The sequence below is a fragment of the Microbispora hainanensis genome, assembly GCF_006874475.1.
Classification (GTDB): Bacteria; Actinomycetota; Actinomycetes; order Streptosporangiales; family Streptosporangiaceae; genus Microbispora; species Microbispora hainanensis.
The window spans coordinates 56,098-142,465 of the sequence record NZ_VIRM01000016.1; the positions used below are offsets into that span (position 1 = coordinate 56,098).

Genomic DNA, 86,368 nt, shown 5'->3' on the forward strand with positions numbered 1-86,368 from the left:
GGCCTGCCGGACGCCGGTGGAGCCGTCGTGGCCGCGGTAGTCGAACCGCAGCCGTTCGCGGTCACGGCAGGCCGCGGCGAGCACGCTCAGCACGGCGGGATCGACCGCGGGACCCGGGCGGTCGGGCGGCACCGGCTCGGTGTACGCCTGCAGGGCGCCGACGCGGCGGCGCAGGCGGGCCGGGAGCACCTGTTCGAGCTTGGCGGCGGCGCGGCCGGCCGCCTCCTCGACGCCCGTGACGCCGGCGGCGGCCCGCAGCCCGATCGCCACGGCCACCGCCTCCTCGTCATCGAGGAGCAGGGGCGGCATCGCCGCCCCGGCGACCAGCCGATAGCCGCCGTCCGTGCCGCGGGTCGACTCCACCGGATAGCCGAGCTCGCGCAGCCGGTCGACGTCGCGGCGCACCGTCCGCTCGCTCACGCCGAGCCGATCCGCCAGGATCGCGCCGGGCCAGTCGCGTCTGGCCTGGAGCAACGACAGCAGGCGCAGCAGCCGCGCCGAGGTTTCCAGCATGTTCTCAGTCTGACGGCCCTTCCGGACAGCACCTGTCCGGAAGGGTCCGTAATGTCGGCGTCATGAGCGAGAACACGCAGATCACGCCGCCCATCAGGCCCTTCCGCATCGACGTCCCGCAGGCCGATCTCGACGACCTGAAGGACCGGCTCGGCCGGACCCGCTGGCCCGACGAGATCCCGGGGACCGGCTGGGAGTACGGCATGCCGGTCGCGTACGTGAAGCGGCTGGCCGAGTATTGGCGGGACGGGTACGACTGGCGCGCCCGCGAGGCCGAGATCAACCGATATCCGCAATTCGTCACCGAGATCGACGGGCAGGACATTCACTTCCTGCACGTGCGGTCGCCGCACGAGGACGCCCTTCCGCTGATCCTCACCCACGGCTGGCCGGGCTCGATCGTGGAGTATCTCAAGGTCATCGAACCGCTGACCAACCCCGAGGACCCGGCGCAGGCGTTCCACCTGGTGATCCCGTCGCTGCCCGGCTTCGGCTTCTCGGGCCCGACGAGGGAGCGGGGCTGGAACCGGTTCCGTACGGCCCGGGCGTGGGCGGAGCTCATGCGCAGGCTCGGCTACGACCGGTATGGCGCGGTGGGCAACGACGGCGGCTCGTTCGTCTCGCCCGAGGTGGGCCGGGTGGACCCCGAGCACGTCGTCGGCGTCCACGTCACGCAGATCTACTCCTTCCCCTCGGGCGACCCGGCGGAGATGGCGAACCTCACCGACGAGGAGCGGAAGGGGCTGGAGGTGCTGCAGTGGTTCTACGAGAACAAGATGTCGTTCAACATGGTCCACTCGCAGCAGCCGCAGACCCTGTCGTACGGGATCTTCGACTCGCCGGCCGGGCTGCTGGGCTGGAACACCCAGTTGTTCGGTGAGGACGTCGACGACGACTTCATCCTGACCAACACGATGCTCTACTGGGCGACCGGCACCGCGACCTCGGCCACGCGGTTCTACTACGAGGACGCGCATGCCGAGCATCCCAAGGAGCCGACGACGGTCCCGCTCGGCCTGGCGATGTTCGAGGGCGACTTCGTGTCGATGCGCACCTTCGCCGAGCGCGACCACCGGAACATCGTCCACTGGCGGTCCTACGACGGGGGCGGCCACTACGCCGCGCACCTGCGGCCGGACGTGCTCGCCGCCGACCTGCGCGACTTCTACGCGGCCCTGCGGTGACCGGCCGCCCGCATACCCGCTCCTGACCGATCCGGGACGACCGGGGGCATGTCGCCCGCCGCACGCGCGGCGGGCATCGGGAATGATGGCCGCATGGGGAGCACGACGGGGCGAACGCGGATGAGCAGGATTCCGCGGGCGGCCCTGGCTCTCCTCGCGGTCGCGGGCCCGCTGCTTCCCGCACCGGCGACGGCAGCGCCGACCCAGGTTACGACGGCCGCGCGGGCGGACGACCGGGAGCGGGTGCTGTTCCGGATCCGGGACGGGCGAATCGGCGAGTCGAGCGGCCTGGCCGTCTCGCCCACCCACAAAGGCATCGTCTACACGCACAACGACAGCGGCCACGGGCCCCAGATCTACGCGATCGGCCCGGACGGCCGCACCCGGGCGACGTTCACGATCGGCAACGCCGAGGCCCGGGACTGGGAGGCCATCGCGGCCTCCACCGACCGCGCGACGGGGCGCGGCGTGCTGTGGATCGCCGACATCGGGGACAACCTGGACGGCGCCTGGCCGGACGTGTCCGTTTACAAGGTCGCCGAGCCCCGGACGATGAAGGACGCGACGCTGCGGGCGACGCGGTATCGCTTCCGCTACGCCGACGGCCCCCGCAACGCCGAGGGGGTGATGGTCGATCCCCGCACGGGCCGGTTGTACGTCGTCAGCAAGGAGTTCTCCGGGAGCGTCTACGCCGCTCCCGCGAAGCTGCGCACCGACAGGGTGAACGTGCTGCGCCGGGTGGGGCCCGCCCCCCTCATGGCCACCGACGCGGCGTACGCGCCCGACGGGTCGAGCTTCGTCATCCGCACGTACTTCTCGGCGTCCGTCTATCGCTCGCCCGGCAAGCTGATCGCGCACGTCACGATGCCGCCGCTGCGCCAGGCCGAGTCGATCGCGTACACGCGCGACGGCACGGCCCTGCTCACCGGGAGCGAGGGGGAGGACAGCCCGGTCTATCGGGTGCCGCTGCCCGCCGCCGCCCGGCCGGCTCCGTCACCGGCTCGGACCAGGACCTCCTCCGCCCGGCCGAGGGCGGTAAAGGCGACGAGCGGGGCGGCCGCCGGGGACGGAGCCCTCGGCGTGCCGATGCCGGTGTTATGGGTGGCGGTCGCTCTCGGGGCGATCGGGATCATCGGGTTCGTCGCCTACCGCACGGGCCGCTGAAGACCTTCGCGCGGGCCGGTGAGGGCTTTCGCACGGGCCGGTGAGGGCTTTCGCACGGGTTAGTGAGGGCCCTCAGACGACCTCGAAATCGGCCATCATCGCCATGTCCTCGTGTTCGAGGTTGTGGCAGTGCAGCATGTATCGGCCACGGTAGCCCTCGAATCGGACCAGCACGTCGACGACCTCGTAGGGACGCACGTCCACGGTGTCCTTCCAGCCGGCGTCGGTCGCCGCGGGCGGCCCGCCGTTCCGTGCGAGCACCCGGAACCGGGCCAGGTGGACGTGCACGGGGTGATGGAAATCGCTCGTGAACCTCCAGACCTCGCTGGTGTTCAGGCGCGGGGTGGCCAGCGGCCGCCCCGGCCGGAAGCGCCGTCCGTTGATCGTCCAGGAGCCGCCGCCCCCCTGACCCGTGCGGCGGAAGTCGAAGACGCGGGTGGCGACCGCCGTGGTGACCGGCTCGGCGGCCCGGGAGAGCCGCTTCGGGATCACACTGTCGTCGGCGGCCCTGCGCCGTACGCGGAACCGCATCACGTCGCGTGCGGCGCCGGTGCCCAAGGTGTTGACCATGGTCACCTCGCTGCCGGCGCGGTGGCCGGAGAAGTCCACGACGACGTCGAAGCGTTCTCCCGGGGAGATGGTGATCGCCTCGTGCGTAAGGGGCGCGGGCAGCAACCCCTGGTCACTGCCGATCTGGACGAACCGGCCGCCGGGGGTCAGCCGCAGCCGGAAACGGCGTGCGTTCGAGGCGTTGAGCAGACGCAGGCGATATCGCGCCGCGTCGACCTCCAGGAAGGGCCAGGGCGCGCCGTTGACCAGGATGACGTCTCCCTCGACGCCCTCCATGAACGCGTCGTCCACCCCGGGGCGCAGCAGCAGGGTGGGATCCAGGGACGGATAGCGGAACGAGCCGTCCTCCTCGAAGGCCCGGTCGCAGATCATCAGCGGGATGTCCCGCTCGCCCTTCGGCAACGGCAGCGCGTCGTCCTCGTCGTCCCGGACGACGAGGAAACCGGCCAGGCCACGCCACACCTGCGGCGCGGTGAAGTCCATCCGATGGTCGTGATACCAGAGCGTGGCGGCACCCTGCTCCAGCGGATACACGTAGTCTCTGGCCGCCTCGTGGAAGGTCCACTGCCGCAGGTCGTGGTGGGAGTGGTCGCCCGGGGGCGGGCGGAACCCCCGGCCCCGCGCGATCACCACGTCGGTCGGATAGCCGTCGGACTCCGGCGGGGTGACTCCTCCGTGCAGATGGGTCGAGGTGGGCACGGGCAGCTCGTTGCGGACCCGGATGACGGCAGGGCCGCCCGCTCTCAGGTCGAAGGTCGGCCCGGGGAACGTGCCGTCGTAACCCCAGATCTCGGTCGTGGTACCCGGGATGATCTCCGCCTTGGCCGCGCGCTGGACGACCTCGAAACGGCCGGGCCGTACGGGAACGGCGGTCGCGGGGATCGGGAGCGGCACGGCGAACCGGGCGGGCAACGGCAACGCGCTCGTCAGGCTCTCCCCGGCCACCTCACGGGCCACCTTGCCGGCCAGGGCGCCGCAGCCGGCGACCGTGAGGCCGGCCCCGCCGAGCAGCCCGAGGAAACCACGACGGGCGATCATCGCGTCACCCGCCAGACCAGGACCGTCAGCACGGTTGTGGCGCCGAAGACGGCCATGCCGAGCGGGAAGTGCACCGCCAGGACGCGCTCCTGCCCGGCCATGACCTGGAGGGTCTCCGCGGCCACGAGCCCGGCCGCGGCCAGGGCGGGCCACGCCGGTCCGCGCGCCGGCCGCCACAGCAGGATCGAGGCCACCAGCTGGAGATAGAGCGTGACGTGGGTGAACCCGCCGTTGGTGCGATGCCAGGCGAGCATGTCCACGTCGCCTGTGACGAACAGCCCGGCGAGCGCGGCCTGTGCGAGCACGCCGAACAGGTGCAGCAGGGCGGCCGACCGCAGCGGCCGGACGATCCAGCCGGGCGTACGGCCGAGGTCCGCCCGCGGCGGAACAGATGAGACGCTCATGCCCGGCATGCTGCTGCGTGTCGAGCGGAAGATCGTCCGGCCGGGGTCGGGGCTTCGCCGTACATCCCGGGGTGTAGGACACGGCCATGCGGAGCACGCGTACGACCAGGGATGCAGGCGCCGGGTCGACCGCAGGCGGGTGGGCGCGGCCCGCGTCGTGGCCTAGCGTGACAGGCGTGCGCCCCTGGAACACCGCGCGACCTTCGAAGACAGTGCGCCCCTGGAAGACCATGCGACCCCGGCAGACCATGCGTCCCCGGAAGGCCGTGCGTCCCTGGCAGACCGTGCGTCTCCGGAAGAGTGTGCGTCCCTGGCAGACCGATGCGCTGATCACCGCGGCCATGCTCACGCTCGGCGTCGCGGGCACGTACGGCAGACTGTCCAGCTCGGGTCTCACGGAGCGGCCGCTCGACCCGCTCGGCCTCGTGCTGATCGTGGTGGCGTCTCTGGTGCTCGTCTGGCGGCGTGGCGCTCCTGTGCCGGTCGGCGTGGTCACGGTCGCGTGCGCGATCGCGTACTACGGCGCGCGCTATCCGGGCATCTTCGCCGCCGGGCCCGCCCTGATCGCGATCTACACGGCGGCCACGGCGGGCCGGCGCCGCCTGGCGATCGGTCTTGCCGTGGCACTGGCCGGCGGCATCGCCGTCCCGGTCGCGCTGGCCGACGCCGATCCGGAGCCCGGCGGCCTCAGCCTGCTCAGCGGCTGGCTGGTGGCGATGGTGGTGCTCGGCGAGGTGACCAAGAACCGGCGCGCCTACCTCAGAGAGGTCGAACAACGGGCGATCCAGGCCGAACTCACCAGGGAGGAGGCCGCTCTGCGCAGGGCCGGGGAGGAGCGCCTGTGGATCGCCCAGGAGCTCCACGACACGCTCACGCACACCATCTCCGTCATCAACGTCCAGACCTCCGTCGCGTTGCAGACGCTGGAGCGGGATCCGGCGCTGACCCACCGGGCGCTGCTCGCGGTGAAGGAGTCGGGCAAGGAGGCGATGCACGAGCTGCGCGCCACACTGGGCGTCCTGCGGCAGGCCGACACCGACGGCCCGGAGGTGGGGCTGGCCAGGCTGCCCCGGCTGGTGGACCGGGCCGAAGCGGCAGGGCTGCCGGTCACGACATCGACCATCGGCACGCGCAGGGAGGTGCCCCCGGAGGTCGACCGGGCCGCCTACCGCATCGTGCAGGAGGCGTTCACCAACGTGCTGCGGCACGCCGGGGCCGCCTCGGTCACCGTGACGATCGAATACGCGGCTGACATGATCAAACTGAGCGTCGAGGACGACGGACAGACCACGACGGGGACGGCGGACAACGGGATGGGGTTGATCGGAATGCGCGAGCGCGCGGTCGCCCTCGGCGGCTCGCTCACCGCCGGGCCGCGACCGGGGGGAGGCTTCGCCGTACGGGCCGAGCTGCCGACGGCGGCCGCCCCGTGATCCGGGTGCTGCTGGCCGACGACCAGCCGCTGATCCGCGCCGGTTTCCGGGCGCTGCTGGAGATGGCCGAGGACATCACGGTCGTCGCGGAAGCGGGCAACGGCGGCGAGGCCGTCGAGCTGTGCCGTGCCCTGCGGCCCGACGTGGCGTTGCTCGACGTACGGATGCCGCTGCTCGACGGCATCCAGGCCACGAGGAGGATCGGGGCCGACCCGGAGCTCGACTCGGTGCGCGTGGTCATCCTCACCAACTACGCCCTCGACGAGTACGTCTTCGCCGCCCTGCGCGCCGGCGCCAGCGGATTCCTGGTCAAGGACATCGAACCGGCCGACCTGCTGCAGTCGGTGCGGGTGGCGGCCAACGGCGAGGCGCTGCTGTCCCCCTCGGTCACCAGGCGGCTGATCGAGGAGTACGTCTCCACGCCGCCCAGGCCCGTGCCGGGACCCGGCCTCGAACGGCTGACCGACCGGGAGCGCGAGGTCCTGTCGCTGGTCGCGACGGGGATGTCCAACGAGGAGATCGCCGGCCACCTCACGATCAGCCACGCCACCGTCAAGACCCACGTCAGCAGGGTGATGGCCAAGCTGGGCGCTCGTGATCGCGCGCAACTCGTGGTGCACGCCTACGAGTCCGGGCTCGTCACCCCGGGACGTCGCTAGCCGCGCCCGGCCTGCCCCGCCGCGGGACGTTGCGGGGACGTCGCTGGTGGTGCGTGGCCGGGGCAGCCGAAGGGCCGGGCCGCCGTTCCCGGCGGCACCGGCCCGGAGATCGCCGCGACGGTCAGCCCCGCGCGTAGATGCGGTGCACGAACTCCGCGAGCTTGCTGTCGGGTAGTTCCTTGGCCAGGTCGGCCTCGGTGATCATCCCGACGATGCGGTGGTTCTCGATCACCGGCATGCGCTTGATCTGGTGCTCCTCCATCTTCGCCAGGGCCTCCTCGACGCTGGCTCCGGCGTCGACCCAGACGAGGCCGCGGGCGAGCTCGCCCGCCGTGGTCTGGTCGAGGTCCTTGCCCTCGGCCACGCACTTCACCACGATGTCGCGATCGGTGATGATGCCCTTGAGCCGGTCGTCGTCCCCGCAGATGGGAAGGGCGCCGACGTTCATGTCCCGCATCATCTCCGCGGCCCTGCGCAGGCTGTCGTGCTCGCCGATGCATTCCGCGCCCTCGTGCATGACCTCACCGGCGGTCTTGCTTAATCCCTCTGTGGTCATGGCTAACCCCCGATTCCTTCTTTTAGGGTGACATGCCCCGTATGTCCGAAATTAAGAGCGCAGTCACAGGCGAGGGAGGAAGTGCTCGCCGCGCAGGGCCCGTTCCACGAGCGCGACCGACTCGGCCAGCCGTACGAGCCGGGGGCCTTCCTGGCGGTAGGCGTCCAGGACGGCCTCGATCGCGTGCGGGGGCAGGTGCTCCTTCAGCTCCACCGCCGCGCCCCGGTATCCCTCCCTGGCCGCCTGGATCGAGGCCGCGACCTGCTGGCGGGCCATCCGGGCGAGCGCGAGCGGATAACGGCGCAGCACGCCGTACGCGCGGTAGTCGGGCGGCACCGCGTCGAGCAGCCACGACACGGCCGAGACCTCCCAGTCGGGGCTGCCAGGAGGGCGCACCTCCGGTGGCCAGCCGGGTGGCACGTACACTCCGCCATCATACCGAACACAGGTTCGATCACCGTGGAGCGGCTCCGGCTGCGAGAATGTCCCGCATGCTGTCGACAACCACGCGGCCATGAGGATCGGGATCGTCGGTGCCGGGATCCTCGGTCTGGCCGTGGCCCGGCAGATGGCGCGGGCGGGCGCCGAGGTGACCGTCCTGGAGAAGGAGCCCCGGATCGCCGCCCACCAGACCGGGCACAACAGCGGGGTCGTGCACGCCGGGATCTACTACCAGCCCGGCTCGCTCAAGGCGACGCTGTGCCGGGAGGGCATGGCGATGCTGCGCGAATACTGCGCCGAGCACGGCCTGCCGTACGACGAGGTGGGCAAGCTCGTCGTGGCCTCCACCCGGGCCGAGCTGCCCGGGCTGCGCACCATCGCCGAGCGGGCCAGGGAGAACGGCGTGCCCGGCATCGCCGAGCTCGACGCCATCGGCCTGCGGGAGGTGGAGCCGCACGCGGTCGGAGTCGCCGCCGTCCACTCGCCGCACACCGCGATCACCGACTTCTCCGCGGTCGCGCGCCGCCTCGCCGCCGACCTGGCCGAGGCGGGCGGGTCCGTACGGCTCTCGCGTCCCGTGCTCGCCATCAAGCAGACCACCGACGGCGTGGCGGTGGCGGCAGGTCCGGAGAGGCTCACCTTCGACCGGCTGGTCTCCTGCGCCGGCCTCGGCACCGACCGCGTGGCGGACCTGGCGCGGGCGGGGGGCGACGTGCGGATCGTCCCGTTCCGCGGTGAGTACTACCGGCTCGCGGGCCCGGCACGCGGCCTGGTGAAAGGGCTCATCTATCCCGTGCCCGACCCCCGCTACCCCTTCCTCGGCGTCCACCTGACCCGCAGGATCGGCGGGGAGGTCCTGGTCGGGCCCAACGCCGTGCCCGCGCTGGCCCTGGAGGGCTACTCCTGGCGGTCGGCGTCGCTGCGCGACCTGCGGCGGATCGTCGCCTGGCCGGGCACCCGCCGTATGGCGGCCGAGCACTGGCGCACCGGCCTGCGCGAGGTGTACGGCTCGCTGGCCAAGCGGGCCTTCGTGGCCGCCGCCCGCCGGTACGTGCCCGAGCTGGCCCCGGCCGACCTCGTACGCACCCAGGGCGGTGTGCGGGCCCAGGCCGTGGCACGCGACGGCAGGCTGCTCGACGACTTCGTCATCGACGTCCGCGGGCGTATCGTGCTGGTGCGAAACGCGCCCTCACCTGCGGCGACGAGCAGCCTGGCGATCGCGCGGCACATCGCTTTAACGGTTCCCTTAACTTCCTAGGTCTAGAGTGCTGCCGACATGGTCGTTGAATCTCCCGAAGCCCGGCTGCTGATCGTCGAGGACGAGCCGAACATCCTCGAACTGCTCGCGGCCAGCCTCCGGTATGCCGGGTTCGAGGTCCACACCGCATCCAACGGCGGCGAGGCGGTGGCCGCGGCTCAGCGGCACCGGCCGGACCTGATCGTGCTCGACGTCATGCTGCCCGACATGGACGGGTTCGACATCGTGCGCAGGCTGCGCAGTGGCGGAACCCTCACCCCTGTCGTCTTCCTCACCGCGCGCGACGCCACCGAGGACAAGATCCGGGGCCTGACGCTCGGCGGCGACGACTACGTGACCAAGCCGTTCAGCCTGGAGGAGGTCGTCGCCCGGATCCGGGCCGTGCTGCGCCGCACCGCCGGAGACCCGATGATCACCCCGCCGCGGCTGACCTTCGCCGACATCGAGCTGGACGAGGAGTCCCACGAGGTCTGGCGCGGCGGCCGGGCCGTACCCCTGTCGCCGACGGAGTTCAAGCTGCTGCGTTACTTCATGTGCAACGCGGGCCGGGTGCTGTCCAAGGCGCAGATCCTCGACCACGTGTGGGACTACGACTTCCGCGGCGACGCCGGGATCGTCGAGTCGTACGTGTCGGTGTTGCGCCGCAAGCTCGACAACGCCCACTCGCGGCGCCACCCCCGGCTCATCCACACGCTGCGCGGCGTCGGTTACGTCATGCGGACACCACCCAGCGGCGCCTGAGCCGTGTCGGGGCGCACGCCGCTGCGGATCCGGCTGAGCGCGGCCATGCTCGCGCTGGTCGCGGTCGCGCTCGCGGTCATCGGCGTGGGCAGTGTCTCGGTGCTCCGCGACTATCTGATCACCCGGGTCGACTGGAAGGTCGCCATCCTGGCCCACGAGGCGGAAAGACGGCTCGACCAGGGACCGGCGGCGTTCACCCGCATCAGGGTGATGCCCGAGGGCCGGGTGGAGATCCGTGACAACGCCGGCAAGACGCTGCTCGCGCAGGCGGGCATCAGCGCGGAGACACTGCCGGGGCCCGGCGCCGTGACCTCCCGGAAGCCCGTGACGGTGGCGGCGGTGTCGGGTGACGGCCAGTGGCGGGCCCGGGTGGTGCCCGTGGAGGGCGTCGGCATGGTCGTCGTCGCGGTGGACATGGCCTCGGTCGGGCAGATCACCACCCGGCTCGCGCTCATCGAGGCGCTGGTCGGCGGCGCCCTGATGGTCCTGCTCGCCGTCGTCGGCGTCGTGATCGTACGGCGCAGCCTGCGGCCCCTCGCGGAGATCGAGGCGACCGCGGAGGCCATCGCCCGGGGGAACCTCGGCAGCCGGGTCCCCGACCGCGACCCGCGCACCGAGGTCGGGCGGCTCGCCCGCTCGCTGAACGGCATGCTCGCCCAGATCGAGGCGGCGTTCCAGGCCAGGGCGGCCTCCGAGGCCGCGGCCAGGGAGTCGGAGGCGCGCATGCGCCGCTTCGTGGCCGACGCCTCGCACGAACTGCGTACGCCGCTCACCTCGATCAGGGGCTTCGCCGAGTTTCACCGGCAGGTGCCGGACGCCGATACCACGCGGCTGATGTCGCGCATCGAGAGCGAGGCCGCCCGCATGGGCCTGCTGGTGGACGACCTCCTGCTGCTCGCCCGGCTCGACCAGCAGCGCCCCCTGCGTACGCAGCCCGTGGACCTGCTGGCCCTGGCGGGCGACGCGGTGCACGACGTCAGGACCCTGTGCCCCGACCGCGACGTGTCGCTGGTGGTCGAGGGGGACGCGGCGCTGATCGTCTCGGGGGACGAGGTGCGGCTGAGGCAGGTCGTGGGCAACCTGATGAACAACGCCACGACCCACACGCCTGAGGGAACGCCGATCACCGTGCGCGTCGGCAGCTCGGACGGCGCGGCGTTCATCGAGGTGGCCGACAAGGGACCCGGCCTCACGCCCGAGCAGGTGGCCCGGGTCTTCGAGCGCTTCTACCGCGCCGACCCCTCCCGCACACGGCCGGCTGGCGGCAGCGGCCTCGGGCTCGCGATCGTGGAATCCCTCGTCAAGGCGCACGGCGGCGAGGTCGGCGTGGAGTCGGCTCCGGGCGCCGGCGCCATCTTCCGCGTCACCCTCCCCCTCGCCGCCGAGGCCCACACCTGACCGGGTAATTCCGTTGACCCGCGCACCCCCGGGCGTGCAGGTTTCGGGGAGTGCAGGTCGAGGGGCGGAGGTGCTCGTGGCCATTGTCAGCAAGGGCTCGCGGCTCATCACGGTCGACGGTGTCGCGTACCGGTGGCGGATCCGCCGCAAGCCGACGTATTGGCAGGCGATCGGCCAGGAGCCGCTGACCATGCCGATCGAGCTCGCGGAGGGACCGGGCCCGGTGCTCCTGGTGTCGCTTCCCTTCTCCCGCCCCGACGCCTGGGTGGGAGAGCGGACGATGGCCGTACGGCCGGCGCTCGTGGCGGAGGTCATCCGTACGGCCCTGCGTCGCGGTTGGGACCCCTGCCGGCCGGGCCGCGCCTTGGACCTCGACGTCACCGAGGACGACCTGACGGCCATGCTGGGCACCCCGCCCGTCTACGAAGTCCCCTTCGCCCGCCGGTAACCGCTTCCGCCGTCCGCTGCCCTGAGACGCTGCCCGGGCCGAGTTGGGCGGGGGCACCGGACCGCTCGTCGCAGAAAGTGACGATATTGATGCGGCTCGTGTTTCAAGCTCATAGCATTGATGCTATGGATTGGGGTACAGTCGAGCTAGAACCAGAGGTTCGGCAGTGGCTTGAAGGTCTGTCGGCCGCATCGTTCGCGAAGGTGGCGTTCTATGTCGATCTGCTCGCGGCGGAGGGAGCTCTGCTCGGGGAGCCTTACAGCAAGCAACTCGACGGCAAGTTACGCGAGCTGCGGTTCTATCTCAACGAGATCGCGGTACGAATCACCTACTGGATCGCACCGGGGCGCAGAATCGTGCTCTTGACGGTTTTCTATAAATTCAGGCCACGCGACGAGCGTGAGATAGATCGGGCGCGTCGGGCGCTGCGTCGCTGTATCGACGCGGCGCACACGGTGGATGAGGAAGAAGAAGCGGTATGAGCGAGCAGGAGAGCTGGCGGGAGCTCCGGAATCGCCGTATGGCCGAGCCCGGAGCGGTCGAAGCCTACGAGGCCGCGCGTCTCGCTTATGAACTGGGAAAGACGATCCGGGCGATGCGAGAGACGCGAGGCTGGAGCCAGAGTGATCTGGCTCGTGCCGCCGGCATGACCCAGTCGGCGGTGGCGCGGTTCGAGGCCGGTGGAACGGTTCCTACCCTGCCTGTCATCGAGCGCCTGGCGAGCGCCCTGGACGCGGATGTCGAGGTCCGCCTGACGCCCCGGGTTCCCGCGGCGTGACACCCGCTGTCGAACTCCTCGCGCCATCCCTCCCGCACACGTCCATTCGCCGATGATGATCACGGATGCGTCGACCGCGCCCAGTGGGAGATCCCTGTCAGCCGTACGGTTCCCCGATACGTGTCAGGTCTTCTGCTCAACCCTCGCGGAGCACCTCTTCATGGCGTTCCGCCAGATCACCGATTCCCGACCTCATTGCGCCGATGAACGACAACTGTCGCCGGCCCTGGAGCACGACCGCATGCGGATCGCGAGCCTGCTCGGGCCGCAGCCCGTCCACCGGAGCGTGCAGATCCTCGTGCGCCGTGGTCATGGGCGGAGTGTACGGCGGGTCGTACGCGGTGGCGCTACGGCTCACGGTTCATGGGCGGAGCCGGTAGCAGAGCTCAGAAGGCGGCTGCTGCGCTGATCGCGGAGTCCGTACGCTACGGCCCATGTCTACCGAAGGCCCGGGTTGTCGCTGCATCCTCTGTCATGACTACGGGGACCGTGATGAGTGGGATGCCATGGATCGGCACACCGTGGAGCACGTCCGGAGTCGCGGCTGGAGCGTGAAGATGATTCCGGAGGACGAGCTGGGCCCCGGATTCGCCTACACCGTCGGCCTGTGGCACACCTACCGGTCGCCTGAGCTGGCCATGTTCGGTCTGGACGTTCATCTCATGCACGAACTGCTGAACCACCTCGGAGACGGTGTCGCCGCGGGGGAGCCGGTTGAGGCGGAGCAGGAGCGGCACGACCTCATCGCGCGGCACCCTGTGGTTCTCAAGCAGGTCGACCCGAGGTGGTATCGAGAGTTCTTCGGGCAGGCGATCGCGTTCTATCGGCGACCACCGTTTCCGGTGTTACAGGTCGTGTGGCCTGACGCCGATGGCCGTTTTCTCTGGCACGCGGACCACGCCGAGCACTGTCGGGAGCTACAGCCGTCGTTGTGGCTGTGGCCGGATGTCCAGCGGGGAGTGTGAGAGTGGAGCGGCGGATCGAGCGGGACCTGCTGGAAGAGGCCCTGCAGGCGAACGAGAACGAGAGCGGTCCTATCCCGCAGCATCTGCGGGACGAAGCTGAGCAGTTGTTCCGAAGCGTGAAGTCCGCTCCGGAGTTGCTGAAGGAGCGTGGATGACACGCGCACGAGGGACGCCGAGTGCGGGGTGGTCATCCTCGCCTCCGAGGGATGCGGAAAGGTGGTCCGCCTCGTACGCGTGTAGACGCCGCCCAGGCGATGCGGCTGCCACAAGCAGGCCGCCGCACGCCTGGACGGCAGACGCTCAGTGGCCGTCGGACGGGCTGGTCGCCGCCGGGAAGCCCTCGTCCGGGAAGGCGGTGGAGGCGCCGGGCAGGACGACCTGGTCTCCTTCGGAGAGGCCGCCGGTGATCTGCACGTAGCTGTCGCCGCGCACGCCGACCTTGACCGTCCGCCGCGTCTGGGTGCCGCCGTCGGCCACCGTGACCACGGCGGTGCCGTCGCCCTGGGCGCGTACGGCCTGCGAGGGGACGTAGAGCGCGTCGGATGCCTCGCCGGTCGTCACCCGTACGGTGACGCTCTGGCCCAGCAGCAGGCGGGCGGGGCGTTTGTTCAGGACGATCGTCACGCCGTAACGGACCAGGCGGTTGGTGGTGGTCGCGGTCGGGTCGACGTGGGAGACCGTTCCCGGGTATTCCTGCCCCGGTTGCGTGGGCAGCGTCACGGTGGCCGCCTGACCGACCTTGAGGAAACGGACGTCCGACTCGGTGAACATCGCCTGCACCTGCAGGTCGTCGAGGTCACCAAGGGTGATGAACGTGCCCGACGTGTAGCGGGAGCCCGTGGTTCCCGCGACGGACAGGATCGTGCCGTCCGCCGGAGCCTTGATCGTCACTCCGTCGAGCGCCTCCTTGGCGTCGGCCAGTTCGGTCGTCGCCTGGCTGACCTGTGCCTCTGCCTGTGCCTCGGTGAGCCGGGCGCCGCCGCCCTGGCCGCCCCGACCCCCCTGGCCTGCCTGGCCGCCGGCGAAGCCGCCGCGCCCCTGCGCACCGCCGCTGGAGCCCGCACGCCCCTGGGCACCGCCGCCCTGGCCCTGAGAGTTCTGTCTCTGCGGGTTCTGCCCCTGGCCGCCCTGCCCGGATGCGCAAGCGCCGGAGGAGCCACTGGAGGAGGGGCTCGGCGTGGCGGACGGATGCGCCGGTGGCGTGGGCGGGATCGAGACGCTCGTCCCGGGGTCCGGCGTGCTCGTGCCGCCCGTGGGGGCCGGATGGTGCGTCCAGGACGGCCTCGGACGCGGGTGGGGATGCGGATGCGGGTGTGCCGTGACCGTCGGCGCCGGGGTGGGCGGGGGTGTTGAGCCGCCGTGGTCACCACCCTGGTAGGCCACGAGCTCGATGCTCGCCGCGCTCGCGCCCGTGTTCGCCGAGGCGGCGACCGGCCGGTACGAAGGCCCGGCGGTCGCGGACGGCCGTGGCGAGGGCTGCGAGGGGCGCGTGGGCTCCTGTCCGGACGGCCGGACGGAAGGGGTGGTCGGGCACGAGACAGGGCCGCCACTGCCGGTCGCCCCGCCGCCGGAGCCCGTATAACCCGAGCCGCCCGCAAAGCCGGAGCCGCCCGCGCTCGGGGCTGCGGCTCCGCCCGCCGTGGCGGTGCCGTTCTGGACGTCGTCGAGGGTCTCCTTGGCGGCGGCGAGCGCGGCCTTCGCGGCCTCGTAGTTCTCCTTGGCTATGGTGTCGTCGATCCGGGCGAGGACCTTGCCGCGGCGGACCTTCTGACCCACCATGACGTAGACCTTCTCGACCGTGCCCTCCGCTCCGAACGCGAGATCGCGCACGCCGTTGTCGACGGTGTTGCCGGCGGCCGAGACGTACGACGCGACCGTGCCCCGCTTGACCGAGGCGAGCGCTATCCGGTCGGCCACGGAGGTGTCGCCGCCGGTGGCGGAGATCACGGCGACGCTCGCGATGACGATCCCCGCCAGCGCGAGCCCTCCGACCCTGAGGGGAGTGCTCGATCTCATGGCGGACATCCTGCTGACGTCACGTGACCGGTGGCTTGGCCGTACCTGAGAGTTGTCTGTAAATGCGCATCCTGACGTGGACTGTCAGCAAACCCTCAGCATCGGCCTAGGTTGCCCGAAGCGGGGTTTGCCATGGTTCGACGTCGTGAAGCTGTCGACGAAGCGCAGGACATTGATCGTCAACGGTGTCCTGGTGGTACTGCTGCTCGGCGGGATCGCGGCGGCCTGGGCGTCCGTGGGAGGCGGCTCCTCCGGAGACGGCGCCGTGCCGCTGACGACCCGGGTGACCCGCGGGACCGTGCTCGCCTCGGTATCGGCCTCCGGTTCCGTCGAGAGCGCCAGGACGCGCGCCCTCGATTTCGGTACGAACGGCACCGTCGAGTCCGTCCTGGTCGAGAGCGGCGACAAGGTCAAGAAGGGACAGGTGCTCGCGCGCATCGACGACACGGCCGCCCAGGAGAGTCTGGAGGCGGCCAAGGCGAGCCTGGACGCCGCCGAGGAGGCCGACACCTCGACCGCCTCGGGCTACTCGCAGTACATCAACGCGAGGAACGCCTACCGGTCGGCCAAGCGGGCTGTGGCGGGCACGGTGATCAAGGCGCCCTTCGCCGGGGTCGTCACGGCCGTCAACGGGGCCGTGGGCGGCTCCTCGGGCGCGTCCGGCGGCGGATCCGGCGGGTCCTCCCAGGGCGGCCTGGGGCAGTCGCAGGGCGGCTCGGCCGCGTCGGGCGGGTCCGGCGGCTTCATCGACATCGCCGACCCCGCCCGCCTGCAGATCGTGGGCGACTTCACCGAGGCCGACGTCAGCAGGATCAAGGTCGGCCAGGCGGCCACCGTGTCCTTCGACGCTCTCCCCGGGGTCACCGCCGCCGGCAAGGTGACGGTGGTCGATCCGCAGCCGCAGACGAACAACAACGTCGTCCAGTACGCCGTGACGATCTCGCTGACCGACGTGCCGTCCACCGTACGGCTCGGCCAGACGGCCACGGCCCTGGTGACCGTGGGCAAGGCCGACGACGTGCTCACGGTGGCCTCCTCGGCGGTCACGACGGCGGGCGGCCAGACCACGGTGACCGTGCTGGAGAACGGCAGGCAGGTCGTGAAGCGGGTGGAGGTCGGCCTGAAGGGCGACACGACCACCGAGATCAAGTCGGGACTCCAGGAGGGCGACCAGGTGGTGCGGCCACAGGCGTCGACGACCGGCGGAGGCGGCGGCGGCATCCAGCTTCCCGGCGGAGGCGGGCTCGGCCGCGGCTTCGGTGGCGGTGGCGGTGGCTTCGGCGGCGGTCGCGGCGGAGGCAACCGATGAGGGCCGGCCCTCCGGTGCTCGTCCGCCCTGTACTCGACCCACCCGTGCTCGACCTGCGCCACGTCACCAAGGTGTACGGCGAGGGCGAGACCGCGGTGCACGCGCTGCGCGGCGTGTCGCTCCGGGTGGAGCGCGGCGACTATGTCGCGATCATGGGCGCTTCCGGCTCCGGCAAGTCCACGCTGATGAACATCATCGGCTGCCTCGACATCCCGTCCGGCGGGACCTACCGCCTCGACGGCACCGACGTCGGCGGGCTCGACGAACGGCGGCTCGCGATCGTCCGCAACCGCAAGCTCGGCTTGGTCTTCCAGTCGTTCAACCTCATCCCCCGGATGAGCGCGCTCGCCAACGTCGAGCTTCCCCTGGCGTACGGCGGGGTCAAGGCCGCGGAGCGGCGCCGCAGGGCGCTGGCCGCGCTCGACCGGGTCGGGCTCGCCGAGCGCGTCCACCACCAGCCCAACGAGCTGTCCGGAGGCCAGCAGCAGCGGGTGGCGGTGGCCCGCGCGCTCGTCACCGCGCCGACCCTGCTGCTGGCCGACGAGCCCACGGGCGCTCTCGACAGCAAGTCCAGCGAGGACGTCATGAACATCTTCGACCGCCTCAGCGCGAACGGCCGGACCCTGGTCGTCATCACGCACGAGGAGGAGGTCGCCGCGCACGCCAAACGGGTCGTCCGCCTCATGGACGGCCAGATCGTGGAGGACGCGCGCACCACGCCGGTCGGCGGGCTGCCCCCGCGGCTCGCGGAGGTGGCCTCGTGAACGGCGCGGAGGTCCTGCGGTTCGCCCTGCGCGGCCTGGCCGCCAACAAGATGCGCAGCGCGCTCACCATGCTCGGCATCCTGATCGGCGTCGCCGCGGTGATCCTGCTGGTCGCGATCGGTGAGGGGTCCTCCCGGCAGATCCAGCAGAACATCCAGCGGCTCGGGGCCAACTCGCTGACCATCACGCCCTCCACCTCGGGAGGCGGGGGAGGTGGGGGGTTCGCCCGAGCCGTCGGCGGAGGCGGAGGCGGCGGCGGGGCAGGGCGGCAGAACGGCGGCCCCCGCACCCAGGCCAAGAACCTGACCGTCGAGGACGCGCGGGCGCTGGCCGACCCGGCGAACGCCCCCTCGGTCAAGAGCGTCTCGCCCGTCGTGACGGCCCAGTCCCAGACCGCGACGTACGAGGGAGCGAGCCACGCGATCGGCCAGCTCGTGGGCACCTACCCGAGCTATTTCGAGGCGTCCAACAAGCCGGTGGCGAAGGGGTCGTACTTCTACAACGACGACGTGCTCGCCGCGCGCAAGGTCGTGGTGATCGGGCAGACGGTGGCCGACGACCTGTTCGGCACGGTCGATCCCCTCGGCAAGCAGATCACCGTGTCGGGCGTGCCGTTCACGGTCGTGGGAGTGCTCAAGGAGGCCGGCTCGTCCGGTTTCCAGGACGCCGACGACGTGGCCGTCGCCCCGCTGCCCGCCGTGCAGCAGAGCCTGACCGGCTTCGGGCCGTTGGGACAGATCCTCGTCCAGGCCAAGAGCGCCGAGACGGTGGACGCCGCGCAGGCCGAGGTCACCGAGGTGCTCAACCAGCGGCACGGCATCACCGCCACGGCGAGCGCCGACTATCGCATCCTCAACCAGGAGACCCTGCAGGAAACGGTCGGCGCGGCGATCGGGACGTTCACGGTCCTGCTCGGCGCGGTGGCCGCGATCAGCCTGCTCGTCGGCGGCATCGGCATCACCAACATCATGCTCGTCACGGTCACCGAGCGGACCAGGGAGATCGGCATCCGCAAGGCGATCGGCGCGCCCAAGGGCGCGATCCTCGGCCAGTTCCTCGCCGAGGCGACGATGCTCAGCCTCGTCGGCGGCCTGCTGGGCGTGCTGATCGCCGTGGTCGGCGCCCAGTTCACCATCGCGGGCGTGCAGCCGGTGATCGTCCCCACGTCGATCGCGCTGGCGCTCGGCGTCTCGGTCGCGATCGGCCTGTTCTTCGGCAGTTATCCCGCCAACCGCGCCGCCGGGTTGCGGCCGATCGAAGCCCTCCGCTTCGAGTGATGGCCGGACCCATGGAAGGGAGATGGATGTGAGCAGGCACGACACCGAGGAGCTTCTGGAGACCTCGCCGTTCGACGACGACCTCCAGGAGGTCCTGGCGGCGCGTCCCGCTCGGGCGGGCGGGTCGAAGCTGACGCTCGCCCTGGCCGGAGGCGTCCTGCTCGTGGCCGGGCTGCTCCTCGGCATCCAGGTGCAGAAGCTCCTGGGCGGCTCCACGCCGGGCCGGTTCCCGTCCCGTGCGGCCGGCGCCGGTGCGTTCGCGGGCGGCCAGGCCGGCGAAGGTGGCGGGGCGAACGGCGGGTTCGCCCGGGGCGCGGGCGGGGGCGGCGGCTTCGCCGGCGGCGGCGCCGGACGTGCGGACGGCGGCGCCGGGGCAGGATCAGGGACAGGGGCAGGAGCGCGGGCAGGAGCGGGGCCGGGCGGCGCGACCTTCGGCACGGTCAAGCTGGTCGACGGCGACAAGATCTACGTCCAGACCGTGAACGGCGGCGTGGTCACGGTGACGACCTCGGGCGACACCAAGGTGCGGGTCACCCGGTCGGGGAAGGTCTCCGACCTCAAGCCGGGCAGCTTCGTCACCGTCGCGGGGACCGCCGACGCGCAGGGCCAGGTGGCGGCGACGTCCGTCACCGAGGGTGCCGCCCTGGGCCGGAGGACGGGATCGTGATCAGGGAAGGCCGTCTGCTGGTCGTCGACGACGAGCCCGACATCAGGGAGCTGCTGTCGGCGAGCCTGCGCTACGCCGGGTTCGAGGTGATCACCGCGTCATCCGGCCGCGACGCGGTCCTGATCGCCGGCAAGATGCGCCCCGACCTGATCGTGCTCGACGTCATGCTGCCCGACCTGGACGGCTTCGCCGTCTCCGACCGGCTGCACGCCTCCGGGCGGCGGATCCCCGTGCTGTTCCTCACCGCGAGGGACGCGAACGAGGACAAGATCGTCGGGCTCGGCTCCGGCGACGACTACGTCACCAAGCCGTTCAGCCTGGAGGAGCTGCTCGCGCGCATCCGGGCCGTGCTGCGGCGCACCCGCGGCGACACCACGCCCGCCCGGCTGCGCGTCGGCGATCTGGAGCTCGACGAGGAGTCCCGCCAGGTCTGGCGGGACGGCGCCCCCGTACGGCTGTCGCCCACCGAGTTCAAGCTGCTGCACTACTTCATGGTCAACCAGGGCCGCGTGGTGTCGAAGGCGCAGATCCTCGACCACGTCTGGCACTACGACTTCGGCGGCGACCGCAACGTGGTCGAGTCGTACGTCTCCTATCTCCGCCGCAAGATCGACACCGTCGAGCCCAAACTGATCCACACGCTCCGCGGCGTGGGCTATGTCCTCCGTGCGCCGCGTCAGTGACCTGCTCCACGCCGGCGGAACGGCCCGCGGCGCTGGTGAAAGGGCCGGCGCGAAGACCGCTACGGGCACCGACGCGGAGGCGGGTGCGGAGGCGGACGCGTCCGGCCGCACCCATCGGTGGTCCCGGCTGCCGCGCCCGCTCGGCGCGCTGCGCCTGCTGAGCGTCCGCGAGCTGCGGCGGCGGGTCGCGAGGACCCCGCTGTGGCTGCGGCTCGTGGCGGGGACGCTGCTGCTCGTGACGCTCGCGATCGCGCTCACCGGCGGCTTCGCCGTACAGCTCCTGCGGGGCTACCTGGTGGACCGGGTCGACGTGCAGCTCACGGCCTTCGGGCGGCGCCCGGTGGAACCGCCGGTTCCGCCCCAGGTGACGGGCAACGCGTTCCGGCCGCCACGGCAGTTCGGCTCGTTCTACATCGTCCAGCTCGACCGGAACGGCACGGTCGTCCGCACCGTCCAGGAGCCGCCGAACGCCGATCCGCTGCCCGCGCTGCCCACCCCCCGGCAGGACCGCAGGCAGTGGTTGTTCACGGTCGAGGGCCCATCGGGAGGGCTGTGGCGGGCGATCGCCGTACGCGAGGACGACGGCGCCCGCTTCCGCGTCGCGGCCATCAGCCTGGACGACATCGACGGCACGGTCTCCCGGCTGGCGGTGATCGTCCTGGGCGTCGGCCTTGCCGTGCTCGTCGCGCTCGGGGTCGCCTGCTACTGGCTCGTACGGCGCAGCCTGCGCCCGCTGGGGGAGATCGAACGGACGGCGGAGGCCATCGCGGCGGGCGACCTGTCGCGGCGCGTCCCGCTCCGGCACCGGCGCACGGAGATGGGCCGTCTCGGCCGGTCCATCAACGGCATGCTCACCCAGATCGAGACGGCCTTCCGGGAGCGAGAGGCGTCGCAGGAGCGGATGCGCCGGTTCATGGCCGACGCCTCCCACGAGCTGCGCACCCCGCTCACCTCGATCCGCGGCTTCGCCGAGCTCTATCGGCAGCAGAACTCGCAGGATCCCGTCGTGCTGCTGCGCCGCATCGAGGACCAGGCCGTACGGATGGGCCTGCTGGTGGACGACCTGCTGCTGCTCGCCCGCCTCGACCAGCAGCGCCCCCTCGAACGCCGCCCGGTCGACGTGCTCAGCCTCGCGGCGGGGGCGGTGCTCGACGCGCAGACCCTCGCGCCGGACCGGGAGATCGACCTGATGCGGCTGGACGACTCGGACGAACCCGTGCGGGTGCTCGGCGACGAGGCGCGGCTGCGCCAGGTCGTCGGCAACCTCGTCAGCAACGCCCTGCGGCACACCCCCAAGGGCACCGCGTTCCGGGTGGGCGTGGGGATCGTGTCCGGCTCGCAGGCCCTGATCGAGGTGGCCGACGACGGGCCCGGCCTGGCCCCCGGCGACGCCGAGCGGGTCTTCGAGAGGTTCTACCGCGCCGATCCCTCGCGCAGCCGGTCGGACGCCGGCGGCACGGGGCTCGGGCTGTCCATCGCCGCCGCCCTCGTCCAGGCCCACGGCGGCACCATCACGGCCGACAGCAAGCCCGGCCGCGGCGCGGTGTTCCGCGTCCGCCTCCCCGCGTGCCCTCCACAAGGAGAGGCTCCCGACGAAAGGCTAGGGTGATCTCCCTTGCGCTACCTGTCCATCGCCGTCGCCGCCGCGGCCCTGGCCGTCACGGTGACCGGCTGCGGCGGCGGTGACGACACCGCCGCCGCCACGCCGACCACGGCCACCACGCAGGCCGCCGGGGGTGGTTCCGGCGCCGGCTCCGGGGCCGCGTTCACCGACTGCCTGCGCGAGAACGGCGTCACGCTGCCCACCGGCCGTCCGTCCGGGATGCCGAACGGACGGCCCAGCGGCAGACCCAGCGCCTGGCCGAGCGGACGGCCGAGCCGGCGGCCCGGCGGCGGCTTCGGCGGGTTCCGGTCGGCGGACCCCGCCATGAGCAAGGCGTTCGAGGCGTGCCGTTCGCTCATGCCCAGCGGCCGGGGCGGGTTCGGCGGCCGGCGCGGCGCCGATCCGCAGGCCCTCCAGGCGTTCCGCACCTGCATGAAGGACAACGGCGCCGAGCTGCCCGCCGACGGGCGCGTACGCGGTCTCGCCACGGCGGACCCCAAGGTGGCCAAGGCGTACGACAAGTGCAAGGTGCTGCTTCCCACTCCCACTGCAACGCCCACCGGCTGACACCGGGAGCGGTTGATTCGGCGGCCTTCCACAGGGAAGGTCGGGGGTGTGGCGGGAAACGACAGGCTGCGCGCTGCTCTGGAGAGCCTGCGGCGTCACCTCGATCAGGACCTGTTCCCCCTGGAAATCGGGGACGCCGCGGCCGACCGGCGCGTCCTGGCGGAGTTGCGCGGGCAGCTCGACGACTACCTGCTGCCCCGCCTGTCGGCCATCGACGCGCCGCTGCTCGCCGTGGTCGGCGGCTCGACGGGGGCGGGCGTGCCTGCCGTGGTCGATGCGGTCGCGAAGTCGCATCGGCACCGCTCGATCGCCGCGACGGGCTGGCCGGTGACGCGCTGGCTGCGAAAGCTGCGGCCCGACCCGCTGCGCCGTCTCCACCTGGCCAAGGGCGCCCGTTCCTCGCTGCCCGCGGCCACCGCCGTGGAGGTCTCCGCCGTGGACACCGCCCTTCGCGACGTCGGGGCCGCCGCCGCGGCAACGGTGCCCGAGCCGTGGGCGACAGCCGTACGGCACGCGGCGCGGTCGCGGTCGGAGGAGCTGACGGACGCCCTCGACCGCATCGTCGCGGCGGCGACCTCGGGCCGTGTCTCCAGAGCCCCTCGATGGTGGCGCGTGGCGGGGGCGGCGCAGTGGCTGACCGTCGCGGCGATGGCCGTGGGCGCGATCTGGCTGCTCGTGCGCTTCGCGCTGGACTACCTCATGCTGCCCGGGCTGCCCACCCCCACCCTCGGCCGCGCGCCTTGGCCGACCGTGCTCCTGCTGGGCGGCGCGCTGGCGGGGCTGCTGATCGCGGGGCTGTGCCGGGTGTTCGCCTGGGCCGGAGGGCGGCGCAGGGCCCGCAGAGCCGCCAAGGCGTTGCGCGCCGGCATCGAACAGGTCGCCGAGGAGCTCATCGTCGCCCCGGCACGCGACGAGTTGTCGCGTTACGCCCGTTTCGCCGACCGCATCACCCTCGCCGCCTCCTGAGCGCACGTGAACGCGCGCGCCGCCGCGGAAGCGGCCCGGCGCCTGTCCGTCGACGTTCACGACAGAGGTCGTGGGCGCCGCACCAGCGAGAGGCCGCCCCCTTCAGCGAGCGGAGGAGTCGCCCTTGTCCGGCGTGGCTTCGCTCATCGCGTGCAGGGCAAGGGTGGAGTGCGCGTAGGCGCCGCCGGCGCGCAACTCCGCGGCCACCCAGATCGCCTCCATGATTTCCTCAGGACTGGCCCCCTTGTGACGGGCCAGACGGGTGTGCCCGTCTATGCAGTACGGGCACTGGGTGACGTGCGCGACCGCCACCGCGATCAGCTGCTTCGTCTTCTCCGGAAGCGCTCCGTCGGCGAACACGGCACGGCCGAAGTTGTCGAACGCCTCGTGGATGTCCGGGGCGAGTCGCCTGCGCCACCCCGCGATCTCAGGTGTGGCCCTGGGGTAGATGGGCTCGGTCACAGGATCGCCATCCTTTCCGTGGGCATGCGGTGGTGCCGGCGGAGCCCGGGTGTCGTCAAGCCTCGGCTACGTCCGCGGGCGTCACCGCGACGTGTGTTCCAAGACCTTCGCCTTGCGGCCCTGCCACAGGTTGTCGGCGGCGAGGGCGCCTCCTCCGCTGAAGGCGATGGCGAGGCTGGCCGCCGCGAGGGCCAACACGAACTCGACGCCGTCGTCGGCGATGAAGAAGCCCTTGGCGCCGTGGACGAAGACGATCGCTCCCAGCATGTCGAGCGTGAGCAGCGTGCCGAAAACGGGCAGCAGCAGCCCGAGCACCAGTGCCACGCCTCCCACCAGTTCCAAGGTCGCGATCACCACGGCCGACACCCAGGGGAGAGGCACGCCCACCGATTCGAAGAATGCGGCCGTGCCGCCGATGCCCGTCATCGCGAACTTCTCCCAGCCGTTCGCGATGAAGACGGTGCCCAGGCCGACGCGGGCGAGCAGCAGTGCGATCGGGCGCGCCTTCTCGACGAGAGTCGGCTGTTCGCGCAGCGCGGGGCTACTCCCGTGTACGTCCACGGCGGCCCAGCCAGCGACAAGACGACATATTCACAACGCTATGGTCCGGTCGGACAGGCGGACAATCCCGGTCCGGTCAACGGTCCGTTCGGTTATCCACAGGCTGTCCTGCCCGGATGCCTCATCCGGGCCGCCGCTCGGCGCGGCGCTCGACGAACACGTCGGCGACCCCGGCGGCCAGCGCGGCCAGCACGAACACGATGTTGACCAGCAGTGCCTGCTGGAACGACGCCGCGTAGATGCCATGGGCCGAGCCCACCGCCGCGATACCGATGGAGGCGCCGATGCGCTGTCCCATCTGCAACATGCCGGCGGCGACCCCGGCCTCGGCGACCGGCACAGCCGACAGGGTCAGCGTCTGGTTGGGCGAGACGATCAGGCCGTTGCCCACCCCGGCGACGAACAACGGCGCCGCGATCGCCCAGGCCACGTTCTGGCCCGCGACCAGCCGCATGGCGGGTTCGGTGGCGCCCAACCCGAGCGTGACCAGCACCAGCCCGAACACGACCAGCGGGCGGCCGAACCGGACGACGACCCGGCCGCCGAACGCGGCGCTGAGCGCCGACCCCAGCGCGAATGCCGCGCTCACCCAGCCCGCTCGCAGCGCGGAGTAGTGCAGGCCCTCCTGCAGATACTGGGTGATGATGAAAAAGATCGCGGTGAATCCGCCGAAGTAGAGCAGCGCGAGCAGGGTGCCGAGGGCATACGAGCCCCTGCGGAACAAGGAGAGATCCACGATCGGGTCGTGGCGCTTCCCATACCAGCGCTCCCAGCCCACGAAGCCGGTGAGCACGACGGCCCCGGCCAGTATCAGCAGCCACTTGCTCTGTCCCGGCCATGCGCGCCCCTCCACGAGCGGGAGGATCAGCAGCAGGACGCCGACGGCCAGGAGCAGCACTCCCACAGGGTCCATGCTTTCCCGCCGCCGCTTCCCGGCCGGCCGCCCGGGGATGTACCGGTACGCCAAGATCATGGCGATGAGGCTGATGGGTATGCTGACGTGTAGGACGTGCCGCCACCCTTCACGCTCACCGCTGAACCGGATGAGCAGGCCGCCGAGCAGCGGGCCGACCGCGGTCGAGATGCTCATCGTGGCACCCAGCAGGCCGAACGCCCGGCCGCGCTCCGCGTCCTGGAAAAGCTGCTGGATCAGACCGGTGAGCTGCGGAGCGACCACTCCCGCTGCCGCCCCCTGTACGACCCGCGCCACGATCAGCCAACCCGGTGCGGGGGCGGCTCCGGCGGCGGCGCTGGCAAGGGTGAACAGGGCCGCGCCGAAGAGGAACACGTTGCGCCGGCCGTGCGTGTCACCGAACCGCCCGGCAGGCACCAACAGCAGTCCGAAGGCGAACGCGTATCCCGACACCACCCACTGCAGGGCGCTCGGCGGGGCGTCCAGCGCGACGCGGATGGAGGGCAGCGCCACGTTGACGATGCTGATGTCCAGCCACGTGATGAAACCGGCGATCAGGCACACGCTCAGCGCCTTCCAGCGGCGAGGGTCCGCGACCTCCTGCCCGTGCCTGCCGGGCGCCCCATCCGCGGGGACCCCGCTGCTCAACCGGTCAGGCACCGGTGCGCGCACCCCGTCTCGGCGGAGCGGCGGGGAACCGCTCACCGTCCCCGGAGATGTCCACGCACCCGGTCAAGGCCTTCCCCTCACGTGTCCGGCAGCAGTAGTCCCCCTGATCGGGTACCCGTCAACTCACTCCTCACGTACAGCGACGACAGTCGTCACGGGAATTTGGAGCGCTCGCTGCCTCACGCCGCGAGACGGCGCGCTTGACAGCGGAAAGGCAGTATCCGGATACTGTGTGTGTCGCATCCCCTGGGATGCGGAAGTGACGCCGGGAACCCCCCGATGGAATCGGGAGCCCGGCGTTCGCGTTTTCACCGGTGGTTTTCTCCTGCTTCCAGGAAAGTGACACGCTTCTCGAACAGAGGCCACCACAGGTTCTCCCCGCCCAGCCACCCTGTCACGATGCCGGCGAGGACGTCAGCGACCCACAACGCGGCATCCGAGCTGGCTCGCTCCCACCTGACCGTCATCCCCGCGGCGACCTGGCCGTGTCGGCGAAGCACTGTCAAGATCGCGCGGTCATGCGCGTCTTGCGTCCTGCGCGACTCGAAGACCACCGTCCCGACATTGCGTGCCGACAGTTCGGGCAGCAATCGAAGCAGGCAGTGCCGCCGGGCGCGTTCCGGACGGCTGCCCATGTCGTGCAGGCTGACCGCCACCATCGAGGCGAAATCAATGGACGCCACTGCCTCCGCGATCACTGACTTGCGAGGCGTCCGCTCCGTCCTCCAATGCACCGTCGGGGCTTTCCCGTACCGCAGAGCGTCCATCAACGATCTGACGTGCTCAAGCCCGCTGGAAGGAAGGACAACCGCAGCCAAGGCATAGACGCAGTCGTCGTCCGCACGCACCCGGCAGCTCTCATCAACGAAGGCCCACAACACGAGCCGACCTTACGCGACGATGGGTATTCACCACACTACTCTTTGCTGCCCTGGTGGTCGGTCCAGGCGAATCAAGATCGGACCGGGATGGCAGAGGCGTGGCAGGCGCGTGACAGGGATTTGGCAGAGCGGCCTGTCACGGTCGGGGCATGCATGAGAACACGGACGTACTGATCGTCGGAGCCGGGCCCACCGGGCTCACCCTCGCCGTGGACATGGCCCGCCGTGGTGTCGCCTCCCGCATCGTGGACGAGTCGCCCGAGCCCGTGGCCGGCTCCAAGGGGAAGGGCCTGCAACCTCGTACGCAGGAGGTCTTCGACGACCTCGGGGTGATCGGCCCGATCCTGGCTGCGGCGACGCCCTACCCGCCGTTGCACGTGAGGATGGGCGCCGTGCCGATCTGGCGGGCTCGCATGCACAAGTCCGCCGCGGCCACGGACGCCGTGCCGTACCCGACGGTGCTCATGCACCCGCAGTGGCGCACCGAGGCGGTGCTGCGCGAGCGCCTGGCCGAGCTGGGCGGGCAGGTGGAGCAGGGCAGTGCGCTGACCGGCTTCGAGCAGGACGCGGACGGGGTGAGCGCCAGGCTCGGCACGGGAGAGCGCGTGCGGGCGCGTTACCTCGTCGCGGCGGACGGCGGCAGGAGCCAGGTGCGCAAGGCCCTCGGCATCGGCTTCGCCGGCGAGACCCGCGAGGAGCAGCGGATGGCCCTCGGCGACGTACGGGCCGAGGGGCTCGACCGGGATCACATCCACGTCTGGGTGCGGCCGGGCCGGGGGATGGTGGCGCTCTATCCGATGGCCGGCACCGACACCTTCCAGATGATCGCCACGCTGAAGCCGGGGAGCACGCCGGAGCAGACGCTGCCCGCGTATCAGCGGATCCTCGCCGAGAGGTCCATGCTGCGCCGGGTGCGCCTGACCGAGTTGTTGTGGTCCTCCCTCTATCGGGTCAACATCCGCCTCGCCGACCGCTATCGGTCCGGGCGGGTCTTCCTGGCCGGGGACGCCGTCCACGTGCACCCGCCGGCGGGCGGGCAGGGGCTCAACACGGGCGTTCAGGACGCCTACAACCTGGGCTGGAAGCTCGCCAGGGTGCTCGAGGGAGCGCCGGAGACACTGCTGGACACCTACGAGGAGGAGCGCAGGCCCGTCGCCGCCCGGGTGCTCGGCCTCAGCGTGGATCTCGCCGACAAGAGGTCCTACAAACGCGGAGAGGACACCTACCAGCTCTCGCTGAGCTATCGGGGCGGCTCGCTCGCCCGGCGGGGCGGCGACCGGGTGCCGGACGGCCCGCTGACGCTGGCGGACGGCACGCGGGCCCGCATGTTCGACCTGCTGCGGGGCCCGCACTTCACCCTGCTGTCCCCCGACCCCGCTCCGCGCGTCCCCGGTGGTCCCGAGGTGCGCGCGTACGCGCCGGCCGAGCCGTACGGCGGCGAGCGGCACACCCTCGTACGGCCGGACGGATACGTGGGAATCTCCACGTCTTCCGCGGAAGAACTCGCCGCCTACCTGGCCATGGTGTGATCCCGCCGACGCGGCTCCCCGCCCCCGAGGGGCTGGGGAGCCGCAACAGGGCGGGGTGTGGCCGTCCGGGAGTCAGGCCTGCTCGTCCGGGCGTACGGCGTGGGCCGGGTCGGGGGAGGGGATGCCGTCCGTGCCGAGGCCGGGGCGACCGGCTTCGATCTGGCGCGGCCCCAGCTCGCTGTCCTCGGCCGCGGCCTTGGCCTCGGCGGCGGCGCGCTCGGCCTCGGCGACCGCCTCGCTGCCCGCCGTCCTCCGCTCGTGCTCCCTGCCGTCGGTCACGGTGGCCCGGCTCGCGGGCAGCGACTCGGTGAAGGCCTTGGACAACGTGTTGAGCGCCGAGGTGACCTCGCTCGGGATCACCCACATCGTGTTGCCCTGGCCCTGGGCGAGCTGGGGCAGCACCTGGAGGTACTGGTAGGCGAGCAGCTTGGGGTCGGGGTCGTTGCGGTGCACGGCCTGGAACACCTCGTCGATCGCCTGCGACTGACCCTGGGCCTTGAGGATCTGGGAGGTGCGCTCGCCCTCGGCGCGCAGGATCGCGCTCTGCTTCTCGCCTTCGGCGGTGAGGATCTGCGACTGCCGCTGGCCCTCGGCGGTGAGGATCGCCGCGCGCTTGTCCCGCTCGGCGCGCATCTGCTTCTCCATGGCGTCCTTGATGGTCTTCGGCGGGTCGATCGCCTTGATCTCGACCCGGTTGACCCGGATGCCCCACTTGCCGGTGGCCTCGTCCAGCACGCCGCGGAGCTGGCTGTTGATCATGTCGCGAGAGGTGAGCGTCTTCTCCAGGTCCATGCCGCCGACCACGTTGCGCAGCGTCGTCACGGTGAGCTGCTCGACGCCCTGGATGAAGTTGGCGATCTCGTACTCCGCCGCCCGGGGATCGGTGACCTGGAAATACAGCACCGTGTCGATGTCCACGACGAGGTTGTCCTCGGTGATCACCGGCTGCGGCTTGAACGACACCACCTGCTCGCGCAGGTCCAGCAGCGGGCGGACCCGGTCGATGTAGGGGATGACGAAGTTCAGGCCGGGGCCCAGCGTGCGGTAGTACCTGCCCAGGCGCTCGACGTTGCCGGCTCTGGCCTGAGGCACGATCCGGACCGCCCGCAGCACCGTCAGGATCGCGACGAACGCGATGACGATTCCGGCGATCAGTGCAGCGTCCATGCTCACTCCCGGGGATATACGAGGGCCGTGGCGCCCTCGATTTCTATGACGTCTACCGTGGCCCCCGGCGGGATCACGAGCGTCTCGTCGTAGGCACGGGCCGACCACTCCTCGCTGCCGATCTGTACCCGGCCGTCCCTGCCGGTGACCTCTCTGGTCACGTACGCGGACTTGCCGACGAGCGCGGACACGCCGAAGCGTTTCGGCGGCGGCTGCTTGATGTGCCGGAGCGCGATCGGGCGCACTCCGGCGAGGCCGGCGGCGGAGGCGATGACGAACACGACCAGTTGGAGCGCGGGCGGCAGCCCGACGGCCGCGACGGCGGTCGTGAGCAGAGCCGCGATGGACAGCAGCCCCAATGACGCGGTCAGCGTGAAGATCTCCGCCACGCCCAGTGCCGCCGCCAGGATGAGCCAAATGATCCAGGGGTCCATTGCCGCCTCCATAGCGATGAACGAACACCGCTCGGGTGGGGTTCCTCCTCAAACCTAACGCGTTAGGTCGCGTTGTCCCAGAGGCCGGGCCTCACGCAGCGGACCCCTGGCCTCACTCAGGGAAAGCGGTGACGCGGAACTCGTTGCCCTCCGGGTCGGCCATCCTGATGTGATCGTCGAACGCCTCCAGAATCGTGCCGCCGGCGCGCACCAGCCGGGCGGCCTCCGTCCTGATCCGCTCCCACCGGTCGGCGGGCGTGCCGTCCCCCGGCACGCGGACGTCGATGTGGAGCCGGTTCTGCGCCGTCTTCCGCTCGGGGACCCGGAGGATGGAAAGCCGGGGGCCGTTTCCCTCGGGGTCGCGGAGGTAGGCCCCGTCGTCCTCGGCGCCCCCGGCCGGCAGGTCGAACCGCGGGAGGGACTCCTCACTGGTCGCGTGCCCGGCCGCCGGAATCTCGTCGACGTAGCCGAGCGCCGTCTTCCAGAACTCGGCGACGAGCCGCGCGTTCTCGCAGTAAAGGGTCAAGTCGATTGCTACTGCCATGCCTCGACCGTAATGCAGGACGCTGACTCGCATGCGACGACCTCTGTCAAGAGGTGGCTGCAGGGGTCTCGGCGTCCTCGAGCCGGAGGGCGCTGCCGGCCAGCCATCGGGGCCAGGAAAGCTGCCAGTAGCCCCAGCCGTTGTTCCACTCCAGCTCGCGCGTGGTGCCGGTGACGACGACGGGATCGCCGCGCAGCGCGTGCTCGTAGAACCAGCGCGCCTGGTCGGGGCGGACGTTCACGCAGCCGTGGCTGACGTTCACCCGGCCCTGCGCCCACACGTTGTCCAGCGCGTGGACGTACTCGCCGCTGTTGGAGATCCGCACGGCGTAGTCGATGAGCTTGTCGTAGTAGCCGGGTTCGCCCTTGCGGCGGCCCGGCGAGACCATGCGGACGGGGTTGCCCTTGTCCATCGTCAGGTGGATCCCGCTCGTGGTCGTGTATTCCCTGGTGGTCGCCCTGCCGGCGCTGATCTGCATGCGCTGGACCGGCTTCCCGTCCTCCCGCACCACCATCTGGTGAGTGCGGGTGTCGACCGTGCTGATCATGGCTCGCCCCACCGTGAAGGCCACGCTCCGGTCGGCGGAGCCGTACGTGCCGGGGGCGGCGCGGACGCCGGCGAGATGGGCGGTGACGCGCACGTCGGCGCCGGTCGGCCACCATGTGCGCGGCCGATAGACGACCTGGGTGGAGCCTGTCCAGTGCCAGGCGCCCTCGGCCGGGCTCCGGACCTCCAGCGCCCGCTCGACCGCCGCGCGGTCCTCGACCGGCCGGGTGAACGTCACGATGACCGGCATGCCGATCCCGACGGTCTCCCCGTCGGACGGGACGACCGAGGCGACGGCGACCTCGTGGCGCGGGGTGAGCGTGCGGAACCGGCCGGCGACCTGGGCGGTGACACTCTCGGGCCCGGTCGCGACGGCGTTGACGACATACTGCGTGCCGGGGCGCAGCGTCCACGACGACCGCCACACGGTGTGGCCCGGATCGAACGCGCCGGGCACCGGATCCCGCCCCGCGAACGCCAGCACGCTGGTCAGCCTGCCGCCCTCGGCCCTGACGACCAGCGCCGCGTCCGGCGGGACCGCCACCGTGCCGTCGGCCGGGCTGATCGTGATGCGCGGCGCGGGCGGCACGCGTACGGCACAGCCCGCGGCGAGCGCGGGACAGGCCACGAGCAGCACCGCGAGCAGGGCGCGGGCGGCGGGAGGCAGGGTGCGTGGCTTCACGGGCACCCAAGATAGCGATGGGTGACGACAGAAATACGCTAAGTCGCCGGAAGGACCTTCCCCGAGACCTCGCCGAGGCTGACCCCGCTTGCGGTCCAGGCGGTGATCGTGACGGTGTCGCCGTCATCCAGAAAGGTCCGGGTCCCGCCGGGCAGTTTGACCGGGTCCGCGCCGTTCCAGGTCAGCTCGATGAGCGAACCCGGCTGCCCGACCGACGAGACCGTGCCGCTCGCGAACAGGTCGCCGGTGCGCAGGCTCGCGCCGTTCACCGTCAGGTGGGCGAGCATCTGGTCGGGCGTCCAGTACATGTCGCGGAACGACGGCGTCGAGACCGTCTCGCCGTTGAGTTCCACGCGCAGGGTGAGGTCGAGCCCCCAGGGCGCCTGCCTGCGGAGGTAGGCGGGCGGCTCGGGTTCCTGTGACCGGCCCTCGACCCTGGCCTCCTCCAGGGCGTCGAGCGGCGTGATCCACGCGGACATCGTGGTGGCGAACGACTTGCCCAGGAACGGCCCGAGCGGCACGTACTCCCACGCCTGAATGTCGCGCGCGCTCCAGTCGTTGACGAGCGCCACCCCGAAGACGTGGTCCTCGAACGCGCCGGCGCGCTCGCCGAGCCGCGTCGGCACGCCCACGACGAAGCCGACCTCCGCCTCGATGTCGAGCTTCTGCGACGGGCCGAACGACGGCCGCTGGCCGCATGGCCGCCTGATCGGCGTCCCGGAGACCACGACCGTGCCCGCCCGCCCGTGGTAGCCGACGGGCAGGTGCCGCCAGTTGGGCTTCAGCGGCTCGTCGTCCGGGCGGAAGATCCGCCCGAGGTTCGAGGCGTGCTCAAGCGAGGCGTAGAAGTCGACGTAGTCGGCCACCTCGACCGGCAGGTGCAGGGTCACCTCCGACAGCGGGATCAGGTGGTCGCCCGTGGCCGCCGCGTCGCGTGCCCGCGCCCGCGTCTCCCGCCAGGCCGGACGGCCCAGGGCCAGCAGCGGGTTGAGGCTGGGCGCCGCGTAGACGTCCCCGCCGAGGGCCGCCGCCAGGTCGAGGACGTGGTCCCCGACCCGGACGCCGACCCTGCGGGGCTCGCCGGGCCGGGAGAACACCCCGTACGGCAGGTTGTCGAGCCCGAAGCTCACCGCGCCCACGTCCACGCGTAGTCGGTGTCCTCGCACGCGAGGGCGGCCTGGCCGAGGTCGAGCGGGCGGAAGGTGTCGATCATGACGGCCATCTCGGTCGTCTCGGTGTGGCCCTGCCGTACGGCCTCGACGGCGGCCTCCACCGCGCCCGGCTGCGGGCCGTGCGTGAAGCCGGCCGGGTGCAGCGAGATCGAGCCGACGTCGATGCCGGACCCCTTCCTGGCCGTGTAGTCGCCGCCCACGTAGAACATGAACTCGTCGGAGTCCACGTTGTGGTGGTTGTACGGGATCGGCACGGCCTCCGGGTGGAAGTCCAGCGGCCGTGGACAGAACGAGCAGACGACGAAGCCCGGCCCCTCGAACGTCTGGTGCACCGGCGGCGGCGCGTGGGTGCGCTTCACGATCGGCTCGAAGTCCCGGATGTTGAACGCGTACGGATAGAGGCAGCCGTCCCAGCCCACCACGTCGAAGGGGTGATGGGCGTAGGTCAGCCTGGTCAGCCCGCCCCGCGTCCTGACCAGCACCGGGACCTCCTCGCCGTCCACGAGCAGCGGCTCGTCCGGCGCGCGCAGGTCGCGCTCGCAGTAGGGCGCGTGCTCCAGGAACTGGCCGAACTGGGACAGGTAGCGCTTCGGCGGCCTGATGTGCCCGGACGCCTCCACCACCAGCGCAGTCACCCGGCCCTCGGGCACCCACCGGTGGATCGTCCCGGTCGGAATCACCACGTAGTCGCCCTCGGCCACGTCGAGCGCGCCGTACGCCGACTCGAACCGGGCCCGGCCGCTCGCGATGTAGACGCACTCGTCGCCCATCGAGTCGCGGTACAGCTCGCTGGGCGCGTCCGTCGCGGCGTACGAGATGCGGACGTCGGCGTTGCCCGCGAGCAGCATGCGCCCGGAGACCAGGTCGCCGTCGGGCGTCAGGTCCCGGGTGCGGAAATGGCGCGGGGACAGCGGCAGATTGGGCGTGAGCCCCGGGGCTCCCGCGTCCACGGCCTCGGCCTTGACGATGGCGGTCGGCGCATAGCGGTGGTAGAGCAGCGAGGAGTCGGAGGAGAAGCCCTCCTCTCCCATGAGCTCCTCCTTGTACAGCCCGCCGCCGGGTGCGCGGAACTGCACGTGGCGCTTGGGCGGCACCTCCCCGACCACGCGGTAGTACGGCATGACACCTCCCGTGCTTGTCCGTTTATCGGACGCGAGTGTCCTATATATGTACGACGATTCGCCACGCGGTCGGGAATGTCAAGCTGTGGGCCATGAGCACAACCGCGGAGATCCACGTGTCCGTCTCGACCTGGCGGCAGCCGACGCCGGTGCCCGTCTCCCCCGCGCGTACGGCGTTGGTCCGGCGGGTGGCGGAACGCGTGCTGGCCCTGGGCGAGGGGCGCCTGCGCGTCGGCGTGGACGGGCTCACGGCGGCCGGGAAGACGAGCTTCGGCCACGAGCTCGCCGAGCACCTCGCCGGAGCGGGCCGCCAGGTGCTGCGGGCGAGCCTCGACGACTTCAAGCGGCCGTGGCGCGACCGGCACCTGTACGACCGGGAGTCGGGCGAGGGGTACTACCGCAACGCCTACGACTACGACGCCGCGATCGCCCTGCTGCTCGAACCGGCGGGTCCGGACGGCTCGGGGGACGTCGCGCTGTGCTCCATCGACCCGCTCACCCAGGTGGACCACTCCTCGGTGCGGACGGCCGCCGCGCCCGGCGCGATCACGATCGTCGACGGGGTGTTCGCGTTCCGCCCGGAGATCGACGCGTACTGGGACCTGCGCGTCTGGATCGAGGTGTCTCCGGAGACCTCGGTGCGCCGCGGAGCGGAACGCGACCAGGACTGGGCCGGGTCCGAGGCCGAGGCGCTGCACCTGCACCGCTATCTGCCCGCCGAGCGCCTCTACATCGCGGAGGCCGATCCGCTGGCGCGAGTCGACGTGGTGGTCGACAACACGCTGTTCGGCGAACCGCGGCTGCTGAAGTGGTGACCGTCAGCGCGGGGGTTCGGACAGGGCGGACGTGACGGTCAGCGCGGGGGTTCGGACAGGGCGGACGTGAGGCGGCAGGCGGCCTCCAGGACCAGCGGGCCCACCTTGTCGGCGTCGAGGTCGGCGAAGCTGACCAGGCCCACGGAAGCCTCCAGCCACGGCAGGCCCGGGATCGGCGCGGCGATGCCCTGCGCGCCCTCCTGGAGGTGTCCGCTGCTCGTGTGCAGCGGCGGCTCCGTGCGGCCCTCGCGCAGCGCGAGCAGCGCCAGCCCGGCCGCGCCGCGCGTCAGCGGATGGCGGGAACCCTCTCGGTAGGCGACGTGGAAGTCGGTCCACGACGGCTCGACCACCGCGACCGCCAGGCCCTCGTCGCCCTCGGCCACGGTCAGGTGCGCGGTAGCCCCGGCCTGCTCCGCGAGCGCGCGCAGCGCCGGCAGCGCCGTCGCCCGCAGCAGGGGGTGCACGGCCTGGGCCAGCACGAGCACCCCGAAACCCAGATGCACGCGGCCGTGCGCGTCCCGCCGGGCGAAACCCTCGGCCTGCAGGGTCGTCAGGAGCCGGTAGACGATCGGCCGGCTCAGGCCGAGCTCCTGGGCGAGCTCGGTCGGCGTGCGGCCCCGGTTCGCGTCGGCGAGCAGCCGCAACAGCCGTAAACCCCGTTCGAGCGTCTGCGCCGATTCGGCCGCCATCATGTCTCCGATTATCGCCGCGCCGAAGCGTCTGTAGGCGAGGCCCGCATTCGACGTAGCCTACGTCGGCAGGTGTCGGTCCGCGATCAAGGAGCGGTGGATGAAGTCGGCGATCGTCGTGGGGGCGGGGATCTGGGGGGCGTCGTTAGCGCTGCGGCTGGCCGACGAGGGCTGGCGCGTGACGCTCGTCGAGCAGTACGCGCCGGGTCACGTTCGTCAGGCCAGCGCCGGGGAGACCCGGCTGCTGCGCTGCGCGCACGGCTCCGACGACTGGTATCCCCGCATGGCCTGGCAGGCCCGCGACGCCTGGCGCGGGCTGGAGCAGCGGACCGGCGAGGAGCTGTTCGTCGAGTCGGGGCTGATGTGGTTCGCCCGTGACCCGGACGGCTGGGAGGCGCGCAGCGCCCACGTGCTGGAGCGGCTGGACATCCCCCATGAGCTGCTCGACCCGGCCGAGGCGGCGCGGCGGTTCCCCGGTCTGCGGGGCGACGACCTCGCCTTCGTGCTGTGGGAGCCGAACGCCGGCGTGCTGCGGGCCCGGCGGGCGACGCAGGTGACCGCGCGCCTGGCCGCCGCGTCCGGCGTACGGCAGGTCCGCGCCCGTGCCGTGCCGTACGGACGAGGGGCCGGGGTGGTGGCGGACGGCGAGGTGCTGACGGCGGACCGCGTGGTGTGGGCGTGCGGCGCGTGGCTGCCGCGGCTGTTCCCGCACGAGGTGGGGCACGTCGAGGTGACGCGGCAGGACACCTACCACTTCGGGGTGCCCAGGGACTGGACCACGCCGCCGCTGCCCGCGTTCTGCGACTACGACCTGTCGGCCTACGGGCACGGCGACCTGGACGGCATGGGAATGAAGATCACCGGCGACGCCGAGGGCGAGCCGTACGACCCGGAGAGCGGCGGCAGGCGGGTGCTGCGGCACACCGAGGAGCAGGCCCGCGCCTATCTGGCCAGGCGGTTCCCCTCGCTGGTGGGCGCGCCGGTGGTGTTCAGCCAGGTCTGTCAGTATTCGCTGACCAGGGACGCCGAATGGATCATCGCCGAGATCGACGACGGCGTCTGGCTGCTCGGCGGCGAGTCCGGGCACGGCTTCAAGCACGCCCCGGTCCTGGCCGGATATGTCACGGAGATCCTCGACGGCACGCGGGAGCCGGAGGCGCGGTTCGGCCTGCACGAGCGGCAGGCGACCCGGGGCCTGCGCACCAGCGGCGGCAGCCTGTCCTGAACACCGGGTCCTGAACGCCGGGTCCTGAACACCGGGTCCTGAACACCGGGTCCTAAACGCCGGGCGGGTCACGGCGGGCCTGGCGGGCGCGCAGGACGATCTCCAGCTCGAACCGGACGTCGGGGTCGGCGAGGGCGTCGCCGTACAGCTGCTCGATCTGGCGCAGGCGATAGCGCACGGTCTGCGGGTGGACGTGGAGCGCGGCGGCGACCTCGGCGACGCCCCGGCCGTGGCGCAGCCAGGCGAGCAGGGTCTCGGCCAGGCGGTCCTGCTGCGTCTGGCGCAGGTGGGCGAGGGGCGCGAGGCGCACCTCCGCCAGGGCGGCCACGAGCTCCTCGTCCTTGAAGACGACCAGCGTGGCCATGTGGTCGGCGCAGCGCAGCAGTCCCCGCCGGGGCAGGACGCCGCGGGTGCCGAGGTCGAGGGCCTCCCTGGCCCAGCCGAGCGAGTTCGCGGCGGCGGCGAGCGGCACGGCGGGGCCGATCGCGGCCCGCCAGCCGCGCAGGGCCTTCTCCAGCGCCTGCACCTGCCCGGGGCCGCCGGGGTCCGGCACCACGAGACACGGGACGTTGCGGTCGAGCCCGGTCAGCACGTCGGGCGGCAGCACCGGCAGGGGAGAACCGCCGTCGCCCTCCTCCAGGGCCACTCCGGCGACCGTGCGGGGGAGCCGCCAGCCGACCGCCCTGGCCAGGTCGGCGACGGCCTCCGGCGAGGCCGCGGGACGGGTGAGCAGCAGGTCGAGCAGCCGCCGGCGGCGGCGCTCCATCTCGCCCGCCGCGTGCGCCCGTGCCTCGGCGAAGCCTTCCGCGGCCGCGTCGGCGAGCTGGTCGAGGTAGACGAAGATGGCCTCGCCCAGGTCGTACAGCGTCCGCGGATCGAGGCCGAGTTGCTCGGACTGCTCGGTGAGCCGCCGCCACGCGACCCGCGCCCCCAGCCGCATCGCGGTCTGGAAGGGTTCGAGGTCGCGTCCTTCGGCGGCCTCGCCCCTGCCGATCGTCCGGAAGATCTCGGGGTCCCACGGCGCCCGCGGGTTCTCGATGCGTTCGAGGAACCCCTGCAGCGCCTGGTTGACCGACAGCCGCAGGACCTTGATGTAGAGCTCGTCCTCCGGGCGGGCATATTCGGGCACCCGCCGCTGGATCTCCGCGATCACCCGGTCCGCGACGTCGCCGACGCGGGGACGCAGCAGCCTCGCGACACCCGCCGGCACCGCGCCCCAGAACTCGTCGTGGCCTTTCAGCGCCCGCTCAAACGCCACTCACCGCTCTTCACCGCTCTTCACCGCCGCTCAGCGCTGCTGGCCGCTCAGCCAGGCGCCGAACTCTTCCAGATTGATCAGGCCGTCGCGGTCCGCGTCGACCCGGTCGATCGCGCCCTGCGCCCCCTGCGGCGTCAGCGGCCGACCGAGCACCTCCATCAGGCGTACGAGCTCCTCGGCGGAGATCCGCCCGTCCCCGTCGGCGTCGATAAGTTGAAAAGTCGCCGCATATTCGCTCATGCCGTCCTCCTCCGGGATCGCGATCAGCACCCTAGCTGAAAGCACGCCGCTGCCCCCAGGGATCGCGACCAAGCCGCGGGACGCGATTTTGTCGGTGGCGGGTGCCAGCATGTCGTCTCATGACGAGCAGTCTGGAGGGGAAGGTCGCACTGGTGGCCGGGGCGACCCGGGGCGCCGGACGCGGCATCGCGGTCGAGCTGGGCGCGGCGGGGGCGACGGTCTACGTGACCGGCCGCAGCACCCGCGAGCGGCGCTCGGAGATGAACCGGCCGGAGACGATCGAGGAGACGGCGGAGCTGGTGACCGCCGCCGGCGGGCGGGGGATCGCCGTGCCGGTCGACCACCTCGACCGCGAGCAGGTGCGGGCTCTCGTGGAGCGGATCGACGCCGAGCAGGGCGGGCTCGACGTGCTGGTCAACGACATCTGGGGCGGCGAGCTGCTGTTCAGCTGGAGCGACCGGCTCTGGGAGCACTCGCTCGACGACGGCCTGCGCATCCTGCGGCTGGCGATCGACACCCACATCATCACCAGCCACTACGCGCTGCCGCTGCTGATCCGCAGGCCGGGCGGTCTGGTGGTCGAGGTCACCGACGGCACGGCGGAATACAACGCCGCCAACTACCGCGTCTCGTTCTTCTACGACCTCGCGAAGACGTCCGTCAACCGCATGGCGTTCGCCCAGGCCAAGGAGCTGGCGCCGCACGGCGCGACCGCGGTGTCGCTCACGCCGGGCTGGCTGCGCTCGGAGCTCATGCTGGAGCACTTCGGCGTGACCGAGGCCAACTGGCGCGACGCGCTGGCCAAGCAGCCGCACTTCGCCATCTCCGAGACACCCGCCTTCGTGGGACGCGCGGTCGTGGCGCTGGCCGCCGACCCGGAGGTGAGCCGCTGGAACGGGCAGTCCCTGTCCAGCGGCCGGCTGGCCCAGGTGTACGGCTTCACCGATGTGGACGGCAGCCGCCCCGACTGCTGGCGCTACATGGTGGAGGTCCAGGACCCCGGCCGCCCCGCCGACGTCACCGGCTACCGATGACGGAGCCGGTCCGGGCCGCCGCTTGGGGGCGGCCCGGACCGATGGGGGTCAGGCGGTCGCGCAGGCGGGCGTGGGGGCCGAGTTGGCGGAGTTCCAGGAGGCGATGAAGCCGAAGGCGGTGCTCGCGCCGGCGCCGAGCGAGCCGTTCCAGCTCTCGTTCTTCACGGTCACGCTCGCCCCGCTCTGGGTGGCCTTGCCGCCCCACGCCTGGGTGACCTGCTGCCCGTTGGCGAAGGTCCAGGTCACGGTCCAGGCGCTGACGGGAGAGGTGCCGGTGTTCTTGACCGTGACCTCACCCTGGAAGCCGCCGCCCCACTGGTTGATGATCGTGTAAGTCGCGCTGCAGCCCGAGGAACCGGACGACGGCGAGGGGGACGGAGACGGGGACGGGGACGGAGACCGGGTCGGGGCGGGAGACGGGGTCGGCGAGGGGCTGGGGCTGGGGCTGCGCGTCGGGCTCGGGCTGGGGGACGGCTGGACGCCGCTGAGCAGCGCCGACAGCGCCGGATACCACGTGTCCGCCATCTTCTGGTTGCCGTTGTCGTTGGGGTGCACGCCGTCGTAGGTGTCCGTGCTCGTGCTGAAGCCCGTCCACTGGTCGACGACCACGATCGGGGAGGCCGTCGTGGTCTTCGAAGCGGCCCAGCCCGGGATCGCGTTGTTCAGGGCGACGGTTCGCTGGGCGCACTCGGGGCAGGTGCTCGGGTTCATCGGGATGATCTCGGCGACCAGGATCTTCATGTTCGGGTTGCTCGCCCGCATCTGGTCCACGAGCTTGCTGTAGGCCGCGAGGATCGTGCCGGTGGACCTGTTGCTCCACACGTCGTTGGTGCCGAAGTGCATCATCACGATGTCGGGACGGGTCGCCGAGAGCCAGCCCGGGAGCTGGTTCTGGTCGGCGACGTTCGTGACCAGGGCACCGCCGTGGCCCTCGTTGTCACCGTCGTGCGCCACCCCGCATCCCTGGGCGGGCAGCGTCCCGACCATGTCGATGTTGGTGAAGCCGCCGTTCTGCAGCTTGTTCCACAACAGGGCCCGCCAGCAGCCGGGCGACCCGGTGATCGAGTCGCCCAGAGGCATGATCCGCACCGCCGCCGCCTCGGCGGGCCGGGCGACGAGCAGCCCGAGGACCACGAGCAGGGCCGCCACCACCGCACTTCTCTTCGACATCGCGTCTCTCCCTCGTTCTGTCCGGCGCGATGGTAGAGAGCGCACTGTCGCCCGCCCTAGGGACGAGGCGCGGCAAAAGCCCTGACCAGCGGGGATGTATGTACGGTTCATCCGATGACGTGCCCGTCGGCGGTCGCGTCCCGGCGGCCGGTCGGATCCCGTCGAGCACACGAGGCGCAGCCGCCCCGGCTTCACCGCCTGCGGCGATGCCGGGTTCCACCTCGCCGCACGACCGAATATGCTGCACGTCGGTCTACTTTTCGCACGTCACCGAGAGGATTCGGTCCCCATGTACAAGGAGTTCCTCGGCGAGGTCGTGGTGTGGCTGATTCCCATCGTCATCCTCGTGGGCATCGCGCTGCTGGTGACCAGCCACGCCTGACGACACGTCCTGAGGAGGGCCGGGCCGCGAGGCCCGGCCCTTCCCTTTTTTCCGGCAGGCCAAACCCGTCTCGACCGACAAATCTGGCTATTGGCGGCATCTAGGGCGACACACCCATAAAGGCATCACTGACCTGCAATGTTGATCAATCGGAGTGGATCATGTGATACTTCGCGAATTGGCGTGATCGTCAGGTGGGGAGCAGACCGGTGGCCGTAGACGTTGGTCGCAATTCAGCGCGAAATGCGGACGTTCTTCCCTTCTATCGGTTCCTCGCGAAGCACTCTCGCGATCCGGTCTCCGCCTTCGAGGAGGCCGGCAGGCAGGCCGGTGGCAGGCTCGTCCGGCTCAACGTGGGGCCGTTCCGGCCCTATCTGGTGACACATCCGGACCATGTTCAGCACGTGCTGCGGACCAACCAGCCCAACTATGTCCGAGAGGGGATGTTCTGGGATCCGCTGGTCCCGTTGCTCGGTGGGGGGATCCTGTCCGACGGCGAGACCTGGCAGGAGAGCCGCAGGGTCCTGCAGCCCCTGTTCACCGCGAAGTACGTCGACTCGCTGACCGAGCGCATGGCCGAGATCCTTGCCGAGCAGATCGACGCTGTCGTGCGTCCCGGGGAACCTTTCGACGTCGTCGACGGGATCTCGGCCATCGTCCATCCGACGATCGTGCGGCTCTTCTTCGGCGACCGGATCACCAGGGACGACATCGCCCGGCTCATTCCCGCGTACGAGGTGGCGGTGACGGCCACGTGGCCGCGCCTGCTGATGCCGTTCGTCCCGAGGACGATGCCGCTGCCGGGTGACCGGCCTTTCCGCCGGTCCATCGAGACGATCAACACCGTGGTCTATCCCCGGGTGCACGAGGCCCGCCGCACGGCGGAGGAGGGCAAGGACGTGGTCTCGGCGATCTGCCGCGCCCGCGCGGACGAACCCGGCGAGGTGGGGGACCGGCGGATCAGGGACGACATGGTCAGCATGCACGGCGCGTCCACCGAGACCTCGGCGACGGCGCTCACGTGGGTGTGGGTCGCGCTCGACGCGCATCCCGAGCTGGCGGCGAAGATCTACACGGAACTCGACGAGGTGGTCGGGACGGACCCGGTGCAGCCGTCTCATCTGCCCGAGCTGCGCTACCTGAAGATGTTCCTGTCCGAACTGGTGCGCCTGTATCCGCCGGGCTGGATCCTGCCGCGGCAGGCGGTGAAGGACGACGAGATCGACGGGGTCATGATCAAGGCCGGGTCCACGGTGATGCTCAGCCCTTACCTCACGCACCGGCTTGAGGAGTTCTGGGAGCGGCCGACCGAGTTCGACCCCGAGCGCTTCGCACCGGGCATGGAGCGGCGGCACCGCTGGTCGTACTTCCCGTTCGGCGGCGGCCCCCACCAGTGCCTGGGGCAGCACCTGTTCATGATGGAGGCGCAGTTGCTCATGGCGGGCCTGTTGAGCCGCTACCGGCCTGTGCTCACCGCGTCGAGGCCGGTCAGGCCGCGGCTCGCCTCCTCTCTGCGGCCGAACCAGAAGGTGAAACTCACGCTGGTCGAGCGTGCCCGCACATGATCATCGAGCACATCGCCAGGCAGGAGACGGCTCTCGCCGCGGATCTGGGCAGGACATGCGCGCTCGCCGCGCGGTGCCAGCGGGACCTGCAGGCCGGCGCCGCGGCGTACGGCGAGTTGTTCCCGGCCAGGCCGTTCGATCCGGCGTTCTTCGCCGCTTTGTCGATGGTCACCGCGTTCGGCTCGCCCTGGGCGTCTCCCGACGAGCTGCGCGCGGTCGGCCGCGCGTCGCTGTGGATCTTCGCGGTCGACCGCCTGGTGGACGAGGTAGCGGGATCGCGCGCGGAGGTGGAGGCGCTGGTCGCCGAGTGCCTCGCGGCGGCCGAGACGGGCCCGGCCGGGGACGCCCCCGCCGTGGTGCGCTTTCTCACCGATCTGCGGGACGGCCTGTCGGCGGCGCCCGCGTTCGCCGGCCTGAGGCCGGTCTGGCTCGACCGGCTCCGGCGGACGCTGCGTGGGATGGTCCGCGAGTGGCGCTGGAAGGAGGAGGGAGCGCCGGTCTCGCTGGACGAGTACCTCGACGGCGCGGACGGTTGCGGATCCTCCTTCGTGAACCTGTCCCACTGGATCAGGACGGGAGACTCCTGGACGACCGCACACATCGACGAGCTCCTGTCGGTCAGTGACGAGGTGCAGCGCTACCTGCGCCTGCTCAACGACCTGGCCACCCGGGAACGGGAGCGCGGCCAGGGCGACGTCAACGCGCTGGCCTTCGGCGCCGGCGTCGCGGAGGTGACCGCGCGCATGAACGAGATCCGCGACCGCTGCCTGACCCTTCTCGAACCCGTGCGGCAGCGCAGCCCGCGCGCCGCGGCCTACCTCGAACGACAGATCGGTTTCAACACGGGCTTCTACGGGCTCGTGGACTATTGGGGCGAGTTTGAACGTGCGTGATGCCTTCCTGGACGAGCAGCCGGACGTGGCGGTGGCCGCGGGCGAGTTGATGCGGGATCTGATGTCCCGGCCCTGGGGGCAGGTGTCCCCGTCCGTGTACGAGACCGGGCGGCTCGTCACCCTGGCCCCCTGGCTGCTGGGCCACGACGAGCGGGTGGCGTACCTGCTCGCCACGCAGCGGCCCGACGGTTCATGGGGCGTGCCCGACGGCTATGGCCTGGTTCCCACCCTGAGTGCCACCGAGGGGTTGCTGTCGGTCCTCGCCAGGGGCGACCACAACGAGGACCGGGATGCCCTGATCGACGCGGTCCGGGGCGGGCTCGGCGTGTTGTCCGGCTGGCTGGCGGAGACGGCGGTCGCCGCTCTGCCCGACACCCCCGCGATCGAGATCATCGTGCCGGCGCTCGTGTCGCTCATCAACGCGCACCTGGACGGTCTGGACGCGTGCGGGATCGACCGTCTGCCGATCCCCGAGGGAATGAGCGAGGGGCCGCTCACCCTGATCAGGAAGCGCCTGGAGTCCGGCGCCGCCCTGCCGGACAAGCTCCTGCACGCGCTGGAGGTGGCCGGAGGATCCGCGGCCAGTGCCCCGGCCGTCTGCCCGACCTCGATCGGCACGGTCGGAGCCTCGCCGGCGGCGACCGCGGCATGGCTGAGCGGCACCGAGCTGCCCGATCCCGGGCACCATGCCCGGCGTTACCTGGAGGCGGTGGCGCTGCGACACGGCGGCCCGGTGCCGGTGGGCCTGCCGATCACGGTGTTCGAACGCGGCTGGGTGTTGAGCTGGCTCGCCCGCTCGGGCATCCGCTTCGACGTGCCGCCGGAGATGCTGGCCGATCTCCGCGCGGCCATCGGTCCCGAAGGCACGCCCGCCGGTGCGGGACTGCCGCCCGACGCCGACACCACCTCGGTCGCGCTGTACGCGCTGGCGCTGCTCGGCATGCCGTACGAGCCGGACAGCCTGTGGGCCTTCGAGACGCCGACGCACTTCTGCACCTGGCAGGGCGAGGAGGGCTCCTCGGTCAGTGTGAACGCTCACGTACTGGACGCCTTCGGCCAGTACGCGGCGGCTCGGCCCGAGCAGGCGCCCCGCTACGCCGTGGTGCTGGCCAGGATCGCCGCCTGGCTGCGCGAGCGGCAGCGGGCCGATGGAAGCTGGGACGACCGCTGGCACGCTTCGCCCTACTACGCGACGGTCTCCTGCGCGCTCGCGCTGCACGAGTTCGGCGGGCCGGAATCCGCGGCCGCGGTGCGGTCGGCCGTACGGTGGGCGCTGGACACCCAGCGCGAGGACGGCTCATGGGGCCGGTGGGGCGGCACGGCCGAGGAGACGGCGTACGCCATGCAGCTCCTGCTGATGACCGGCCCGTCGGCCGGAGACGGAGCCCGCGCCGAGGCGGTGCGGCGGGGGTACCGCTATCTGCTGCGCTCCGCCGACCCGGCGGACGGACCGGCGCTCTGGCACGACAAGGACCTCTACCTGCCCCTGGCGGTCGTCCGGGCGGCCGTGCTCGCCGCCCTGCACCTCGCACAGGCCAGTGGACTTGTTGTCCAACAAGCCGGTCAACTATGATCACCTGGGCTAATCTAAATTTCGCTTTATTCGGACATGCCCTGACGGGATTCTGCGGGTTGAGCGGTTTTCCAGCCCTTTGCTAGGGTGGCGCGAGGCGCGGCGCGGTCTTTTCGCTGGGCAGTCCGGGCTGCCCTAAACGGCGGGCGATTGTTAATGGCCGGTAAACGCGCTGTTAGGGCGTTCTGACTTCGCTGGGTGGTATGTCTATGCGCTTCCGGAATTCGCGTGTGCGAACCAAGGTCGCAGCCCTGCTGGTGTCACTGACCGCTCTGTGGGCGTTCGCGGCCTGGGTCACCGTCCGGGAGGGCGTCAACCTCATCTGGGCCACCACCATCGACAGCGGGGTCGCGCAGCCGAGCGAGCCGTTGCTGCTGGAACTGCAGCGCGAGCGCCGGCTGTCGGTGACCCGCGTCGGCGATCCCACCCGGGTGCTGCGCAAGGAACTGCAGGACCAGCGCGCCCGCACCGACGCCGCGATAAGCGTCTTCAGGGAGTCGGCCAGGAGCGACAGGGTCAGCCTCGCGGCCGGTGACGCGCTGATGATGCGCCTGAACGACACGCTGCGGCGGCTGGACGGTCTGCGTCAGACCCGGTCGGCCATCGACGCCGGGCGCCTCGACCGGGTGCGGACGGAGGACGCCTACAGCGACGTCATCGACTCCTTCGACGCGATGTACGGCGCGGTCGCCACGCTTGACGACGCCACGCTCGCCAAGGACGGCCGCACGCTGTCAGCCATGAGCCGGGCACGTGAACTGCTGGCTCGTGAGGACGCGATGATCGCCGGGGTCTTCGCCGAGGGCCGGTTCACCGAGCAGGACCACCGGCAGTTCACCCAGCTGGTGGGGATCGCCCGGTTCGAGCTCGACCGGACCGCCGCCGACCTGCCGCCGGCCGACCGCGCTGCCGTGGACAAGTGGAGGAAGTCGCCGTCGGCGACGACTCTCCGTAACCTCGAAGACCAGCTCTCGCTGAGCAGGCAGGCCGGCCGTCCGCCGATGGTGACGGAGACGCAGTGGCGGGGCGCCGCGGAAGCGGCGTTGATCTCGCTGCAGAAGGTGATCATCGACGCGGGTGACGCGCTGGTCGAACGGGCCATCCCGGTCGCCGTCGCCGTCTTCGCCCGCCTCCTGCTGGCCGGTGTGCTCGGCCTCGTGGCGGTCATCGCGTCGATCATCCTGTCGATCACCACGGCCCGTGCCCTGGTGCGCCAGCTGGAGAAGCTGCGCGAGGCCGCGCTCGAACTCGCCAACGAACGGCTGCCCGGAGTGGTCGCCCGCCTCGCCCAGGGCGAGAAGGTCGACGTCAAGGCCGAGGCGCCGCCGCTCGACTTCGGGCCCGACGTCATCGGCCAGGTGGGTGCGGCGTTCAACACGGTGCAGGAGACCGCCATCCGCACCGCCGTCGAGGAGGCCCAGCTCCGGCAGAGCATCCGTGACATCCTGCTCAGCCTCGCCCGGCGCACGCAGTCGCTGGTGCACCGCCAGCTCACCCTGCTCGACGTGATGGAGCGGCGCGAGTCGGACCCGGCCGAGCTGAAGGACCTGTTCCGCATCGACCACCTCGCCACCCGCATGCGGCGCAACGCGGAGAACCTCATCGTGTTGTCCGGGGCGTCCCCCGCCCGCGCCTGGCGGCGCTCGGTGCCGATGGTCGACGTCGTACGCGGCGCGCTGGCCGAGGTCGAGGACTACACCCGCGTCACCGTGATGCCGATGGGGGAGATCGCGCTCCTCGGACGCGCGGTGGGCGACGTCATCCACCTGCTCGCCGAGCTGATCGAGAACGCCGTGTCGTTCTCCCCGCCGTACACGATGGTGCAGGTGGGCGGCCAGGTGGTGGCCAGCGGCTACGCGATCGAGATCGAGGACCGCGGCCTCGGGATGACCGCCGAGGACCTCGACGCGACCAACCAGCGGATCGCCGACCCGCCCGAGTTCAACCTGTCGAGCACTGCCCGGCTCGGTCTGTACGTCGTCAGCCGCCTGGCCGAGCGGCACGGGATCAAGGTCTCGCTCAAGGCGTCGCCTTACGGCGGCACGACCGCGGTCGTGCTGCTGCCGCGGGACCTCGTCATCGAGGGCGGGGAGGACCTGCCCGAGGAGGAGACCGAGTCCGGCCTCCCGCGGCGCGGGGCCGGCTCCCGGAAGATCGCGCTCGTCGGCGCGCCCGAGGCGGTCCCCGAACCAGTTCAGGAGGTGGTTCCCGTGCCGAGGGCTCCCGAGCCGCCCAGGCCCCTGCAGAGCGTCCCACCACCGTCCGGCGGCGCCGATCCAGGTCCCGACGGGTCCGCGCCCTCGTCCGGGTTCACCCCGTCGGGCCTGCCCTTCCGGGTGCCGCAGGCCAACCTCGCCCCCGCGCTCGCCGAGGAGTCGAGGAACGCCGACGAGGCGGACGACCAGGAGGACCGCTCGCCGGAGGACATCCGTAAGATCATGGGCTCGTTCCAGTCGGGAACGAGGCGCGGCAGATCCGAGGCCGCGAAGTTGCTGGGCGACGAGGAGGACAACCTGTGACGCAGAAGACCGGGGCCTCCGCGGACCTCGCATGGCTGCTCGACGATCTCGTCGCGCGGGTCCGCGAGGTCGAGCACGGCATCGTGCTGTCCACCGACGGCCTCCTGCTGGCCGGCTCGCAGGGGCTTCACACGGAGGACGCCGAGCACCTGTCGGCCGTCGCCTCCGGGCTGCAGAGCCTGGCGCGCGGCGTCGGCGAGCGCTTCCAGGGCGGATCCGTACGGCAGACCATCGTGGAGATGAAGTCGGCCTACCTGCTCGTGACCGTGGCGGGCCAGGGCGCCTGCCTCGCCGTGCTCTGCTCGGGAGACGCCGACGTCGGCCTGGTGGCGTACGAGATGGCGATGCTCGTCGTGCGCGTCGGGCAGTACCTCACCTCGCCGGCGCGGACGACGATCGACCGGACGACGGGGAGCGAGGTCCGCCTGTGAACTCCGAGTGGAGCCCGGACGAGGACCGCTTACTCGACGCGCCGACCATCCGGCCGTACGTGATCGCGCGCGGCCGCACGGAGGCGCAGGACCGCTTCGACCTCATCTCGCTCGCGGTGACGATCCGGCCCACCACGGGAACCGAGATCGGGCTGGACCCCGAGCACCAGGCGATCGTGCGGCTGTGCCGCAGGCCGCTGTCGGTCGCGGAGATCGCGGCCCATCTTGACCTGCCGGCCGGGATCGTCCGGGTCCTCCTCGGCGACCTGTTCGACCGGGGCTTCGTGGCCGTGCAGCAGCCCCAACCGGAGATGGACGTGCTCGACGAGCGGATGTACAAGGCGGTGCTCGATGGCCTTCGGGCGCTCTGATTCGGGGAAGACCCCGCCGAGGATGCCCACGGCGATCAAGTTGCTGATCGCCGGTGGCTTCGGGGTGGGCAAGACCACGATGGTCGGCGCGGTGTCGGAGATCCGGCCGCTGCGCACGGAGGAGACGCTGACCGACCGCAGCGTCGGCGTGGACGACCTGTCCGGGGTCGAGGCGAAGGCGACCACGACGGTCGCCATGGACTTCGGCCGCATCAGCATCGGGGAGGACTTCGTCCTCTATCTCTTCGGCACCCCCGGTCAGGAGCGGTTCTGGTTCGTCTGGGACGAGCTCGCCCGGGGGGCGCTCGGCGCGGTCGTGCTGGCCGACACCCGCAGGCTCGCCGACTGTTTCCCCTCCGTCGACTACTTCGAGCGCCGCGGCACGCCGTTCGTCGTCGCGGTCAACTGCTTCGAGGGCGCTCCGGTCTTCGAGCTGGACGAGGTCAAGCTCGCGCTCAACCTCAGCCAGGACGTGCCGATCATGCTGTGCGACGCGCGCAAGCGGGAATCGGGCAAGGAAGTCCTGATCGAGCTCGTCAAGCACGCGTACGGCAAGCGGCCGACCGCCGCCGCCCGCTGACGCTTTCGTCGGCTCCTCACCCGGGGATGTCCGGGTTCCTTGGCATGCGCGGCCTTTGGCCCCTTGCGTGCGATTTACGTTTCGTGGCAGGGTGACGTTTCCCTACCTCGGTCCTCACGCGTCCCGCGTTCGAGCCGGGCGGCCCTACGGTTTCGGTCGCCCGTTAATGCCGCCTGGTTGATCCCTATTGATCCCTTTTGGGCGGCCTCGATCGCCTGTACTTTCGTTCGCCCCCGACCATGCGTAACAGGTGCACAACAGCCGTTGATATGAACCTAACCCCGCTGTAACGTCGGCCCCATCGCAGAAACTATCGGGCGACTGCCGAAAGTTTCGGTCGGAATCCAGAAGGGAAACCACCGTGAAGTTGAGTCGGCGAGGTGCGGCGCTCCTGGCGGCGTCGGCACTGGTCCTCGGGGGATGTGGTACTTCGGGGGATGACGCCGCCGGAGAGGGCAAGAGCTCAGCCGGCGGCAAGGTGACCGTCGAGTTTTGGAATATCTGGACCACGGATCCCCTGAAGACCTACGGCGCTCAGGCGATCAAGGACTTCCAGGCCAAGCACCCGAACATCACCATCAAGAGCGTTCCTTACGAGAACGAGGCGTTCAAGGCGAAGCTGACGACGCTCACGCAGTCGGGCAAGGCGCCGGACATCTTCCAGACCTGGGGTGGCGGCGTGCTCGCCCAGCAGGTCGACGCGGGCCTGGTGAAGGACCTCAGCGGCGACGCCGGGGACTGGCTCGGCACCTTCACCGACGCCGCGCTGTCGGCCTACCAGGTCGAGGGCAAGACCTACGCCATCCCCGACGACATCGGCATGGTGGGCTTCTGGTACAACAAGGCGCTGTTCAAGAAGGCCGGGATCGCCGAGCCTCCGGCGACGTGGTCGGCCCTCCTCGATGACGTCAAGAAGCTGAAGGCGGCCGGGATCACCCCGATCGCGCTCGCCGGCAAGGACAAGTGGCCGGGTCACTACTACTGGGCCTACCTCGCCATGCGGATCGGCGGCCTCGACGCCCTCAAGCAGGCCGGTGGCAGCAAGGACTTCACGGGTCCGGCCTTCGTGCAGGCAGGGCAGAAGCTCAAGGAACTGGCCGACCTCCAGCCGTTCCAGAAGGGCTACCTCGGCGCGACGTACGGCGACCCGGGCGGTCAGGCCGCGACCATGGGTGACGGCAAGGCCGCGATGGAGCTGATGGGCCAGTGGGCGCCCGCGGTCCAGAACGACGCCGGCAAGGGCCTGGGCGACGACCTCGGCTTCTTCCCCTTCCCGGCCGTGGACGGCGGCCAGGGCGCGGTCACCGACGCCTTCGGCGGCGGCGGCGGCTACGCCATCGGGGCCGACGCCCCGGCGGAGGCGATCGAGTTCCTGAAGTTCCTCACCGAGAGCACCGAGCACCGCAAGGCCGTCGCGACCGGCGGCGTGCTCCCGGTGCTGAAGGGCGAGGAGGACGCGGTCACGGACCCGAACCTCAGCGTGGTCGCCAAGAACCTCGCCACGGCCACCGGCTTCCAGCTCTACCTCGACCAGGCGTTCCCGCCGGCTGTCGGCCAGGAGGTCAACGACTCCGTGGCCGAGCTGATCGGCGGCACCAAGACGCCGGAGCAGGTGGCGCAGGCCATCACGGAAACGGCGAAGTCGGAGTAACTGTCGCGTGAAGACGACGAGACCCCGGAGCCTCAGGCTCCGGGGGTTCACCACTATCCTTCTGTTCCTGCTTCCCGCGCTTGTGCTCTTCTTCGGGCTCGTCGTGGCCCCGATCCTGCTCGCCTTCTACGCGAGCGTGTTCAAGTGGAACGGCATGCGCGGGCTGCCGACGGACTTCATCGGCCTGGCGAACTTCACCCGGCTGCTGGCCGACGAGGTCTTCCTCGGGGACCTGTGGCGCGGACTGCTGCTGATCATCCTGTCTCTGGTGATCCAGCTTCCCCTCTCGCTGGGCATCGCCATGCTGCTCAACCAGAGGATCCACGGCCGGGCGTTCTTCCGCCTGCTGTTCTTCGCCCCGTACGTGTTGTCCGAGGCGATCACCGCGGTCCTCTTCATGATGATCCTGTCGCCCACCGAGGGCCTGGCCAACTACATCCTCGGCTGGTTCGGCATCGACCCCCTCGACTGGTTCGCCGACCCGTCGTCGGTGATGATGTCGGTGTTCATCGTCATGACCTGGAAGTACTTCGGCTTCCACATGATCTTGTACATCGCCGGCCGCCAGGGCATCCCGAGGGAGCTCACCGAGGCCGCCCAGATCGACGGCGCGACCGGGTGGAAGGTCTTCCGCTACGTCACGCTGCCGCTGCTCGGGCCCACGATCCGCATCAGCGTGTTCCTGTCGGTCATCGGTGCGATCCAGCTGTTCGACCTGGTCTGGATCATCACCGGCGGAGGCCCGTCGCACTCCTCCGAGACCATGGCCGTCACGATGTTCCAGTTCGGCTTCAAACGCTTCCAGGTCGGCTACGCGAGCGCGATCAGCGTGGTGATGTTCTTCATCAGCCTCGTGTTCGCGGTGTTCTACCAGAGATACGTCATGCGCCGCGACCTCGAAGGAGCGAGCACCGTGCTGAGGGACCAGCGATGAGCGCCAACCGTCACAAGCAGTCGCCGACGTCGGGCGGTCCGCTGCGCAGCATCTCCCTGCACACGATCGTCGTGATCACGGCGTTGTTCGTCGGCATCCCGCTGCTGTACGGCGTGCTCGGCGGGTTCAAGACGACCCGGCAGCTCTCGAGCAACCCGATCGGCCTGCCCAGCCCCTGGGTGCCGGAGAACTACACGAGCGTCCTCGGCTCCGCGTCGTTCTGGCAGATGCTCTGGAACAGCACCTACATCGCGGTGCTGACCACGCTCGTGGTCGTCGCGGTGTCCGCGCTGGCGGCCTTCGTGTTCGCGCGCTTCGCCTTCCGGGGGCGTGAGGCGCTGTTCACGATGTTCGCCGCCGGGCTCATGTTCCCGTTCGCGGTGGCGATCCTGCCGCTGTTCGTGCTGCTGCGGATGTTCGGGCTGCTGGACAACCCGCTCGGCGTGATCCTCCCGCAGGCCGCCTTCGGCATGCCGATGACGATCATCATCCTGCGCGGCTTCTTCCGGGCCATCCCGGGAGAGATCGAGGAGGCGGCGATCCTCGACGGGTGCTCCCCGCTCGGATTCTTCTGGCGGATCCTGCTGCCGATGGCCCGGCCCGCGATCGCCACGGTCTCCGTGCTCGCGGTGGTGAACAGCTGGAACCAGTTCATGCTGCCGCTCGTGGTGTTCAGCGACGACAGCCTGTTCACCATCCCGCTGGGCGTCATGCAGTTCCAGGGGCAGTACGCCACGGACATCGCACGCGTCATGGCCTACATCGTGGTCGCGATGCTGCCCGCCCTCGGCTTCTACGCCGTGGCCGAGCGTCAGCTGGTGAGCGGCCTGACCGCGGGGGCCATCAAGGGCTGATCCGAGCGGACAGCCGTACGGGGTGGCCGGGCGTCGCGATCCCCCTGCACGCGCCCTATGGTGATCGGGACAGAGGGCGAAACCGCAGGGCGAAACCGCAGGGCGAAACCGCAGGGGGAGACCGATGGCGGAACCGATCGTCCGTCCCGCCGCCGGAGCCGACATGGCCGGCGTACGCGCCGTCGCCGGCCACTTCGGCCTCCTGGACCTGTGGCCGGAGCGGCCGGACTTCGTGGACGCGGAACGCGAGTTCGGCGAGGTGCTCGTCGGCGAGGTGGACGGCACGATCGTGGGGTTCGGCGGCACGCTGCGCCGGGGGACGGTCACACACCTCGGAGACCTGTTCGTCCTGCCCGGCCACCAGTCGTCGAGGGTCGGCCGCACGATCCTCTCGCGCCTGCTGCCCGGCGACACGCCCAAGGTCACCTTCGCGTCGGACGACAGGAGGGCGCTCGCGCTCTACGTCAGGAACGGGATGCGCCCGCGCTGCCCGCTCTTCTACCTGACGCGCAGACCGCCGGGCGAGCAGGCGGCACCGGGAGAGGCGGACGTCCACACGGCGGGCCTTCGGGCGCCGGGGGTGGCGGACGTCCGGGCGGCACCGGGAGAGACGGACGTGCGGGCGGCGGCGGCCCTGGACGCCCACGTCTCCGGTGGCGACCGCACCTCGACCCTCACCTGGTATGCCGGGCTGCCCGGGGTGGCCCTGCACGTCAGCGGCTCGGGCTACGCGTTCGTCAGGACGGCCGGAGACCAGGTCGTCATCGGCCCGGCCGGGGGCGCGACCCCGCAGGACTGCGCCGGCATCGTGCTGAAGGCGGCGAACGCCCACCACCGTGCTGTGCCGGTCCACATGCCGGTCCACATGCCGGTCCACATGCCGGTCCACATGTCGAGTCACGGGCCGGGCCCTACGCCGGGTCATGGGCCGGTGCACGGGCCGGTGCACGCGCCGGGCCACCTGCCGGTCCACGTGGCGGTGCCCGGCACGCATCCGCTGCTCGCCCTGCTGCTGGAGGCGGGCTGGCGCATCGGCGACATGGACACGTTGATGACCAGCGAGGACGTCATGCGGCTCGACTGCTACATTCCGCATCCCGATCTCGGCTGAAAGGCCGCGGCCCCCGTCCCCGGCCAGGGGGATGCCGGGGAAGGGGGCAGCGCGGCTTCGCCGAGTCCGGCGAGTGCCGGCCGGCGCGTCCCATGCCTGCTGGTCAGCGCGTTCCGGGCTTTCCGGCCCGAGCCGTCACATCCTGCGGAGGTAGCGGGCGGAGGCCCATCCGGGAATGCCGTCGCCGCTGTCCACGGCCACCCAGCCGCGGGTGGCGTCGCAGGCTCCGGCGATGTTCCCGTCGGCCCGCCGCAGCTTGCCGACGGGGGCGTGGTGGATGCCGGCGCCCTCGCGGACGTTGAGGAAGCTGCCCTTGCGCACGTGCCGGAGGCGGTAGACGCACGAGAGCGAGGGCCGTCCGCTCAGGTCGAGCCGGCGGAGGTAGCGGGCGGCGGCGTAACCCGAGGTCCCGCCGGCGGTCTTCACCGCGATCCAGCCGCCGGTGGCGGTGCAGGCGCCGGAGAACCCTCCGTCGGCCGGTCGCAGCTTGGCGACGGGGGCGTGGCGGATGCCGGCGCCCTCGCGGACGTTGAGGAAACCCCCCTTGCGTACGCCCTTGATCCGGTAGGCGCACACGAGACCGGGCCCCCGCTGGGCCTGGTGCACGACCTCCCCGTACGGCCCCGACGCCGTGGGATCACCGGGGCCGGGAGGCCGGACCGTCGCGGCTCCCGAGCCGGGATGCCCCCGGACGCCCGACGCCGGCTCGGTTGCGATCCTCGGTGTGAGGTGCCCCCCGGCGTCGGAACCGGCCGGTCCCGCGAGGGCCGGCGTGGGCTGGCCCGCGACGAGCCACCCCGCGGCGGCCAACGTCGCCAGCGCGGGAACGATGCTCTTCGCCACTGTCACGATCTCTCCCTTCGGTCGGCATCGTCCACGCCCGGCCGGGGGGACCCGGGCCTGTTCTGCTCACCCGAAGTTCTGATCTGATTACCGAGCGTTTACACCTCGGTGGAATTCCCGCTCTGATTTTTTACTCGACGCCTTGGGAAAAAGGGTGATTCGGTCACCCGCCGTGCGCGCCGTGGAAGGGCGAGGTCACCCCCTGGTAGGCCAGGTGCAGCATCATGCCCAGGTCGGCGTGGCTCAGGTTGTGGCAGTGGTTCATCCACAGCCCCGGATTGTCGGCGCGGAAGGCCACCTCCCACACCTCGCCCGGCCGTACGTCGAAGGTGTCGAGCCACAGGGGACTGCCGGTGACGGAGTTGCCGTTCCGCGAGAGCACGAGCACCCGATGGCCGTGGAGATGCCAGGGGTGGGTATCCCGGCCGCGGTTGACCACGGTGAGCCGCACCAGGTCGCCGTCCCTGACCACTTCCGTGGGGATGTTGGGGAAGGCGAGGCCGTTCACCGTGTGCGCATACGCCGGCCGCCCGTTCGTCAGCGCGAGCCCCCGGTCGAGGACCAGCGTGAAGTCCCGGTCGAACCGGCTGCGGGACGTGTACGGCGTGGACGCGGGGGCGCCATATCGGGTCAGGTCGAGCTCCGGCCAGTCCGCCGTCCGACCGTCGGCGGCGGCAACGGCACCGGCGTCCGCCGTCGCGCTCACGCCCTGTGTTGTCGTGGGGCTCGCGCCTTCCGGGACGAGTCGTACGGAGTCGGTGCGGTCGTCGATCTTCAGCACGACGGGGCCCGAGGGCATCGTGAACGCGAGGTCATACCGGCCGCCCGCCGCGAGTCGCAGGCCGGCCTCGCCGAGCGTGCCCGGCCCGTTGAGGTCCGTCCCGTCCACCGCCACCAGCCGGTAGGGCGTGCCCGCCAGCGTGAACCGATGCGGCGTGCTGTCGGTGTTGATCAGGCGCAGCCGTACGGGCGTGCCCGGCGCGGCCTGCTTGGCCAGGGGCTGGTCGCGATCGCCCGTCACCAGCACGCCTCCGAGCGTGTGCACGGGCAGCGTGAGGTCCAGTCCTGTGGGCGCGGCTCCCTTCGGCGCGACGACGAGCGTGCCGTAGAGCCCCATGCGGACGCCGATGTCGGACACCTCATGGGTGTGATACCAGTACGTCCCCACCTGCTCGGCGACGAAGCGGTAGACGAACTCCCCGCCGGGCGGCACGGCGTCCTGGGTCAGGCCGGGCACGCCGTCCTCGCCAGAGGGCACGTCATAGCCGTGCCAGTGCAGCGTCACCCCCGACGTGATGTCCACGTTGCGCAGCCGCACCTCGATGAGGTCGCCCTGCTCGGCGGTGAGCGGCGGCCCCGGAACCTGACCGTTGAAGGTCCACGCCGGCACCTTCCGTCCCGAAGACAGCGTGACGGTCGCCATACGGGCCGTCAGGTCGAAGCGGCGTACGGCGCCGCCCGGTGGAGGCGTGGCCGGGCCGCGCAGGTCGGTCACCGGACGAGGCGGTCCGCCCACGGCGGATCCTGTCGAGGCGGAGTGGTCGTGGGAGGCGGGCTGCACCCCCATGTCGGTGGCACCCATGTCCATGCCGTCCGTGTCCATGCCGTTCATGTCCATGCCGTTCATGTCCACGGCACCCATGGCGGTGGCGCCTTCCGGGGCGGAGCCCTCCGCCGTGGCCGGCGCGGAGGGAAGGAAGACGAGACCGGCGCCGAGCACGGCGGCCACGGCGGTGGCCGCCGTCGCGGACCGCAGCCCCGGGACACGCGCGCTCATCGCTCTCCAGGTCCCCAGGACGGCCCCCGCGACAACGGTCAGGAGGAGGAGAGCGGTGCCCGGATCCGCCGGATATCCGATCAGGAAGGTCTGCACGATCCCGGCCGCCGCGGCGTACCCCGCGCCGAGCAGCGGGACCGCGACCACGGGTGCTCTGACGGCGTCGCGCGAGGCCGCGTCCGCCCGCCGGGCGGCCCGAAGCAGGCGCGGCCCGGCGAGCGCGGCGGCCACGACGCTCGCCGCGACGAGAAGCGGCAGGGCGACGGTGATCTTCTCCTGCACGAACCACCAGCCGGCCCCGGCCAGGGCCAGGACGGACCAGACCCGGGCCAGGGACGCGACCAGGGCGACCGCGAACAGGGCCGCGGCCGTCCTCGGACGGCGGGCCGCGGCCGTCGCGCCGGCGCCCACCCACGCCGCCGCGGTCAGCACCGAGACGAGCAGGTCGAGCGCCATGAGCAGGTCGGTCGTCATGACGCGCGAACCGGGCGGCCCTCCGCGGCGGCCTCCGACGAGGCGGGCCCGGCCGACATGAGCTGCCGCGCCTTGCGGAACACCATCCCGCAGACACCGAGGACCGCCATGCCGTTGATGGCGTGCAGGCCGAGGATCGCCAGGGAGACCGGCGTCGTGTTGCCGGTGCTGTCCTCGAACAGGCCGCCCAGCGCGACGATCAGCGACTGCACGATGACGAGGCCGACGGGCAGGACGGTCAGCCCGATCAGGCGTCCCGGCGCCTTGGCGGCCGCCGCGGCGGCGGTGGCCACCAGCGACAGCACCGGGATGACCATCATGCCGTTCATGCTGTGCAGGCTGAACGAGGAGTCGTCCTGCGGCTTGTCGAACGCGCCGACGGCCGCGAGGTACATCTGCAGGACGGCGGCGGCGAGTAGCAGCCCCGCAAATACCGTGTATACCTTTCGCACGCTCTTGCTCCCTTCGGTTGGCGGAATCGCGGGTCACGGAGATCGTGTCCCACGTGGCCGGCGGTGTCGTCCCTCGTCGAGAGACACGTCGGCTACCGCTGGGGGAGTACGGGGACCCGGACGCCGTCCGCCCTCCGGCGGTGTCTCGATCGTGCCGCCGGCGGGGCCCGGCGTCGTCGCACGCCGGGAGGCTCCGGGTGCTACCGCTGTCGCATCAGGGGCGTACACCGCTACGACCGGGGGAGTACGGTCACCGTGGCCAGCCGGCGATGATGGCCGGGGTGATGGCGTCGGTGTAGCAGTTCAGGGTCGTACGGCGCGGCCGGTCGTACACGCAGACCTTGACGTCCACCCGCGTGATCCGGCCGTCCGACGACAGCCGGATCGGCTTCCTGGGGGCGCAGGTCGCCTTCGGCAGGGCCCACCCGGTGCCGCCGCCCGCGTAGTGGAAACGGGCCCGTACGTAGGCGCAGTGGCCGCCGTGGGCGTCGCGGTCGTACAGCGCGCCGGAGACGACGAACGTCTCCGCGGTGAAGCGGGTGAGCCACACATCGGCCTTGGCGTATCCGTGGTGCCCGCTCCGGGACTGCACCGGTCCCCAGTGGATCGGCGGCGCCGCAGGCCGCGCCGAGGCGGCGGCGTGGGCCGAAGCGGCCGGCGGAATTCCGGCGATCACGAATGCCAGCAGGCCGCCGATGGCGAGGTTCTTTCGCATGCCGCCGACCGTAGGCAGGGCGACTTGGAGGGGTCTTGTATCCCGCTGGTCGTCAGGGCGCCCCGCTGGTTGTCGGGGCGTTCCGCCGGTCGTCAGGGCGCCCCGCTGATTGTCGGGGCGTTCCGCTGGTCGGTCAGGGTGTCCGGCTCGGGTCGCGAAGCAGGTCCTCCGCCTGCTCGACCACGTCGTCGATCGGGACGTCGGCCACCCACGACTCGTCGTGCGGGCACCGCTGCGCCCGCGGATCGTGACCGCTGACTCCGCACACCGGGCACCGCACGGTCCAGGAGACCAGCGGCCGGTGGAGAGCCCGGCCGAAGGGCCCGGCGTTGATGAGATTGCCGCACCAGAAGATGCCGACGGTGGGCGTCCCGACCGCCGCGGCGAGGTGGCGGGGGCCGGTGTCGTTGGAGACGACCAGGTCACACCGTTCGTACAGGGCGGCGAGGCCGCCGATGCCGAGCGTGCCGACCGCCGTGACCGCCGGCCGCCGCATCGCCGCCGCGACCTCCTCGACCACATCCCGCTCGCTCTCGACGCCGGTGATCACGACCGGACGGCCGAGCCGGTCGGCCGCCTCCGCGAAGGCGCGGGCCGGCCAGCGCCGCCGGGGGTCGCCCGCCCCCGGATGCAGCGCGACCAGGCCGGGCGGCGGCTCGCCGTACACCCGGGCCAGCTCGGCGCGGTCGGCGCCCGTCACGGCGATGATCGGCTCGTACGCCTCGGCCGTCCCGCCGACCAGTGCGGTCACCTCCAGGTAGCGCAAAGTCTCGTGCTGGTAGTAGACGTACGGCACCCACCGGTCGAGCCGTTCGGCGTCCGGCGTGCAGAGACCGGCCGTGACCCGGGCGCCGATCGCCTTGACGAAGGGGTTGGAGTAGCGCCCGCCGCCGTGGATCTGCACGGCGAGGTCGAACCGGTGCTCGCGCAGCTCCTCGAACACGCTCTCCGGAGCCTGGTGGCCGCCGTTCGGCGTCGACACCCCGGAAATCGGCGGCAGGGCGATGACGTCGTCCACCGGCCCCGGCCTGCCGTCCAGGAACCGGGCGTGCCAGGGGGTGCCGAGGAGGGTCAGCCGGGCGCCCGGATAGGTCCGGCGGAGCGACTCCAGGGCGGGCATCGCGAGCACCAGGTCGCCCAGGGCGTTGGCCCGCAGCACCGCGAGGCGGCGCACGCCCTCGATCAGCGCGCCCATGCCGTCTCGAACACGTAGTCGTAGCACTCGGCGCTGCGGTCGGTGAGCGTCGTGGGCAGCTCCAGGTGGTAGGCGCGGCTCGGCAGCAGGCCCGCGCCGCCGTGCCTCTCCATGACCCGCAGCTGCGCCGCGACGTCCTCACCCGCGTGCCGGGGCGGCACCGACCGCCAGAAGTCGAAGCCGCCGCACTCCAGCAGCCGTTCCCGGTCGTACAGCACGCAGCCGCCGATCCAGGCCACCTTGTACGCCCGCCACTCCCGGGGACCCGGCGAGCCGAGGTGCTCGCGGGCGAGATGCAGCGGGTTGGCGGCGTTGTGCAGGGTGTGGCGCCGCCAGGCCGGCGACTCCCGGCGCACCCGTTCGGGCCGCACGCCGTCCGTCCACTCCTCGTACGGCGCGAGCTCGTCGGGGCGCACGTCGTCTCGATAGGACAGGCCGTGCAGGGCGTAGCCGACGAAGCCGCAGCGCAGCTCGCTCATCGCGGACAGCAGGACCTCGATCGCCTCCGGCTCCAGCCAGACGTCGTCGTCGATATAGAGCGCCAGCCGCCGTCCGGCCCGGCCGAGCAGGAACGCGCGCTGCTCGGCCATGCCCCGCGGGGGCAGGTGACGGTGGACGGCAGTGGGCCTGCCGAGGTGGTCGAGGATCCGCAGCTGCGCCGCCACCAGCGGGTCACCGGCGATCGGCTCGTGCGACTGGTCCGAGACCACGACGTGGAAGCCTGGCACGGTCTGCGCCGCGAGGCCCGCCAACGTGACGGCCAGCGCGCCCGGGCGGTCCTTGGTGGGCACGAGAACATCCAGGTCGGACGGGGCCAACATGCGCGCCTGATACCCGTGAGGTCGTACGGCAAACGGAGCCGACGGACGACCCCCGGCACGCCCGGCCGCGGCGGATCGTCTCGCGGCTCCGTGAGGCCACACGGCAGGCGGAGCCTCAGCCGCGCACGCCCGCCGTGTCCCTCTCCTCAGCCCGCGCATCTGTGGCCGTGCCCGGCCGAAGCAGGATCAGCGTGAGCACGCATCCCACTGCGGACAGGAGCATGGAGCCCCGAACCGATGCGCCGCGCGGTGTTGACGATCCCGGCGGCGGGGGTCAGGAGAGGCGTCTGGCGCTGGGAAATCTGATGTAGCGGCGGGCGGCACAGCCCTGCGAGGGGCGGTCGTCCCCGGCCGCCGTCTGCCCGTTGACGTGCGCGGGGCCGTGCGCGTCCGCGCAGTGGGGCTCGGCGGCCCCGGCCGCCGTCTCGCCGATCGCGAGAAGCTCGGGCGGGGCGTGGTCGACCTGCAGCGTGGTGTGGGCGATGCCGTACTCGTCGTGGACCATCCGCTGCGCGGCCTGCCGTACGGCGTGGCAGTCGGCGCCCGGGGCGACCAGGATGTGCGCCGACATGGCGGGGTAGCCGCTGGTGACCTCCCAGATGTGCAGGTCGTGCACCTCCACCACGTGTTCCAGGGCGGCCGCCTTGCGGCCGATCTCCGCGGGGTTCATCCCGGCGGGGGCGGCCTCCATGAAGACCCGGCCGGACTCGCGCACCAGGTCCCACCCGGCCTTCAGCATCAGCGCGGCCACGACGAGCGCGGCCAGGGCGTCGGCCCGCCCCCAGCCGGTCAGCCAGATCACCGCGCCGGCGACGGTGGTGGCGATGAAGGCGAACAGGTCGTTGAGGATGTGCTGGAAGGCGCCCTCGACGTTCAGGCTGCTGCGGTTGGCCCTGCTCAGCAGCCAGGTCGCGGCCAGGTTCACCGCGATTCCGGCGATTCCGGTGACGACGACATAGGCGCCGTGGACCTCGGGCGGCTCGATCAGCCTGCGTACGGCCTCGTATACGAAGTAGACGCTGAGCAGCAGCAGCGTGATGCCGTTGATCTGGGCGCTGATGATCTCGGCGCGTTTCAGGCCGTAGGTGAAGCCGCCCTGCGGCGGGCGGGCGGCGATCCGCATCGCGATGATCGCGAAGGCGATCGCGATGGCGTCGGTGAGCATGTGCCCCGCGTCGGACACCAGGGCGAGGGAATGCGCGATGACGCCGATGACGACCTCGACCGCCATGAAGCCGAGGATGAGCGCCAGCGCGCCGGTCAGCAGGCGCCGGTCGGCCTCGGCGCTGACCGCGTGTCCGTGCCCGTGCCCGTGTCCGCGCCCATGCGCATGTCCGCGGCCGGGCGCATGCTCGCGACCGCGACCGTGCGCGTGGTCATGGTCGCGGTCGTCACCCGTCCTGGTGAGGTGCCCGTGCTCCCTGCCGGCTTCACCCATCGTCCTGGTCCTTCTCCTCATGTCCGATGTGAGTGATCGCCAGGTCGAACAGCAGTCGCACGTGCGAGTCCGCGAGGCGGTAGTAGGCCATCCTTCCCGCGCGCCGCACCTTCACCACGTTGTGGACGCGGAGCAGGCGCAGGGCGTGCGACGCTGCCGACATGCTGTGGCCGGTCGCCGCGGCGAGATCGCACACGCACATCTCGCCACCCTCGAGCAGCGCCGCGATCAGCCGCAGCCGCCCGGGATCGGCGAGGAGGCCGAAGACCTGTGCCAGGTCCTCCACCGTCCCCTGGGACGGCACGGTCCTCCTGACCGTCTCCACCCGGTGGGCGTCCACCACCGGCAGCGCGCAGGAGTCGGCCGTCGCGAGATCCACAACATTTGAACGATCGTTCACGTGTTTGAGTGTAGGTCGCGGACCTGTCATGTCAACGCGTTCCCGGTCGTTCTTCGCCGGAACCCGCCACAGAGCCTCGCAGCTCTACGGTTCAGGGGCTCTACGGTTCAGGGGTTCAGGGGTTCAGGGGCTCAGGGGCTCACTGCGCGAGCGGCAGCCGCAGCACGAAGCGCGCCCCCTCGGCGCTGTCTTCGATGGTCAGCCGGCCGCCGTGGTTCTGGGCGACCTGCCGGGCGATGGCCAGCCCGAGCCCGGCTCCTCCCGCGTCCCTGCTGCGGGCCGAGTCGAGCCGCGTGAACCGCTGAAAGACCTTCTCCCGCTGCTCGCGGGGGATTCCGGGGCCGTCGTCGGTCACTTCGAGCACGGCCGTTCCGCCCGGTGATCCGCCCGGTGATCCGCCCGATGATCCGCCCGATGATCCGTCCGGTGACCCGCCGGGTTCGCGCGGTTCTCGTGGTTCGCGCCGCACGGTGACCGTGACCGTGCTGGCGGCGTGCCGCTGCGCGTTGCGGATGAGGTTGCTGATGAGGCTGCCGAGCGAGTGGGGGTCTCCCAGCACGACGACGTCCGGGCCGAGCAGGGGGACCATCCGCTTGGTGATCGGCAGCATCTGCAGCTCGCCTTCGGCCAGCTTGCCGAGATCCACCCGCTGCCGCCGGATGGGCAACGCGTCGCTCTCCAGCTGCGAGAGCGCCAGCAGGTCGGTCGCGATCCGCTGCAGCCGGTCGAGGCTCGGCAGCAGCGCCCTGGCCAGGGTGACCACATCGGTCTCCTGCGGCGCCTGGAGCGCGTCCTCGATCTGCGTGCGCATGGCGGTCATCGGCGTGCGCAGCTCATGGGAGGCGTCGGAGCTGAAACGGCGCTGCCGTTCCAGCGCCTCCTCCAGCTGCCCGAGCGTACGGTTCACACCGGGGGCAAGGCCGTCGACCTCGCCGGGCGGCGGGGCCGGCCGCTGCGAGCCGGCCGCCTCCATCTCCCCGCCCTCCTCTGGCTCGCCCTCCTTCGGCTCGGCCTCCTTCGGCTCGGCCGGGGGCGCCGACGGCGACAGGACCATTCGGCGGGTCAGACGGAAACCGAGATACGCGACCGCCGCGGCCAGCAGAAGCACCCCGCAGATCAGCACCAGGAGCACCACCGGGTGCCCGAACGCCGGGAGCGCCGGCACGAGTTGGAGCGCACACAGCGTTCGACACAGCGTCTGACGTGGTGGCGGACACGGTGCCCGACACGCTGCCCGACGACACGGTGGCCGACACGGTGCCCGACGACCCAGTGCCCGGAGCTCGTGCGGGGCCTGGAGCTCGTGCGGGTGCGACTGCGGGTGCGGGGCCGGGCCGGCGGCGGGTGGGTGATCCGCGAACAGCCGGATGCACGTCGCCGCCAGGCACGGCAGCACGGCGGCGACACCGTGGGCCGGTGCCGGCCGGGCCGTGATCGACGAACGTCGCGGCATGGCGCACATCCCCCTGACCTCAGTGCACCACGAGGGGAGTGCGGAAAGCCGCTCGGGGGCCCCGCCAAGCTGCCGCGCCATGCTGGGCCGATCGGCCTGCGGTTCCTGACTGTCGCTGTCATTGGGCCTTCACTGTTAGGAAACTTTCTTTTATATTTACGCCACCCCCCCAGCAGTGAGGAGCACACATGCGAAGGACGCTGACCTTCCTCGCAACGGCGACGATCGGCATCGGCGCCACGGTGTTCATCGCCTCACCGGCCCAGGCGCACGGATACATCTCGTCGCCCGCGAGCCGCCAGGCGATGTGCGCCCAGGGCCGTGTGCCCAATTGCGGCGACATCGTCTACGAGCCCCAGAGCGTGGAAGGACCGAAGGGGCTGCGCAGCTGCAGTGGCGGCAACGCACGCTTCGCCCAGCTCGACGACGAGAGCAAGCCCTGGCCGGCCACCAGCGTCGGCAACACCGTCACCTTCACGTGGTCGCTGACCGCCCGCCACTCGACCAGCACGTGGGAGTACTACATCGGAGGCACCCGGATCGCCGTCTTCGACGATCACGGGGCGCAGCCCCCGGCCACCGTCAGCCACACCGTGAACCTGGGCGGACGGACGGGCCGGCAGAAGGTGCTGGCGATCTGGAACGTCGCCGACACCGCCAACGCGTTCTACGCCTGCGTCGACCTCCAGGTCGGCGGGGGCGGGACGCCCAGCCCCACGCCCACTCCGACGCCCACTCGGACGCGCACTCCGACCCCGTCTCCCACGCCGACGCGCACCCCGACGCCCACGCCGACGCCCACGCCGACCGTTCCCAAGGGCACCTGGGCCGCCGGTACGGCGTACAAGGTGGGTGACCAGGTCACCTACGGCGGTGCGACGTACCGGTGCATCCAGGCTCACACGGCGCTCGTGGGCTGGGAGCCGCCGAACGTCCCCGCGCTGTGGCAGAGGGTCTGAGACAGCGGAACCGGCCGGGCGGGCCCGCGACGTACGTGACGCGGACCCGTCCCGGCCGGGTCCGGGACGGGTGGCGGGCGCTCAGGCGAGGTGGACGTGCACCTCGGCGCCCTGCATGAAGGCCCGCGAATAGGGGCACTCTCCGTGGGCCTGTTCCACCAGCCTGCGGGCCGTCTCGGGCTCGACCCCCGGCAGGCGTACGGTCAGGTCGGTGGCGATCGTGTAGTCGTCGGTGGTGCCGCGCTTGCGCAGCGTGACGGCCGTGTCCACCGTGGCGCCCGAGGTGTGGACGCCCTGCCGTCCGGCGACGAGCGCGAGCGAGTTGTGGAAACAGGAGGCGTACGCCGCCGCGAGCAGTTGCTCGGGATTGGTCGCCCCGCCGGGGCCGCCGAGCTCGCCCGGCGCCTTGACGCGGACGTCGAGCGTGCCGTCGTCCGACGCCACCGTGCCGTGGGCCGACGAGGCCCGGGCCGTGTAGAGGTCGTCATATCTGCCGCGATCGAAGTGCTCGGGCCGTTCTGACCGTTCTGACCGTTCCGACCGCTCGGGCCGCTGGGGTCGCTCGGCGGGGCGGCCCTCCGGCATCCGGCCGGTGAGCTCCGCCTCGACTCCGGGCCCCGAATAGTCGGGTCCGGGCGCCCGGTCACTCGGCAGATGGGTGAATCGCCATATTTCCTCGCTCATTTCCTGCATTCCTCGTCCGCTCGCCTGGCGTCCCGGTCGGGATCGGCGGGTCACGTACCCGGCGGGCTCCCCGATATCGGACTTTAGAGGCAAAAGTTCCCATCAGCACCGCTGTGCTACGGTCCCGGCAGGTATTCCGCGGTGAATGGCTAAACGTCGGTAACGGCGGCGAGGAGTGGGTGCGGTATGAGTGGGGCTGTCCGGTGGGGCGTCCTCGGGACGGCGGGCATCGCCGCGCGGGCGTTCCTGCCCGCGTTGCGCGAGGCCGGCGGAGGTACGGCGGCCGTGGTGGCGGGCCGTGATCTGTCCCGGGCCGAGGAGTTCGCCGCGCGGAACGGCGTGACCCGGGCCGTACGCGGCTATGAGGCCGTCATCGAGGACCCGTCGATCGACGCGGTGTACATCCCGCTGCCGAACGCCCTGCACGCGCAGTGGACCATCGCCGCCCTGGAAGCGGGCAAGGCGGTCCTGTGCGAGAAGCCGCTGTGCCTCACGGCCGAGGAGGCCGGGAACGTCATCGAGGTGGCGCGCCGTTCGGCCCGGCCGCTCTGGGAGGCGTTCGTCTTCCCGTTCCACCCGCAGACGGCCCGGCTGCGCGGCCTGCTCGCCGACGGCGCGATCGGCGAGCTGCGGGAGATCTGGTCGTCGTTCACCTTCACGATGGAGGGCACCGAGGACATTCGGCTCGACCCGGCCCTCGGTGGCGGCGCGCTCTACGACGTGGGCTGCTATCCCGTACGGCTCGCGCACGTGCTGTTCGGCGGCGACGCCGTCGCCGGGCACGCCGTCGCGGTCAAGGGCGAGGCGGGGGTGGACATCGAGACCGCCGGGGTCCTGGAGTTCGACTCCGGCCGGCTGATGATGAGCTGCAGCTTCGCCCTGCCGTTCACGACGTACACCCGGCTGGTCGGCACGGGCGGGGAGATCCGGCTGACCAACCCGTTCCACCCCGGGCCGCACGACGGGCTCGAAGTGTGGCGTGATGGACGTCTTGTCGCCCGGCACGAGCCGGGCGAGGGCACCGCGTTCTCCTGGGGCATCCGCCACATCCACGAGGTGCTGCGCGGAGAGGCCGAGCCCCGGCACACGGCGGCCGACGACTCCCTCGGCACCGCCCGGTCCCTCGACATGCTGCGCTGACGTAGGCCGTCCCCGGGCCGCCTCCGGGCCGTCCCCGGGCCGCCTCCGGGTGCCCAGGCTGTCAGGGTGCGGTGAGCGTCGCGCAGAGCTCGCGCGGGAAGCGCGGCTCCGCGGCGAGCACGTCGTCGCATCCGGGCTTGGTCGTGCCCGCGATCACCCGCCACCCCGTGGGCGTCGCACGGTAGAAGTACCGGGTCGTCCGGGACGCGCCCGCGCAGTCGCCCGGCCTCTCGCACACCGGCCCGCCGTTGATCGAGATGTCCATGACGAGCCACTTCCCGTCGCATGCCCGCTCATGGTGATAGCTGTGCTCCGGCGCGTCCGCGTCCCTGGCGGCCTGGAAGTAGGAGTCGGAGGTGCAGCCCGTCGGCGCCGGGTGACAGCCGAGCTCGCCGCAGCGGCGCAGCAGGCCCGGCCGGTCGAGGGTGTAGCGCTGGTCGAGGTTGACGACCACGTCGCGCTCGCCGAGCGGCTTGGGCAGCCGCACCTCCACCGGCACCGTACGCTCGCCGGGGCAGCCGTTCCCCGCCATCAGAAGCCGGGACTCGAAGCGGATGTCGACGCGGACCAGCTTCGGCTCGAAGCCGTCCAGCCTGCCGGTCGGCCCGCGCAGGCAGCCGTCGGGGCCGTCGGGCACCCGGGCGTCGAGCGTCAGGACCCTGCCGTCGTGGGAGACGCGGACCTCGGTGACCGTGGACACGGCGTAGGTGACCCAGCGGGTGGTGTCCTCGTGCGTGACGATCGAGGGGGTGGCCTCGCCGGTCGCGCCCGCGCGGCGCAGCGCGCGTACGCCGATCTCGTTCACCAGCGTGGCGTCCCCGGCCGTGCTCTCCAGGACGGAGACGATGTGGTCGCCGGCCCGGCCGACCAGGTAGACGCCCGTCGTCTCCGTGCCGTCCTCCTGGTGGTCGTGCTGCACCAGCATCGTGCCGGGCACGCCGATGTCCCTGGCGACGAGGGAGTAGTGATCCTCCTCGTCCTGGCAGCGTCCGAGCCGCTCGCCCAGTTCGTCGAGGTACGCCTGCGCGCCGCCGGGGCGGTAGCCGGCCACGTACTCGTAGACCTGGAAGCGGCGGTCGCCGCTCCCGGGAGCCACGCTCGCCGTGATCGCCCGCGTGTCCAGACGGTCGTCGTCGCTGCCGAACGGTTCGTCCGGACAGGGTGCGGGCACGAGCGGCGGATGCGCGCCGGACACCTCGGTGGGCCACGCGCCGTACAGGTCCGCCGCGCCCAGCATGCCCTCGCCCCCCGCGCCCGCGTGGACGAGGCCGCAGGCCGACAGCGCCGTGCACAGGACCCCGCACAGCGCCGCGCACAGGACGAGGAGGGGCAGCCGTCTGACCGTCACCCATCGATCATGTCATTCGGGGTCCGGCCCACGCGTGGTATGCATGGGCGGTGACGAACCCCCGGCCGTACGACGCGGTGCTGTGCGACTTCGACGGTGTCATCCGCTTCCACGACCAGTCGGAGCTGACCGCGCTGGAACGGGCCATGGGCCTGGCCGAGGGCACCACGGCGAAGGTCGTCTTCGCGCCCGAGGTGGACCGGCCGGCGCTGCTGGGGCAGATCACCGTCGAGCAGTGGACGGAGGCGGCCGAGGCCGCCCTGGCCCTCCAGGTGCCGCTGGAGCAGGCCCGCGCGCTGGTCACGGCGTTCGTCAAGGCGCCCGCCCGGGCGGACGAGGACGTGCTCGGCCTGCTGCGCCGCGCCCAGGCGCACGTGCCCGTCGTGCTGGTCACCAACGCGACGCTGGATCTGGAGGACGACCTGGCCTGGCTGGGCCTGAGCCACTTCGCCGACGAAGTGGTCAGCAGCGCCCGGGTCGGCGTGGCCAAGCCCGACCCCCGCATCTACGAGATCGCCGCCGAGCGCGCGGGTGTGCCACTCGGGCGGTGCCTGTTCGTGGACGACCGGGCGGAGAACGTCGAGGCGGCCAGGGCGCTCGGCATGACGGCCGTCCTGTTCACCGGCCTGCCCGACCTGGAGACGGCCCTCGCGCCGCTGCTCGGCTGACCCCCCAGCCGGGCGAGGCCATCCCGTCACAGAGGGCGGCGCGCGCGGTCGCCGTCGAGGCCGGTGCTCCGGATCTTGCCGAGCTGATTGTCCGCGTGCCCGTTGGTGACGATCGCCACCCGCCAGCCCGCCGTACGCAGACGGGTGAGGCCGTCGCGCACCTCCTGCGGGCAACGGGCGAGGTGCGGCATCCGGCGCCGGTATGCGCCCCACAGGTCCTCGGCCGGGCCGTCGATACCGAAATCCTCCCGGATATGGGCGAAGAGCGTCTCGCGCGGCAGGTAACCATGCTCGTCGAGGGCGACCAGCCGCTTGACCGCCTCGGCGTCCAGGCCGTGGTCGTTCGCGAACTCCTCGGCCCACCGGCGGAATGCCTCGTCGCGGTCGACCAGTGTGTTGTCCAGATCGAAGAGCGCCAGCCTCGTCATGTCTGATCACGGTACCCGCCCGAGGTGGCGCACCTGGAGACGGCCGTACGCGGCCTGACCACGAGCAATCGGGAGGATGTTGCCGCCGCCGCGGAAGTGTTCGACGCTATCCGTCGCTTTTCTTCACTCCCGCCGGATGGGCCGCGTTCCTCGACGGCGTCAGGGCCGGGGAGTTCGAGCCCGGTTCGCGGTGACCTTGTCGTAGAAGGGGGCGGCTTCCTGCGCCCGAGACTCGCCCCGTACGACGCCGGCGACGACCGTGGTCACCATCTTCTGGACGGCGTCGGCCTGCGGCGGGCCGCCGTCCCGGTCGGCGAACAGCAGGTGTGAGGCGCCGAGCAGCGTGGGGGCGAGCGTGTCGACGTCGGCGTCCGCCGCGATGCGGCCGAGGTCGCGCTCGGCGGCGAGGTAGGACGCGAGCATGGCCGCGGCCTCCGTCAGGAGCGGGAGGCCGGGGCCCGGCCTGGCCTCCCGCAGCTGGGCGCGCAGGGCGTCGCGGGAGATGATCAGGCCGACGACCGCCACGGCGACCGACCCGAACAGGTCGGTCAGCACGACGGTGAGGTTGCCGATCACGGTGCCTGTCCCGGCGGCGCGGCGAAGGGCGGCGGCCTCGGCGTCGAGCCTGGCGATGCGGTCGAGGACGAGCTCGGCGAGGAAGGCGTCGAAGTCGGCGAAGTGCCGGTGCAGGACGCCCTTGGCGCAGCCCGCCTCGGTGGTGACCGCCCGGCTGGTCAGCGCGCTCACCCCGTCGCGGAGCAGGACGCGCTCCGCGGCCTCGAACAACTGCTCCCGCGCGTCGCGGAGGGCAACCCCTGTCGGCACCGTTCCATCCCTCCTGTCCGTGCGTCGAGATTATCCGAATTGACGAGTGGGCACTTGCCCACTCATAGTGGGCGCATGCCCACTTCAGCTTCCGAGAACGAATCACACAAGGCCAGGGAGATGGCGGAGTCGTTCGGCGTGGACGCCGAGCGGTACGACCGGACCCGGCCGCCCTACCCCGACGCGATGATCGACCGGATCGTCGCCGAGAGCCCCGGGCCCGACGTCCTCGACGTCGGCTGCGGCACCGGCATCGCGGCCCGGCAGTTCCAGGCGGCGGGCTGCACGGTGCTCGGCGTCGAACCCGACGCCCGGATGGCCGGCTTCGCCCGCCGCAGAGGACTCGATGTCGAGGTGGCGACCTTCGAAGCCTGGGACCCCGCCGGCCGTACGTTCGACGCGGTCGTCGCCGCGACGGCCTGGCACTGGATCGATCCGGTCGCCGGTGCGGCCAGGGCGGCCGAGGTGCTGCGTCCCGGTGGCCGGCTGGCGCTGTTCTGGCACGTGTTCGAACCCCCGACCGTCGTGGCGGAGGCCCATGCCGCCGTCTATCGGCGGGTAATGTCCGGCTTCCCGTCGCAGGACCGGCCTGTGAAGTCGGCCCTCGACGGCTATCGGCCGCTGTTCGCCAAGGCCGCCGACGGAATCAGGGACGCGGGCGCGTTCGGCGACGTCGAGGAGTGGCACTACGACTGGCAGCGGTACTACACCCGTGACGAGTGGCTGGACCAGATGCCGACCTCCGGCGCCCTCACGCGGCTCCCGCCGCATGCGCTCCCCGAGGTGCTCACCGGTGTCGGGGCCGCGATCGACGCGATGGGAGGCGGCTTCACCATGTCCTACGTCACCGTGGCGCTGACCGCGACGCGTCTGTGACCCCTCCCGCGATGAGGGCCGCCGTCAGAAGGCGTAGCGGACCCGGCAGTACGGGATCTTCTCGGCGATCAGGTCGGTGAGCGTGGTCACGTAGCGGCCTTTCTGACCGGTCTTGTAGCGGACGTTCCAGCCGCCCGTCTGCGAGCGCTTCGGCTGTTGGAGATCGGGACGCCACAGCACCTCCTCGGCCTTGGGGTGCCAGCCGAGGTTGACCTCGTGCAGCCGGTCGTTGTGCGTCAGGAAGATGACCTCGGCGGCGAGCTGGGCACGGGCGGCCGGGCTCAGCGCGTCGTCGAGTTGCCCGAGCAGCTCGGCCCAGTCCTCCAGCCAGCCGTCCCGGACGACCACCGGGCTGAAGTTGACGTGCACCTCATATCCCGCCTCGACGAAGTCGTCGATCGCCGCGATCCGGTCGGCGACCGGCGAGGTGCGGATGTCCAGCAGCTTGGCGTCGGCGGCCGGCATCAGGCTGAACCGGACGCGCGTACGGCCTCGCGGGTCCCAGCCGAGCAGATCGCGGTTGACGTACTTGGTGGCGAAGCTCGCCTTGGCGTTCGGCAGGCCGCGGAAGAGATCGACGAGATCGCGCACGTTGCCGGAGACGGTCGCGTCCACCGAGCAGTCGGAGTTCTCGCCGATGTCGTAGACCCAGGCGCGCGGGTCGACCTGGTCGGGCTCGGGCTTGGGCCCCTGCCGCCGGGCGTGCCTGGCGAGATAGCCGGTGATCTTGTCGATGTTGGCGAATACCGTGATCGGGTTGCTGTAGCCCTTGCGGCGCGGCACGTAGCAGTACGCGCAGGCCATCGCGCAGCCGTTGGCCGTCGAGGGCGCGATGAAGTGGCTCGACCGGCCGTTCGGCCGCGCGGTGAGCGACTTCTTGACGCCGACGACCAACGCCTCGGTCTTGATCCTGACCCAGCGGGCCACGTTCGCCTCGTCCCCGTACAGCTCGGGGATGCGGTGGTGGGCCTCGATCTCGATCCGCTCGGCCTCGGGGAACCGCTCCAGGATCTCCTTGCCGCGCGGCAGCTCGGCCGCGGCGGGCTCGACGTAGATGCGGTGGATGTCCAGCAGTCTCCGGCCTTCGCTCACCTGGATATAACACCCCCATGAAGGCATGACTTCCCAGGTCAGATGGCCTGCAGGTGCTGGTCGGCCGGGCACGCGTACGTCGCGCCGACCGGGACGCGGGTGGCGAGCAGGCGGCGTACGGCCTCGCCCCTGTCTCCGTCACGGCGTAGCGGGTCGGGGCCGGTGGCGGCCCGCAGCGCCGCCATCGCCCGCTCGTCCATCGGCTCGCAGCGGGCCGGCGCGATCAGGTCGAACGCCGCGTCGCCGGTCGCCGGCCGCAGCCGCGTGCCCTTGCGCGGCCCGGCCGCCGGGTCGTCGTACCGCAGGAAGAGGCCCTGCATGCCGAGGTGCACGTGGATGGGCGGAGCGTCCTCCACCCAATAGAGAAGGTGCTTGCCGAGTGCCTCCACGCCCTCGACGACCCTGCCGTCGTACGGCCCCGCGTCGAACCTGCCCTGCGGGCTCGTGGCCCTGACCACGCGCCCGGCGAGCGCCTCGTGCTGCTCGTCCGCGTAGCGGTGGACCAGATGCCCCTCCGGCATGCCTTTCGCCTACCCGCTCCGCTCGGACCGTCCCCTGCACCCTGGCTCCTGAGCGCCGTCTCCTCGGCCGGTTATCCACAGCCGGGGCCGTTTCCTCCTTACGGTCCGTCCAGGCACGGATACTCTCCGCTGCATGGCCGAGGGCGGGGGTGTCTGATGCGTACCTCGAGGGCGTGCTCGGCCTGCTGGAGCCGGCGGGCCCGGAGAAGGTGCAGGAGCAGTTGCGCGCCATGGCCGGGCCGCACGCGCTCACCCTCGTCGAGACGATGGCCGCCTCCGGCCACCCCGCCCAGGAGAGCATGGAGGAGCTGCGCAGGCTGGTCGCCGAGCCCATGCGTGCGCGGTCGCATCCGCTCAGGTTCGTGCCCGGCCCGCGACCCGGCGCCCGGGGCCGCACCGGCGGACGGAAGCGCAGACGCTGAGGCGCCGGCGCGTGCTTGGATGAGGTCATGGATCTTGACCGGGCACACGCCTTCGCCGAGACCTGGGTGGCCGAGTGGAACGCCCACGACCTCGACCGGATCATGCGGCACTACGCCGATGACGTGGTGTTCCGTTCCCCGATCGCGGCGCGCCTTGTCGAGGGCTCGAACGGCACGATCCGCGGCAAGGAGGCGCTGCGGGCCTACTGGGCCGAGGGACTGCGGCGCAACCCCGGCCTGCGCTTCGAGGTCGTCGGCGTCTACGCGGGCGTCGACTGCGTCGTCATCAACTTCAGGAAGCAGACGGGAGCGCTCGCCAACGAGGTGCTGGTCTTCGAGGACGACCTGATCGTCTCCGGCTGGGGCACGCACGGTCCCGAATGAACGCCGTATCCCCGGATGCTCCGGCAGCGCCCGGACGAGCTCCGCGACGCGAGGCGAACCCGCGCCGCGCATGGCCGTGGCTGCTCCTGTCGGTGCTCGCCACCGCGGCGCCCATGGGTTTCCCCGTCGCGACGCAGGGCGGTGATCCCGGTTATCAGCCGATCCTCTCTTTCCTGGCGCTCTTCATCGGGGTCGCCGCGCGCCGGTTCTTCGGGCTGGACGTCATGATCGCGTGGTGGCTGCCGATGCTCGTCCTGGTGACGGCGGTCTTCCGCCGGCACCTGCGGAGGGTGAGGTGGGGCGTCGTGGCGCTGCTCGGCGTCATGGCGGTCGTCAATCTGGTGGTCGCGATCGACGAGTTCCCGCGTTCGGCGGTCATGGCGGACATCAGCGCGGGCAGCCAGCCCGACTACTCGTCTCCCGGGATTCTCCTGCCCGCGCTGCTCACGACCGCCGCGTACGGCGTCGCCGCCGTGGCGCTCGTGCTGGGGTCGAGGCGGCCGGAAACGCGGGCCGGTGACGCGGGCACCAGTAGGATGCCACGGTCCAGTTAGACGGAGATCCACCCTGGAAGGGCTGCACGTGGCGCAGAAGGTGATACTGGTTGACGACCTCGACCACTCCGAGGGCGACGATGTGGCGAGACGGGAGTTCCCGCTGCTGAACCGGACCTTCGCCATCGACCTGTCCGACGCGAACCAGCAGCGGCTGAGCGAGGCTCTCGCGTTCATCGAGGAAGTGCTGGAGAACGCCCGTGAGGTGAAGCAGGCGTCGCGGTCCAAGAAGGCCGCCGACACCTCCCCGCGGCTGCGCGGCTACACCCTGACGGACGTACGCGAATGGGCCCGCGAGCAGGGGCTCGACGTGCCCGCGCGGGGGAAGATGGCCGACGAGGTCATCGAGCAGTTCATCGCGGCGCACCCTGATATCTCCACCGGGGATGCCGCCGCCGAGGACGGTGCCGCCGAGGAGTCCACCGGAGAGTCCGTGGCGGAGGCCGCGGAGAAGGTCGCAGAGAAGGCCGCGGAGAAGGCCGCCCCGCGCGCGGAGGCGACCGCCGGCGTCTGAGCCGCACACCCGGAGCGTTCGCCGGAGCGGCATGCCTCGGCGAACGCTCACGACGCCTCATCGCACATTTCAGACCGGGCTTCGCCCCGTCCGGCCGGCCGCCCGCGACACGGAGCCGACCAGGCCGGCCGCCGTGACAGGCGGCCGGGCCGGGCGCACGCCGACATGCCGCCGCCCCGACCTGCGCCGCAGCCGAGGACCGGCGAGCGGGAAACCCTCACGCGGCCGGTTTCGGTCACGGGCCACAGGTAACCCCCAGTCGTGGGGCGCGAGCGGGCTTTCCTGGCGTCTCCGCCGACGCCCGATCAGGGCGAACTGCAACCGGTGCGACGCGGAGGAAGCGCTCATGCGACTCGGATACGCGGTCCCCCAGTACGGCGCGTTCGCCGACCCGGGTTTCATCCGGCAGGCGAGCACGGCACTCGAAGCGATGGGCTACGACAGCCTTTGGGCGGGCGACCGGATCCTGCTTCCGCTGGCGCCCAGCGATCCGTACCCAGGAGGAGACGGGACGATCCCCGCGGCGTTCGGGACGTTCTTCGACCCGCTCACCGCACTGACCCTGGCCGCGGTCGGCACGCGCGAGATCCGGCTGGGGACCAGCGCGCTCAACGCGCTGTGGCAGCCGCCCGTCCTGCTCGCCCGTACGCTGACCTCGGTCGACCTGCTCAGTCAGGGACGGCTGGATGTCGGCATCGGTCTCGGCTGGCTTCGTGACGAGTACGCCGCGACCGGGGTGCCCTGGCGGGGGAGGGGCGCCCGGCTGGAGGAGACGCTCGACGTGCTGGAGACCGTCTGGACCAGTGAGGTGGTCGAGCACAAGGGCGCGCTGTGGACGGTGCCGCCGTCGCGCATCGACCTCAAGCCCTGCCAGCGGCCGCGTCCGCCGATCCTGCTCGCCGGTTGTACGCCTCCGGCGCTGGACCGGGTCGGCCGCCGGGCCGACGGCTGGCTGGGTGTGGCCATGCCCGTGCCGTACCTGACCGCCCTCTGGGACATGGCGCTGCGGGCCGCGTCCGGCGCGGGCCGGGATCCGTCCGCCCTGCGCATGGTGGTGCGGGTCAACCCGCAGATCACCGACTCGCCGGCGCCCGCCGACCAGGTGCCGCACGCGGGCACCGTACGGCAGGTCGCCGACTATCTGCTGACCCTCGCCGAGGCCGGGGCCCACGAGGCGTTCGTCGACCTGCAGACCACGACCTCTTCGCGTCAGCAGTTCCTCGACGTCGCGCAGGAGCTCGTCACCCTGCTGCGCGCGGGCTGAACACCACGATCCGCACAACGCTGAGCGGCGATGCGGTGGCTGTTTGTAAGGAAGGGGTTACATTTCCTGACAGCGCCGCGCACAATAGGGGTCGATCTTTCGTGATCCGGCTCGGGCCGGATCGTCCAGCCCGTCGAACAGGCTCTTCCTCATGTCCGCCCCCGTGCCCCCGCCAGGAGAAAGTCCGGATCGATCCTCAGGAGAAAGTCCGGATATACACGAAAAAAAGCGAAAGAACCAGGATCGGCACTCCAACAGCCGATCCGGATTGGTCACCACGGCGCTGACCGCAGCGGTCACCTCTGTGGCGACGCTGGTGGCGACGGCGGCGGCGACGCCCTTCTCCAACAGCCTGCAGAGGTTCATCGAGCAGGCGCCGGTCACTCCGCTCATCACCGTTCCCGCGTCCGTCGGGGCGCTTGTGATCATCTGCTGCTATCCGCTGTGGCGGGGCAGGGTCAGGACGCCGGGCCGATGGGCGGCGGCCGTCGCCGCGGTGGTTCTGTGGCCTTTCCACCGGATCCAGTGGCCCCAGGGGCTGCGGAGCTGGGCGGGCCGGATGCTGGTGCCCCTCGCGGTCGGCTACATCGCCGCGTGCCTGGGGGCGTTCACCGGTCTGGTGGGGTTGGTGGTCGTCACGGTGGTCACGCCGTCCGGCGCGTGCGAGCCCCCGCGGGAGCTGCGCGTCATCACCGCTCCGGAGAACGTGACGGCGCTGCGGGAAAGGGCCGAGGCGTACACGAAGGAGCAGCGGACGGACGGGTGCGCACCGGTCCGGATCGCGGTCGGCGCCGCGCCCACGATCGAGGAAATGCGGTACGGCTTTCGCAACGAGTGGCTGCGGGATGATTCGCTGCAAAACGACGAACCCTATCGCCGGATGCTCGGCCTGACCCCCGACGCGTGGATTCCCACCGGTTCCGCGGAGTTCGACCTCGTCGTTCAGGACGTGTCGATTAAGGAAGAGGCGAAAAACGGCGGCGTATCGAGGAAAACCCTGCGTTCCCTCCTGCACAAGAGGGACGAGCAGGTGGGGACGGACCACATGGCGATCGCGGTGTTCGGCGCCGCGAAGAACGACCTTCTCACCGGCGAGCTGGAGAGCGCAGGTTATCCGCTTGCCGAGATCGTGCGGCGGGCCCGGAGCAAGGGCATGTCGCTCGTCTACCCACAGCCCGCGTTCTCCACGTCGGGCGCGATCGTGGCCACGACCCTGAGCCAGGCCGGACCCGAGCCCGGCGGCGCCGCACTGCGCGCGACCTTCGACAACAGCGCCGACGCGCTGCTGTGCCATCTGAAAGCCGGCCAGGCGGGGAGCGGCGAGGACTGGGCGAAGCTGGTGGCGCTGGTTCCGTCGCACACCGCCGACGAGTACAACCGGGGCGGTGACATGGGCATAGAGGGATGCGCGCACAACCCGCTCGCGGGAAGAGCGGCGCTGACCGCGGTCTCCTCCGTGGACCTGCCCACGCTCGACTATCCGTTCGTGGAGATCAACTGGTCGGAGGATCCGGCCCGCCGGGCGGCGCTGGACGCCTTCGCCACGTGGCTCGCGCACAACAAGCTGTTCGAGCCCTCCGGAGAGGGGCCGCAACCGTCGTCCCCGGCCCGGATATCCGCGGACGCCGCCCGGCCGGGTCACCGGGTGGATCTCCAGATCATGATCGACGGATCGGGGTCCATGGCCCGGTCGCCCACGGCGTCCGCCTCCGACCTGCACGACGCCCTGGCGGAGGTCAGGCAGATCCTGACGGACACCGACCAGGTCTCGGCGGGCAAGTTCTTCGCCGACGACAAGGGCACTCCGAGGGCGCCCATGGCGGGGGAGGGCGACGGGGGCGGCGGAGAGGGCCCGGGGGGCTATGGCGAGGTCCTCCGGTGGATCGCGGACGACAGGCAGTCGGGCTTCGACGAGCCCGTCTCCGCGCTGATCGGCGGGTTGGGCCGTCCGGCGAACTCGCTCGCCGTCATCACCGACGGGGGCCCGTTCAACGACGAACCCGGCCCGGGGAACGCGGCACAGTCGATCAGGCGCGCACTGGAGAAAGCCGCGGACGTGTCGAACCTCTACATCCTCACGTTCGGCGGCAGGTGCCCGGACGGGCTCGAGGCTCCTCGCTCCGTGCGGCCGTCGCCGTCCGATGGCACCCCCGGGTCCTCCGGACCCGTTGTGAAACACGTCGTGTGCGAAGACACGGCCGGCACGGACGTCGCGGGAGCGCTCGGACGGATGATCTTCCAGGTCAGGGAGTGGTCGTGATGGCGGCGGGTCCCGCCCGGTCGTTCTGGAGCCGCTGGTACGAACGCTTCACGAGGTTCCACCTCAGACTCGCCGCGGCCTGCTTCCTGGCGGGCGCGGTGTTCGTGATCGCGGTGAGCCGGCACTCCGCGGCGCCCTCCGCACAGGGCGCCTGCCCCGGACGCCCGGACGACCTGATCATCGGGACGGGGGCGGAGATCGGCGCCGGCGGCGTACGCCACGACGTGATCAAGGCGTGGAACGACGAGCAGCGCAAGCTGAAGACGAAGCCGTTGAAGGCGACGCTGGTCGAGATCTCCGAGTCGTCCGACGAGCAGCGTTCAGAGCTCGCCGCGGCGGCGCAGTCGAAGCGCTGCGCCTACGACGTGCTCCTCCTGGACGTCGCCTACATCACCGAGTTCGCCAGGAACGGCTATCTCGAGAAGTTCGAGCTGGATCCCGGCAAGCTGGGCGTCCCCCCGGAGCGCTACTTCCTGCGCACGTCCCTTGAGACCGGCCGGGTCGACGGAGAGCGGTTCGCGGTGCCGTTCGCCGCCGACGCTCCGCTTCTCTATCGGCGCACCGACGCACCGGCTCCGCCGCCGCAGGACACGAAGAGGTTCCTCGAACTCGCCAAGGCGCACGGCTATGCGGCGCAGTTCGACGATTACGAGGGCGGCACCGTCAACCTGCTCGAAGCGATCTTCTCGGCCCAGAACCGGAAGGCCTCGCAGGACGACGTCGTCTTCGACGACAGGGGAAACGTCGTCCTCGACCAGGACGGCAACGGCGAGAAGCTGATGGACGCGCTCCGCGCCTGGCGCGAGGCCCTGTTCACGGACGAGGACGGCACGCGCACGCTGCGGAACGAGAGCGCGTTACGCGAGGAGAGCAGCCTGCAGGCCTTCCGCACGGGCCTCGTGGGCTACATGCGGAACTGGCCGTTCGCCTTCAACCGGCTGGCCGCCGACCCGCTGATGCGCGGCGACGACGGGTCGCTGAAGTTCCAGGTGCTCTCGTTCCCGGGCACCGGCGTGCTGGGCGGCGTCGACCTCGCCATCGCCGAGGACTCGCCGCACAAGGAGGAGGCCAGGGAGCTCATCTACTACCTGATCTCGGAGGAGGTCCAGGAGAGGTTGTTCGCCTGCGCCGGCTATCCGCCGGTGGTCACGGCGCTGTACGAGCGATACGAGAGCTCGGGGACCGCACGGACGTGCGGAGAGCTCGCGGGCGACGGCGGGGACGGTGCGGCCCGCCAGGCCGAGCGGGACACCGAGATCACCGGCGGTCAACTCGCGAGGTTCGCCGGCGAGGTCCGCCGGGCGGTGGACCACGCGAGGCAGCGTCCCATGTCCGCCTACTACGCGACGTTCAGCCAGGTGTTCCGATCCTGCCTGCTCCCGGTGGCGACGACCACGTCCGGTGCGGCTCCCGACTTCCACTACTTCTCCGACGCGCTCAGGGACGCGCTGAACGGCAGGCTGCGGTCGGACGACGCCTGCCATCCTCCGGCGGAGGCGGCTCGCAAAATCGGACATTAGGGGATAAAGGCGGCATAAGTGCGCCGCGAAGGCCCTGAATGGGACAATAGGCATTAAATACCGTAGATCGCCGTTTGTCGCCCGTTCTGTCAGGAAACAATGACGCCGTGGGGCAATGACCGACTTAACGGTCATTACGCGCCATTCTTGCCAATTCGGGAATGGCGCACATATTAGGCAGTTGATCCTTTAGAGGGGGACGAAATGCCCAAGCTCAAGAAGGTCATCGCCGGACTCGCCCTTTCCACCGCGCTCGGTGGTGGTGCCCTCGCCCTGGGCGCCACGGCGGCGAGCGCCTCGACCGCCCCGACCGGCTGGAGCAACCCGTCCAACGAGTTCGATGCCGGGTTCAACAACACCTTCGAAAACTCCGCTTTCCGGACGGCGCCCTTCCTGACCGACTCCTTCGGGAGCGACTGCTCCCGGGGCTGTTCCAGCTCGGACCTCGACGACATCCTCTGGGACGTCTGCGTCGCGGGTCACTGCTCGAACGCCTTCCCCGCATTGTTCGGCTGCGTCAACTAGAAGGCGGTCTGACGGCCTGCGGAACGACCTGCCCCTCCACGACAACGCGTACGCGATGTGCGTGGAGGGGCGCGTAGGCCGTCCCCGGGCCGCGGACCGCGTCCGGCGAGCCGGGCGGATCACCGTACGGCGCCGAGCACCGCCCAGCGGCCGGATCGCAGCCTGACCAGCACAGTGATCATTCGAATCAGCAGGAAGGCGGACAATCCCGACCAGATCCCCACCAGCCCCCAGCCGAATCGCAGTGAGGCCCACACCACCGGCAGAAACCCCAGCACCGCCCCGCTCGCCGTCGCGGTGCGCAGATAAGCCGCGTCCCCGGCGCCGAGCAGCACCCCGTCGAGCGTGAACACGACACCGCCGATCGGCTGCAGCGCGACGAAGAACCACCAGGCGCCGGGCATCTCGGCCAGCACCGTCGGGTCGCCGGTGAACACGTGGGGGAGGAGAGCGGCCAGCGCCGCGAACACCACGCCGAGCAGGGTGCCGAAGACCAGCCCGCAGCCGGTCACCTGCCAGGCCAGGCGGCGCGCCCGCTCCGCGTCGTTCGCGCCGAGCGCGGCCCCGACCAGCGCCTGCGCGGCGATGGCCAGCGCGTCGAGGACGAAGGCCAGGAACATCCACAGCTGGAACACCACCTGGTGCGCACCGGCGGCCGCGGCGGAGGTGTGGGCGGCGACCGCGGTCGCCGACACCCAGCACGCCTGGAAGGCCAGGCCGAGCAGCACCAGGTCGCGCGCCAGACCGAGCTGGGCACGCATGGCGGCCGGCGTCGGAGCGAGCGGCACGCCCTCGGCCCGCAGCGCCCGCACGAACAGGATCGCGGAGACCGCCTGCCCGGCCACGTTGGCGGCCGCCGAGCCGTCGATCCCCCAGCCGAGCCCATACACCAGCGCCGGGCACAGCGCCGTGGAGATCACGTTGCCCGTGAGCACGTAGCGCAGCGGGCGCCGCATGTCCTGCACGCCGCGCATCCAGCCGTTCCCCGCCATGGTGATCAGGATCAGCGGAGCGCCGAGCAGGGCGATCCTGAGCCAGCTCGCGGCGGCGTCGGCGACCCCGCCGTCACCGGTGAGGACATGGGCGACCGGCGCGGCGAGCAGTTGTCCCGCCACGGTGATCACCAGCCCGGCGACGGCCGCGAGCCAGGTCGCCTGCACTCCCTCGGCCACGGCGTCGGCCCGGCGGCCCGCACCGTGCAGCCGGGCGGCGCGGGCGGTCGTGCCGAACGGGACGAGTGGCGGAGGCGGGTGAGTCCAGGGCCGGCCCTCGCCGGGAGGCGGGGGCCGGCCGCATGGTCGGTCAGGAGTCGGGAGCGGTCAGGAGTTGGGAGCCGGGGCCGGCGTGTCCGTGAGCGTGGGCTCGGGGACGGGCGTCGCGCTTTCCGTGGGGACCGTGCTCTCCGTCGGGACGGTGCTCTCGGTGGGGACGGTGCTTTCCGTGGGGGCCGGGGAGTCCGTGGGGGTCGTGGCCGGCGGGTCCGTGGGGATGACCGTCGGTGTCGGACACGGCTTAGGAGTGCGCCAGGCGGGCTTCCCCGAATGCCACTTCAACGAGTACGGAGAGCTCTTGCCGAGATAGAACAGCCGCTTGCTCGGCCGTGAGAGGTCGAAGACGTAGGCGGCCGCCGCCGTCTCCCCCTGAGGGGCGGCAGGTGTCGTCTCCTCGGTCTGCGGGGGAGTGGTGCCCGTCTCGCCAGGGGGAGCCGTCGTGGTCTCGGCCGGAGGAGCCTGGGTGTTTTCCGCAGGCGTTGGCGTGCTCTCGGAGGACGGCGGAGTGCCTTCCGAAAGCGTCGGCGATGGCTCGGGAGCCGTCGGTGTGGTCTGAGCCGAGGGCGAGGTCTCGGGTGCTGTCGGTGTGGTTCCGGTCGGTGTGGTTCCGGGAGGTGTGATTCCGGGAGGTGTGGCTTCGGGAGCCGACGGTGAGGTGGACGGGACCGGTGTCGGAACCGGCGGGGTGGGCGTCGCCGTGCCGGGCTGGACGGTCGCGATCACCGAGATCCAGGCGTTCTCCCGGATCTCGCCGCCCCTGCGGGCGGTGAGCACCCGAGTGGAGTCGCCGATCGCGTACGACCGCTCGAAACCGTCCTGGCTCCGGACGGTGATCGAGTCGTCCGCCACGGCGACGGCCTGCCCGGTCTGGGTGAACACCGTGACGCTGCCGCACCCGTCATTGGCCGGCACGACGACCTCGCCGTGCAGCGCGCCGAGGAACGGGCCCACCATGGGCACTGCGGGAGTGGGCGGCGCCGTGGAGGCGTCGATGGGGGTTTCGGCCTGGCCGGCCGTCGGCGTGATCGTCACGGTGGCCGTCACGACGGGGTCCGCGGTCTCGCCGGGCGGGGTGACGGGAGCGGAGGAGGCGGCGGCGGCCGTCGCTCCGATGCCGCCGGACGCCGTCAGTACGAGTGCGGTCGCGAGGATCATGGGCTGGGAGATGCGCCGGCGTTGCCCGCCTGATCCGGACATCAGTCCTTTTTTCAGGCGGTGGGGGTTGGTCGGCATCGCCGTTCCTCCGTATCGTTTCGATCCGATGGTCTCCGCCGAACGGTGCGGCGGTCGTGCCGGAGCGGGGTTGCCCCGGCGCCCACGTGAAGTGACCGGCGAATTTGTTGCCAAACCGTGTCGCTTTCGTGGGATTGGGGAGACCTTCCCCATATATGCCGAATCCATGCAGGCGAATCCGCGGCCACACGGCGGCCCGGTCGCTTTCGGCAGGTCGCAGGGGACGAATCGATTTGAGATTGCGGACATCATCTGCGGCGGCCACGCGATCAGCGGCGCGAACGGCCGGAGCGGTTCTGCCGGACCCCCATCGGAACCGGAAGGCGAGCGCCCACGTGCGGCCGACGTACGTGCCGGCGCCGGGGGGATCGGCCCGCCCCGTGACTTTCGCTCCGCGGTTCCGGTCGCAGGTCGCGAGCCGGGTGCGCGTCGCATCCGGCCCGCGTGCCGTACGGCTGTCGCCCACGGGCGGCGTCGAGGTCGTGCGCCGTGCCGAGTGATGCGCCGGGCGGCGGTGCAGGACCCACGCCCGGACTCCTCCGCGACGGCGGGTGTGGTTTTCCACAGTCTCGAACGGCCATCCGCCTCATGGTGGCTCCACGCTGCTCATTCCTAGTCTCTGACGCATGACGCATTGGCTGATTCACCTCATGGAGATCATCCGGCCGCTCACCCGCGGGGTCCGGTTTCCGGGGCGACCCTGGCCGCCGTACGGGCACGTCGGGGAGGCAGCATGGGCATCGTGCGAGTGAAGGATGGCGGTGCCGCCGGCGGAGGACGGGCCGTGATCGAGGCGGGGGCGCCGTGCGCGTGATGCTGGCCGAAGACTCGGCGCTGCTGCGCGAGGGCCTGGTGCGGCTGCTCAAGGAGGAGGGCCACGACGTCCTGGCCGCGGTGGGCGACGCCGACGCGCTCCTTGAGGCGGTGGACGGCGAGAGCCCCGACGCGGTGGTGGTCGACGTGAGGATGCCGCCCACCCACACGGACGAGGGGCTGCGCGCCGCGCTGGAAATCCGGCGGCGCCGCCCCGAGGTCAAGGTGCTGGTGTTGTCGCAGTACGTCGAGAAGAAGTACGCCACCGAGCTGATGAGCGGCAGCATCGACGGGGTCGGCTACCTGCTCAAGGACCGTGTGGCCCAGGTGGGCGACTTCCTGGACGCGCTGGAGCGGGTGGGCGAGGGCGGCACGGCGTTCGACCCGGAGGTGGTGCGCCAGCTGCTCGCGCGCACCAGCCACGCCGACCCGCTGGCCCAGCTCACCGCCCGCGAGCGCCAGGTCCTCGAACTCATGGCCCAGGGCCTGACGAACGCCTCGATCGCCCAGTCGCTGCACGTGTCGCAGAGCGCGGTGGAAAAGCACGTCAACGCACTGTTCGACAAGCTCGCGCTGTCGCACACGACCGGCTACAGCCGCCGGGTGCTGGCCGTCCTGCGCTACCTCGGCTCCTGAGGCGCGCCGCGATCCGCCGCTGCCGGTCAGTCGGTCAGGCGGTCAGTCGGTCAGGCGGTCGCGACCGTGAGCGTGGCGCGCCCGCCCGGGTGCAGGAGGGTGAGCCGCTCGGTGAGCCCCGCCTGCGCGAACGCCTTCGTGAGTGCGTCGGCCCCCTCGGTGAAGTGGCCCCAGCTGTCGAAGTGCAGCGGGACGACGTGTGACGCACCCAGGATCCGGGCGGCCTCGGCCGCCTGCGCGCTGGTGAGGGTCAGGTAGGCGTCGCCGAGGAGAGCGGTCCTGGCCGCTCCGGCGAACAGGACGGCGACGTCGACGGCGAACCGTCCGGCGATCAGGGCGACGAGGTCGAGGGAGGCGTTGTCGCCGCTGACGTACACGGTCGGTGTCCCGGGGCCGGACAGCACGAACCCGGCGACCTCCCCGACGACGGGCTCGCTGCCCTCGGGGCCGTGCAGAGCGGGCACCCGGGTGACACGCAGCGCCGAGCCGCCGGGCCGGGACAGGTCGACGTGCTCCCAGAGGGGGACGGCGCGGCTCGCGCCGCCCAGCCGGTCTGCCGCGCTCGCGGTGGTGAGCACGAGCGGCACCTGGCCGAGGTAGTCGCGACCGCCGACGTCGAGGTTGTCCTTGTGCTGGTCGTGGGAGAGCAGCACGGCGTCGACGGGGCCGATCTCCGCGGGCGTCAGCGCGGTGGGCGCGGTCTTGACCAGGACCCGTCCCGGGCCCGCCACATATTCGCGGGGAGCGTCGAAGGTCGGGTCGGTGAGCAGGCGCAGCCCGCCGATCTCCAGGATCGCGGTCGGCCCGCCGAGGGCGTGGACGCTGATCTGCGATGCGTTGGTCATGACAGTCCTCGTTTGCGGAGTGTGCGTGCCGGCGGTCGTTCCGGTGCAGACCGGACCGCCTGTGGACGATCGTCGGGCGTACGACCCCCGGAGAGGAAGCGGCGTGAAAGCCGTCCTGCGATAGGTTCAAGCCAACCCAAGGGGGAGCGATGAGCCGACGTGACCCGCTGACCGTCGCGGTGGTGATGTTCGACCGGGCGCCGCTGTTCGAGACCAGCGTCCCGATCAGCGTGTTCGGCGCAGACCGCAGTGACACGGGTGTCCCTCGTTTCGACCTGCGCGCGGTCGGCGGCGATCCCGGCCCGCTCACCACCACCGGCGGGATCCGGCTGGCCGCGCCGTACGGGCTGGACGCGCTGGCCGACGCCGCCGTCGTCGTCGTGCCGAGCTGGCGCAGCCCGGCGCAGCGTCCGCCGGAACCGGTGCTCGCCGCCCTGCGCGACGCGCACACCGACGGCGCGACCGTCGTCGGGCTGTGCCTCGGCGCGTTCGTGCTCGCCGCCGCCGGGCTGCTGGACGGCCGCCGCGCGGCCACCCACTGGCTCTTCGCGCCCGCCCTCGCCGCCGCCTACCCCGGCGTACGGGTGGACGCCTCGGTGCTGTTCGTGGACGACGGCGACCTGATCACCTCGGCCGGAACCGCCGCCGGCATCGACGCCTGCCTGCACCTGGTGCGGCGCGGGTTCGGCGCCCAGGTCGCCAACACCATCGCCCGCCGCATGGTCGTGCCTCCGCAGCGCAGCGGCGGCCAGGCGCAGTACATCGAACACCCGTTGCCCGACCCCGGCACCGACGACCCGCTCGGCGAGATCCTCAGCCACGCCATCCGCCACCTCGACGACCCCGGCCTGGACGTCGACTCCCTGGCCAGGCACGCCCTGATGAGCCGCCGGAGCTTCGACCGCCGATTCCGCCGGCTCACCGGCACGTCTCCGCTCCAATGGCTGCTGGCCCAGCGGATCATGCAGGCCCAGCGGCTGCTGGAGACCACCGACCTCAGCGTCGACACCATCGCCCGCAGGGTCGGCTTCAGCAACGGCATCGCCCTCCGCCCGCACTTCCGCCGCATCCTCGGGGTCGCCCCGCAGACCTACCGCGGCACCTTCCACGCCCGCACCGCCTGACGAGGAGACGGACGACCCGTGCTCGCAGGCGGACGACGAGAGGGCGGGTTCGCAGACGCGTCAGTGCGCGCCCCTGCCCGGACGGCGACGGCGCCGCGTCGGGCCGGTTCGCCGTCGTGAATGTTTCATCGCGAGCCGTCGCGCCGGCGGCACGGGCGGGGCGATATCGCCAGGTGGACGCGCACCGGAAGCTCCCTGTGCATCGAGCTCTCGATCGTCCTCTTGACGCGCCCCGGTGAGTCCGGGTTTGCTCCGCCATTACCAGTGGAATCGACACCCGCGGGAGTGCATCCCGCAAAAAATGTGAGCGCTAACACGCCGCAGGCCCGGGAAGGAGGGGTCTCCATCATCGGAGACGGTCCGCCGTCGCGCGCCACCCCGGAGCGTCCCGGGCGTGGCAGGCGCCGACAGGGAGCGCATTCTTAGCGGGCTCTCGCCCGGTCATACGTGCACCACCACATCACGTCGTCGAGGGAGAGGAGTCTGGACCAGCCGCCGAAATGTTAGCGCTAACGAGCGCGACGGCACCGCGGTGCAGCCGATCGGCCGCCCGGCCGTGCCCGGCCCCGCTTTCCCGGCGTGCCCGCCACGCCTTCATCCCCAAGGAGAACGAAACAATGGATTCACCCCCCATCCGAGTGACGAGCGGCCGGCGTCGTTCGCCGGCCCGCATGCGCCTCGTGGCGGTCCTGGCCACGGTGATGACGACCGTGCTGGCGTCCCTCGTGACGTGGTCGGCACCGGCGTCGGCGGCGGCGGCGCCGTTGGTGAGCGCGGCGTCGGGACGGTGCCTGGACGTGTCGGGCAACACCGACGCGCTGGGCACCGCTCTGCAGATCTGGGACTGCAACGGGCAGGCGAACCAGGCATTCGAGTTCACCTCCTCCGGTGAGCTGCGGACGTTCAACGGCACCCGGTGTCTGGACGCCTACAACATGGGCACCACGAACGGCACCAAGGTCGTGATCTGGTCCTGCAACGGCCAGAACAACCAGAAGTGGCGCCAGAACTCCGACGGCACCATCGCGGGCGTCCAGTCCGGGCTGTGCCTCGACGTCGTCGGCGCCGGCACCGCCAACGGCAGCCAGATCCAGCTCTACAGCTGCTGGGGCGGCGACAACCAGAAGTGGACCGTCCGCGGCGGCGGCGGCTCGACGCCGTCCCCGACGCCCCCGACCGGCGGCACGTGTGATCTCCCGTCGACGTACCGCTGGACCTCGACCGGCGCGCTGGCGACGCCGAAGTCCGGGTGGGTCTCGCTGAAGGACTTCACCAACGTCGTCTACAACGGCAAGCACCTGGTCTACGCGACGACGCACAACACGGGATCGAGCTGGGGGTCGATGAACTTCGGCCTGTTCACGAACTGGTCCGACATGGCCTCGGCCAGCCAGAACACGATGAACTTCTCGGCCGTCGCGCCGACGCTGTTCTACTTCGCGCCGAAGAACATCTGGGTGCTGACCTACCAGTGGGGTGGCACCGCGTTCTCCTACCGGACCTCGACCGACCCCAG

At 71.4% G+C, this 86,368-nt stretch carries 89 protein-coding genes and 1 pseudogene (1 of these 90 cut by a window edge); 51 read left to right on the top strand and 39 right to left on the bottom strand.

The window, feature by feature from the left end; genetic code table 11:
• A protein-coding gene (locus tag FLX08_RS15365) for a helix-turn-helix transcriptional regulator (protein ID WP_142619525.1) crosses the window boundary here: on the bottom strand, positions 1-513 show its 5' end (the start). 534 nt of this gene lie to the left of the window's left edge; the window shows 513 of its 1,047 coding nt (coding positions 1-513); its start codon is at positions 511-513; the stop codon falls past the left edge of the window.
• A 62-nt stretch (positions 514-575) separates the two neighbouring features.
• Here FLX08_RS15365 and FLX08_RS15370 point away from each other — a divergent pair, with 62 nt between their 5' ends.
• Positions 576-1,697, top strand: coding sequence for an epoxide hydrolase family protein (locus FLX08_RS15370; protein ID WP_142619526.1), 1,122 nt, complete (start codon positions 576-578; stop codon positions 1,695-1,697).
• 120 nt (positions 1,698-1,817) lie between these two features.
• Positions 1,818-2,861 (top strand): hypothetical protein, encoded by a 1,044-nt coding sequence (locus FLX08_RS15375; protein WP_244312660.1) that lies wholly within the window; start codon positions 1,818-1,820, stop codon positions 2,859-2,861.
• Between the two features lie 72 nt (positions 2,862-2,933).
• Here the strand turns inward: FLX08_RS15375 and FLX08_RS15380 are convergent, their stop codons facing one another.
• Together FLX08_RS15380 and FLX08_RS15385 are read right to left on the bottom strand one after the other, a co-directional pair.
• The gene (locus FLX08_RS15380) at positions 2,934-4,469 is read right to left on the bottom strand and encodes a multicopper oxidase family protein (protein WP_142619528.1); all 1,536 of its coding nucleotides are present in this window, start codon (positions 4,467-4,469) and stop codon (positions 2,934-2,936) included.
• Positions 4,466-4,873 carry a hypothetical protein gene (locus FLX08_RS15385; protein WP_142619529.1) on the bottom strand — a complete coding sequence of 136 codons (408 nt, stop codon included), beginning with the start codon at positions 4,871-4,873 and terminating at the stop codon, positions 4,466-4,468. Before FLX08_RS15385 ends, FLX08_RS15380 begins: the two co-directional genes overlap by 4 nt.
• Between FLX08_RS15385 and FLX08_RS40630 the strand changes: the two genes are divergently transcribed.
• From FLX08_RS40630 to FLX08_RS15395, 3 genes are read left to right on the top strand one after another with little or no spacing between them, the layout of a single operon-like run.
• Positions 4,872-5,039 carry a hypothetical protein gene (locus FLX08_RS40630; RefSeq protein ID WP_167530425.1) on the top strand — a complete coding sequence of 56 codons (168 nt, stop codon included), beginning with the start codon at positions 4,872-4,874 and terminating at the stop codon, positions 5,037-5,039. The genes FLX08_RS15385 and FLX08_RS40630 overlap by 2 nt on opposite strands.
• A gap of 10 nt (positions 5,040-5,049) precedes the next feature.
• Positions 5,050-6,306, top strand: a complete 1,257-nt coding sequence (locus tag FLX08_RS15390; RefSeq protein ID WP_244312661.1) for a sensor histidine kinase — start codon at positions 5,050-5,052, stop codon at positions 6,304-6,306.
• Entirely contained in the window at positions 6,303-6,965 is a 663-nt protein-coding gene (locus tag FLX08_RS15395; protein ID WP_142619530.1) for a response regulator, read from the top strand. Before FLX08_RS15390 ends, FLX08_RS15395 begins: the two co-directional genes overlap by 4 nt.
• 121 nt (positions 6,966-7,086) lie before the next feature.
• Here the strand turns inward: FLX08_RS15395 and FLX08_RS15400 are convergent, their stop codons facing one another.
• Together FLX08_RS15400 and FLX08_RS15405 are read right to left on the bottom strand one after the other, a co-directional pair.
• The gene (locus tag FLX08_RS15400; protein ID WP_142619531.1) at positions 7,087-7,521 is read right to left on the bottom strand and encodes a CBS domain-containing protein; all 435 of its coding nucleotides are present in this window, start codon (positions 7,519-7,521) and stop codon (positions 7,087-7,089) included.
• Between the two features lie 63 nt (positions 7,522-7,584).
• A complete protein-coding gene (locus FLX08_RS15405) occupies positions 7,585-7,947 on the bottom strand; it encodes a hypothetical protein (RefSeq protein WP_142619532.1) in 363 nt (120 codons plus the stop codon).
• Between the two features lie 88 nt (positions 7,948-8,035).
• Between FLX08_RS15405 and lhgO the strand changes: the two genes are divergently transcribed.
• The 6 genes from lhgO to FLX08_RS15435 all read left to right on the top strand — a co-directional run bounded on the left by lhgO (position 8,036) and on the right by FLX08_RS15435 (position 12,585).
• Positions 8,036-9,220, top strand: a complete 1,185-nt coding sequence (gene lhgO / locus FLX08_RS15410; RefSeq protein WP_142619533.1) for an L-2-hydroxyglutarate oxidase — start codon at positions 8,036-8,038, stop codon at positions 9,218-9,220.
• Positions 9,221-9,238: 18 nt separating this feature from the next.
• Complete coding sequence (locus tag FLX08_RS15415; protein WP_142619534.1) at positions 9,239-9,961, top strand: response regulator transcription factor; 723 nt, start codon at positions 9,239-9,241, stop codon at positions 9,959-9,961.
• Positions 9,962-9,964: 3 nt separating this feature from the next.
• The gene (locus tag FLX08_RS15420; protein ID WP_280117106.1) at positions 9,965-11,359 is read left to right on the top strand and encodes a HAMP domain-containing sensor histidine kinase; all 1,395 of its coding nucleotides are present in this window, start codon (positions 9,965-9,967) and stop codon (positions 11,357-11,359) included.
• A 76-nt stretch (positions 11,360-11,435) separates the two neighbouring features.
• Positions 11,436-11,807, top strand: coding sequence for a hypothetical protein (locus FLX08_RS15425; RefSeq protein WP_142619535.1), 372 nt, complete (start codon positions 11,436-11,438; stop codon positions 11,805-11,807).
• Positions 11,808-11,932: 125 nt separating this feature from the next.
• A complete protein-coding gene (locus FLX08_RS15430; RefSeq protein WP_142619536.1) occupies positions 11,933-12,289 on the top strand; it encodes a type II toxin-antitoxin system RelE/ParE family toxin in 357 nt (118 codons plus the stop codon).
• On the top strand, positions 12,286-12,585 hold the full coding sequence (locus tag FLX08_RS15435) for a helix-turn-helix domain-containing protein (RefSeq protein WP_142619537.1): 300 nt from the start codon (positions 12,286-12,288) through the stop codon (positions 12,583-12,585). The genes FLX08_RS15430 and FLX08_RS15435 overlap by 4 nt, the downstream gene beginning before the upstream one ends.
• A 136-nt stretch (positions 12,586-12,721) precedes the next feature.
• On the opposite strand, the gene FLX08_RS40635 is transcribed toward FLX08_RS15435, so the two are convergent.
• Positions 12,722-12,898: a hypothetical protein gene (locus tag FLX08_RS40635; RefSeq protein ID WP_167530426.1), complete on the bottom strand. Its 177-nt coding sequence runs from the start codon at positions 12,896-12,898 to the stop codon at positions 12,722-12,724.
• Between the two features lie 121 nt (positions 12,899-13,019).
• On the opposite strand from FLX08_RS40635, the gene FLX08_RS15440 reads away from it, so the two are divergent.
• Positions 13,020-13,550: a DUF4262 domain-containing protein gene (locus tag FLX08_RS15440; protein ID WP_208761478.1), complete on the top strand. Its 531-nt coding sequence runs from the start codon at positions 13,020-13,022 to the stop codon at positions 13,548-13,550.
• A 2-nt stretch (positions 13,551-13,552) separates the two neighbouring features.
• The gene (locus FLX08_RS40640) at positions 13,553-13,705 is read left to right on the top strand and encodes a hypothetical protein (RefSeq protein ID WP_167530427.1); all 153 of its coding nucleotides are present in this window, start codon (positions 13,553-13,555) and stop codon (positions 13,703-13,705) included.
• 145 nt (positions 13,706-13,850) lie between these two features.
• Here FLX08_RS40640 and FLX08_RS15445 read toward each other — a convergent pair whose 3' ends face one another.
• Positions 13,851-15,566, bottom strand: a complete 1,716-nt coding sequence (locus FLX08_RS15445) for an efflux RND transporter periplasmic adaptor subunit (protein ID WP_142619538.1) — start codon at positions 15,564-15,566, stop codon at positions 13,851-13,853.
• Between the two features lie 145 nt (positions 15,567-15,711).
• On the opposite strand from FLX08_RS15445, the gene FLX08_RS15450 reads away from it, so the two are divergent.
• From FLX08_RS15450 to FLX08_RS15485, 8 genes are read left to right on the top strand one after another with little or no spacing between them, the layout of a single operon-like run.
• Complete coding sequence (locus tag FLX08_RS15450) at positions 15,712-16,875, top strand: efflux RND transporter periplasmic adaptor subunit (protein ID WP_142619539.1); 1,164 nt, start codon at positions 15,712-15,714, stop codon at positions 16,873-16,875.
• Complete coding sequence (locus tag FLX08_RS15455) at positions 16,872-17,639, top strand: ABC transporter ATP-binding protein (protein WP_142619540.1); 768 nt, start codon at positions 16,872-16,874, stop codon at positions 17,637-17,639. Before FLX08_RS15450 ends, FLX08_RS15455 begins: the two co-directional genes overlap by 4 nt.
• Positions 17,636-18,916 carry an ABC transporter permease gene (locus FLX08_RS15460; RefSeq protein ID WP_142619541.1) on the top strand — a complete coding sequence of 427 codons (1,281 nt, stop codon included), beginning with the start codon at positions 17,636-17,638 and terminating at the stop codon, positions 18,914-18,916. The genes FLX08_RS15455 and FLX08_RS15460 overlap by 4 nt, the downstream gene beginning before the upstream one ends.
• A 28-nt stretch (positions 18,917-18,944) precedes the next feature.
• Complete coding sequence (locus FLX08_RS40645) at positions 18,945-19,583, top strand: hypothetical protein (protein ID WP_167530428.1); 639 nt, start codon at positions 18,945-18,947, stop codon at positions 19,581-19,583.
• The gene (locus tag FLX08_RS15470; RefSeq protein WP_425280625.1) at positions 19,580-20,266 is read left to right on the top strand and encodes a response regulator transcription factor; all 687 of its coding nucleotides are present in this window, start codon (positions 19,580-19,582) and stop codon (positions 20,264-20,266) included. The genes FLX08_RS40645 and FLX08_RS15470 overlap by 4 nt, the downstream gene beginning before the upstream one ends.
• Complete coding sequence (locus FLX08_RS15475; RefSeq protein ID WP_244312662.1) at positions 20,250-21,875, top strand: sensor histidine kinase; 1,626 nt, start codon at positions 20,250-20,252, stop codon at positions 21,873-21,875. Before FLX08_RS15470 ends, FLX08_RS15475 begins: the two co-directional genes overlap by 17 nt.
• 6 nt (positions 21,876-21,881) lie before the next feature.
• Entirely contained in the window at positions 21,882-22,436 is a 555-nt protein-coding gene (locus FLX08_RS15480; RefSeq protein WP_142619544.1) for a hypothetical protein, read from the top strand.
• Between the two features lie 48 nt (positions 22,437-22,484).
• Complete coding sequence (locus FLX08_RS15485; RefSeq protein WP_142619545.1) at positions 22,485-23,402, top strand: hypothetical protein; 918 nt, start codon at positions 22,485-22,487, stop codon at positions 23,400-23,402.
• 102 nt (positions 23,403-23,504) lie between these two features.
• On the opposite strand, the gene FLX08_RS15490 is transcribed toward FLX08_RS15485, so the two are convergent.
• The 4 genes from FLX08_RS15490 to FLX08_RS15505 all read right to left on the bottom strand — a co-directional run bounded on the left by FLX08_RS15490 (position 23,505) and on the right by FLX08_RS15505 (position 26,888).
• On the bottom strand, positions 23,505-23,864 hold the full coding sequence (locus FLX08_RS15490) for a carboxymuconolactone decarboxylase family protein (RefSeq protein ID WP_208761479.1): 360 nt from the start codon (positions 23,862-23,864) through the stop codon (positions 23,505-23,507).
• Between the two features lie 81 nt (positions 23,865-23,945).
• Positions 23,946-24,425: a DoxX family protein gene (locus FLX08_RS15495; RefSeq protein ID WP_244312663.1), complete on the bottom strand. Its 480-nt coding sequence runs from the start codon at positions 24,423-24,425 to the stop codon at positions 23,946-23,948.
• Between the two features lie 121 nt (positions 24,426-24,546).
• Positions 24,547-25,998 carry an MFS transporter gene (locus FLX08_RS15500; protein ID WP_244312664.1) on the bottom strand — a complete coding sequence of 484 codons (1,452 nt, stop codon included), beginning with the start codon at positions 25,996-25,998 and terminating at the stop codon, positions 24,547-24,549.
• Positions 25,999-26,315: 317 nt separating this feature from the next.
• Positions 26,316-26,888 (bottom strand): DUF3800 domain-containing protein, encoded by a 573-nt coding sequence (locus FLX08_RS15505; RefSeq protein ID WP_142619546.1) that lies wholly within the window; start codon positions 26,886-26,888, stop codon positions 26,316-26,318.
• A gap of 149 nt (positions 26,889-27,037) precedes the next feature.
• Between FLX08_RS15505 and FLX08_RS15510 the strand changes: the two genes are divergently transcribed.
• The gene (locus FLX08_RS15510) at positions 27,038-28,417 is read left to right on the top strand and encodes an FAD-dependent monooxygenase (protein WP_142619547.1); all 1,380 of its coding nucleotides are present in this window, start codon (positions 27,038-27,040) and stop codon (positions 28,415-28,417) included.
• A 72-nt stretch (positions 28,418-28,489) separates the two neighbouring features.
• Here the strand turns inward: FLX08_RS15510 and FLX08_RS15515 are convergent, their stop codons facing one another.
• From FLX08_RS15515 to FLX08_RS15540, 6 genes are all read right to left on the bottom strand, one after another.
• A complete protein-coding gene (locus tag FLX08_RS15515) occupies positions 28,490-29,584 on the bottom strand; it encodes an SPFH domain-containing protein (RefSeq protein WP_208761480.1) in 1,095 nt (364 codons plus the stop codon).
• Between the two features lie 2 nt (positions 29,585-29,586).
• Positions 29,587-30,018: an NfeD family protein gene (locus FLX08_RS15520; RefSeq protein WP_142619549.1), complete on the bottom strand. Its 432-nt coding sequence runs from the start codon at positions 30,016-30,018 to the stop codon at positions 29,587-29,589.
• Between the two features lie 112 nt (positions 30,019-30,130).
• Positions 30,131-30,562, bottom strand: coding sequence for a VOC family protein (locus FLX08_RS15525; RefSeq protein WP_142619550.1), 432 nt, complete (start codon positions 30,560-30,562; stop codon positions 30,131-30,133).
• A 46-nt stretch (positions 30,563-30,608) separates the two neighbouring features.
• Positions 30,609-31,790: a L,D-transpeptidase gene (locus tag FLX08_RS15530; RefSeq protein ID WP_244312665.1), complete on the bottom strand. Its 1,182-nt coding sequence runs from the start codon at positions 31,788-31,790 to the stop codon at positions 30,609-30,611.
• A 38-nt stretch (positions 31,791-31,828) separates the two neighbouring features.
• A complete protein-coding gene (gene fahA, locus FLX08_RS15535) occupies positions 31,829-32,935 on the bottom strand; it encodes a fumarylacetoacetase (RefSeq protein WP_244312666.1) in 1,107 nt (368 codons plus the stop codon).
• Positions 32,917-34,083: a homogentisate 1,2-dioxygenase gene (locus tag FLX08_RS15540; protein ID WP_142619551.1), complete on the bottom strand. Its 1,167-nt coding sequence runs from the start codon at positions 34,081-34,083 to the stop codon at positions 32,917-32,919. The genes fahA and FLX08_RS15540 overlap by 19 nt, the downstream gene beginning before the upstream one ends.
• Before the next feature lie 92 nt (positions 34,084-34,175).
• On the opposite strand from FLX08_RS15540, the gene FLX08_RS15545 reads away from it, so the two are divergent.
• Positions 34,176-34,898, top strand: coding sequence for a nucleoside/nucleotide kinase family protein (locus FLX08_RS15545; protein WP_142619552.1), 723 nt, complete (start codon positions 34,176-34,178; stop codon positions 34,896-34,898).
• 38 nt (positions 34,899-34,936) lie between these two features.
• Here FLX08_RS15545 and FLX08_RS15550 read toward each other — a convergent pair whose 3' ends face one another.
• Positions 34,937-35,590 carry a helix-turn-helix domain-containing protein gene (locus FLX08_RS15550; protein ID WP_244312667.1) on the bottom strand — a complete coding sequence of 218 codons (654 nt, stop codon included), beginning with the start codon at positions 35,588-35,590 and terminating at the stop codon, positions 34,937-34,939.
• 97 nt (positions 35,591-35,687) lie between these two features.
• Between FLX08_RS15550 and FLX08_RS15555 the strand changes: the two genes are divergently transcribed.
• Positions 35,688-36,812, top strand: a complete 1,125-nt coding sequence (locus FLX08_RS15555; RefSeq protein WP_142619553.1) for an NAD(P)/FAD-dependent oxidoreductase — start codon at positions 35,688-35,690, stop codon at positions 36,810-36,812.
• Positions 36,813-36,864: 52 nt separating this feature from the next.
• Here the strand turns inward: FLX08_RS15555 and FLX08_RS15560 are convergent, their stop codons facing one another.
• Both FLX08_RS15560 and FLX08_RS15565 read right to left on the bottom strand, forming a co-directional pair.
• Positions 36,865-38,070 (bottom strand): PucR family transcriptional regulator, encoded by a 1,206-nt coding sequence (locus FLX08_RS15560; RefSeq protein ID WP_244312668.1) that lies wholly within the window; start codon positions 38,068-38,070, stop codon positions 36,865-36,867.
• Positions 38,071-38,100: 30 nt separating this feature from the next.
• On the bottom strand, positions 38,101-38,421 hold the full coding sequence (locus FLX08_RS15565; protein WP_341874331.1) for an EF-hand domain-containing protein: 321 nt from the start codon (positions 38,419-38,421) through the stop codon (positions 38,101-38,103).
• Positions 38,422-38,429: 8 nt separating this feature from the next.
• On the opposite strand from FLX08_RS15565, the gene FLX08_RS15570 reads away from it, so the two are divergent.
• Positions 38,430-39,344: an SDR family oxidoreductase gene (locus FLX08_RS15570; protein ID WP_142619554.1), complete on the top strand. Its 915-nt coding sequence runs from the start codon at positions 38,430-38,432 to the stop codon at positions 39,342-39,344.
• A 48-nt stretch (positions 39,345-39,392) separates the two neighbouring features.
• Here the strand turns inward: FLX08_RS15570 and FLX08_RS15575 are convergent, their stop codons facing one another.
• On the bottom strand, positions 39,393-40,514 hold the full coding sequence (locus FLX08_RS15575; protein ID WP_142619555.1) for a cellulose binding domain-containing protein: 1,122 nt from the start codon (positions 40,512-40,514) through the stop codon (positions 39,393-39,395).
• A 591-nt stretch (positions 40,515-41,105) separates the two neighbouring features.
• Between FLX08_RS15575 and FLX08_RS15580 the strand changes: the two genes are divergently transcribed.
• The 11 genes from FLX08_RS15580 to FLX08_RS15630 all read left to right on the top strand — a co-directional run bounded on the left by FLX08_RS15580 (position 41,106) and on the right by FLX08_RS15630 (position 53,378).
• Complete coding sequence (locus tag FLX08_RS15580; RefSeq protein ID WP_142619556.1) at positions 41,106-42,461, top strand: cytochrome P450; 1,356 nt, start codon at positions 41,106-41,108, stop codon at positions 42,459-42,461.
• The gene (locus tag FLX08_RS40650) at positions 42,458-43,354 is read left to right on the top strand and encodes a terpene synthase family protein (RefSeq protein ID WP_167530429.1); all 897 of its coding nucleotides are present in this window, start codon (positions 42,458-42,460) and stop codon (positions 43,352-43,354) included. Before FLX08_RS15580 ends, FLX08_RS40650 begins: the two co-directional genes overlap by 4 nt.
• Positions 43,347-44,927 (top strand): prenyltransferase/squalene oxidase repeat-containing protein, encoded by a 1,581-nt coding sequence (locus FLX08_RS15590; protein WP_244312675.1) that lies wholly within the window; start codon positions 43,347-43,349, stop codon positions 44,925-44,927. Before FLX08_RS40650 ends, FLX08_RS15590 begins: the two co-directional genes overlap by 8 nt.
• A gap of 230 nt (positions 44,928-45,157) precedes the next feature.
• Entirely contained in the window at positions 45,158-47,446 is a 2,289-nt protein-coding gene (locus tag FLX08_RS15595; protein ID WP_244312669.1) for a sensor histidine kinase, read from the top strand.
• A complete protein-coding gene (locus FLX08_RS15600) occupies positions 47,443-47,877 on the top strand; it encodes a roadblock/LC7 domain-containing protein (RefSeq protein WP_142619558.1) in 435 nt (144 codons plus the stop codon). The genes FLX08_RS15595 and FLX08_RS15600 overlap by 4 nt, the downstream gene beginning before the upstream one ends.
• The gene (locus FLX08_RS15605) at positions 47,874-48,248 is read left to right on the top strand and encodes a DUF742 domain-containing protein (RefSeq protein ID WP_142619559.1); all 375 of its coding nucleotides are present in this window, start codon (positions 47,874-47,876) and stop codon (positions 48,246-48,248) included. Before FLX08_RS15600 ends, FLX08_RS15605 begins: the two co-directional genes overlap by 4 nt.
• Positions 48,229-48,828, top strand: coding sequence for a GTP-binding protein (locus FLX08_RS15610; protein ID WP_142619560.1), 600 nt, complete (start codon positions 48,229-48,231; stop codon positions 48,826-48,828). The genes FLX08_RS15605 and FLX08_RS15610 overlap by 20 nt, the downstream gene beginning before the upstream one ends.
• A gap of 478 nt (positions 48,829-49,306) precedes the next feature.
• On the top strand, positions 49,307-50,479 hold the full coding sequence (locus tag FLX08_RS15615) for an extracellular solute-binding protein (RefSeq protein WP_244312671.1): 1,173 nt from the start codon (positions 49,307-49,309) through the stop codon (positions 50,477-50,479).
• A 7-nt stretch (positions 50,480-50,486) separates the two neighbouring features.
• Positions 50,487-51,413, top strand: a complete 927-nt coding sequence (locus FLX08_RS15620; protein ID WP_142619562.1) for a carbohydrate ABC transporter permease — start codon at positions 50,487-50,489, stop codon at positions 51,411-51,413.
• Positions 51,410-52,267, top strand: coding sequence for a carbohydrate ABC transporter permease (locus FLX08_RS15625; protein ID WP_142619563.1), 858 nt, complete (start codon positions 51,410-51,412; stop codon positions 52,265-52,267). Before FLX08_RS15620 ends, FLX08_RS15625 begins: the two co-directional genes overlap by 4 nt.
• Before the next feature lie 124 nt (positions 52,268-52,391).
• Positions 52,392-53,378 (top strand): GNAT family N-acetyltransferase, encoded by a 987-nt coding sequence (locus tag FLX08_RS15630; RefSeq protein ID WP_142619564.1) that lies wholly within the window; start codon positions 52,392-52,394, stop codon positions 53,376-53,378.
• Positions 53,379-53,513: 135 nt separating this feature from the next.
• Here the strand turns inward: FLX08_RS15630 and FLX08_RS15635 are convergent, their stop codons facing one another.
• From FLX08_RS15635 to FLX08_RS15675, 9 genes are all read right to left on the bottom strand, one after another.
• Entirely contained in the window at positions 53,514-54,227 is a 714-nt protein-coding gene (locus tag FLX08_RS15635; RefSeq protein ID WP_142619565.1) for an SH3 domain-containing protein, read from the bottom strand.
• 157 nt (positions 54,228-54,384) lie between these two features.
• Positions 54,385-56,472, bottom strand: coding sequence for a multicopper oxidase family protein (locus tag FLX08_RS15640; RefSeq protein ID WP_142619566.1), 2,088 nt, complete (start codon positions 56,470-56,472; stop codon positions 54,385-54,387).
• Entirely contained in the window at positions 56,469-56,924 is a 456-nt protein-coding gene (locus tag FLX08_RS15645) for a DUF6220 domain-containing protein (RefSeq protein WP_208761481.1), read from the bottom strand. The genes FLX08_RS15640 and FLX08_RS15645 overlap by 4 nt, the downstream gene beginning before the upstream one ends.
• A 250-nt stretch (positions 56,925-57,174) precedes the next feature.
• The gene (locus FLX08_RS15650; protein WP_142619567.1) at positions 57,175-57,639 is read right to left on the bottom strand and encodes a hypothetical protein; all 465 of its coding nucleotides are present in this window, start codon (positions 57,637-57,639) and stop codon (positions 57,175-57,177) included.
• A 133-nt stretch (positions 57,640-57,772) separates the two neighbouring features.
• Positions 57,773-58,834 (bottom strand): glycosyltransferase family 9 protein, encoded by a 1,062-nt coding sequence (locus tag FLX08_RS15655; RefSeq protein WP_142619568.1) that lies wholly within the window; start codon positions 58,832-58,834, stop codon positions 57,773-57,775.
• The gene (locus tag FLX08_RS15660; protein WP_142619569.1) at positions 58,822-59,655 is read right to left on the bottom strand and encodes a glycosyltransferase; all 834 of its coding nucleotides are present in this window, start codon (positions 59,653-59,655) and stop codon (positions 58,822-58,824) included. Before FLX08_RS15660 ends, FLX08_RS15655 begins: the two co-directional genes overlap by 13 nt.
• A gap of 274 nt (positions 59,656-59,929) precedes the next feature.
• Complete coding sequence (locus tag FLX08_RS15665; protein ID WP_142619570.1) at positions 59,930-61,093, bottom strand: cation diffusion facilitator family transporter; 1,164 nt, start codon at positions 61,091-61,093, stop codon at positions 59,930-59,932.
• Positions 61,086-61,493, bottom strand: coding sequence for an ArsR/SmtB family transcription factor (locus tag FLX08_RS15670; RefSeq protein ID WP_244312672.1), 408 nt, complete (start codon positions 61,491-61,493; stop codon positions 61,086-61,088). The genes FLX08_RS15665 and FLX08_RS15670 overlap by 8 nt, the downstream gene beginning before the upstream one ends.
• 139 nt (positions 61,494-61,632) lie before the next feature.
• Positions 61,633-62,658, bottom strand: a complete 1,026-nt coding sequence (locus FLX08_RS15675; protein WP_167530430.1) for a sensor histidine kinase — start codon at positions 62,656-62,658, stop codon at positions 61,633-61,635.
• Between the two features lie 476 nt (positions 62,659-63,134).
• On the opposite strand from FLX08_RS15675, the gene FLX08_RS43240 reads away from it, so the two are divergent.
• Positions 63,135-63,905 (top strand): lytic polysaccharide monooxygenase, encoded by a 771-nt coding sequence (locus tag FLX08_RS43240; RefSeq protein WP_142619573.1) that lies wholly within the window; start codon positions 63,135-63,137, stop codon positions 63,903-63,905.
• A gap of 81 nt (positions 63,906-63,986) precedes the next feature.
• Here FLX08_RS43240 and FLX08_RS15685 read toward each other — a convergent pair whose 3' ends face one another.
• On the bottom strand, positions 63,987-64,589 hold the full coding sequence (locus FLX08_RS15685; RefSeq protein WP_208761482.1) for an Ohr family peroxiredoxin: 603 nt from the start codon (positions 64,587-64,589) through the stop codon (positions 63,987-63,989).
• A 186-nt stretch (positions 64,590-64,775) separates the two neighbouring features.
• Here FLX08_RS15685 and FLX08_RS15690 point away from each other — a divergent pair, with 186 nt between their 5' ends.
• The gene (locus FLX08_RS15690) at positions 64,776-65,729 is read left to right on the top strand and encodes a Gfo/Idh/MocA family protein (protein ID WP_142619574.1); all 954 of its coding nucleotides are present in this window, start codon (positions 64,776-64,778) and stop codon (positions 65,727-65,729) included.
• 61 nt (positions 65,730-65,790) lie between these two features.
• Here the strand turns inward: FLX08_RS15690 and FLX08_RS15695 are convergent, their stop codons facing one another.
• A complete protein-coding gene (locus tag FLX08_RS15695; protein WP_142619575.1) occupies positions 65,791-67,077 on the bottom strand; it encodes a hypothetical protein in 1,287 nt (428 codons plus the stop codon).
• Between the two features lie 50 nt (positions 67,078-67,127).
• Between FLX08_RS15695 and FLX08_RS15700 the strand changes: the two genes are divergently transcribed.
• Complete coding sequence (locus tag FLX08_RS15700; RefSeq protein WP_208761483.1) at positions 67,128-67,745, top strand: HAD family hydrolase; 618 nt, start codon at positions 67,128-67,130, stop codon at positions 67,743-67,745.
• 26 nt (positions 67,746-67,771) lie between these two features.
• On the opposite strand, the gene FLX08_RS15705 is transcribed toward FLX08_RS15700, so the two are convergent.
• Both FLX08_RS15705 and FLX08_RS15710 read right to left on the bottom strand, forming a co-directional pair.
• Positions 67,772-68,173, bottom strand: a complete 402-nt coding sequence (locus tag FLX08_RS15705) for an HAD family hydrolase (protein WP_142619576.1) — start codon at positions 68,171-68,173, stop codon at positions 67,772-67,774.
• Between the two features lie 159 nt (positions 68,174-68,332).
• Positions 68,333-68,998: a TetR/AcrR family transcriptional regulator gene (locus FLX08_RS15710; RefSeq protein ID WP_142619577.1), complete on the bottom strand. Its 666-nt coding sequence runs from the start codon at positions 68,996-68,998 to the stop codon at positions 68,333-68,335.
• Between the two features lie 75 nt (positions 68,999-69,073).
• On the opposite strand from FLX08_RS15710, the gene FLX08_RS15715 reads away from it, so the two are divergent.
• Positions 69,074-69,874: a class I SAM-dependent methyltransferase gene (locus FLX08_RS15715; protein ID WP_142619578.1), complete on the top strand. Its 801-nt coding sequence runs from the start codon at positions 69,074-69,076 to the stop codon at positions 69,872-69,874.
• A gap of 24 nt (positions 69,875-69,898) precedes the next feature.
• Here FLX08_RS15715 and FLX08_RS15720 read toward each other — a convergent pair whose 3' ends face one another.
• Together FLX08_RS15720 and FLX08_RS15725 are read right to left on the bottom strand one after the other, a co-directional pair.
• Positions 69,899-70,966 carry a spore photoproduct lyase family protein gene (locus tag FLX08_RS15720; protein WP_208761484.1) on the bottom strand — a complete coding sequence of 356 codons (1,068 nt, stop codon included), beginning with the start codon at positions 70,964-70,966 and terminating at the stop codon, positions 69,899-69,901.
• Positions 70,967-71,004: 38 nt separating this feature from the next.
• Complete coding sequence (locus FLX08_RS15725) at positions 71,005-71,487, bottom strand: DNA-formamidopyrimidine glycosylase family protein (RefSeq protein ID WP_142619580.1); 483 nt, start codon at positions 71,485-71,487, stop codon at positions 71,005-71,007.
• A gap of 149 nt (positions 71,488-71,636) precedes the next feature.
• On the opposite strand from FLX08_RS15725, the gene FLX08_RS15730 reads away from it, so the two are divergent.
• From FLX08_RS15730 to FLX08_RS15760, 8 genes are all read left to right on the top strand, one after another.
• Positions 71,637-71,909 carry a hypothetical protein gene (locus tag FLX08_RS15730; RefSeq protein ID WP_142619581.1) on the top strand — a complete coding sequence of 91 codons (273 nt, stop codon included), beginning with the start codon at positions 71,637-71,639 and terminating at the stop codon, positions 71,907-71,909.
• 27 nt (positions 71,910-71,936) lie between these two features.
• Positions 71,937-72,293 (top strand): nuclear transport factor 2 family protein, encoded by a 357-nt coding sequence (locus tag FLX08_RS15735; protein ID WP_142619582.1) that lies wholly within the window; start codon positions 71,937-71,939, stop codon positions 72,291-72,293.
• Positions 72,294-72,406: 113 nt separating this feature from the next.
• Positions 72,407-72,847, top strand: a complete 441-nt coding sequence (locus FLX08_RS15740; protein ID WP_142619583.1) for a hypothetical protein — start codon at positions 72,407-72,409, stop codon at positions 72,845-72,847.
• Positions 72,848-72,875: 28 nt separating this feature from the next.
• Entirely contained in the window at positions 72,876-73,361 is a 486-nt protein-coding gene (locus FLX08_RS15745) for a histone-like nucleoid-structuring protein Lsr2 (RefSeq protein ID WP_142619584.1), read from the top strand.
• A gap of 346 nt (positions 73,362-73,707) precedes the next feature.
• Positions 73,708-74,625 (top strand): TIGR03619 family F420-dependent LLM class oxidoreductase, encoded by a 918-nt coding sequence (locus tag FLX08_RS15750; protein WP_142619585.1) that lies wholly within the window; start codon positions 73,708-73,710, stop codon positions 74,623-74,625.
• 268 nt (positions 74,626-74,893) lie between these two features.
• The gene (locus FLX08_RS40655; protein WP_167530431.1) at positions 74,894-76,885 is read left to right on the top strand and encodes a hypothetical protein; all 1,992 of its coding nucleotides are present in this window, start codon (positions 74,894-74,896) and stop codon (positions 76,883-76,885) included.
• Complete coding sequence (locus FLX08_RS40660; protein WP_167530432.1) at positions 76,885-78,405, top strand: extracellular solute-binding protein; 1,521 nt, start codon at positions 76,885-76,887, stop codon at positions 78,403-78,405. The genes FLX08_RS40655 and FLX08_RS40660 overlap by 1 nt, the downstream gene beginning before the upstream one ends.
• Positions 78,406-78,609: 204 nt before the next feature.
• Complete coding sequence (locus FLX08_RS15760) at positions 78,610-78,930, top strand: hypothetical protein (protein WP_142619587.1); 321 nt, start codon at positions 78,610-78,612, stop codon at positions 78,928-78,930.
• 119 nt (positions 78,931-79,049) lie between these two features.
• On the opposite strand, the pseudogene FLX08_RS15765 reads toward FLX08_RS15760, so the two are convergent.
• Together FLX08_RS15765 and FLX08_RS15770 are read right to left on the bottom strand one after the other, a co-directional pair.
• Positions 79,050-80,147: pseudogene (locus FLX08_RS15765) on the bottom strand (MATE family efflux transporter); the annotation flags it as partial.
• Positions 80,148-80,249: 102 nt separating this feature from the next.
• The gene (locus tag FLX08_RS15770) at positions 80,250-81,434 is read right to left on the bottom strand and encodes a hypothetical protein (protein ID WP_142619589.1); all 1,185 of its coding nucleotides are present in this window, start codon (positions 81,432-81,434) and stop codon (positions 80,250-80,252) included.
• 804 nt (positions 81,435-82,238) lie between these two features.
• Here FLX08_RS15770 and FLX08_RS15775 point away from each other — a divergent pair.
• The gene (locus tag FLX08_RS15775) at positions 82,239-82,883 is read left to right on the top strand and encodes a response regulator transcription factor (RefSeq protein WP_142619590.1); all 645 of its coding nucleotides are present in this window, start codon (positions 82,239-82,241) and stop codon (positions 82,881-82,883) included.
• Positions 82,884-82,933: 50 nt separating this feature from the next.
• Here FLX08_RS15775 and FLX08_RS15780 read toward each other — a convergent pair whose 3' ends face one another.
• The gene (locus FLX08_RS15780; RefSeq protein ID WP_142619591.1) at positions 82,934-83,728 is read right to left on the bottom strand and encodes an MBL fold metallo-hydrolase; all 795 of its coding nucleotides are present in this window, start codon (positions 83,726-83,728) and stop codon (positions 82,934-82,936) included.
• Between the two features lie 149 nt (positions 83,729-83,877).
• Between FLX08_RS15780 and FLX08_RS15785 the strand changes: the two genes are divergently transcribed.
• Together FLX08_RS15785 and FLX08_RS42100 are read left to right on the top strand one after the other, a co-directional pair.
• The gene (locus FLX08_RS15785) at positions 83,878-84,852 is read left to right on the top strand and encodes a helix-turn-helix domain-containing protein (protein WP_142619592.1); all 975 of its coding nucleotides are present in this window, start codon (positions 83,878-83,880) and stop codon (positions 84,850-84,852) included.
• Between the two features lie 617 nt (positions 84,853-85,469).
• Positions 85,470-86,368 (top strand): non-reducing end alpha-L-arabinofuranosidase family hydrolase (locus tag FLX08_RS42100; RefSeq protein ID WP_244312674.1); only part of this gene is annotated, 899 nt, incomplete at its 3' end.

Coding starts and splice junctions, on each gene's coding strand:
- FLX08_RS15370 (WP_142619526.1), top strand. CDS start 576: ATGAGCGAGAACACGCAGATCACGCCGCCCATCAGGCCCTTCCGCATC.
- FLX08_RS15375 (WP_244312660.1), top strand. CDS start 1,818: ATGAGCAGGATTCCGCGGGCGGCCCTGGCTCTCCTCGCGGTCGCGGGC.
- FLX08_RS15380 (WP_142619528.1), bottom strand. CDS start 4,469: ATGATCGCCCGTCGTGGTTTCCTCGGGCTGCTCGGCGGGGCCGGCCTC.
- FLX08_RS40630 (WP_167530425.1), top strand. CDS start 4,872: ATGCCCGGCATGCTGCTGCGTGTCGAGCGGAAGATCGTCCGGCCGGGG.
- FLX08_RS15385 (WP_142619529.1), bottom strand. CDS start 4,873: ATGAGCGTCTCATCTGTTCCGCCGCGGGCGGACCTCGGCCGTACGCCC.
- FLX08_RS15400 (WP_142619531.1), bottom strand. CDS start 7,521: ATGACCACAGAGGGATTAAGCAAGACCGCCGGTGAGGTCATGCACGAG.
- lhgO (WP_142619533.1), top strand. CDS start 8,036: ATGAGGATCGGGATCGTCGGTGCCGGGATCCTCGGTCTGGCCGTGGCC.
- FLX08_RS15415 (WP_142619534.1), top strand. CDS start 9,239: ATGGTCGTTGAATCTCCCGAAGCCCGGCTGCTGATCGTCGAGGACGAG.
- FLX08_RS15430 (WP_142619536.1), top strand. CDS start 11,933: ATGGATTGGGGTACAGTCGAGCTAGAACCAGAGGTTCGGCAGTGGCTT.
- FLX08_RS15435 (WP_142619537.1), top strand. CDS start 12,286: ATGAGCGAGCAGGAGAGCTGGCGGGAGCTCCGGAATCGCCGTATGGCC.
- FLX08_RS40635 (WP_167530426.1), bottom strand. CDS start 12,898: ATGACCACGGCGCACGAGGATCTGCACGCTCCGGTGGACGGGCTGCGG.
- FLX08_RS15440 (WP_208761478.1), top strand. CDS start 13,020: ATGTCTACCGAAGGCCCGGGTTGTCGCTGCATCCTCTGTCATGACTAC.
- FLX08_RS15445 (WP_142619538.1), bottom strand. CDS start 15,566: ATGAGATCGAGCACTCCCCTCAGGGTCGGAGGGCTCGCGCTGGCGGGG.
- FLX08_RS15455 (WP_142619540.1), top strand. CDS start 16,872: ATGAGGGCCGGCCCTCCGGTGCTCGTCCGCCCTGTACTCGACCCACCC.
- FLX08_RS15510 (WP_142619547.1), top strand. CDS start 27,038: ATGCATGAGAACACGGACGTACTGATCGTCGGAGCCGGGCCCACCGGG.
- FLX08_RS15515 (WP_208761480.1), bottom strand. CDS start 29,584: ATGGACGCTGCACTGATCGCCGGAATCGTCATCGCGTTCGTCGCGATC.
- FLX08_RS15520 (WP_142619549.1), bottom strand. CDS start 30,018: ATGGACCCCTGGATCATTTGGCTCATCCTGGCGGCGGCACTGGGCGTG.
- FLX08_RS15525 (WP_142619550.1), bottom strand. CDS start 30,562: ATGGCAGTAGCAATCGACTTGACCCTTTACTGCGAGAACGCGCGGCTC.
- FLX08_RS15540 (WP_142619551.1), bottom strand. CDS start 34,083: ATGCCGTACTACCGCGTGGTCGGGGAGGTGCCGCCCAAGCGCCACGTG.
- FLX08_RS15545 (WP_142619552.1), top strand. CDS start 34,176: ATGAGCACAACCGCGGAGATCCACGTGTCCGTCTCGACCTGGCGGCAG.
- FLX08_RS15550 (WP_244312667.1), bottom strand. CDS start 35,590: ATGATGGCGGCCGAATCGGCGCAGACGCTCGAACGGGGTTTACGGCTG.
- FLX08_RS15555 (WP_142619553.1), top strand. CDS start 35,688: ATGAAGTCGGCGATCGTCGTGGGGGCGGGGATCTGGGGGGCGTCGTTA.
- FLX08_RS15565 (WP_341874331.1), bottom strand. CDS start 38,421: ATGCTGGCACCCGCCACCGACAAAATCGCGTCCCGCGGCTTGGTCGCG.
- FLX08_RS15570 (WP_142619554.1), top strand. CDS start 38,430: ATGACGAGCAGTCTGGAGGGGAAGGTCGCACTGGTGGCCGGGGCGACC.
- FLX08_RS15575 (WP_142619555.1), bottom strand. CDS start 40,514: ATGTCGAAGAGAAGTGCGGTGGTGGCGGCCCTGCTCGTGGTCCTCGGG.
- FLX08_RS40650 (WP_167530429.1), top strand. CDS start 42,458: ATGATCATCGAGCACATCGCCAGGCAGGAGACGGCTCTCGCCGCGGAT.
- FLX08_RS15610 (WP_142619560.1), top strand. CDS start 48,229: ATGGCCTTCGGGCGCTCTGATTCGGGGAAGACCCCGCCGAGGATGCCC.
- FLX08_RS15625 (WP_142619563.1), top strand. CDS start 51,410: ATGAGCGCCAACCGTCACAAGCAGTCGCCGACGTCGGGCGGTCCGCTG.
- FLX08_RS15630 (WP_142619564.1), top strand. CDS start 52,392: ATGGCGGAACCGATCGTCCGTCCCGCCGCCGGAGCCGACATGGCCGGC.
- FLX08_RS15640 (WP_142619566.1), bottom strand. CDS start 56,472: ATGACGACCGACCTGCTCATGGCGCTCGACCTGCTCGTCTCGGTGCTG.
- FLX08_RS15650 (WP_142619567.1), bottom strand. CDS start 57,639: ATGCGAAAGAACCTCGCCATCGGCGGCCTGCTGGCATTCGTGATCGCC.
- FLX08_RS15655 (WP_142619568.1), bottom strand. CDS start 58,834: ATGGGCGCGCTGATCGAGGGCGTGCGCCGCCTCGCGGTGCTGCGGGCC.
- FLX08_RS15660 (WP_142619569.1), bottom strand. CDS start 59,655: ATGTTGGCCCCGTCCGACCTGGATGTTCTCGTGCCCACCAAGGACCGC.
- FLX08_RS15665 (WP_142619570.1), bottom strand. CDS start 61,093: ATGGGTGAAGCCGGCAGGGAGCACGGGCACCTCACCAGGACGGGTGAC.
- FLX08_RS43240 (WP_142619573.1), top strand. CDS start 63,135: ATGCGAAGGACGCTGACCTTCCTCGCAACGGCGACGATCGGCATCGGC.
- FLX08_RS15685 (WP_208761482.1), bottom strand. CDS start 64,589: ATGAGCGAGGAAATATGGCGATTCACCCATCTGCCGAGTGACCGGGCG.
- FLX08_RS15690 (WP_142619574.1), top strand. CDS start 64,776: ATGAGTGGGGCTGTCCGGTGGGGCGTCCTCGGGACGGCGGGCATCGCC.
- FLX08_RS15705 (WP_142619576.1), bottom strand. CDS start 68,173: ATGACGAGGCTGGCGCTCTTCGATCTGGACAACACACTGGTCGACCGC.
- FLX08_RS15715 (WP_142619578.1), top strand. CDS start 69,074: ATGCCCACTTCAGCTTCCGAGAACGAATCACACAAGGCCAGGGAGATG.
- FLX08_RS15725 (WP_142619580.1), bottom strand. CDS start 71,487: ATGCCGGAGGGGCATCTGGTCCACCGCTACGCGGACGAGCAGCACGAG.
- FLX08_RS15735 (WP_142619582.1), top strand. CDS start 71,937: ATGGATCTTGACCGGGCACACGCCTTCGCCGAGACCTGGGTGGCCGAG.
- FLX08_RS15740 (WP_142619583.1), top strand. CDS start 72,407: ATGGGTTTCCCCGTCGCGACGCAGGGCGGTGATCCCGGTTATCAGCCG.
- FLX08_RS15750 (WP_142619585.1), top strand. CDS start 73,708: ATGCGACTCGGATACGCGGTCCCCCAGTACGGCGCGTTCGCCGACCCG.
- FLX08_RS40660 (WP_167530432.1), top strand. CDS start 76,885: ATGGCGGCGGGTCCCGCCCGGTCGTTCTGGAGCCGCTGGTACGAACGC.
- FLX08_RS15760 (WP_142619587.1), top strand. CDS start 78,610: ATGCCCAAGCTCAAGAAGGTCATCGCCGGACTCGCCCTTTCCACCGCG.
- FLX08_RS15770 (WP_142619589.1), bottom strand. CDS start 81,434: ATGCCGACCAACCCCCACCGCCTGAAAAAAGGACTGATGTCCGGATCA.
- FLX08_RS15780 (WP_142619591.1), bottom strand. CDS start 83,728: ATGACCAACGCATCGCAGATCAGCGTCCACGCCCTCGGCGGGCCGACC.
- FLX08_RS15785 (WP_142619592.1), top strand. CDS start 83,878: ATGAGCCGACGTGACCCGCTGACCGTCGCGGTGGTGATGTTCGACCGG.